The following is a 91144-nucleotide window of genomic DNA, read 5'->3' on the forward strand; positions in this document are numbered from 1 at the left end:
GCCGACCCCGCCAAGTATGCGGTCACTCATCCGAGCCTCCTATCGAAACGTGGAAGGGCCACCGCGCAGTGCTGCGCGGTGGCGGTATGGTTCAGCGGATGATGCCGATTTCGCGCGACAGATCCTCGATCTCCGTGATCGACGATTTCACGAAGGCGTCGAACTCATCGCCTTGCAGATCGAGGGGGGCCAGGCCATTGGTCTGCATCACGGTTTGCCACTCATCGCTGGCATACATCTCCGAGACTGCACTGGCCCAGTAGTCATATGCCTCGTCCGACGTGTCACCCGGCACGTAGAACCCGCGCCAATTTGCGCCCACGGCGTCGATCCCCTGCTCTTTTGCCGTCGGAAGGTCGGCATATTCGCCTTCCAGCCGTTCCGGCGCCAGAAGCGCGATCACCCGGATATCGCCCGAGGCCATGAAACCATGAGCTTCGGACAGATCACCGGTGAAGGCTTGCAGCGAGCCGCCCAGAAGCTGCGTCACGGCTTCGCCGCCCCCTTCAAAGGCGATGTATTTCACCCGCCGTACATCTTCGACGCCGGCCTTTTGTGCCGCCATCAGAACCTTCAGGTGGTCCCAACCACCTACGGCGGAGCCCCCGCCAATCGCGATCGATGTGGGGTCGTTCCGGATTATCTCCATCAGCTCAGGCAGATCATCGATCTCGCTGTCGGCGGCCACGGCGATCACACCGTAGTCTGCGCCCACAGAGGCCAGCCAGCGGACGTCATCGGCGGTGTTTCCCGGAAAGGCGCCCTGCGCGAGGCGCGTGGCAGTGGCGGAGCTGGCGGCGACAATCAGGTCTTGGTCATCGGATCGTTTGTTCACGACCTCGGCGAAGGCCACGCCACCAGAACCGCCGGCCATGTTCACAACTTGCATTGTGCCAGGGATCAGACCCAAATCTTGCAGGGTCTTGCCGACCTGACGGCAGGTGAAGTCCCAGCCGCCGCCGGGGTTGGCGGGGGCGATGCACTCGGGGCTTTCCGGCTGGAAGTCTTGTGCCAGCGCAGATGTTGCGCACAGCGCGGCAAAGCTGGTGGCGATGAAGGTACGAATTATCATGATGTGTCTCCTCCGATGATCATGATGGGTAAGCGGTCGGGTCACGCGTCCTGGTCGCGGCGCGCTGATCCGGTGTAGGTCCAGCGATAGGCTGGCGGGGTCGGGCCCTTGTTGCGGCCGCCCTGCTGGGTTTGTTCCCACGCATGGGCTAGGATCCCGACGGAGCGCGACAGGCAGAAAATCCCGCGTGCGAGAGGGGCGGAGAAGCCCAGTTCGGCGAAGATGACCGCCGTGGCGCCATCGATGTTCATTGGAACGCCAACCTCGCGTCCGCGGCTGAGCTCGTCTTGCACAGCTCGCGCGATCGCAGCGAATTTGCCTTCGATTTCGCCCTCAGCGGCGGCGGCATCGACCAGCGCCAACAGCCGCGGCGCCCGTGGGTCGACCGGCTTGTGAAACCGGTGGCCAAACCCCGGCATGTAATTCGTGCGCTCAGCCTTCCAGCGGGCAATCACGTCTCCAGCATGATCGGGGCCACCGGCGGCGTCGATCTCGAGGTAGAGCTCCACGGCCTGTTCCCCGGCACCGCCATGCACGTCGCCCAGGAAATTCACGGCCGAAGCCATCGCATTGTTCAAGGGCAGGCCACAGGTTACGGCCATCCGTGCTGCGGCAATCGAGGGGGCTTGCGGCCCGTGGTCCACTGCCGCCACCAGCGCAGCCTCAAGCAGATGCGCATGCCCTTCGGAGGGCAGATCCCCGCGTGTCATCAGCCAGATCATCTGCGGAAATGACACGTTGCCAATCAGGTCCTGAATGGCGTGTCCACGGAAGAAGATCTTGCCCGGCTCCATGTCGATGATCTCTGTCGACCACCAGTCAGCGACATCGTTATCGTTGCGTTCGGTATTCATATTGCGCCCTCTTTCTTGAGTTCATCGAGCCTGCCGGGGGACAGGCCGAGCTCGCCCCAGATTTCGGCATTGTGCTGTCCCAGTTCGGGCGGTGGCGCATCGACCGTGGGGGCGGCCCCGTTTGCCTTGATGCCGGTCGTCACGACCTCGATGTCGCGGCCCACACCGGGCACATTCGCGAAATGCGCAAGGAAGCCCCGGTCGCGCACCTGTGGCTTGTCCAGAACCTCCGGCACTGTCAGCACCGCGCCTGCTGGCACACCGATCTTGTTCAACTCCTTGGCCCAATCACGCGCAGGGCGGGTGACAAGAACTGCCTCCAGATCCTCTTTCAGGGCCTGCCGGTGCGCTTTTCGGTCTTCGCGCGTGGCGTACTCTGGCCGCTCTCGTAGCGCAGCGAGACCGAGGTGATCGGTAAGCAGTATCCACTGCTCATCCTTGTTCGCGGCAATGTTGATCGGACCGCCTCCCGCCTCGAAGGTGCCCGACGGGGCGGATGTCGGATTTTCGTTGCCGTTCGCCGTGGGTTCAACGCCCGCAATCAGGTAGTTCGAGATCGCCCAGCCCATCGTCGCCATCACTGATTCCAGCATGGAGACATCGAGGAACGCGCCGCGCGGGCGCGCATTCAAGGCCGCTGCGATCGCAAAGGCGGCGGTGATGCCGCCAACTGTGTCGGCAATCGGATAGCCTACGCGCAGCGGCGCGCTGTCCTGCCCGCCAGTGATCGACATGATCCCCGACGCGCCTTGGATGATCTGGTCATAGGCCGGGCGATGGACCCAGGGACCTTCCTGGCCAAAGCCGGAAATGGCGCAATAGACCAGATCAGGCTTCAGCGCCTTCAGCGTGTCATAGCCCACGCCAAGTCGGGTCATGACACCGGGGCGAAAGTTCTCGACCACCACATCGGCGGTCTCCACCAATTTCAGGAACATCTCGCGCCCCTCGGGGTGCTTGAGGTTGACGGTGACGGATTTCTTCCCCGCGTTCTGAGCCAGAAAACTGACCCCCATATTGCGCGTGCTCAAGTCCGGGTCGGCGCCCAGCTGACGCGCCAGATCGCCCCGACCGACGGCCTCGACCTTGATGACCTCCGCGCCCATATGGGCCAGCTGATGGCAGCAGAACGGCCCCGCAAGCACATTGGTAAGGTCGAGAACTCGGATGGTTGCAAGCGGTCTAAACATGGCGGGTTCTCCGGTAGGCAAAGATGGAAATGGCGAGGATGACAGCAGCGCACCCGGGGTTGATCACCAGCGTTGGGCCAAGGATGGCCGCTGCCCCAAGGGCGAAAAGCAGCCCTTCGATGATCGACAGCGGGCGGAGCGGTCAGCCGGAGTGGCTGGCGGCCAGTCCGGCGCTCCCGATCAACAGGAAGGGCAAATATTTTTCATAGTCATCTCGTCCTCCTCCCATGGTTCTGCTAGACAGAACTTCACTTCTCCTCTACAAAACTACGTGTGAAGGCATATCCTGTCAATCATCCAGTGGAGGAGAGCGCATGACCGAGGCGAAGGGTGTAGAAGCCGTTGAAAGGGCATTCAAAATTCTGGAATGTTTTACATCTGGTCGCTCAGAACTGACGTTGACCGAGATTTCGGAGGAGACTGGATTTTACAAAAGCACCGTGCTCAGGCTCGCGGTCTCACTTGAAAAGTTTGGCTATATGATCCGCGGAGAGGACAATCGCTTCCGGCTGGGCGCAGCTGCATGGCGCCTTGGATCGTCTTACCGGCAGAGCTTCGCACTGGGTGAGATCGTTCGGCCCGAGCTCAAGATTTTGTCGGACGCCACCAACGAAACGGCTTCCTTTTACGTGCGGGAAGGGAATGTGCGTATCTGCCTGTTCCGGAGCGAGCCGGCGCGGGCCATCCGCCATTCCATTGCAGAGGGCCAGACACTTCCGCTCAATCAGGGCGCAAGCGGAAAAGTTCTGCACGCGTTTTCGAACCAGAGTGGTGACGCGGAGATACGCGCGGCCGGCCACTCGATTTCGCTGGGCGAGCGCGATAGCGAGGTTGCTGCAGTATCAGTGCCCATCATGGCTGCGGACGGCCGCCTGATTGGGGCGCTATCAGTATCGGGGTTGATCACCCGCTTCAGCGAAGACCGTCGCGCTGAGTTGATTCATGCTCTCAATGAAAGCCGCGGGCGGCTCGAGCCTCAACTCGCTTCCTGATGAAGGAGCTTCATGTCTACTGACCCCAGCCTTTGAACATCGCGGCCGAAGTTTTGGCTACGATGCCCACCTTCCTCCGCAAGGGATACTTCGCCTGCTTGGACCGCAGCAAACGAGCCGGGCCGCAAGGCGACGGCTTCCTTGACGGGTCCAGCTTTGACCGGGCCGGAAAGCTGTGGGTAAAGGACATTCCTTGTGGGCGTTTTGCGCAAATTAGGTCCCGGACTGAGTTTACCCGGCAGGTGACTTGGATGACAAATCTGCCGAGCGCGGGCATCCAGTTCGCTGAACAGCCACGAAACATGAGTACAGCCCATTCACAGCCGATGTGCTTCGACATGATCCGCGAAGCGAACGGGATTGAGCACCGGCTGACCAAACCGAACCAGCCGTGGACCAACGGCCAGGTCTCGAGGATGAACCCGACCATCCAGGGCGCAATGGTCAAGCGCTGCGACTACGACAGCCACAATCAGCTGCACGCAGTTCATGGCAGCCTACAACTTCATCCGGCGTCTCAACACCCTTTGAGGCCTCACACCCTATGAGTGCATCTGCAAGATGCTGAACCTCAGAGCCAGATCGATCCATCCTCGTCCCGTTCCACCCGATGCCGGGACTGAACACCTAAGGTGCAGTTTCATTATCACCGCCGCGGCGGGCCGCGGAACCTGCTGGTGCGCGCTCGGGAGACCGCTCTGTAATGCCTTGCCGGGTGACATACAGCGCCGGGATAGACTTTCTCGGCGACGGAGAATGGCAAGCCGGGAATCGTGGCGTTCAATGGAAGCGGCCGCGCGTTGGACGGCGGCTCAGTCTAGCCGCTGTCCCGTCTGGGTGTCGAAGTAGTGCAGCTTGTCCTCGGGCAGACGAATGTGAAGCTCCTGCCCCTCTTGCAGCGCCATGTGGGCAGGAACAGAGGCCATCAGGGAATGCGTGCCGCACCGGAGGGACACGAGCCGCGTTTCGCCATGAAACTCGTCGCGTTCCACGAGAGCGGGCAAGCTTCCCTCTGCCGCATCGGGCAGCACCTCGACACTGCCGGGGCGTATACCGAGCGTGACCTGGCCCTGCGCGCCCGCCGGGGCGGGCAGATGGATAAGACCGTCGCGCAGCGCCCCCCCTTCGACCTCGAACTGCATGAAGTTCATGTTCGGTGTTCCGATGAACCCGGCGGCAAACAGGGTCGCGGGACGCGAGTAGATTTCCTCCGGCGTCCCCATCTGCTCGATACGGCCCTGGTTCATCAGCACGATCCGGTCGGCAAGGGTCATGGCCTCCAGCTGGTCGTGGGTCACATAGATCGAGGTTGATTTGAGCGTCTTGTGGAGGCGGGCGATCTCGACGCGCAGGTGACCGCGCAGCTTGGCGTCAAGGTTCGACAGGGGTTCGTCGAAGAGGAAGACTTCCGGGGTCTTGATCATGGCACGGGCAATGGCGACGCGCTGCTGCTGGCCGCCGGACAGCTCGACGGGTTTGCGGTCGAGGTAGATGGCAAGACCGAGCGCGTCGACCACCGGGGTCAGCCTACGTTCGATCTCGGCCTTGCCGACGCCCGTTCGTTCAAGCCCGAAGGTAATGTTGTGGCGCACCGTCATATGTGGATAGAGCGCATAATTCTGGAACACCATCGCGATGCCGCGGTCCCCGGGATCACGGTCGTTCATACGCGCGCCACCGATCAGCAGATCGCCACCGGTGATGTCTTCAAGCCCGGCAACCATCCGTAGCAGCGTGGATTTTCCGCAGCCGGAGGGGCCAAGGAAGACCACGAACTCATGATCCTGGATGGACAGATTGAAATCGCGAATGACTTCAAGTTCGCCATAGCATTTGCGGATGTTGCGGCATTCTACGGTCGCCATCACGGGGCCTCGCTTTCGGTATCGACGCGGATCTGCAGTTTCACATCCGAGGGGCGCCCCTCGGCCGCGCGGTCAAACGCCTCGATCGACGCATCAAAGGGATAGGTTTCCGACAGCAGCGGCTTCAGATCCACCTTGCCCGCGGCAATGAGGTCCAGCGCACGGTCGAACACGTTGGCATAGCGGAACACCGTTTCCATCCGGCATTCGCGCACGGTCGCCGCCGAGATGTCGATGGCAACCGGATCGGGCGGCAGCCCGACGAAGACGATTGCGCCGCCCGGACGCACGATGCGGAACAGATCCGTCATCGCAGCCTGTGCGCCGGAGCATTCGAAGACCACATCGGCGCCCCAGCCTGAGGTGAGCTCGGCCACGGCATCAACGATGGATGTCTGGCGGATGTCGATGCCTGTGATGCCGTCGTAGCGTTCGGCGATGGCCAGCTTTTCCGCCGAGAGGTCGGAGATCAGCACGCGGGCGCAGCCACCTGCCAGCGCGGCGAGCGCTGTCATTATGCCGATGGTGCCTGCGCCCAGAACCACCGCCGTATCGCCCGGCGCGATCTGTGCGCGTTTCGCGGCCTGCATCCCCACGGCGAAGGGTTCTACCATTGCGCCTTCCGCAAAGGACACCGTGTCCGGCAGTTTGAAAGTAAAGGCGGCAGGGTGGACGCATTCGCCGCAGAGCACGCCATGGATCGGCGGTGTGGCCCAGAAGGTGACCGCAGGGTCGACATTGTAAATGCCGAGCCTGGAGGCGCGTGAGGTCAGGTCCGGCACACCCGGCTCCATGCAGACGCGATCGCCGACGCTCAGGGTGGTGACGGCCGCGCCAACCTCGATCACGGTGCCCGACGCTTCATGCCCCAGCACCATAGGCGCGGTCACGACGAAATCGCCGATCTTGCCATGAGTGTAGTAATGCACGTCCGATCCGCAGACCCCGACCGTGTGCAGCTTGATGCGGACATCCGTCGGGCCCATGTCGCTGGGCAGGTCGATATCCCGCAGGGAGAGCTCTCCCTGGCGTTCGAGAACAAGAGCTTTCATTGGCTACTCCGAGGATTTCTTGGAAAAAGCGGTGTTGAGACCTGTCCCGACCAGCGCCAAAAGGATGAGCGGCGGCAGCGACAGCAGCACCACGGCCGCGTTCAGAATGCCCCAGGGCACACTCATCCCAAGTTGCGACATCTCGGATGCGATGATCGGCAGCGTCTTGGCCCGGGACGTGGTCAGCATCATCGCCAGCAGGAATTCGTTCCAAACCAGGATGAAGGAGAATGCGATGGCGGACAGGACCTGAAGCTTTGCCACCGGCAGGGCAATGCGGAAGAAGACGGCATAGGGCCCCAGACGGTCGACACGTGCGGCCTCCTCGATGGCGATCGGGACCCGCTCGAAGGCTGGCACGGACAGCCAGATGGTGATCGACACGGTAATGGTCATGTATGTGATGATCAGCGCCGGGCGAGAGTCGTACATGTCGAGACCGAGCCAGATCACCATCATCGGGATGGCCACGGCCACGGGCGGCAGGAACCGCAGTGAAAGCGCGAAGAACTGGGCTTCCTGCGTGGCGCGGTTCTTGATCCGCGCGATGACATAGGCGGCGGGCACACCCAGCACAGCACCCAGCAGTACCGCATAGCTGCACACGACCAGCGAATTCATCAGCGCGCGTGACACAGAACGGCGGCCGAGGACGTAATCCATATTGTCCCAGACCGGGGCAAAGATCAGCTTGGGTGTGCTGACCAGAAGATCTGCATTCGTCTTGAACGCGTTGAGCAATGTCCAAACCAGCGGCAGCAGCACCAGCAGCGCCGCGAGCACCAGCAGGCCGCGCAGGATCAGGGTCACGGGTTTCATCGGTTCAACCTTTTCCAGATCATGGTGAACATCACGACGGTCAGCACCAGCATCACGACAGCCATGCCCGAGGCGTAGGAGATCTTGCCCGCCTCGATGAAACCTTGCGAATAGGCGTACATGTCGAGGGTCTCGGTCGCGATGCCGGGGCCGCCGCGGGTCATCACGTAGACCAGGTCGAAGGAGCGCAGCGACTCGATCGCCTTCACGAGGATGAGCGAGATCAGCGGCAGTTTCAGCATCGGCAGCGTGATGAAGACATGGATTTCCCAGCGCTTGCAGCGGTCGATCCGCGCGGCCTCGAGGGGTTGCGGTGGTAGGGCTTCCATCAGTTTCAAGATGATGACGGCAAAGACGGGGCCCCACTGCCACACGTCAACGAAGGCGACGGCGAGCATCGCGCCGAGAGGCGAGGCCAAGATGTCGGGGGTTTCGCCGGTGATTGCACGCACAGGCCATGTCACCGCGCCATAGAGCGGATGGAACGAGAACTTCCACACGAAGGCGGCGCAGACCCGGGGCAGGAGCACCGGAATAATAAAAAGCAACGTCAGTACGTTGCGCCAACGCGGCGTTGCGGCTTCGAACATCGCGATGGCCAGACCGATGCCGACAATCATCGTGGCCGAGACGGTCAGAACTTCCCACTTGAGCGAGACCCACAGCGCATTGAGGAACCGCGCATCGCCAAAGAGCGCGATATAGTTCGCGAACCAGACATAGTCTGCGTCCGGGGCACTCAGGGTGCGGTTCTGCAGGGAGATGTTGAACGCGTAGAGTGTGGGTACCGCGGCAAGAATGATCAGCACGATCAATGCCGGACCGAGAAACACCACGGGAAGGGAACGCCCGAGTTTCATGGTCTGCTCCGAATATGTAGGGAAATCGGCGAGCGTGTCGCCTTGCAGGGCACATATGCGGGCGGTGCAGCTGACCGCCCGCATATCCGTTTACATGGCGTTGGCCAGCTCGCTCAGCTCGTCGAGGGCACCCTGGATGTCGGTGCGCGACCCGATGATCAGCTCTTCGAGCTTGATCCCCCAAGCGTTGCCCAGCTCTTGCCAGTCGGGATCCTGCCAGAACAACACTTCTGTGCTGTCACCGGTCGCGGCCATCGCCGCCGACAGGTTCTCACCGAAGGTTTCCACGTAGGCGGGGCTTTCATAGGTGCTGGTCCGGGTCAGCTCACCGGGCTGGCCTTCGGCAAGGCGGCGCGCTTCCTGCTCTTTCGACGTGGCCCAGGCCACGAACAGCCCGGCACAGGCCTTTTGCTCTTCCGTCTCATTGGCGCGGCTGGCGATGGCGAAGCCATGCGCATAGCCGGAACCGGGGAGCGGCGTCGGCGGAGGGGTGAAGGCCACGCTGTCGACCACCTGGCTTTGCGAAGGATCCTTGGACATGGCGCCAAGGGGGGCGGATTCGATGATCAGCGCCACCTTGCCCGAGCGGAACGCACCGGTGGATTCATCGAACGAGCCGGTCTGTGTGCCGGGCGCGGAATACTGGAAAAGCTCCAGATATTCTTCGGTCGCCTTCACGGCAGCGTCGGAATTGAAGGCAAATTCTCCGCTGTCATCGACCCATTCGCCACCATGCGCCGCAAAGAGGGGCAGCCAGCGCCATACGTTTGCGCCCGAGCCGCGCTGACCGCGCAGGGCAATGCCGTAGACGCCGTTGTCGGGGTCATGCAGCTCGGCCACGGCGGTCTTGAAGTCTTCCCATGTCTGGGGCGGTTCGATCCCGGCCTCTTCCAGCAGGTCGGTGCGATAGACCATCAGGTCTCCACCGCCCTGGATGGGGGCGAACCATTGCTTGCCATCGTAGCTGGCGACCGAGCGCATGCCCGCGTCGAAATCCTCGTAGTCATAGTCTTCGGGGTAATAGCCTTCCAGCGGAACGATCCATTCCGAGGATGCGAACAGGGGCAGGTTCGCCTCGTCCACATAGTACACGTTGAAGCTGCCCACCGTCGAGGCATCCGCCTGCGATTTGGCGCGCCGATCATTTTCATTGAGGTAGTCGATCTGGAAGCCGGCACCCGACAGTTCCTCGAACTCGTCGTAGTAGTCTTCCAGCAGCGTCAGCCCGTCACGGGGCTGAGCCAGAACCATGACGTCGTCCTCGCAGATCTGTTGTGCGAGTGCGGACGTACCCATAAGTCCCGCCAGAACGCTGGCGGTCAAAGCCGTATATTTCAATTTAATCTCCTCCCAGAGGTCGCGAGCCATACCCGGACGTCTCGAACTTGGCGGAGGAAACGGGTTAGGAATAGTTTGCGAAAAAGCAAAAACTGATACTATTTTGACCTGTATCTCTGATTCCGGCAGGTTTTCTTTATGAAAGCATCGAAGATGATTGCGCCAGAGCGGTTGGAGGAGCCACAGCCTCCCCGGCTGAACCGCGCCACCCGCGAGATGATCGCCTTCCCCGCAGGGCGATCCTACCTGACACGGCGCGACGACTATCCGCATCCGCTCTGCACGTGGAATTACCATCCCGAATGGGAGATTCACTTCATCCCCGAGGCGCGGGGCTTCGTCTATGTCGGGGATTACATCGGCAATTTCGAGGCTGGGCATATTGCCCTGTGCGGGACGAACCTGCCGCACAACTGGGTTTCGCCCGGCCTCAAGCAGCGCGGCAGGGACTATGTCCTGCAATTCGATGCCGAACAGTATCTGAGCATCTGCGATATCATGCCGGAGCTGCGTCTGATCCGGCCGCTGTCCCCTCTCGCCGAACGCGGGATCGAGCTTGGCGGACAGGATGCAAGGGAGGCCGGCGACATCGTCCTGGCCCTTCAAACCGCCTCACCCGGACATGGGCTGGGATTGCTGATAGAATTGCTGACGATCTTCGCCGAGGCGACTGACCGTCGCCTGCTTGCCAGCCCCGGTTTTGCGAAGGGCTACGCTCCGATCATCGCCGGGCGTCATTCCAAGGTGGATCAGGCCATGCAGCACATGCAGGTTAATCCGTCTATCTCGATGAACGAAGTCGCTGACTTGGTCGGCGCAAGCCCATCGGCCTTCTCGCGTAGTTTCAAGCTGCTGACGGGAAAGACATTTTCAAGCTATCAACGCACATTGCGCATTTCTCGGGCCTCGACGCTTCTGGCGGAAACTGGCCGTGCCGTGACAGAGGTTTGCTTCGAATCCGGTTACAAGAACCTGTCAAACTTCAATCGCGCCTTCCTGGAAGAAACCGGCATGACGCCAAGAGAGTACCGAAAGGTTTCGGGCATTCGAACCACATCACAGCTGGTCACAGACTCGCCGCCCGGCGCGCCGCAAGAGTGATGAAGTGGGAGTTTCAGCAGGTCGATCCGCAGTTTGCGCCGCACCCGTCTCGTTCCCATGGCCCGTGACGACAACCGCTTCTTCGCTACATTGACATAGATCTCGTGCCCACTGCGGGTAGACGGCAGGCCCGCTCAACTCAATTCAAGCTGAGGCTCAGCGTGACGAACGTGCGCCCCGGCCCCGTGCGTTGCTCATGTGACTTGTTTGAGGTCACGCGCCGCCGCGACGGTTCTCCCGAACCAGCTCGCTGATCAGTGGAAACGGACCATTGCTGCCGTTCAGCGGAAGGGTTGGCGCTGCGCTGCGGCTTCTCAGAAGCTGACTTGTTCGGCGCGGTGCGGCATTGGTGGACGGACGAAAATCACCCCTGCGGGACATGGCTGCCTTCCGTTAATGAGCTATGCCCGTTAGAAAACCATCATGCAGGTGGCACCCCATCCGACAGAACAGATGCAGTCGGCTGTGCTGATCTTGCACCGCCGTCTCGGCGACGCGCTGCTTGGTGTGTATCTGCATGGATCAGCCGTATCCGGCGGTCTTCGGCCGCAGAGCGATATTGATCTGCTGGCAGTGGTTCAGTCCGAGCTGACCGAGAGCCAGCGCAACGGCCTGTTGCTGGACTTGTTGCACCTTTCCGGACGCCATCCTGCCGTGCCGGGAGGTGCCCGCTGCCTTGAGGTTATGGTGTTCTGCCAAGCTGAGCTCAACCGCGGCGACTACCCGGCGCGAGCGGAGTTCGTTTATGGAGAGTGGCTGAGGGAGGCTTTCGAGGCTGGTGAGACGCCGATGCCTGAACGATATCCTGAATATTCTATGGTTATAGCACAGGCCTATCAGGAGGCCATTCCGTTGTTCGGACCGCCGAGGGGCGACCTGCTGTCGGAGGTTTCGACAGAGCAAGTCAACCAAGCCATGCGCGATGCACTTCCGGACTTGTTGGATGGATTGGGTGGGGACGAACGGAATGTCCTGCTGACGCTTGCGCGGATGTGGCACACTGCCAGCACGGAGAAGTTCATCACGAAGGATGCTGCCGCCGAATGGGCGATTTCGCGATTGTCTGGCTCAGATGCTATGACACTCAATCATGCGCGACGGGCTTATCTCGGCGAGGTCACGGACGACTGGAGCAGCCAGGGCGATGCCGTCCGAGAGTTGGCGGGGCGCATGAGCGAGAACGTCACCAACTCAATGCAACAAGGATGAGCTTCCTTCCCGGTTACCTGCGGCGGGGGCGCCGCAAATGTCGTGGAAGGGCTCTACGCAGAGATGCGTCTGCGCAGTGGCTACGGCCAGCCTCTACGGCAGGGCCAACATGGCCGTCCCGGCCATAACCCGACCTAGGAGGCTCCGATCAGGATGCTGCTGTCCGGTCCATCGAAGCAGCCATTCGCCGCGCCCGCCCCCCCCCGGTGGCGGTCGGACGCAAACACTGCGAGAAGAAAGCTGTCATCCCATAGGACGCTCGGCCAATTCTTCTCGGAGCCACGCGAGCAGGGCATCTGTCTCCGCATGGTTGCCGCGCCGTGCACCGCGGAAGACCGAGATCTCTGTCGGGCGGAAGACTGCCTCGTCGCAGAGCCTCACGAGTTTGCCCTCGGTGAGAAGCCCGCTCACCGTGTTGCGCCAGCCGAGCGCGATCCCCTGACCTGCGACCGCTGCCTGTAGCACCAAGGGAAAGCTGTCGAAGCCGGTGATCCGTGCGCTTTTCGGCATGGGGTGTCCGACGGCCTCGAACCAGTCCGGCCAATCCATCCAGTCCTGCGGCAGGACCCGGTGCGACAGCAGCGGGTATCGGGCCAGTCCCGCAGCAGGAAGCGGTAGCGCTCCGGACGGCACGAGGCCTGGGGCGGCCACGGGAAAGATCTCGTCCGAGGCGGTGANGACCCGGACCTCCAGACCGGGGTGGCGTTCATGGAAACCCGCAAGGCGCGGCATGAGCCAGTAGAACGCCTCGCAAAGTTGGCAATGCAGGACCAATCCCGCGCCGGAGGGGCCGCCGCGCAGGCGCGTCGTCTCGGCTGCGATATCGGCGAGGGATGCGCTGACAACCTGTCCATAGGCGCGCCCGGCCTCGGTCAGGAAGACGGCCCTGTTGCGACGCTCGAAGAGCCGCAGGCCGAGATCCGCCTCCAGGGCGGCGATCTGCTTGGTCACAGCGGTCTGCGTCAGACCAAGTTCCTCGGCGGCGGCGGTGAAGCTTTCATGTCGGGCGGCCGCTTCGAAGGCAGGAAGACGAGACAACGGTGGCAGCGAACGGCGATCCATTCCAAATCCTCATGCATTGGCGACCCATTCTCATTTTATGAGGGATGCAGCCCGTGGTTTCCATCGCGTATGGCATGGAAATCTGATCACACCCCACCTTCTGGCGGGACCACGCACGGCATCATCGCGATCCTCGCGGCGGTTTCGCTTCTGTCCTTCTCTGACGCTTTGGTGAAGATGAGTGGAGACAACTTCGGGCTGGCACAGCTGGTCCTGCTGCGATCGACCGTTGCCGCAGTGCTGCTCGCCGCCTGGCTCGTGCCCATGCATGGCCGGTCGAGCCTTCGTCTCACCCGCCGCGGCTGGGTCTGGGCGCGTAGTCTCTGCCTCGCGGCCATGTGGCTGAGCTATTACGCAGCGCTGCCGGCCATGTCCTTTGCCCTCGCCGCAGCGTGCTACTACACCGCGCCCGCCTGGATGGCGCTGCTGGGGCGCGTCCTGCTGGGGATGACGATCGGTGGGCGCGGATGGACCGCCGTGGCGCTGTCCCTTGCCGGGGTGCTGCTGGCAGTGTCTCCCTCGACCAACACATTCACCCCTCTGCTGCTGCTCCCGTTCACAGCTGCCATCTTCTATGCTCTGGCGGGCCTCATCACCTGGAGCCGGTGCCAGGCGGAAAGCCCGGGAGCAATGGCCCTGACGCTCAACGTCTGTCTCGTCTGCGTGGCCGCCGCGGCGCTACTGCTTCTCTCGCTCTTTCAGCCGGGCGGCAAAGAGAGCTTCGTTCTGGCACTCTGGCCAAGGCTCACGCTCGCGGACTGGAGCCTCGCCTTCGGGCTCGGATGTCTCTTGGCAGTGATCGCCACGGCGGTCGCGACGGCCTACCGGGTGGCCCCGACGCCGGTCGTTGGTGTCTTCGATACGGCCTACCTGGGCTTCGCGGCCGTCTGGAGCACCGTCTTTTTCGGAGACATCCCCACGGCTTGGGAAGCCCTCGGGATCGCCCTGATCGCGTGCAGCGCGATCCTCATGAACGGCAGACGACAACAACGGACCGAAAACGCTTGCTGATCCGAACGCACAGTTAGGGCTCGGTTCCGGACTTTCGCTGCGCGGCAGAGCCAACCGCTTGCTGGCCCCTCTTGCGGCGAACTGTCGACCTTCCGTCCTGAATCAGAATGCTGCAGAACTGCCCACTCAAGCAGCTGTTCGCCGCACTTGCGAACCTTGGCGGGGAACCAAGGTCCGCCGTGCGGACGAAGCTGGCATTGTAGACGGCGCAGCGCGCCGCTATTGCCCTCTCGCTTTAAAATGCTAGCGGAGGGACAGACATGCCAAGAATATACCTGATCGGAGCATCGTGCTCGGGCGTCTCGACACTTGGCGCGACCCTGTCGGCGCAGATGGGCGTTCCACTGCTGGACGTAGACGACTTCTATTGGATGCCAACAGACCCGCCCTTCACGACAAAGCGCCTGCCAGAGGATCGGGTCCGCTTGATCCAGCAGCGGCAATCCCAGACGGATGGCTGGGTTCTGTCAGGCTCCTTTGTGGGTTGGGGCGATATCCTGATTGAACATGTAGAGATCATCGCCTTCCTATATACACCTACCAAGATACGGCTGCAGCGTCTCGAGCGCCGGGAGGCGCAAAGACATGGTGATCGTATCCTGCCGGGAGGCGACATGCATGACGGCCATCTGGCATTCCGCGACTGGGCCTCTCGCTATGACGACCCCTCGTTCACAGGACGCAACCTGGCGCAGCATGAACGCTGGCTCAAGGCACAAGCCGCTCCGGTCCTGAGGCTTGACGGCACACAGCCTGTTGAAGTGTTGGCTGAGGAAGTCACGACCGCGCTGGAACGGCTCTGAAAGGCCACGAAGGGTTCGCCCCTGCCTGCGCGAAGGTGGTCTGGCACGACATAGCCCTGCCAGACCTGTGCTTAGGTTTTTATACTCAGTGCCGCATTCGGGAACGGCAACCCGAAGTCATCGACCGCGCGCCGGGAAACTTCCTGAAATCCGAGCGTCCTGTAAAAACGGACGGCTCGTTCATTCTCGGTATAGACCTCAAGGGACAGTTCGCCCTTCCGTGCCAAGGCATCGGCGATAAGCGTGCGCCCGATACCGTGACCTTGCCAGCCCGGCGCGATGAATATCCCGCCGATGAAACATCCCAGAAGGCTGATGAAGCCAACAGCTTCTCCGTCGTGGCAGGCCACAGAAGTCTCCGCCTTCGGCAGATACGTCTCCTCGATCAGCTTGCGCTGTTCAGTCAGCCTTTTTTCACCGATGAAGGGGTGGGCGTCGAGTGAGGCTTCGAACCAGATGGTCGACAGTGTTTTCAGGTCCGTTGCCGCATCAAAGGGCCGTATCACAACGTTCATGTTCTTCATGAGAACTCCAAAGAAATCATGCAAAAGGGTCGGCATCCATGTGCCGAGCGATGCCGCTACATCCGGGTCAATCGAAGCCTCTGTGCTTAAATCTCCGTCTGTGTCGGGCTTAGAAGTTTCCCCGTGAAGCCTTGGGCAGGATCAGTTTCTCGAGCGTCAGATCAGACACCACCCGCCGCAGCCTCACGTTCTCCTCAAGCTCCTTGAGCCGGCGAAAGTTGCGCCCGGGTCATCCCACCATAGTTTTCCGCCATCGGTAAGAGGTATGCTGCGAAATCCCGATCTGGCGCACCGCATCGGCCATCGACAGGCCCTGGCCGTGCAATACATCGACCTGCCGCAGCTTGATGACAATGTCTTCCGGCTGCTCTCGCTTTCCAGCCATTCCGTAGCCCTCCTGTTCACCCAAATCCCATCAGATTTCCCACTTCGTGGGCGGACCACTTCAAAGGGGCTGGCTCAGACACTGATGGAACACCCTTCTGCCGCCAGCAGGATGATCAAAGCTATCAGCTCATCAGGGAGTTGGCGTCAGCAACCAAGCGGGCAGGCGTCTTGGAAACCCCGGTAGCCACGATAGTGAGGAACCTGAAAGAGAGCCCCGATCCAACTACGCTATAGGTCATCAAGACTGCATGACACTGTCACTCTGACACGAGTGCAACATAGAACCTGTGCTTTGCGAAGAAGTCTGCCCAGTCCAGCCCTCGAAGCAATCACCAGCTCAAGACACTACCAATTCAGTCGATAGCGCGTTGAGCGACCACCTTCGGAAGAGCGTCTCAAAACGCCGCGGCGTTCCAGTTCGGCCAGATCGCGGGTTGCCGTTGCCGGGGAAACCCTTGCAATCTTGCCATAGGGGCCGGCAGAGATGCCGAGATCGACCCTGTCTTCACCATCCTTGAAAAGCCGCTCGAGCACGCCGCGCGCCCTTGCAGGCAAGTCCGGATACACACGGAAGAACGCGTTGCGCCGAACGAGGAAACGCGCTTCGCTTTCGGCCTCCGTCACACCACCCTCTAGCTTTTCGAGCAGCCAGAGCACGAAGGGTGTTGCGTCGATCACGTCTCCCACCACCTCGCGCCCGGCCTGAAGCGCAGCATAATAGCCGCGCTTGTCGCGTTCGATCTGCCTGGAGAGAGAGAAGGGCAGCGCGCCTTCCAGGGCAAAGACATGTTCCATGATGGCGCGGCCGATTCTTCCGTTGCCGTCCGAGAACGGGTGGATGGATTCGAACCAGAGGTGCGCAATGGCCGCGCGCAGGGGCAGGGGCTGCCGGTCGGTTTCGAGCCACTCCAGAAACGTTTCCATTTCGTTTGCCATGCGTTCGGGCGGTGGCGCGCTGTAGAGCACATCCTCCCGGCGTCCGCGCGGGCCGCGTACGATCTCCATGGGAAAGCTGCGCCACTGGCCCCTGTCTTCCACCTCGATGCCATGAAAGAGAAGCGCGTGCCAGCGATGCAGGGTCGCAGCCGTCAGGGGAGCCGTGCCGGCGCGGGCCTCCAGCATCAGCTCGGCAATCGCGTCGCTGCGACGCTGAGGCATGGCCTGCCGATGAGCGAGGGACGCGACAACCGAGGCCTCGATTTCATCGGGCGCAAGCGGTGCGCCTTCGATGCTGAAACTGGCGAGCGCTTCGCCGGTGATGGCCCGCAAGAAGATCTCGGCGCGCTCATCGGAAGCAAGGCCGGCATGCAGCCCGCCGATGGTGCCAAGGCGCGCCATGACCCGGGCGAGAGGAGCCTCGCTCTTGGCGGGGTCGTGTCGGAAGCGTGGCCAAGCGGAAGTGTTCCAGATCTGCATGAGGGGATTGATCGCTATATTCGCATCAAAAAGCAATGTTTTGTGATGAGAATATAGCCTTTATTCCCCTCAACAATTTTGAGGAAGCCCAATGAAGGGGGGTCGCGAACCCCCTCAGCCTGCGTCCACATCCGAGGGAGCGCGTCACGGTTGCTGATGGTGTCGACGAGCGCCGCCACGGCCAATGCAACCTCGTCATCGTGGGGCAGGGGGCCGTGACCGGTTTTGCCATCTGCTGGCGTTGCGCCACGAAGGCCAGTAAATCAGGGACAGCACCGTGCCGCGGACAGGCGCATCTTGCGTGCCGCCAAACAGGTTTCGGTGTCAGATCGACGCCCGAGCAATAAGCCGCGGCTGCAGTTCGAGATGCTCGACGGGGGCTTTACGGTTCTTGAGGCGGCGCAGCATCATTTCCGCAGCCTCACGCCCCACGAGATAGTTGTCGATCTCTGCGGTGTACAGAGGCGGCGCGGTCATCTCGGAGATCGCAGTGTTGTCAAAACCGCTGATCGCGAAGTCTTTTGGCACCTGAAGCCCCATGCGCTGTGCCATTGAAAGCGCACCGATGGCCAGCGTGTCGTTGCCGCAAATGATGGCAGAGGGACGGACGGCCTCGGGTAGGCTCATCAGTCGTCGCAAGCTGTCTGCACCAAACTGCAACGTTCCTTCACCGATTAGCACCTGATCTTCGGGCAGGGGGGCGGCAGCCTCTGCGAGGGTCTCGCGCACCCCTCGCAATCGGTCGGCCACACGCGAATTGCCCTCGACGTTCTGAAAGATCAGAGCAAAGCGGCGGTGACCGGCCTCCAGGTGCGCGCGGGTGAGCTGCGCAAAGATCTCGTCATGGCGAAAGCCCACGGTCGGATGGTCCAGCCCTGGATCGTAGATGTAGCTCAGCACATGCGGTGTGCGATGCGCCCTGAGCAGCCGGAACAGCGTATCGGGATAATCGCGCCCCACGAGCATGATGCCTTCGACGCCATGTTCGAGCATGGCTCGCACCTCGGTCAGCGCAGCCTCGCCGCAGTAGCGCGAACAGCCAAGGAACAGCGTGTAGCCATGCGGTGACAGCCCGTCCTGCAGCCCGAGCACCTGCCGGGCGAAGATCTCGTTGTCGAGCGTGGGAATCACCGCGCCGAGGATCCTCGTCCGCGCGCTGGCCAGGGCGCGTCCCGCCGCATTGGGCACCCAGTTCAGCTGTTCCGCGGCTTTGAAGATCCGGCTCCGCATCGCCTCGCTGACGCGGTCTGGATTGTTGAACGCACGCGACACCGTTGCGGTTGAAACCCCTGCGAGTTCGGCGACTTGACCAAGGCTTGCACTGGACTGCCCGGTGCGTCTGCGGCGGCGTTTCGGGGGATTTGGATCGTCGGTTGCAGCCATGGTTTATGGGGGCCTTCTTGAATTTGGGCGCGAGTATGCACGGGCCGTGCGGCATGAAAAGAAAAAGGTTGACCGCTCGCCATGCAATTTTGTAAGCGCTTACATCGGAGGAAGCAAGCCAAGGGAGGATGCCAAACATGCTTAACGTATTCGGCTCCATCAATCTGGACATCATCTGCGACACGCAGCGGGTTCCGGGTCCCGGCGAGACCCTCGCGGCGCGGTCCATGCGTCGCATGGCCGGTGGCAAGGGCGCCAATCAAGCGGTTGCCGCAGCCCGTGCCGGTGCCGGCCTGCGCATGTTCGGGATGGTCGGGCACGATGACGGTGCCAGCCTTGCCCTTGCCAACCTGCGCGCGGCCGGGGCGGACGTTTCGGGCGTGGGCACTGCCGACAGCGTTCCCACCGGCACTGCCATCGTCATGGTCGAGGATAGCGGTGAGAACCGCATCCTGATCGATGAGGGTGCCAACGGCTGCCTGACCGCCGACATGCTGACCGGCCTTGGGGCGCGGGACTGGCTTGTGCTGCAACTCGAGGTGCCTGCGGATGTCACCCGCGGCGTGGTGGCCCGCGCCGCCGCCGCCGGGGCACATGTGCTGCTGAACCTCGCGCCCGCCGCCTCCGTGGACCGGGCTACGCTGGAACAAGTGCGCCTGCTGGTGGTGAACGAGACCGAGGCGCAGTTCCTGGCCAGCAGCCTTGGCTGCGCGCCGGACGCAAGGGCGCTTTCGGGCGCTCTTGGCAACACCGTGCTGCGCACTCTCGGGGCTGAGGGCGCCGAGGCCTTTGGCCCGATGACGGCAGGGCAGACCGTGAGTGTTCCCAGCCCGCGCATCCGTCCACGCGACACGACCGCCGCCGGCGACACTTTCATCGGATACCTCGCGGCAGCGCTCGAGGGCGGGGTTTCCTTGCCCGATGCCATGGCGCGGGCGGCCCGGGCCGCCGCGCTGACCTGCCTGAGCGCTGGCAGTCAGGATTCGATCCCCGATGCTCATGCGGTGGACGCCGCAGATTTTGAACTCAATGCCTGACCGGAGACGAGACATGGCTGAAGCCAACCGCATCTTGGTGAACACCGAACAGTTCGCCCCCAATGATCCGATCTTCGCGCCGCTGCGCGAGGCGGGCTACGATGTCCGCGTCAACGAGACCGGCCTCCTGCCGACCGAAGACCAGCTGATCGAGCTGCTGAAGGACGGCGTCGTCGCCACCATCGCTGGGGGCGAGCCCTACACCGCGAAGGTGCTGGAAAGCGCCCCTGACCTGAAGATCATCGCGCGCTGGGGCGTCGGCTTCGACAAGGTCGACACCGCTGCCGCGACCGGCGCCGGCATTCCCGTGGCCATGGCCTTCGGCACGAACCACGAAAGCGTGGCGGAATACGCCTATGCCATGGCGCTGTCCCTGGCCTGCCGTCTCGGGCCGCGTGACGCCATGGTGCGCGGTGGCGCCTGGACCTTCGACGGCTTCCACGCCGGCATGTGGGGCCGCACCGCCGGTGTCATCGGCCTCGGCCGGATCGGTGGAGCCTTTGCCCGCCGCTGTCAGGCGGCGCAGATGACCATTCTCGTGCATGATCCTTATGCCACGCCCGAGCAGCTGGCCGAGCTGGGCGCGCGTTCGGTGGATCTCGACGAGCTCTTCACGCAGGCCGACGTGATCTCGGTGCACGCCCCGTCGACGCCGCAGACCCGCCACACGGTCAACGCCGCGCGGCTGGCGCAGATGAAGCCGGGCGCGATCCTAGTCAACACCTCGCGCGGGCCGCTCATCGACGAGGCCGCGCTGTGCGATGCGCTGGAAAGCGGCCACCTCGGTGGGGTCGGCCTCGACGTCTTCGAGACCGAGCCGCTGCCCGCCGGCAGCCGCCTGCGCAGCTTCGACAACGTGCTGCTGTCGCCGCACGTGTCGGGCATGGACGAGATGGCGCGTCAGCGCGTCACCGAGCGTTGCATGCAGTCGATCCTGTCCTGCCTCGAGGGGGACGTGGAAAGCCTGCGTCCGTACCTCGCCAACCCTGATTTCCTCTCCCAAAAGACCGGAGCTTCCGCATGAGCCGTTCCTTCTCGGGCATCATCCCGGTGATGATCACGCCCTTCACAGCAGACGGGCAGATCGACGAGCCTGGCCTGAAGTCGCTTGTCGACTGGTATGTGGACCACGGCGCGGATGTGCTGTTCGGCGTGTGCCAGTCCAGCGAGATGCAGTTCCTGAGCCTCGAAGAGCGGGTCGCGCTTGGCAAGGCCACGGTCAAGGCCTCAGCGGGGCGTCTTCCGGTCATCGTGTCCGGCCACGTCAGCGACACGCCCGATGCACAGGCCGACGAACTGCAGGCGATGGTCGAGACCGGCGCCGACGGCATCGTGCTGGTGACAAACCGCTTTGCCGTGGGCAACGACGACTCCGCCGCGTGGATCCGCGACCTCGACACGCTGCTCGCGCGGCTGCCCGAGGATCTGCCGCTGGGTCTCTATGAATGCCCCGCTCCCTACCGCCGCCTTCTGTCCGACGAAGAGCTGCAGTACTGTGCGCGGACCGGCCGCTTCGGCGTGCTGAAGGACGTGTCCTGCGATCTGCCCACGGTCGAACGCCGGGTGAAGCTGGTCGAGGGAACGCCCCTGCAGATCGTCAACGCCAACGCCGCCATTGCCGCTGGTGCAATGCGGGCCGGGGCGCGCGGCTTCTCGGGAGTGTTCACCAACTTCCACCCCGATCTCTACAAGTGGCTTCTTGAGCATGGTGCGGATCACCCCGAGCTTGCGGCTGACCTGACCGTCTTCCTCGCGCTGGCGGCCCAGACCGAACCCATGGGCTATCCAAAGCTTGCCAAGCTCTATCATCAGCGCCTCGGCACCTTTGCCGAGACCCTCAGCCGCACGGTGCCCTTCGACATCGAAGAGAAGTTCTGGGCCCTGACCGCCACGCTGGAACACATTGAACACGGGACCGAGACGTTCCGCGCCAGGATCGCGGCCACCCGCGCTTCCTAATCCAGAGATGATGGGGCCGGGCAGGGGGATGCGCCCGGCCCCGTCGTCGCCCCACGAAGGGAGGACACATGAAAGCTCTTTTGTTCCTTGAGCGCTATTTCGAGCGCATCATCCTCACTGCCTCGCTCAGCGTGATGGCGGTGGTCCTGCTGGCGCAGGTCTTCATGCGCTACTTCATGCGCTCGCCCTTCGTCTGGTCCGAAGAGCTGGCCCGTTACATCCTTGTCTGGGCCGCTATCCTCGGTGTCAGCCTCGCGGTGCGCGAACGCCGCCACATCAGCGTCGATTTCCTGCCGGTGGTGATGGGGCCACGGGTCACCGGGTTCTTCTCGGTGATCGCGCATCTTGGTGTGCTTGCGTTCAGCGTGATCCTCGTCTGGGAATCCCTGCCACTGATCGAACGCCTGAAGATGATCGGCCAGACCTCGCCTGCGCTCAATCTTCCCATGTGGATGGTCTACCTCGCGGTGCCCGTCGGGTTCGGCCTGACCGCCCTGCGCACCCTGCAGGCCTTGTGGATGGACTTCCGGGGCCATCCCGAGAAACCCCATCCCGAGGTGTCTTCCTGATGTACGCTGCACTTTCCATCGTCTCATTCTTCGTCCTGCTGCTGCTGACGGTTCCGGTCGCGATCTCGCTTGGCTTCGGGGCGATCATCCCTGCCTGGTTCGGGGCGCCCACCAATACCGGGCAGTCGATCCGGACCATTGTCACGGCGATTGACAGCTTCCCGTTCCTCGCGGTGCCGCTGTTCATGATGGCTGGCGACCTGATGACCCGCGGCGGCCTTGCCAAGCGGCTGTTCAGCTTTGCCGATGCGCTGCTGGGACGGCTGAACGGCGGGCTTGCGATTTCGACCGTGATGGCCTGCATGCTCTTCGGCGCGATCTCGGGCTCGTCGCCCGCCACCGTCGCGGCGATCGGCGCGATGGCCATCCCGCTGCTGCTCAATCAGGGCTACGACCTGCGCTTCGCGTCGGTGCTGGTCACCACCGCTGGCACGCTCGGGGTGATCGTGCCGCCGTCGATCCCGATGATCATCTACGGCATGTCCGCCAATGTGTCGGTGTCGGCGCTGTTCCTGGGCGGCATTCTTCCCGCCGCCACCATCGCCCTGCTGCTGATGGGCTACGCCTTCTGGTACGGCACCAAGAACAAGGACCGCATCACCACGACGGCGGGCCAGACCTCCATCCTCAAGGCCTTCCGCAGCAGCTTCTGGGCGCTTCTGGCCCCGGTGATCGTGCTGGGCGGTATCTATTCCGGCATCTTCACCCCTACCGAGGCGGCAGCCATCGCGGTTGGGTACAGCGTCTTCGTATCGATGGTGATCTTCCGCGAGCTGACCTTCAGGGGGCTGGTGGAATCCGTCGCGCAGACATCGCTGACCATTGCGCCGATCCTGATCATCGCTGGCACCGGCGCGGCCATCGGACGGACGCTGAACCTGCTGGGCGTGCCGGGAATGCTGGGCGACCTCGTGGGCGGCAACGTTTCGGATGCACTGATGCTGCTGCTGGTGGTCAACGTGATCCTTCTGGTCGTGGGCATGGTTATGGAGACCATCGCCGCGATCATCGTGCTGACCCCGATCCTGCTGCCGTTGGTCACCCAGTACCAGATCGACCCGATCCACTTCGGCCTGATCATGACGGTGAACCTTGCCATCGGCTTCGTGTCGCCGCCCGTCGGCGCCAACCTCTACATCGCAAGCGGCCTGACCGGATTGAGCGTTGTGCGCATCTGCCAAGGCCTCCTGGTGCCCTTCGCGCTGCTGCTGCTCGGGCTTGCGATCATCACCTACGTTCCGGGACTGACGCTGGGCCTTCCCGCCCTGCTGAACTGACCCTTCCGGTACGCCCTTTTTCAAAGTGAGGAGAACCAAGATGAAACCCATCAAGACCCTGCTCTGGTCCTGCGCGGCCAGCTGTGCCTTCGCCCTGCCGGCCATGGCTGCCGACTACACCATGATCATGGCCCACGGCCTGTCGGACCGGGCGCACCCGCTCTACAAGGCGTTCGAGAAGATCGAAACCGACATCGAGGAACGCTCCGAGGGCCGCATCGATGTGGTCGACCAAGGCGGTGGCGCCCTTGGTGGTGACCGCGAGGTCATGGAATCGCTGATGCTCGGCGACATCCAGTTCGCTCCGCTGGGTACCTCGGGCGCAGTGCAGTTCATCCCTGAATTCGCCGTGTTCGACATTCCCTACGTGCTGCCGACCGATCCGGCCGTGCTCAAGCCACTGCTCAACGACAGCGACCTGTCCGAGCAGCTGACCAGCGTGCTCGCGGACCGTGGCATTATGTTCGGCGGCATCCTCGACGGCGGCTTCCGCAACCTGACCACCTCGGGAACTGAAGTGCACACGCCCGCCGACATCGCCGACAATGGCCTGCGCATCCGGGTTCAGGAAAACCCCGTGCACATCGCCATTTGGCGCGATCTCGGTGCCGCACCGACGCCCATCGCCTTCCCCGAGCTTTACGGCGCTCTGCAGCAGGGCGTGGTCGACGGGCAGGAAAACCCCTACGGCCACATCCTGTCCCAGCGCTTCTACGAAGTGCAGGATTACCTGATCAACACGCAGCACATCTTCCTCGCGAACATCAACCTGATCAACCAGGAGTGGTTCGAGGGGCTGCCCGAGGATTTGCAGACCATCGTCTCGGACGTGCTGGCCGAGTCGGTGGACTACCAGTGGGATCTGCAGGCGGAGGCCGAGGGTGACATGCGTGAGCAGCTGGCAGAGCATCTGACCATCATCGACCTGACCGACGAGGAAATCGCGCAGTTCCGTGACCAGACCTCGGGCATCATTGACATGGCGCGGGAACGTGCGGGCGACGAGACCGTTGACGCGCTTCTTTCGGCAACCGACAGCGCCCAGTAAGACAAGACGCCCCGCCCTTCTACAGGGGCGGGGCCCTTCCCTGAAGGCCGCTCCGGTAGGGCAACTGCGAGACTGGATGACCTGCGCGATCGGGCGCGCCGCAAGCTGCCGAAGATCTTCTTCGACGACATCGACGGCACTGCCTTCAGCAAGACGACGGCACACTACAACCGTGCCAATTTCGATGACATCCTGCTGCGCCAGCGTGTTCTGCGCGACGTCGCGAACTTCAACCTCGCCATGACCATCCCTGGACGCGATCTGCCGATGCCGGTCATGCTGAGGCGAGTGGGCTGTTCCGGGCTCTTCGCCGCGCATGGCGAAGCACAGGCGGATCACGCCACAGACACCCCGTCGGCGGCCTGCGCGAGAAGAACATGCGCAAAGAGGCTCGCAGGACTGGAACCATGAGTGATGGCGTTCCGTCAGTCCTGCCTGCGGGTCAGCAAGGCGATGCGCTGGAAGTGTCCATGGCGTGTAAGCCGACACATAGCGGTTTCAGCGGCTGCGCTGTCTCCGCCGTCGATCGCCTGACAGATTTCTTGATGTTCCTTGAGCGAGAACGACCCTAAGTCGTACTTGCCGGGGGTGGTGCCTCGATGGCGCGCGCGCTCGGGATGCAGGTCACGGCCTTCGATTCCGCTTTGCGGGCAGAGGATCTTTCGCGCGATGAGTTCGAACTTTGCAGCAGCATCGACGCGCTGGTCGCGAGCTCTGACATCATCCCGCTGCACTGCCTGCGGGTTCCATCCACGCGGCAAAAGGTGGATGCGGCGTCCCTCTCCAGGATGCAGAGCCACGCAATGCTGGTAAACACCGCCCGTGGCGAGATCATCGACGAGACCGCTCCCGGGGCTGCTTTCAGGCAAGGGGATAGCGCCGGCGCTTCCGGCGACAGCTTTGAGGTGGAGCCACCTTACAACGGTCATCCCCTATTTTTGGCGTCCGAACTGATTGTCTCGCCTCATGCTGCGGGCCTGACCTCGGGGGCCGAGCGCGATGACAACGATGGCAGTGCATTTCTTCATGGACACGATTGCTGGCAAGGATGTGTCAGCGGAATTCCGAGCCGAGGCCAAGACCCTCGACGGACTGACCGAATAGGAGATCCACATGAGTGAAGGCTTTGGAATCCGCGAAACCTGAACGCCTGCCAGTGTGGCGGATGTAGAACGCGGAGAGGCGATCAGCCTTCGACGGACCGTCGTGGTGGCCGCTGCGTGTTGAGCTTGGTCTTGCGAAACCGCTCGATCGCTGCACATAGATGGGATGTCACTGCGGAGCGAGCCCACTCGGCGTTGCGGCTGCGCAACGCGTTGATGATATCCTGATGCTGTCGGATACTCTCCATCGCGTCCTCATCGGAATAGATGAAGAAGCCGCCGATGATGAGCGGGTATTCCAGTAGGTTCATGCCAAAGACCCGGAGCCGGGCGCTACCGCAGAGATCGTAGAACATGGTATGAAACGCTAAATTGTGCTGCTGCACTTGGTCGAGATAGCCTTTCGGACGGGTTTTTACGGCCTCCTCGATGCGGTTGTTCAGCCACTCCATGCGCGCGATGTCCTCGTCTCGGACATGCCGGGTCGCCCAGGCGGCAGCCTGCCCTTCCGCAAGAAGCCGGAGTTGGAAAATCTCTTCGGTGTCGCTTTCGCGCCATTTCGTTACGATGGCTCCGCGCTTCGGCGCCGCTTCAAGTAGGCCTTCGGTGATCAGGCGCTGAATCGCCGTGCGAACAGGAGTCCGGCTGACCCCCAGCTCGGTGGCGATGTGCTCCTCTTTCAACTTCATGCCAGGTTCGAAGAAGCCGGCGATGAGTTTGCGACGAAGCTCGGTATGTACGTCGTCACTGACACTCATGCTCGGAGGCCTCCTGTTTCCCTTGGTCTGCCTTTTAAGAATGCGAAGATGGGTTGCGCAAGCGATACCTAGGAAACGGAACGTTCCGGTCCCATGTGGGGCCGAAACGTTCGGATGTCTGTGGCTTTATAGGTCAGGCCTTGGCGTTGACTTTGTTCTTGCGCCAAGTCGTCCAGGCAGGCGAAACAAGCGCGATCACAACAAGAAACGCCAGGATGATCGAAATCGGACTGCGCACGAGGTAGGTGATGTTGTCGCCCGAGATCAGCAGGGCGCGACGCAGGTTCTCTTCCGCAATGGGGCCCAGTATCACCGCAAGTACCGCCGGGGCCGTTGGGATCGAAAGACGCTCCATTGCGAAACCGATCAGGCCAAACACCAGCATCAGGATGACTTCGAAAATGCTGTTGTGAATGGCATAGACCCCGACGGTAGTCAGTACGAGAATGATCGGCCCGAGGATCTGGCGCGGTACGCGAAGAACGTTGACATAGGCGCGCGCCCCAAGTTTGCCAATGACAAACATCATCCCTGAGGTGACAAGCATTGTCAGCATGAAGCCGTAGGTGACTTCCGCGTCCGCCCGGAACAGATCGGGTCCGGGACGCAGCCCGTGAACGAGAAGGGCGCCAAGAATGACTGCGGCGACCGCATTGCCGGGAATGCCTAGCGTCAGCGCCGGTATCAGTGTGGCCGCCGTGTCCGCATTGTTGGCGCATTCGGGCGCTGCGAGGCCCGCGGGTTCACCTTTGCCCCAATTGTCCTTGTTCTTGGAGTAACGCCGCTCTTCCTGCCAGGCCAGAAGCGCAGCGATATTGCCTCCGAGTGCCGGGATAAGCCCGACAATAAGGCCGATGGCAGAGGAGCGGAGCCACGTCGGTATCAGGCTCGACCAGGAGAAGTTGGCGGTCTTCTCGCCAAGGTCCACATTGCCTGCATCAATCGTGTTGCGGCCCATCATCAGGTCGATCGCTGGAGGGATGGCATAGAGCCCTGTCAGCAACACGATGATGTGGATGCCAGAGAGAAACTCGACCGATCCGAAAGTGAAGCGTTCGTTGCCGGTGATGGTGTCAATCCCCACGACCCCAAGGCAGAGGCCGAAGCATGCCGAGAGGATGCCCTTCGCAGGGTTACCCGAGAGCATGATTGCGATTGTCGTCATCCCGAACACCGCGAGCCAGAAATAGTCGGCGGGACCGAAGCGCAGGGCGATCATCGCAAGCGGAGGCGCGAGCAGCAGCAGTGCCACGGCGCTCACCGCGCTCCCGATGGAGGACGACACGAGCGAAATGTTGAGCGCGAGCCTTGCTTTGCCTTGCTTGGCCATCTCATGGCCGTCGAAGACAGTGGCAATGCCGGCGGGTGTGCCGGGGATGCGCAGAAGGATCGCGGGGATCGAGCCGCCATACATCGACCCGTTGTAGATGCCGGCGATCATGCCCAGAGCCACGAGCGGCTCCATTGTAAAGGTCAGCGGAATCAGCACGGCGATGCCCATCGTCGCGGACAGCCCCGGCAGCGCGCCGACAGCGATACCGACGGCAGTGCCGACGATCATTGCGAGAAGAACGCTCGGATCGAGCAACGCAGGCGCGGCCTGCGCGATATTCATGAAAACGTCCATGATCAGAATCCAGCCATGGTCAGAAGACGTTCGGGCGGTAGTGGCACGGCCAGAAGCGCCCGGAAGACAATGTAGAGTACGACAACGAAGCCCACCGTCGTTAAGCTGGTGACAAGGGCGTTGCGATAGCCGAACGTATAGGACAGCGCGGGCACGAAAATCAGGGTGGTGGTGAAGAGGCCGACCCACAAGAACCCGGCGACAAAGGCCGCCCCTGCGCAGACGATGGTGAGAAACCGACGCACATCGGCCTGCATTACCATTGGCGCAGCAGCTTCATCCTGCGCCGTAACGAAGATACCGATGGCCCAGGCAATGCACATCAGCAAGCCGAGGCCCGATGCCGCGCTTGGCATATAGGCTGACCGATTGCTGTAGTTCAGGCCGTTCCAAAGCAAGACAGCAAAAAGGATGCCGAATAAGCTGGCCGCAACCAACTCGGTGTGGCGCCTGCTCATGCGCTTCCTCCCAAATCCGAATAGTCATCCACCCTTGCTGGCCGGCACAGACCGGCCAGCAGAGTGGCGGCGTCACTTAACCCAAGGATCTTCTTTCCAGAGAGTCTGCAGATTGCTGTCGAGCTCGTCCAGTTTGGCTTGGAAATCAGCCGCATTCTGGAAGTCCAGCGGAAGGTCCTGCTTTTCAGCGGCCGCTAGGAACTCGGGATCCTCCACGGTTTTGGCAATGGCCTCCTGCAGAGCGTTCAGCGCCTCTTTGGGGATCCCCGCCGGAGCACCGATGCCGCGGCTGGACCCCATTACGAGATCATAGCCCTGTTCTTGGAAGGTCGGAACATCGGGCGCGCCGGTCCAGCGCTTTTCACCCATCTGGCCGAGCGCAATCAGCTCGCCCTCATTGACGAGAGATGCCGCCTCGCTGATGTTGAGCCCTGCCATGGCAATATGCCCGCCCATGACGGCAGCGCGCACATCTGCGGCACCGGAAAACGGAACGTGGGTCATCGAGATGCCCGTGAGGCGCTCGAATTGAAGGACGGCGAGATGATCATCGCCGCCGACACCAGAGGTGCCATAGGTCACGCTGCCAGGATTTTCCTTTGCGTAGGCAACTAGCTCGTCGAGCGTCGTGAACGGCGAATTCGGCAGAACATTGAAGGCTCCGGCATCATCGACCACATTCGAGACGGCCTGAATGCTGTCCATGGAGTAGCGCGTCTGGCGCGCAATCGGAATGCTGAGGATATTCGGCGTGTTGATGAAGCCGATGGTATAGCCGTCGGGCCTTGCGCGGCTCAGTTCAGTGAAGCCCACTTCGCCGCCCGCTCCGGGCCGGTTTACCACCGTGATCGTGGCGCCCTCGCCCAGATACTTCTCGATAAAGGGCGCAAGAGTGCGCGCCGCGGTATCTGTGCCGCCTCCGGCGGAGTAGGCGACGATCATCTCGATCGGGCGCTCAGGATACTCGGCCGCTGCCGCGCCGGCGATGGTCAAGCCGAAGGCTGACGCAATGGCGAAAAGTCTCTTCATATTCCCCTCCCTGAGGATTCTCGCTGCGGCCCGCTCTCCATGCGGTCGCTCATTTTTGGATACAAATATGATACAGGCCTGTCTAGGAAAATCTTATGAAGGTTGCCAAAAGTCGTTTAAATTTACAATTTATACCCGAATAACAATATGTTGAGTTGGATCGACCAAGAATTCCTCATCTTCGCGTTTGTCTTTTTCTTGCTTTTTGTTTTTAGTTTGTATTTTTAAGCTCCGTGGGAAGAGGAGAACCAGCATGAATGAACAAAGCCGTCCGGCGGCTCTACTGATCGGGTACGGTGAGGTTGGCCGCGCCTTCGGTGCAAAGATCTCTGCACATGGCTGGTCTGTGACGTACGTTGACCCGTTTGCACTTGAAGAGACGGGAGACGCGGTTGTCCTCTCGGCGCTTCCGTTGGAGCTTGCACAGGACACCCTGGTTTTGGGCCTGATGCCGTCCGCAGCGGCAGAAGGGGTTGCGCGGGATCTGGCGCGGGTCGGTGGAGCGTTCCTTTATCTGGATCTCTCATCCTCTCCGAAGGCTCTGATGGAGGTGTGCGCCGATGCCTTTACTGAGGATCGGGCGCGGTTTGTCGACGGGGCGATCATGGGATCGGTCGATCTGTCGGGGGCGAGTGCTCCGATCTTGCTTTCAGGGCCGCGCGCCCCGGAAGCCCTGGCAGCCCTGCAGGAATTGGGTTTCAGCGTATCGGCGTTGCCCGACTCCGCTGCGGGAGATGCCGGCGGGATCAAGCTCTTACGCACCTTGATGACCAAAGGTATCGAGGCCCTGGCCGTCGAATGCTATGCGGCCGCAACCGCCATGGGCCTTCAGGTGCCGATCCGCGACAACCTGACCGACATCAGCGCGCGCCCCTTTCCTGACCTGCTGGATGCTATGGTGCGCTCGCATGTTCTGCACGCGCCGCGCCGCAAGTATGAAGTCGCCGCCGCGATTGCGCAGGCCGAGTCCTACGGGCTGAAGCTACAACTGACCCAATCCGTTCTGCAAAGCTACGAGCGCACGGTCCGGCAGCTTGAAAACACCGCACCGAAAGGGCCGCTGTCGACAGATGAAGCCGTTGCGCTGCTGTCGGAGCAATTGAAATGAGCCGTCCGATCGTTCACGTCGTCGATCCGGTGCATCCCGATGTCGTGGCGTTGCTGCAGACCGAGGCGGAAGTCTGGCTAGGGGATGTGCCGTTTCCCTCCGCCTGCGATGCGGTAATCGTGCGCACGGCGAAAGTCGGCGCCGACGAGATCAGCGCCTGTCCGAACCTGAGGGTGATCGGAAAGCATGGTGCGGGCCTCGACGCAATTGATCTAGAGGCCGCCAGCGCGCGGGCGATCACCGTCCTGTCGACGCCGGGGGCCAATGCGGCATCGGTATCAGATCTGGCCATCGGGTTCGCCCTCGCGCTCATCCGCCAGATTCATACCGTCACACTTGCAGTCAAGGCAGGGACGCCACCGAGCGGCGCGCAGAAGCGCGGGTTTGACCTAGCTGAGCTTCAGGCCGGAATTTTCGGCCTCGGCGCCATCGGCAGGGGGACCGCGCAGCGGCTCATCGGGGGCTTCGACGCGCCTGTTCAAGCTTTCGATCCGGGCGTCTCGGATCAGGACTGGCCCGCTGCTATCGCCCGCTGCGACAGCCTCGAACGCCTGCTCGAAACCAGTGACATACTTTTTGTCCACGCGCCCCTGCTCCCCGCGACCCAAAACGCTCTGGATGCCCCTGCGCTGGCCCGCATGCGCCCCGGCAGTTTTCTCGTCAATTGCGCGCGAGGCGGCATCGTCGATGAGACCGCCCTCGCGGCTGCCATCCAGTCGGGACACATCGCCGGGGCCGCCGCCGATGTGTTCGCTGTGGAGCCTCCCTCGACGGAGAATCCGCTGATGGCCTGCGAAGCCTTTCTCGCCACACCGCACATCGGCGGCTCCACCAATGGCGCACTTGTCCGTGTCGGCCAAGCGGTCGCGGAACAGATCTTATCGGCGCTGCGCGCACCCAACACCATCTAAATACAAGGAGATATCTCATGACCACCGGTTTCACGATCCGTCCGCGCAAGGCAAAAGTGGATGCCACTCTGGCGGCGCGCTTTGCCGCTTTGCCGGTTGCCAATGTGTCGGATTCGATGAGTCGCATGACTGCGGCCGGCACGCGCCTGCGCCCCTATCATGCGCAGGGCAAGGTGCTGTCTGGCGCGGCGATCACCGTTAAGACCCGGCCGGGCGACAACCTTCTGGTCCACAAGGCCATCGACATGGCCGAGGCGGGCGATGTCATCGTTGTCGACGCGGGCGGTGACCTGACCAACTCGATCATGGGCGAAATCATGGTCTATCTCGCGCAAGAAAAAGGCGTCGCCGGGTTTGTGATCAACGGGGCGATCCGTGATGCCGATGAGATCCGCGAGTCGGGGATCGGCATGTATGCCGCCGGGGTGACGCATCGCGGTCCCTACAAGGACGGCCCCGGCGAGATCAACGTTTCGGTTTCCATCGACGGCATGGTCGTCAATCCCGGCGATCTGATCCTTGGCGATTGCGACGGAGTGCTGTGTGTTCCGTGCGAAGAGGCCGAAGGTCTCATCACACTCGCCGAAGCCAAGCAGGCGGCGGAGGTCAAAGAGATCGCAGCGATCCGCGATGGCAGCGTGGACCGCAGCTGGGTCGATACGCTTCTGAACGATCGTGGTGTTCAATACCTCGACTGATGCTCTAACAAGGTGGTGAAAAACTCCGAGTGCCGCCATCCGCCGCATGGACCCCGCTCTGCGCGACATCCGCGCCAAGATGCCCAACATCATGACGCAGATGCTGCTGCGCGCCTCCAACGGCGTGGGCTACACCAACTACCCCGACAACGTGGTGCAGAGCTTCTTGGCGCAGGCGGCGGAGAGCGGCGTCGACGTGTTCCGCGTCTTCGATTCGCTGAACTGGGTCGAGAACATGCGCGTCGCGATGGACGCGGTGATCGAGAGCGGCAAGGTCTGCGAAGGCACCATCTGCTACACCGGCGACATCCTCGATCCGGACCGGGCGAAGTACAACCTCCAGTACTATGTCGACATGGGCAAGGCGCTGAAAGACGCCGGCGCGCATGTGCTGGGTCTCAAGGACATGGCCGGCCTGCTCAAGGCCAACTCCGCCGGGGCTCTGGTCAAGGCGCTGAAGGAAGAGGTCGGCCTGCCGATCCACTTCCACACCCACGACACCTCGGGCGCGTCCATCGCCACCGTGCTGGAAGCGGCGCGCGCGGGCGTGGACGCGGTGGATGCGGCCATGGACGCGCTGTCGGGCAACACCTCGCAGCCCACTCTGGGGTCGATCGTCGAGGCGCTGCGCCACACCGACCGTGACACGCTGCTGGACGTTGGCACCATCCGCGAGCTGTCGAACTACTGGGAAGCGGTGCGCGGGCAGTACACCGCGTTCGAGTCCGGTCTTCAGGCGCCTGCATCGGAGGTGTACCTGCACGAGATGCCCGGTGGTCAGATCGACGCCAAGGACCTGCTGATCGAGTTCGAGTGAAGGGAGATGGGGCTCCGCCCCCGCCGCGCTGCTCGCGTCAGACCCTGCATGATCACCTACCGGTACAGGGCGAGCGCTTTCATGATTTGCATGCGATCCTTGGGAGTTCAAGGTCTGAGGCGCTTGGGGGGGCTGATGGCCCACATCGTTCGGCGCAAGCCCCGCGGGTTCCACCTGGGCAATGGGGTAGTTGCTTCTGGTATTGGGTAACAATTGAGACGTGTGTCCAACAATCTAGCAGACTGGCTGCATTTCGTTTTTCGTAATTTGGCTTATCCGACGCGCAGTTCGTCCCAAGATCGTCGCGTCAAATCTCCAAGGTCGCGAGATAGATTTCAGAAACAAAGTTGAGTGTGCCCGCTCTGAATGATCTTTCATCAAATGATTTAAGATTTGGATCGCTCTGATGGTCGGGGCCATTCAATTCTCTGTCCTGCCCCACAGGGCTCTTCAACTGTAAGCAGGAAACGGCCCCAGTGTAGGGCTGGATCCGACCGGGTCAGCTCGCAAGGTGTTGAAGTACCAGTGAAGGAGTATCGCGACTTCTGATTGAAAGTACTTTCCGTAGCACACGGATGATGTTCGCCTCGGGCGACGAGACAAACCCCCGGCGCGCGCCAGAACACGTGGTGGTCGACAAACTCCTGGCGCGGGCCGATCACGTGCGAGGTCAGCGCAATGTCCAACGTTTCGGCCACCGATGCCGCTGCCTCGGTCCAGGCGAGCCATGGCCGGATCACGAAGCAGGGCAATGCAACGGCGTGAACGATGCTGGTCGCGACGGCGCGCAAGATCGCCGTCCTGATCTGGCATCTGCTCAAGAAGGCGAGGACCTACCGCTGGGCACGGCAGAACATAGTGGGGATGAAGATGTGCAAGCTCGCGCTACGTGCCGGGGCGCCCAAACAGCATGGCAACAAGCCGGGTCCAGGGCGCGACTATTGGATTAAGGAGATCCGCCCCCCGGGAGGTGGAGCTCGTCACCAATGCGGAGGCATCCTACGCGAGGATGGTCGAGGCATGAGAAGACAGGCCACCAAAGCCCTAACCGTCGTGAAAATAGTCGGGAAAGGGGGTTATCAACATAATCGGTGTCGATGCACCCCTCCTCGAGGTAGAGCTCAAAGGAGTGCCAACGGGAGAGCCCACAGCGGAAGGCCTTGGCAAGTGCGCTCGGGGCGGTGAAGTGCGTGTATGCTCAAGTCACGCCCTTAATCTGCAGCCCGGCGACCTCGACAGCCATGGCCTTTTGGGTTTCGGGGCTTTCATCTGCGCGCGGGCGGTACCAGATTGCCATCCAGTTAACAGCCCCAAGAATGCCCTTCACCGCAAGCGACGTATCGGCGGTCTCTCGCACGCTTCCATCCGCCTGACCTTCATGGAAGACCTGCACGAAAAGCTGTTCGAACTGGTGCCGGACGTCCATCAACTCGTTCAGGATGACCCGTTGCTCTGGGGTGGTGGCGCTCAGCCTGTGCAGGTGCACGCCTTGCACGACGACGGCCTCGTAGGCGACATTCTGCATCATGGTGAGGGCGTGCGCCTCGACCATCCGCTGCAGCTTTTCGCGGCCCGTGCCGCCTGCGTCCATCGCAGCGGTCACGGCATCCATCAGGCGTGTCATGCCCTCGCGATGGACCTCGAAGAAAAGGTCCGTCTTTGACCGGAAGTAGTGGTAAATTCGGCCCTTCGTCGCGCCGAGACGGCGGGCCACATCGTCGATGCTGGTCCCCTGAAAACCCATCTCGGTGAAGCAAAGTGCCGCGCAATCAAGAATTTCGACGACGCTTTCGACAAGGTGACCCGACTCTTCGTGGCCGCGGATCCTTGATGCCCATTCGCGGTGAATGCCTTCGTTCGCCACCCGGTGCCCTCCGGTGAGTTTTTAGTTTTTATATCATCCAAGCCATAAAACGGATCGCGAAATCAAACAACAATCTTCGCGTCGGGGATCAGGTCTGGACAGTATGCGACGAACATACTACGCAGTATGTCGCAAGTGTAAAGCCAAGACTTCTCAAGGACACTCCCATGCATGACGCGGCCGCTTCGTTCGCTTCCGACTGGATCACGGTCGACCAAGCCATGGTCGACCGGTTCGCCGATACCATCGATGACCACCAGTTCATCCATGTCGACCCCGAACGCGCTAAGGCCGAAAGCGCCTATGGCGGCACCATCGTGCACGGGTTCTTCGTGCTCTCGCTTCTGACGGCCTTCACGCGCACCGCCCTGCCCCAGACGGGGCAGGGCGCGGTCGAGGTGAACTACGGCTTCGACAAAGTGCGGTTCCTCGCGCCGGTGCCGGTCGGCTCCCGCCTGCGGGGCCACTTCAGCGTGGCGGGCGAGACGGCGAAGGCCGGGGGCGTCCTGCGCAGCTATGCGGTCAGCGTCGAAATAGAGGGTGCGGATCGCCCGGCGCTTGCCGCGGACTGGCTCGTGCTAATCGTCGGCGGCTGAGGCCTCGGGCGGGCCGGGTGCGGTCACATCAGGAAATTCTCAAAAGACAAACGGCTTGGAGGAGATAGACATGCCGGTTTCATTCAAGGATCAAGTCGCGATTGTCACTGGCGCGGGCGGCGGTCTGGGCCGCTCTCACGCTCTCATGCTTGCCCGTCACGGTGCGGCGGTCGTGGTAAATGATTTCGGTGGCGGCAGAGACGGGAGCGACGGCACCACCGAGGCTAGCGAGGCCGTGGTGCGCGAGATCACCGCCGAAGGCGGCCGGGCCATAGCCAATGCCGGCAACGTCACCTCCGAGGCAGACATGGCCGCACTGGTGGAGCAGACGCTGTCGGCTTTCGGGCGCATCGATGTGCTGATCAACAACGCGGGCATCCTGCGCGACAAGAGCTTCGCGAAGATGGAGATCGACGACTTCCGCCGCGTCGTCGACGTGCACCTGCTGGGCACTGCGATTGCCACCAAGGCGGTCTGGGCCCAGATGCGCGAACAGGGCTATGGCCGGATCCTCGTGACCTCGTCGACCTCCGGCAGCTATGGCAACTTCGGCCAGGCGAATTACGGCGCCGCCAAGATGGGGGTGCTCGGGCTGATGAACGTGCTGCATTTCGAAGGCGCCAAATACGGCATCCACCTGAACGCGATCCTTCCGACGGCGGCGACCCGCATGACCGGCGACATGATGGATCCGGCGATGCTGGACCTTCTGGAGCCGGAACTGGTCTCGCCGGCGGCGGTCTGGCTCGTAAGCCGCGACGCGCCCTCGCGCACCGCATTGCTGGCCGGGGCGGGCACCGTCGCCCGTCTTGCTCTGGTCGAGAGCCAGGGGGTGTGCTTTGCCGGCACGGATTTCACCCCCAGCGCCGTCGGGGACCGCTTCGACGAGATCGCCAGTCTCGACGGCCAGATCGAGGTGATGGCCGGGCTCGACCATGTCGATCGCATCATTGCCAACGCCCGCGCGGCGGTGGCAGAGAAGGGCTGACGGCATGTCCGAGCGTCTCGAGCCGCTGCCGCAGGAGGCCTATGGCTGGCATTACGCCACCGTGCCGCAATGGGCTGATTCCGATGTCTATGGCCACGTCAACAACGTGGCATACCTGCGCTATTTCGATACAGCCATGAACGTGGCCTTGCTGGAACACGGCGCCCTCGACCTCTCGGCTTCAAGCGCCGGGCCGATTGGGCTGGTGGTGCGCAACGGCGCCCAATTCTTCCGCGAGATCACCTTTCCCGCGAGCCTCAGGGTCGGGGTGCGGATCGAGGCCATCGGGCGCACCAGCCTGACCTGGGGCTTCGGTCTCTTCGATCTCGCAAAGGGAGCATGTGCCGCACGGGGGCAATTTGTCCATGTCTACGTTGACCGCGCCACCCGCCGCCCTATGCCCCTGACCCCCGCGCTGCGGGCCTGTGCCGACGCGCTGTTCCGCGATCCTGCCACTGTCCCCGTCACCGACAAACAGGAGGCCCCGAAATGAGGGAAGCCGTCATCGTCTCGACCGCCCGCACTCCGATCGGAAAGGCCTATCGCGGCGCTTTCAATGCCACCACCGCGCCCCGGCTCATCGGCCATGCCATCGCGTACGCCGTGAGCCGCGCCGGGGTCGAGCCGGGTGAGATCGAGGATGTCGTCGTCGGGGCCGCCCTGCAGCAGGGCACCATGCATATGAATATCGCGCGCACCGGCCTGCTGCGCGCGGGTCTGCCGGTTTCGGTGCCCGGGCAAAGCGTCGATCGGCAATGTGCCTCGGGGCTAATGGCCATCGCCATCGCCGCGAAGCAGATCATTTCGGACGGCATGTCGGTGACCATCGGCGGCGGTGTCGAGCAGATCTCGCTGGTGCAGACCCCCGAGATGAACACCCGCCACTGGCAGGACCCGTGGCTGTCCGAGCATCTGCCCGCGACTTATATGTCAATGGTCGAAACCGCCGAGATCGTCGCGCGCCGCCATGGCATCCGCCGCGCGGATCAAGATGCCTACGCGCTGCGCTCGCAGCAGCGCACCGCCGCGGCACAGGAGGCGGGTCGGTTCGACGACGAGATCGTGCCGATCACCACGCTCATGCAGGTCACGGACCGGCAGAGCGGCGCCACCTCGATGCAGGAGGTGACGCTGTCCCGGGACGAGGGCAACCGTCCGGGAACCACGCTGGAGGGCCTCTCCGGCCTGTCCCCGGTGTTCAGCGACGGCCAGCAGATCGGGGTGGGCGAGTATGTTACCGCAGGCAATGCCTCACAGCTGTCCGACGGCGCCTCTGCGGCGGTGCTGATGGAGCGGGCCGAGGCCGAGCGTCGCGGGCTGGCACCGCTCGGCCTCTATCGCGGCATGGCCGTCGCGGGCGTGTCGCCGGACGAGATGGGCATGGGCCCGGTGCCCGCGGTCCGCAAGCTGCTGGCCATCCATGGGCTGCGGGTCGAGGATATCGGCCTGTGGGAGCTGAACGAGGCCTTTGCGGCGCAGGTCCTGCCCTCGCGCGATCAGCTGGGCATTCCCGACGAGCTGCTCAACGTCAATGGCGGCGCGATCTCGATCGGGCATCCCTACGGCATGTCGGGCGCGCGGATGGTCGGGCACGCGCTGATCGAGGGCAAGCGGCGCGGCGTGCGTTTTGTCGTCGTGACCATGTGCGTCGGCGGGGGCATGGGGGCGGCCGGGCTGTTCGAGGTGCTCTGAACGCCGCCCACACCCACGACTCCAGACGGCCGCCGGTTGCCCCGGCGGCCGTCTGCTCTTGTATGCCTTGGGCAAGGACAAACCCGCCCGTGTCGCCCCGAGAGGGTCTATCGATGCTCTTAAGGTGGAGGCCTCAGCCGAGGCCCGTCGGCCGCTCGAGCCAGCCCGGGCGTCCGATTGGCCGGAATTGGGCTGACAGTCCAGCCAGCCGCTCTGCGGTGGCGGGTGGGAACGGTGCGGCGCGGGGCGTGCCCGTGTCACGCGCCACATGCAGTAACACCTGTTCACACCACGCCAGCAGGGTGCCGTCCCCGGAGCGCATCTCCTGATAGAGATGCATCCGCTTGGGATCTGCGGCCTGCACCCGGGTCTCGACCATAAGGGCATCGCCCTCGTGGCATTCGCGCTGGTAGCCGATCCGCATCTCCAGCGTGTAGAGCGTCGCCCGTGCCGCGGTGCGGTAGGCTTCGTCGAGCCCGATGTCTTCCATCATCGCGGTCGCGCTGCGCGAGAAGGCGATGCCATAGGCGAAGTCCCCCATGTGGCCGTTGTAATCGACCCAGTCGGACAGCACACGGAACCGGCTGACGGGCAGGTCGGGGGCGCTCATTTGCGTCTCCATGCGGGAAGCCGGTGGCGCAGTTCCCCCACGATGCCGCGGCGGAACAGCAGCACGCAGACGATGAAGGTCGCGCCGAGAACCGTGGTCACCGGAAAGCCGGACGTGGCGAGATGGTTCTGCAGCGTGACGACGAGGCCCGCGCCGACAATGGGACCGGCAATGCTGCCGATACCGCCCAGCAGGGTCATCAGAATGACCTCACCGGACATGTGCCAGTTGACATCCGTGAGGGTGGCGAACTGGAACAGCAGCGCCTTGAGGCTGCCGGCGAGACCGGCAAAGCCCGCCGACATCACGAACGCCCCCAGCTTGTAGCGCTGCACCGAGTAGCCGAGCGAGATCGCGCGCTGCTCGTTCTCGCGGACCGCCTGCAGGATCATCCCGAAGGGCGAATGCACGATGCGCCAGATCGCGAAGAGGCTGGCCACGAACATCGCGGCGACGAAGTAATAGAGCGTCGTGCTGTCGGCGAGGTCGACGATGCCGAACAGTTTGCCGCGGGAAAAGCCCTGGATGCCGTCCTCACCATGGGTGAATGGCGCCTGCAGGCAGAAGAAGTAGAACATCTGCGACAGGGCCAGCGTCACCATGGCGAAGTAGATGCCCTGACGGCGCACGGCGAGCAGCCCGATCACCAGTCCCAGACCCAGCGCGGCCCCTACACCGGTGAGGATGGCGAACTCGGGGTTGATCTCCCAGACCTTGAGGGCGTGGGCCGTGACATAGGCCGCCCCGCCGAAGAAGGCGGCGTGGCCGAAGGACAACAGCCCTCCGTAGCCAAGCAGCAGGTTGAAGGCCGATGCGAATAGCGCGAAGCACATCAGCTTCATCAAGAGCACCGGATAGACCCAGAGCGGAAGCAGCAGGAGCACACCGATCAGCGCCAGAACCAGGACCCGCTGGGCGGGATGCGATCGACGGGAGTCCGCGACCGTCTCGTAGTCTTCGGCTACAATCATGTCAGTATTCCTTTCCGAAGAGACCCGCAGGCCGCAGCATCAGCACCACGGCCATGATGATGAAGATCGCGATATTCGCGGCCTCAGGGTAAAACACCTTGGTCAGCCCCTCGACGATGCCAAGCAGATAGCCGGTGGCGATCGCGCCAAGGATCGATCCCATGCCGCCCACCACGACCACCGCGAAGATGATGATGATGAGGTTTGATCCCATCGTCGGGCTAACCTGAAAGACCGGCGCGGCCAGAACCCCGGCGATGCCCGCAAGGGCGCAGCCGAAGGCGTAGGTCAGCGTCAGCAACAAGGGCACGTTCACGCCGAAGGCCTGAACCAGCGTGGCATCCTCGGTCGCCGCACGAAGGTAGGCGCCGATCTTGGTCTTCTCGATCAGCGCCCAGGTGCCGAGGCAGAGCACGAGCGACGCGATCACGACCCAGCCGCGATAGATTGGCACGGTCACGAAATCGGTCCGCACCACGCCCTTCATCGCCTCCGGTGCCGAGAACGGTTTGCCCGAGGCGCCGTAGACATGCTGGAACAGCCCCTCCAAGAGCAGGGCAAGCCCAAAGGTGAAGAGCAACCCGTAGAGATGGTCGAGATCGTAAAGGCGCCGCAGCATGGTGCGTTCGACGACCGCGCCCACGAGGCCGACGATCAGCGGGGCAAGCAGCAGCGCGCCCCAGAATCCGATGCCTAGATACTGCCCCAGCATCCAGGCGGTGAAGGCGCCCAGCATGTAAAACGCCCCATGGGCAAAGTTCACCACGCGCAGCAGGCCGAAAATCACCGCGAGGCCCAGCGACAGCAGCGCGTAGAAGGAGCCGTTGATCAGGCCGATGAGCAGCTGTCCAGTAAGGACAGGCAGCGGCATCCCGAGTATCATAGTCATATCAAACCCCCAGCGCCGTGTTCAGCGCCTCTCGCTTTGCGGGCAGCTCGGCCACCGCGAAGCTGTCGATCATCACGCCATGATCCATGACGTAGAAGTGGTCGGCGTTCCTTGCCGCGAAACGGAAATTCTGTTCGACCAGCAGGATGCTCAGCCCGTGGGCCTTCAGCGCTGTCAGCATCTCGCCGATGCGGTTCACGATCACCGGGGCCAGTCCTTCGGTTGGCTCGTCAAGAAGGATCATACTGACGCCGGTGCGCAGGATGCGGGCGATGGCCAGCATCTGCTGCTCTCCTCCGGACAGCTTGGTGCCCGGGCTGTGCCGGCGCTCCAGCAGGTTCGGGAACAGCGTGTAGATCTCGTCAAGCGACATCTCCATGCCGCTGTTGGCCACCTTTGGCGGCAGCAGCAGGTTCTCCTCGACGGTTAGCGAGGCGAAGATACCACGCTCCTCGGGGACGAACCCCATGCCGGCGTGAGCGACCCGGTGCGGCGCCAGCCGCAGGATCGATCGCTGGTCGAAGTCGATCTCTCCGCTGCGTTTGCGTAAGATGCCCATTAGGCTGCGCAGGGTTGTCGTCTTGCCGACCCCGTTGCGGCCCAGAAGCGTGACGGTCTCGCCCGGGTAGACATCGAGGTCGACACCGTAAAGCGCCTGACTCTCGCCGTACCACGCTTCGAGCCCCCTGACCCTCAACTGTGCGGGGCCGCGCGCCTCGCGGGGTGTCGCGGATCCATCAGTCATCGTCCTCGGCTCCCATGTAGGCTTCGCGCACGCGGGGATCGGCGCTGACCTCGGCATAGCTGCCCTGGGTCAGGATCTCGCCGCGCTGAAGCACGGTGATGTCGTGACCGATATCGGCAACGACCTTGATGTTGTGTTCCACCATCAGCAGCGCGCAGTCGCGGGCGACATCGGCGATCAGGCCCGCCATGGTTTCGACGTCCTCCTGGCCCATGCCGGCGAGCGGCTCGTCCAGCAGCAGCACCTTGGGATCGAGGGCCAGAGTCGTGGCGATCTCGAGCGCGCGCTTGCGCCCGTAGGACAGGTCCGCAGCGCGCCGGGCGGCCATGTCGGCAAGCCCGACGCGCCCCAGCAGCTCCATAGCGCGGGGACGCAGCCGTGACAGGCTGCCAAGCGGTCGCCAGAATTGCACGGCAAGCCCGTTGGGCCGTTGCAGCGCCACGCAGACGTTGTCGACCAGCGACATGTCCCCGAAGGTCGCGGAAATCTGGAACGACCGCGCCACTCCGAGCCGGGCGATATGGGCGGGATCCATACGGGTGATGTCGGTCTCGCCCAACATGATCTTGCCCGCGGTCGGCTGCAGGAACTTGGTCAACAGGTTGAAGACCGTGCTCTTGCCCGCGCCATTCGGTCCGATCAGGGCGTGGATCCGGCCGTGATGAACGTCGATATCGACGTCGTTCACCGCCTGGAAGTTTCCGAAGCTCTTGCTGAGACCCCGTGCCGACAAGGCGGCACGGGACCCCGCCGGCGCATGCTGCGCCGGAACGGTAGCCAACGTCATGAGGTCACCCTTCAGTCGTCGAGGAGCGGGCAGGCGCTCTGTTCGACCGAGCGGAAAGCCTCGTCGCCCGGGATGGTGCGCAGAACCTTGTAGTAGTCCCACGGGCCCTTCGATTCTTCGGGGGTCTTGACCTGCACGAGGTACATGTCGTGCACGACCCGGCCGTCCTTGCGCAGATAGGCGTTGCGGTTGAAGAAGTCGTCGATATCCATGCCGCGCATGGTCTCCATGACTTGCGAGCCGCTGGTTGCCTGACCCGAGGCCTCGGCCGCCTTGAGGTAGTTCAGCACCGCCGAGTAGACGCCGGCGTGCACCATAGTCGGCATCTTGCCGTCCATGCGCTCGGCAAAGCGTTGCGACCAGGCGCGGGTGTCATCGTCCATGTCCCAGTAGAAGGCAGTGGTCAGCGTCAGGTTCTGAGCGATCTCGAGGCCGACGCCATGCACGTCAGTGAGGAACAGAAGCATCCCTGCGATGTCCTGACCGGCGGCGGTGATGCCGAACTCTTCGGCCTGCTTCAGCGCCGTCATCGTGTCGCCCGACGAATTCGCAAGCGCGATCACATCCGCGCCCGAGGCCTGTGCCTGCAGCAGGTAGGAGGAGAAATCCGAGGTTTCGCGCGGGTGAGTGACCTTGCCGACGATCGAGCCGCCGGCGGCTTCCACTGCAGCCGTCGTGTCCGCCTCAAGAGCATGGCCAAAGGTGTAGTCGACGGTCAGGAAGAACCAGTTTTTGTCGCCTTCCAGCGTCATCGCGCGGCCAGTGCCGTTTGCAAGCGCGTAGGTGTCCCAGGTCCACTGCGCGGTGGAGGGCGAGCACGACGCTCCGGTCAACTCGGAGGAGCCGCCGGTCGAGATCAGCAGCGCGGTATCGCTCTGGCGGGTGATTTCCTGCACGGCAAGTGCAACCGAAGAGGTCGGCAGGTCGACGATGGCGACGACGTTCTCTTCGTCAATCCAGCGGCGGGCGAGTGTGGAGCCGACGTCCGGCTTGTTCTGGTGATCGCCGACGATCACCTCCACGTCCTCGCCAAGCAGTGTGCCACCGAAATCCTCGACAGCCATGCGCGCGGCGACTTCCGAGCCCTTGCCCGACAAGTCAAAGTTCATCCCGGACATGTCAGTGAGAACACCGAGCCGATAGGGCTCGGCCTGCGCCCCCGTGGCAAGTCCGACCGAGAATAGACACGCCAGAGCGGCCTTGTTCAGTTTTGTCATTGGAATACTCCTCCCTTTTCGCACCGACAGCGGTGCATGTGTGGCCGGCCGCCCCCTCGCCCCGGCCCTTGCTTCAGCCCGTGCTGCCGCTTTCGGCAAGCAGTTTGGCCAGAAGAAACTGATCCCCCTCGGCGCCCTCGGCCCAGTTTCGCCGGGCATGGGCATCGATGGCGGATTTGGTCATGCGCAGGGACATCGCCGGACTTTCGGCGATCGAGGCCGCCCAGCTCCGCGCGGCCTCGAAGGCGGTGCCGGCAGGGACCTTTCGGTCGGCCAGTCCCAGCGCAAGTGCCTCGTCGGCGCCGATGGTCTCGTCACAGCACAGGATCCGCTTGGCGCGCCCGGCGCCGACCCGCTCGGTCAGCAGCGGCAGCCCGCCCCAGCCGAGCGTCATGCCGAGACGGACCTCGGGAAAGCGCAGGTAGGCCTCTTCGGAGACGACGCGGAAGTCGGCACAGAGCGCGAGGATGGCACCGCCCCCAATCGCGGGCCCCTCCAGCGCGGCAATGACGATCTGGGGCAGGCGCCGCCATGCATTGCTCATCCGCACACCCGCATTCATCGAAAGGTGACGGGCGACATCTCCACCTTCGGGATTCCACAGGCGCGCGTCCTTCAGGTCGACACCGGCGGCGAAGATGCTTGGCGTTCCGGCGAGCACGACGACAGATACATCGGGGTTGCGCGACAGCTCGGTCGCGGCGGCCTCCAGACTGTCGATCATCGCGTAGTCTAGCGCATTGGCCTTGCCGCCCCGGTCGAATCGTACCGTTGCGATGGCGCCCTGTGTTTCGACTTCCACACCTGTCATTTCGGTCATTTTCCCTTGTCGCCGTCCCACTGACGTGAGACATACTACCAAGTATGTTGCATGTCGAGTCGCGCCGTTGCAATATGAAAATTGCGCGCCCTGCGACCGGCGCGCACGGAGTGAGACCTTTTCTTGAGGAGGAAGAGATGGCCCAGACGTCCACGGATACGGCCCCCGAAAGCGCCTTGGGCGCCGATCCCGCGCTCGATCGGAACAGGTCTGTCCTGCGCTATGTCCTAGACGGATACGCCGAGACCCAACCCGACGCGCCGTTCGTCCAGTTCTGGCCCGGGCCGCTCTGGAGCTATGGCGAGTTGCACCGTCGCGTGCGGCTGCGGGCCTGCGCGCTGGCCAAGGCCGGCGTCCGGCGCGGCGACCATGTGCTTTGCCTGATGGGCAACAGCCCCGATCTTCTGTGCACCTGGTTTGCGATCAACTACCTTGGCGCCGCCTATGTCCCGATCAACACCGGGGCACGCGGGCAGATGCTGGAACACATACTGGCGGACGCCGACGCCTCCGTCCTCATCGCCCAGGCCGGGCTGGCCGAGCGGCTGGCCGGGCTGAACCCCGGCGCGGTCACCACCGTTCTGGTGGTCGAGGGCGAGGCCGCCGCAATCGACGGCTACGACATCGCGCCGCTGGTCGACCCGCAGAAAGAGGACCCCGAGGCGCTGGCGCTGGCGCAGCCGATCGAGCCTTGGGACCTTCATGCGATTATGTACACATCCGGCACCACGGGCAACGCCAAGGGGGTGATGAGCACCTATGCTCAGCACTATACCATGGGCCCGGACGCCTTCGAGGTGGCCGCAGACGACCGATGCATGATCTGCGGTCCGATCTTCCACTGTGGCTCGACGCTTTACGTGAATGCCATGCTGGCGCGGGGCCTTTCGATCGGGATGATGTGCGAGTTCAAGACCGATACCTTCTGGCAGGCGGTGCGCGAGACCGGCTCGACCTATTGCCTCCTGCTCGGGGTCATGGCCGCCTTCCTGCTGAAGGCCCCGGCCCGCCCTGATGACCGCGACCACCCGTTGCGGCGCGCCTTCATCACGCCCTTCGGCGAAGACGGCCCGCTGTTCGCGCAGCGCTTCGGCGTGGAGGCTTGGACGATCTACAACATGACCGAGATCGCCAGCCCGATGCACGCGGGCCCCGGCATCACCACCAAGGGCATCGCCGGGAAACCGCGTCCGTGGTGCGAGCTTCGGATCGTTGACGAGAACGACATGCCCCTGGGGATCGGTGAAACCGGCGAGCTGGTTATCCGCTCGCATCGGCCCTGGGCTCTGATGTCGGGCTACTACAATAATGCCGGCGCTACGGTGGACGCGATGCGGAACGGCTGGTTCCACACCGGAGACAGTTTCCGCTGCGACGCGGATGGCACCTATTACTTCGTCGACCGGTTGAAAGACGTGATCCGTCGGCGCGGCGAAAACATCTCCTCCTTTGCTCTGGAAAGCGAGGTGCTGAACCTCCCTGAAATTCGCGAATGCGCCGCGGTGGCGGTGCCCTCCGAGTTCTCGGAGGACGACGTCCTGATCGTCGTCGCCCCCGCCGAAGGGCAGAAGATCGATCCTGTATCAGTAAGCAAACGCCTGTCCGAGACGCTTCCGCGCTTCATGGTGCCGCGCTACCTCCGGGTGCTGGACGACCTGCCGAAGACAGCCTCGGGCAAGGTGCAAAAGCACCTTCTGCGCAAGGCGGGTGTGACCCTCGACACCTGGGATCGCGAGGTGGACAAGCCCGCCCGTGCTCGCGCCTGAGAGTTGATCCCTTTCGCGGTCGCGTGACCAGAAGCTGTCGGTTCGCGCGTGTCGCGGCCCACGCGGCAGCGGACCTAATCAGGAGTTCGCATGTCTTCACATACCCACAAAGATGACCCCACGCTTCTGCGTAAATCCTGCCTGATCGACGGCGGCTGTTACCAGATGGCATCGGTTAAAACCACCGCCGGCCTAACCTCCGCAGATGGTGGAGCCGTCGGTCACGTGCCGTACATGTCGCCAGAAATTCATGCCGTTATCGAGGCTTCGTAAGGGGCCCAGCCGGATTCGGCCCACTGGTTGGCGCGCGAGTGTGGGGCCGTGCCGCGCCGCTAATTTGAGCTGATGCCTGCCAATGCCGATGACATGGTCATGTTCACGACGCTCGAGCAGGGCAAACTGCTAGCCGAGGCACGCGGCGAGAGTTCCGGTGCCGCTTCTTTCGTCGAATGGTTCGCCCTCGGGGCGAGATGAACCGCGCCCCCGCCGTGACCAGCGCTTGACAGTGATGCGCCAGCCCATCTTGGGCAGCGCGGCGATCAGGCCCTGGAACGTCCCGGCGGCGATCACCACCCGCAAGGCGGCGCTAGCATTGGTCGCGGGATATCCGACGATCCTGCGCCCCACGAGTTGACCCCGCTGGCCGGCTCTTTCTGCCCATGAGAAAAGGCAGTTTTCTGCGCAGTCTCATGACATGCGACGGTCACGCCAAGGCTGGGCCGGTCGCGCCGGTGAGCAGGATGGTTCGTTCGGCAACAGGAGTCATCTGTGTCTTTTGGATTCGCGGAGGTGCGGGGTGGGGATCAGCCACCCCAGGTGTCGGAAAGCGTGAAACCAAGTGGGAACGGATCGCCGGGGTCGAGGCCGAGTTGAGTGATCGCGTAGATCCAGCATTGGCCGGAAACGCGGTTCTGTGTGGCGGGAACATTTCCCACCTTCGATACGTCGAGAAACTGGGTGGTGAATTCGCCGCCGATGATCGACCGCGAAACCACCCGGTCGCCGACCATTGCCCGTCCCTCGGCGTGGCGTACCGCCATATTGGCGTTTGAGCCAGTCCCGCAGGGCGAGCGGTCGACTCGCCCTGGGCGCAGCGTCGTGCAGGTACGCAGCGCGCCATCGGACTCCTGCGCGCGGAACATAACGTATGCGAGCCCATCGAGGGCGCTGTTCTCCGGATGCCTTGCGGCGCAGGTCTGGGCGATCGCATTGCGCAGGGTGACACCGGCGGTGGCCAGCGCGCGGGCGTTCTCCGGGGCGATGGTCAGGCCGATCTGGTCGACGTCCACCAGCGCATAGAAAACCCCGCCGAAGCAGAGGTCGTAGCGCAGCTGCCCCCAGTCGAGAGTATCGATCACCGCATCCTTAGCGGCGACGAAAGAGGGGGGCATATCAAGCGAAACGCGAGTGACCTTGCCCGCCTCGCACAGCGCCGTGGTTCGGACCAGCCCTGCGGCCGTGTCGAGTGTCACAATGGTCTCGGGCTCGGTCAACGGTATCATGCCGGTTTCGAGAAGGGCGGTTACCGCGCACATGGCGTTCGAGCCAGACATGGCGTGGGCCTGATCCGGCTGCAGCACGATGAACCCGACGTCCGCGCGCGGATCGCAGGCGGGCAGAAGCAGGCAGAACGAGCCTGCAGGGCCCGAGCGCGGCTCGGAGCAAAGAAAGCGACGCAGGCTGTCGTCGACCTCGTTGAGGTGCCGCAGCTTGTCGGCCATCGTTGCGCCCGGGATGTCGAGCATGCCGCCGGTCACAACGCGGCCGATCTCGCCCGCGCAGTGTACATCGACCGTCTGGAGAGTCCGAGTCCAGCGCATCATTTCACTCCTTGAGATACCAGCCCCACGGCCGAGAACGGTCGAAGCTGGTGATCTGCTTGGTCTCGAGGTAGTTGTTCAGGCCCCATTCGCCGAGTTCTCGGCCAATGCCCGATTGTTTGTAGCCGCCCCAAGGCGCCTCGGTGAAGGTGGGCTGCGAGCAGTTGATCCAGACGATGCCAGCCCGGAAGGCACGGGCCACGCGCTCGGCGCGGTCAAGATCAGCGGACATCACCGCCGCGCCGAGTCCAAAGCGGCTGTTATTGGCCATCCGGATCGCTTCTGCCTCGGTGTCGAAGGGTTTGACGCAGACCACGGGACCGAAGATTTCCTCGGTCCAGATCCTCGCGTCCTTACCCATATCGGCGAAAATTGTCGGCTCGATGTAACAGCCGCCTTCGAGCCCCTTGGGTACGCCACCGCCGCAGACGAGCCGCGCTTCAGCCTTGCCGGTCTCGATCCAGGCCAGCACCTTCTCAAGCTGGCCTTGACTGACCAACGGCCCCAGCAGAACGCCCTCTTCGAGCCCATGGCCGATCTTGATCTTGCGCGCCTCTTCGGCGAGCCGTGCGATTAGCGCGTCGTAGATCGGAGCCTCGACCAGCACACGCGAAGTGGCCGAGCAGACCTCGCCCTGGTTCCAGAAGATCCCGAACATGATCCACTCGACCGCCTCATCGAGTGGGGTGTCGGCAAAGATCACCATCGGCGACTTGCCCCCGAGCTCCAGGCTGACGGCCTTGATGTCGCGCGCGGCAGTTGCCATGATCCGCGAGCCGGTGGGGATCGAGCCTGTGAAGGCCAGCTTGTCGACGCCGGGGTGTTCGGTCAGCGGTTGGCCAGCCTCGTCGCCATAGCCGGTGACGATGTTGAGTACGCCATACGGGAGGCCCGCCTTGTTGGCGATCTCGCCAAGCTCAAGCGCAGTGCACGGGGTGAGTTCAGAGGGTTTGAGGACTATCGTGCAGCCCGCGGCAAGCGCCGGCGCCACCTTCCACGACGCCATGAGCATCGGGAAGTTCCATGGGATGATCGCCCCGGCCACGCCGATCGGCTCCTTCACTGCCTTAGACGTGAACCCATCCATTCCGAGCGTGATCGCCTGCTCGGCCCCATCGAGCCCTTCTGCTAGGTCGGCGTAGAAGTGGAACACACCGGCAGTATCCTCGATATCCCAAACCGCCTCGGGAAGGGGCTTGCCATTGTCCCGAACCTCGAGCCGGGCAAGCTCGTCGGTGCGGGCGGCGATCTCATCACCCATGCGGCGCAATACGCCGGCCCTCTCGGCGCCGCTCATGCGTGGCCAGGGGCCTTCTTCAAAGGCGCGGCGGGCCGCCACAACGGCACGGTCGATATCCGCCGCAATGCCACGCGGCACATGGTGGAACACCTTGCGGTCAGCAGGGTCGACAACGTCGAAAAACTCGCCGGAGGCAGAGGCGCAGTAGGCGCCGTCAATGAAAATCTGATCCTTCATGGGAATCCTTACATCGAACGTGTGACACCGCCGTCGACCCGCAGGCTCTGGCCGGTGATGTAGCTGCTGTCCTCGGACAGAAGGAAGGCTGCGGCCTTGCCCTGTTCCTCAGCGCGGGCGAGCCGCCCGAGCGCGGACATGTCGGCATATTTTTGTGGCAGGTTGAGGCTGTCGGTAAAGCCCGGCAGAAGGCAGTTGAAGCGAATGTTGGCTGTGCCGTAGCGGTCCGAATAGAGCTTGGCAAAGGACGACACGCCCACGCGGTAGACGCTCGACGTCGGGAAGATCAGCGACGGCTCGAAGGCAGAGAAAGTGGTGATGCAGACGATCGAGCCGCCGCCCTGCGCCTCCATCGTCGGGGTAACCAGCCGGGCCATGCGGATCACCGGCTTCAGAACCATATCGTTGGCGCGGTCCCACTCCTCATCGGGGATCTCCAGCAGCTCGCCCTTGGGCGGTCCGGCGACATGGAGCAGCACGGCGTCGATACGGCCATGGCGTTCCATCGCCAGTGAAACGATGGCCTCAAGATCCGCTTGCACCTCTGCCTTGCCGCGGCGGGCGAGACCTCCCAGCTCAGCAGCGAGAGTCTCGCAGCTATCAGAGGGGGACATCAGCACCAGTTTGTAGCCGCGGGCGTGCATCTCGCGCGCGGCGGCGGCGCCCATGCCGCGGCCGCCGCCAACGATCAGACAAACCTTGTCGGTCATGATTGGCTCCTTTCAGAAACGGTTGATACGATAGGGGTGCAGGTCGATCTCCGGCCTGTCGCCGGTGATTAGCTGCCCCATGAGTTTGGCGGTGGTGGCGGCATTGGTCACGCCCAGATGTCCGTGCCCGGTGGCGTAGTAGACACGCCGCACCTTTTCCGAGGCCGAGAGGATCGGCACCGTGTCGGGCAGGGCGGGGCGGTGCCCCATCCATTCCGTCGCCTCTTCGACGCGCAGATCGGGAAGCGCCTCGCGGGCGCGGCGCACGGTAATCTTGGCGCGGTTGAAATCCGGAGCCGCTTCGAGCCCGGCCATCTCGACTGTGCCGCCAACCCGGATGCCGCCGGCTGTCGGCGTCACCATGAAAGCGCGCGACGGCCAGATGATCGAGTGCGCGAGCGATATGCCCGGTGCCATGATCTGCGTGTGATATCCGCGCTCGGTCTCGAGCGGGATCGGCTCGCCCAGCATCGCCGAAAGCCTGCCCGTATACGCCCCGGCGCAAAGCACCAGCTCATCGGCAAGTAGCGTCTCACCGGTGGTGATTTGGACCTCGGTGATCTGCTCCTGCGGACGGATGCCCACAACCTCCCCGCTGGCCAGTTGGCCGCCCATCTCGGCAAACCGCTGGACGATCCGCGTCACATAGCGGTGTGGGTCGCGCAGCGAGCGGTTGTCGGGAAAAACCACCGCCTTGCCGATCGCCGGGGTCAGCGCGGGCTCCAGCTCGCGTAGGCGCTCCGCCCCAATCACCTCATGATCAAAGCCAAAGCGCTCGAGGAGCTCGATATGGTCGCGGTCGGCGCGAAACTCGGCCTCGTCGCTGTAGAGCGACAGGCAGCCTGTAGGGGTCAGCTCGTCGCCAGCTCCGAGTTCCGACAAGAGCGCTTCAGTGTCTGCCAACGCGCGGGCGCAGAGCGCCGCGCCGCCCGCCTCGAGCGCGCGCAATTTGCTGGGGCGCGAAGCCATCAGGAAGCGGAGAAACCACGGAACAAGCCGCGGCATGTAACCGGGGCGCACACGGATTGGCCCCTCGGGGTCCATCATCCAGCCAGGGATCTGACGCCAGACCGAGGGCCGCGAGGCAGGCAAGAATTCGGTCACCGCAATCGAAGCCATATTCCCGAAGGAGGCGCCGCGCCCCGGTTCGTCGCGGTCGAGCAGCGTGACCCTGCGGCCGCGCTTGATCAGCTCATAGGCGATGGCGGAACCGATGATGCCGGAACCGATGACAAGCGTGTGTTGTGGGCGGGAGTACGTGGTCACCACGGGCCTCTGCAAATTCGAAGGGGACCGGGGGCATAGTTAACGCCCCCGGCGCGAAGCTGTCACCAGCTGAGGATGGGGTCCATGGCCGCCTTGAAGGCCGCCTTTTCGTCCGCGGTGAGCGGACCAAGCGGCATGCGGCATTCGCCGACTGGAGTGCCCTGCAGTTCGCAACCATACTTCAGCTTCTGCACGAACTTGCCCGACTCAAGGATGTTCATCGCCTTGTAGAGCGTGGCCATTTGCGCCTTGGCCTTGGCAAGATCACCGGCTCGGTAGCTGCGGTCAAGATCGCAGACCGCCTTGCCCATGCAGTTCGCCGGGCCGCAAATCCAGCTGTCGGCGCCCCAAAACATGAAGTCGAGCGCAATGTCGTCCGAGCCCGAGACCAGCTGGATGCGCCCCTCATAGCGGGTGGCAATGGTAACGGCGCGCTGCAGCGAGCCCGAGCTTTCCTTGATGCCGATGATGCGTGGATCATCGGCCAGCGCATCCATGAGGTCTGTCGAGATCTCGATGCCGTCCTTGTCCGGGTAGGAGTAAAGCACGATGTTCATATCGGTGGCATCGAGCACCGCGCGGAAATGGGTCTCAAGCTCGGCGTCAGTTGGCTTTGTGTAGAAGGGCGTCGCCAGCAGGACCGCGTGATAGCCCAGTTCCTTCGCCTTCAAGGTATTGGCGATGACTCCAGCGGTGTGCGGTGCATTGGTGCCCGCGATGAGGATCTCGTCTTCGTTGGCGAAGTCAGCGACGAATTTCAACACTTGCGCGCGCTCGTCATCCGACATGAAGTTGTACTCGCCCGATGAACCGCAGGGCACCCAGCCGGTCACGCCGACGGCACGCAGTTCGGTCAGGTGCTTTTCGAAGGCGGCGAAGTCGATCTTGCCGTCGGCGTCGAAAGGAGTGACCAGCGCGGGCATCACGCCCGAGAGCTTGAGGTTGTAGGTCATGGTTCGATCCTTTTTCGTAGGTGTTCATGCGCCAGGAACGCTGGCTGCGTTCGGCGAGGCGAAGGGCGGTGCGGCCTGGCGATGCCCGACCGCACCGGTGCAGGTGCCGCATGGGAGGGAGCGCCCCTGCGCGGCACCTTGCAGGTCAATGTCCGAGAACCTGTCCCAGGAATGCGCGGGTGCGTTCGTTTCTCGGGGCGCCGAAAAACTCTGCGGGAGGTGCTTGCTCGAGGATCTGGCCATCGGCCATGAAGATCACCCGGTCCGCGACCTGCCGCGCGAAACCCATCTCATGCGTAACGCAAACCATGGTCATACCCTCCTGCGCGAGGCCGACCATGACGTCGAGCACCTCTGCGATCATCTCGGGGTCGAGCGCAGAGGTCGGCTCGTCGAACAGCATGATCTCGGGGTTCATGCACAGTGCTCGGGCGATCGCCACCCGTTGCTGCTGGCCGCCAGAGAGCTGGCCGGGGTATTTGCGCGCCTGGTCGGGAATCTTTACCCGCTCGAGGTAGCGCATGGCGGTCTCCTCCGCCTCGGCGCGAGGGGTTTTGCGCACTAGCATGGGTGCCAGCGTGCAATTGTCGAGAACGCTCATATGCGGGAATAGGTTGAAGTTCTGGAAAACCATGCCGGCCTCGCGGCGGATCTCGTCGATGTGGTGTACATTGTCGTCGAGAGCGGTCCCCATCACCTCGATGGTGCCAGATTGATGCTCTTCCAGTCGGTTGATGCAGCGGATTAGCGTCGACTTACCAGACCCCGAGGGTCCGCATATGACGATCTTTTCACCGCGCGCGACATCGAGGTTGATGTCCTTCAGGACATGGAAGCTGCCGTAGAACTTTTGCATCTGAGCGATGTGGATGGCTGTGTCAGACATGAGAGTTCTCCTTAGCGGCGACCGACGTCGAGGCGACGTTCGAGATAGGCCCCGTAGCGGGATAGCGAGAAGACGAAGACGAAGAAGATGAGAGCGACGAAGACGTAGATTTCGATCACAGCGAAGTTCCATTCCGCGGTGCCCGAGGCCGCCCGGCCGCTTGCCATCACATCGAAGAAGCCGATGATCGTGACCAGCGAGGTTTCCTTGAAGGTGATGACGACCTGATTGATCGTCGGCGGCAAGGCGTTCTTGAACGCCTGCGGCAGCACGATGTAGCCAACGCGGTGCCAGTATCCGAGCCCGAGCGCCATGGCTGCCTCTTCCTGCCCGGCCGGGAGCGCCTGGATGCCGCCGCGGATGATCTCCGCCTGGTAGCAGGCGAAGAAAAGCGCATAACCAACTATCACCCGGTAAAGCTTGTCGCCGGTAAGCCAGCCCGGAAGAACGAAGGGCAGCACGATGGCAAAGGTGAACATAATCGACAGCAACGGCAGAGACCGAATTGTATCGATCACCAGCGCCATGGTTCGAGCGATCCAAGGCAGTTTTGAGCGCCGCAGCAACGCGAAGCAGATCGCCAGGGGCATACCGAGGATGCAGACCGCCGCGAAGATGAACAGGGTCAGTGAGAGCCCGCCCCAGTTCTGCTCGGTCACCACGGGGAGGCCGAAGAACCCGCCGCGCATCAGCAAGTAGAAGGTGGCAAATCCAGTGACCCAGAGCAGGGGCAGACGCCGCGCGTTCCAGAACCACGGCGCACAGGACAGCGCTATGACGGCACCCATGACCAAGCATGCCAAGCCCGAGCGCCATTGTTCCTCGAAGGGGTAGAGACCGAAGAGGACGATGCGCCAGCGGCTCGACACGACGCTCCAGCAGGCGCCTTCGGCGGCAAGGCAAGCCTCCCGCTGCCCGGTACCGAAGACCGCATGCAGCACCGCCCAATCAAACGCCGACCAGAGGAGCCAGAGCGCGACGGTCGCACAAACGAGAGTGACGGCGCCGTTCAGAGGAGTAGAGAAATAGCGGGCGCGCAGCGAACTAAAGGGGCTAGGGCGTATCGCCGTAGTATGTGGAACAAGCTCCTGCATCGCTCAGATCCTCAGCTGGGTGCCCTTGAGGGCGATGGCGTCATTGAGCCGGTTCAGGACCCAGGCGATCGAATAGTTGATGATCAGGAAGCCCCCCATCAGGATGCCGATGAGCTCGAGGGTCTGGCCCGACTGGTTGATCGATGTGGAAATGACCATGAAGAAGTCGGTGAAGCTGATCGCGATGCCGATAGTGGTCGCCTTGAAGAGCCAGACGTACTGGTTGATCATCGTCGGCATCACGATCCGGATCGCCAACGGCAGGCGGATGCGGCTGAAGATGTGCCAGCTGCTGAGCCCCAGCGCGCGCCCGGCCTCGGCCTGCCCCTTGGGAACGGCGTTGATGCCTGAGCGGACAATCTCGGCGATATAGGCCGCACCGTAGATTGAGATGGAGATGACGCAGGCCATCAGTTCCGGGGAGATGCGAATGCCCTCACGGTAGTTCAGACCCTGCTGGACGGGAATGCTGAGTAGTGCTGTCTCAGGAATTCGGCCGATCCACAGCGCGGCGACCGCAGCGGTAGTGCCAAGCGCCCATGTGGCTCGGATAGCGCGGCGCACCGCCCGAGGCGGTGCCGAGACCAGACGCGCGCTCTTGAGCCAGAGCGCCATAGCCGCTGCGGCTAGGACCAGCAGTATGGCGATGAAAACCGACCCACCGGTAACGTTGAGTCCCGGCACATAGATGCCGCGGCCGCTGAGGGCGATGCCACCAGGAAGTAGTCCGGTGTCCCGAGGCGAGGGCAGGGACAGCAGGATCGCATACCAGAAAAGCAATTGCAGCAGCAGAGGCACATTGCGGAAGACCTCGACGAAGACCGTGCCGAGCAGTTCTGCCATGCCGTTGCCCGAGGTGCGCATGACCCCGACAGTGACCCCGAGAAGCGTTGCAAGAGGCAGCGCGATCGCGCCAAGGAACAGCGAATTGAGGACGCCGACGAGGATGGCTTTCCAGTAGGGCGAGGATGTATCGTAGTCGATCAGCGAGAAACTGATACGCCAGCCAGTGGCGCGCTCGAGAAAGCCAAATCCAGCGCTGAGACCCTGCGCCTCAAGATTGGCCCGGGCGGTGACGATCGCGATACCGACGAGCAGGACCAACGCACCTACAAACGCGGTCTGCGCTGCGCCGTCGCGCATGGCTCGACTGTTGAGAAACGCTGGCATGTCCTGCGTCTCCTGAATAGAGGGGGGGGCCGGGGTGACTGGCAGGACGCGGCGCTGCGCCCAGTCCTGCCAGGGGCGGTCAGTCGATTATCATCGGGAAGAACACGCCACCATCTGAATAGAGCGCATTGACGCCACGCGGCAGGTTGTAGGGCGAACCAGCACCGATGTTGCGATCATAGATCTCGGCGAAATTGCCGACCTCCTTGATCATGTTGTAGGCCCAATCGTCCGAGAGCCCCAGCCGCTCGCCGTAGCCCGGAGTCACGCCGAGAAACTTCTCGATGGCACTCGAGGTCGGGTTCGCTTTGATCTCGTCGACATTTTCAGAAGTGATGCCGTTGGCCTCGGCAAACCACAGCGAAGAGATCATCCAGTTCTGCACGTCGAGCCAGTCCGGATCCGTCTCGGGCACAATGATGCCTTCGGCCTCAAGGTCGATGACATCGGGCAGGATGGTATGAGCCTCGGCGCCGTCGGGTGCATCGACCCGGGCTGCGGCCAGCGAGGGGGCCCATTCTACGTAGCCGTCGCACCGACCCTCGAAGTAAGCGTTCCGTAGTTCGTCACCGTTTTCGAAGGTGAGGACCTCGGCCTGGATGCCGTTACTTTCGAGATAAGTTGCAAGTGCGCGTTCGGTCGAAGTCCCTGCGGCCGCGCACATCGAGCCACCGTCGAGATCTGCAATGGATTCCGCCCCCAGCGATGCCGGGGACATGGCTTGGAAGGCACCGATGAAGTACGGACGGCTGAACGAGAGGTTCAGTTCGGTGTCCCTGCTCTGGGTCCAGCCAGAGACCTTGATGACCACGTCGATATCGCCGGACTGCAAGGCCGGCCAACGCTGGGCCCAGGAGACAGGAACGATCTCTAGATGTCCCTCGGAGGTGCCGAAGAGCCCTGCCGCAAGCGCGCGGCAGAGGTCGATGTCAACGCCCTTCCAGTTCCCTTTATCGTCGACCTCGGCAAAGCCGAGGAACGAGCCATTGTGGCCCGAGCACATCAGCGTGCCGCGGTCGAGGACGGTGTTCAGGCGACTGTCCGCGGCGACATCGGCAAATACCGGAGTGGCTAGCGCGGTTCCGGTCAAAAGTAGGCCAGTCAGAATTTTCATTTTTTTACTCTCCCTGTGTCGGCACCGTGTGTACAAGATAGGATTGTCGACACAGTGCCGCCATGTCAATAGATTTGATATTCTGCAAAGCAGGGCGATAAAGCATCGGGAAAGCGAAGATGACGAAGGCTAGAGAAATGACGAAGAGTCAGGGCACTGCACAAAAGCAGGCGAAAGGGCTGGGCGCGCGCTACGTCTATGACGAGCTGAAGCGGGAGATCCTGACGCTCGATCTAGAGCCCGGCGCGCCGCTTGATGAGACCACGCTGTCGGAAAGATTCGCGATGTCGCGCTCGCCGATCCGTGAGGCTCTCATTCGTCTCGGAGCCGAGGGCCTCGTGGTCACGTTGTCGAACCGCTCGACACTTGTCGCCCCGGTGAACCTCGCGGAGTTTCCGCGCTATGTTGAGGCACTCGATTTCCTGCAGAGGATAAATACCCGCCTTGCCGCCCGGCACCGCACCGACGCCGACATCGTGGCCATGGAGAAGCTCGCGCGCGCCTTTGACCAGGCCTGCGAGGGCAACGATTTCCTAGCGATGTCTGCGAGCAACCGCGATTTCCACATGGCAGTCGCCGAGGCCGGCAAGAACTTCTACCTCGCGCGAAGCTATGGCCATCTGCTGGATGAGGGGCGGCGGATCCTGCACATGCACTTCGAGTTCATCCAGAACTCGGAAAGCGACGAGTTGCTAAATTCGGACCACGTCGACATGATCGAGGCCATCCGCCGCCAGGATGTCGCTAAGGCCGACCAGTTGGCGCACGACCACACACGCCAGTTTCATCGCCGCTTCGTGAACTTTCTCGCGGCGAAATATGACGACGATTTTGATTTTGAGCGGCCTTTTCCTACGTAGCCTTGCTGGCATGGGGAGGTCCGCCATGTGTGCACAAGATAGTAGCCAAGTTAGCGGAGTTTTTCATCAGCGGCTGGCGCGCTCGCGTTTTGGAATAGTCGCAACGGTCAGCGGCCTGACCCGCCATGGGAATAGTCTGTGCAACGTCGCCACCATATCCGCAGTTGTTCCATCGCGCAGATCGGTTTGTAGGCGTCAGTAAGCTAAATCAGTTTTGCCCCACGGTAGACGCACCTCACCCCAATGGCTGCCCCGCTGACCTGCTCCCGCCGGTGAAGCCGACGGGGCGAGATCACATCTTTGGGGAGAAAAAGCTGCTATAGTAGCAGCTCTTCTTTGCGAGGTCTGCGATGTGTTTCCGAAACTTCGAGGTTCGATCGCTCTTGTAGAGGACAGAATATTTCACATGCGGCAGCCTGCCCTCGGTGGGAAGGCGCCTTAGGTGGCCAGCATCTATCAGCGGCTGTGTCACTGGAACCGGCAGATAGCTGATTCCGAGACCTGACACGGTGAAGCCGATCTGCGCGATGAGGCTTTCACATTGCATTGTTCTGTTTGATTGAAAATTCTGCTCTTCGAGCCATCGGTTGTAGATAATCCCTGTGCCGGACCGGTTTCCCTGAACGAGTAGGGTAAATTCTGCCATTTGCTCCTGCCTGAGACGGATGTCCCCCCGATAAAGGCTGGGGGCGACCATCCAGTCATTCTCGACCGGGGCGATCGGCAAGCGCACGCAGCGGCTGTCATCGAAGACGTCCGGTACGACGATCAGGTCGATGGAATCCTCGATCAACCGCTCGAACAAGGTGGCGCTCAGTTCCACTTCGGGCTCGATGCTGACTCTCGGGAATTCCGAGCGGATGACACTGACCAGCTTGGGCAGCCAGGTCATCGCGGTGAGCTCGGTGACACCTATACGTAGGCGGCGAAACATGACCTCGTTCGAACTGGCGCGTTCGATCATCTGGTCGCGATCGCTCAGCAGCTTCTTGGCGAAAGAGAGGATCTCATTGCCCTTGTCGGTCAGACGGGCGGTGCGCCTCGAGCGATCGAAAATCTCGATCTGGAACTGGGCTTCCAGCTCCTGCACCCGTTTCGACACCGCCGACTGGGTGGTACAGAGCTTGTCGGCGGCGGCGGCGAAGCTACCGAGATTGGCGATCCAGTAGATGGCTTCGAGTTGCTTGAAGGTGATCATGCCGCACCTGTCCGGGTTGGTCTGCCGTGGAATACATTCTCATAGCGCATGAGAAGCCGCGTGCCCACATGAGTTGAAGAGACCAGTCGCAGAGGTGCGGCATCTCTACGCTGCGTAGGGGGCGATACTGCAGCCGCTGTCGGCAATGCCCGCGCGGATCGCATGGGCCAGTTCCAGCGCGCTCGGCGTATCACTGTGCACGAGCACCGAGTCGACCTCCATCGGGACCATTTCCCCGGTGGTGAGGCGCAGCATGCCGGTTGCAAGTGTCTCCGCGACCCGTTCACGGACCGCCTCAGGATCATGGATCAACGCGCCTTCGGCGCCGCGCGGTGCCAGCCGGCCCGGGGCGCTGTAGCCTCGATCGGCGAGGAAGGAGCGGATGACCGGCAGGCCGAGCGCCTCGGCGGCGCGGGTCGCTTCGGTGTCCGGCAGGCCGATGAAGGTCAGCGCAGGGTCCACCGCCTTGACAGCCCGCAGGAGAGTTTTCGCGACATCCGCGTCGGCGAAGGAGAGGTTTCCCAGTGCGCCATGGAAGTTAAAATGGGTTAGCGTTCTGCCTCGCAGACGCGCCACGCCCTGCAGGGCACCGAGCTGTGTTACGGTCATCAGTTCGAGCTCGCGGTGCGTCATCGGCATCGGACGCCGCCCGAACCCGGCGCGGTCGGGGAACCCGATATGGGCGCCGATGCGCACGGAATTTTCCGCCGCGAGGTCGATGGTCTCGCACATGACCTCCGGGTCTCCGGCATGTCCACCGCAGGCGATGTTTGCCGAGGTGATGAGGGGCATCAGCTCGGCGTCAGGGGCAATGCGATAGGGGCCGAAACCTTCGCCAAGGTCCGAGTTCACGTCGATCTGTCGCATGTGTCTCAGGCTCCGGTCGTGATCTTGAACGCGGGGCTGCCCCAACCAAGGAGGCTGTCGGTCTCGGCAAGCTGCTCGGTGACCGTTCCGTCGCAGGGGGCGGTCAGGGTGTTTCGAACCGGGCCGGCATTCAGGAAGGCAAGAATGTCGCCTTTGGACACAGTCAGCGGCAGCTCGGTGATCTGGGGCTGGAACAGCCCCGGCGTGTCCGCTGTGACGAAAACCGCCGCTTCTGCGGGGATCTCTGCGGGCAGGGTCTCGGCAGTGGGGCAGGCAGCCTCAGCGAAGCGAAGCTCGATCCGGTCATCCGGCAGGCCAAATGTCAGCGCGGTGACGCCAAATTTCCGGGACACGGCCAAGATGTCCTCGAGGGTGCGGAGGTCGGATGTCATTTCCATGCGGCCTATCCCTTTCGTTGATGTGAGGTTGCGCGGCGGATCGCCGAGACGAGGTCATCTTCTTCGCGGCGTGCGGCGCGTGCTTCCGCGGCGCAGAACTCGCGGAAGCGCAGCGTGCTGCCCAGCGTCGCCTGCGCCAGCAGCGGCAGGTCCGCGTCTATGACGACCCCCAGTTTCGGATAGCCCCCGACGGTGTTGGCGTCCAGCATCTGGACGACCGGCCGCCCCGAGGGCGGAAGCTGGATCGTTCCCGGCAGGATGCCATGCGACAACAGCTCGCGGCGAATTGTCGGCACCATCTCCGGCCCATAGAGGCGATAGCCGATGCGGTTGCTCGCCGGCTCGATCGTCCAGCCGGTCGCGCAGAACAGGGCGCGAGCCTTCTCGTCGTAGTCGGCCCATTCCATGGCGGGCACGAAGCGGACCTCGGTCTCGCCCGAGCCGTCGGCCCAGAGATCGGGCCAGGCGCGGGGACTGAGCCCGTAGTCCAGGGCCCGCGTGCCGCTGCTCTCCGCCGCGGTGGTCAGGGTGTCCCCGGCCTTCAGCAGGCGACCGTCGTGGCCGCCGAAGCCGCCCTTTGCATCGGTGGCGCGCGACCCGAGCACCTCGGGCACGTCGAGGCCCCCCGAGACGGCGATGTAACCGCGCATTCCGGTGCGGCTGTGACCCATCCTCAGGACCTGTCCGGGCAAGAGGGTCCGCGCCCACCAGCGGGGGAGGGGGCGGCCGTCGAGCGTCGCTTCGGTATCTGCCCCGGCAAGCGCGATGGCGACGGGCTCCAGCGTCTCGAAGGAGAAACCACCGAGCGTGATCTCGAGGCCGGCCGCCTCCTCGGCATTGCCGAGCATTGCGTTGGCCACCCTCAGGGCGCGACGATCCATGGCACCGGAGCGCCCGACACCGATGTTCGCAAGGCCTCTCCGCCCAAGGTCCTGAACCGCCGCTCCGAGGCCGGGATTGAGTATGCGGATCATGCGGAGACCTCCTCGACGCTGAAACGCAACCGGTCGCCGGGCTGCAGCAGCGCTGGCTCGTCGCGGGCATGGTCGAAGAGGCTGACCTGCGTCGCGCCGATGATGTGCCAGCCCGAGGGCGAGGTGCGGGCGATCACGCCCGCCTGTTCACCGCCGATTACCACGCTGCCTTCGTCGACGCGTTGCCGCGGCGAGGATCTGCGCGGCGTCGCGAGCCGAGGATCGAGCCCGCCCAAGTAGGGAAATCCGGGCTGCGAGCCGAGGGCGAAGACGGTGTAGATGGGGGCGGTGTGCAGGGCAATGACTTCGTCGATGCGAAGATCGTGGCACGCGGCGAGCTCCGTGAGGTCCTCGCCGCCGTAATGCACGGGGATCTCGACGAGCCGGCCCTGTCCATCGGCGGGCCGGGTCTCGTTCCAGAGATCCTGAAGGCGCGCCGCGGTTTCCGCCACTTCGGCCTGCGGATCGAAACGCACAAGCAGCGAATGCACGCCAAGCACGGTTTCGGTCACGCCGGGAAGATCGCGGCAGCTGCGGTCAAGCGCCCAGTACAGGCGCTGGACGTCGAGCGACATCGGCCCGCCGCTCTGGATCAGCAGGGCGCTCTCGCCCATCTCGGAGACATGCGCTGCGGGACTCGTCATGTCAGGCCTCCGGCGCGATGAGATGTTCGATGAAGTGGATCGTCTGCGGCTCCTCCCGGAACGCGGGATGGCTCAGCAGTCGGCGGTGCAGCGGCGCATTGCTCTGGATGCCGTCGATGCGCAGCGCCGCGAGGGCGCCCATCATCCGGTCGATGGCCTCTGTCCTGTCCCGGCCCGAGGTGACGAGCTTGGCCACCATGCCGTCGTAGTAGGGTGGCACCTCGGCTCCGGGCTCGAGATGGGTTTCGACCCGGATGCCGTTTCCGGCCGGAGGAATGAAGTCGCGGACCCGGCCCGGCGTCGGTGCAAAGGTTTCGGGGTCCTCGGCGTTGATCCGGCACTCCATGGCGTGCCCGTGCAGGGCGATGTCTTCCTGGCGAAGGGTCAGCGGTTCCCCTGCCGCGATGCGCAGCTGCCACTGCACGATGTCGATCCCGGTGATCGCCTCGGTCACGCAATGCTCAACCTGCAGGCGGGTGTTCATCTCGATGAAGAACATCTCGCCATCCTGGTAAAGGAATTCGAAAGTCCCGGCCCCGGCATAGCCGAGATCGCGGCAGGCGCGCAGGCAGGCTGCGGCGGTGGCGTCGATCAGGGCGCGGGAGACGCCCATGGCCGGCGCTTCTTCGATGACCTTCTGGTGACGGCGCTGCATCGAGCAGTCGCGTTCCCCGAGATGCACAGCGTTGCCATGGGCGTCGGCGAGGATCTGGATCTCGACGTGGCGCGGCCGGTCGAGGAAGCGCTCCATGAACAGCGTGTCGTCGCCAAAAGCGTTGCGAGCCTCGGCGCGCGTCGTCTTCAGCGCCGCCGCAAGATCGTCTGACTGGCGCACCACCCGCATGCCGCGCCCGCCGCCGCCGTGGGCCGCCTTGATGATCACCGGATAGCCGATCCCCGCCGCCACCGTGCGGCAGGCGTCGAGATCGTCCGGCAGCGGATCGTTGGTGCCGGGCACGCAGGGCACACCCGCGGCGGTCATCACGTTGCGGGCGGCGATCTTGTCACCCATCTTCGCGATGCACTCGGCTCGGGGGCCGACGAAGGCCAGCCCGGATTCCTCGCAGAGCGCCGCGAATTCGGGGTTCTCCGACAGCAGGCCGTAGCCGGGATGGACCGCGTCGCAGTCACTTGCCAGGGCCGCGGCAATGATCCGCGGCATGTTCAGGTAGCTATCCGCGGTGGCGGCCGGTCCGACGCAGACCGCAAGGTCGGCGGCGCGCACGAAGGAGGTCCCGGCATCGGCGGTGCTGTGGATCTGCACGGTCTCGATCCCGAGCGCGCGCGCGGCGCGCTGGATGCGCAGGGCGATCTCGCCACGGTTGGCTATGACAAGGCGCTTGATCATGCTTCGGCCTCCCGGATCAGGACCAGCGGTTGCCCGGCGGCCACCATGTCTCCGGCGGCGACGAGCACCTCCACGATCATGCCGTCGCACTCGCTGTCAATGTTGGTCATCATCTTCATCGCCTCGATCACCGCGACCGTGGTCCCTGCGGTGATCTTCTCTCCAGCGGCGACCAGGGCGGGCTCGCCCGGCGCCGCGGTCAAATGCACGATCCCGGACACCGGGGCGACGATGGAGTGCGTCACGGTGTCTGCCGGTGTCGCCTGCCCAGGGGCAGGCGGCTCAGGACCTTCGGTTCGAAGAGAGTCACCCGCCGAGGCCGAGATGGCCGGGCCCGGCCCGAAGCTTACGTCGAGGTACCAGTCGCCGCGATGGATCCGGAGGGCATCGAGCCGATAGTCCCTCCCAAGGCGAAGCAGGTCCTCGTACTCGGACAGGGTGAGGGGAGCATTCCTGTACGCCATCCTACTTCGCGTAGGCCCCGGTATAGGTTCCCGCCTCGATCGAGGCCAGGATCTCGGCCTCCTTGCGGGCCTGGGCCTGCGTCGCGGCCAGTGTAGCGGGGGCCTCGTCGGGCCGGATCGCCACGATCCCGTCTGCGTCGCCGAGGACGATGTCGCCGGGGTGGACCACCATCCCGCCGATTGTCACCGGCACGTTGATCGCACCCGGACCGTTCTTGTAGGGGCCAAGGTGAATGACGCTGCGCGCGAAGACCGGGAAGTCGCCGCCGACGATCTCGTCGATGTCGCGGATCGCACCGTCGAGCACGAAACCGGCCGCGCCGCGCTTGCGCGCGATGGCCACCATGATGCCGCCGATCAGCGCGCGATCCTCGTAGCCCGCACCGTCGACGACGATGACGTCACCCGGCTGCACCAGGTCGAGAGCGCGGTGGATGAAGGCGTTGTCGCCCGGCGCTGTCTTGACCGTCAGCGCGCGGCCGACCATTGGCGCGGCCCCGTGGAACGGCCGCAGGCCGATCGCCCCACGCAGGCGGTCAAGGTTGTCGCTGACGTTGGCGACGGCGCATTTGCCGAATTCCGTGATCAGCTCTAGGTCGGCCGGCTGCGCGGCGGCGGTGGATGTCGGGGTCATGACTGATCTGCCTTTTCGAGTGTCTGGGGTGCCGGGGTCAGCTGCGCCACCGCCGCGGCGATAGCCGCGACGCCGGCGCGGATGTTTTCGTTGGACGCGGCGAAGGACAGCCGCAGGAAACCCGGCGTGCCATAGGAGGTGCCGTCCATGACCGCGACAGAGGCCTCGTCGAGCAGGTAGTCGACGAGGTCGATGTCCGTGGCGATGCGACGACCGGCCGGGGTCACCGTGCCGAGCAGGGCGCGCACGTCGGGGAAGACGTAGAAGGCGGCATCAGGCAGCGCGCAGGTGATCCCCGGTGCGGCGCTAAGCCCATCGACGATCAGCTTGCGCCGCTCGCTGTAGGCGGCGAGCATCTCGTCCACCGCGGGATGCTCGGCCTCCAGCGCGGTAATTGCCGCAGTCTGGGCAAAGGCGCACGGGCAGCTGGTCGACTGGCTCAGGAGCTTCGTCACCGCCTTGATCACCTCGACCGGACCAGCGGCATAGCCGACGCGCCAGCCGGTCATGGCATAGGCCTTCGACATGCCGTTAACGACGACACAGCGGTCTTTTAGCGCGGGGGCGATGGAGGTCGGCGTGATGGTGAGGTTGCCCTCGTAGAAGATCTTCTCGTAGATCTCGTCGGTCAGCACGGCGACCTGCGGATGCCGCTCCAGCACTTCTACCAGCGCCAGCCATTCGTCCTTCGTGTAGACGGCACCGGTCGGGTTCGACGGCGAGTTGACGATCAGCCAGCGGGTGCGCCCGGTGATCGCCGCTTCCAGGATCTCGGGGGTCAGCTTGAAGTTCACCTCCGGTCCGCAGGTGGCGATCACCGGCACGCCGCCATTCAGCGAAACGATGTCCGGGTAGCTCACCCAGTAGGGCGTGGGAACGATCACCTCGTCGCCCTCGGACAGCGTCGCGGCGAGCACCTCAAAGATGAGCTGCTTCGCGCCGTTGCCGATCACGATTTCCGAAGGATCGTAGGACACGCCGTTCTCGACCTCGAGCTTGCGCGACACGGCCTGGCGGAGCGCGAGCTTGCCCTGTGCCGAGGTGTAGTGCGTATCTCCGGAGCGCATGGCCTTTTCCGCCGCGGCGATGATGTATTCGGGCGTGTCGAAATCGGGCTCTCCGAGGCAGAAGTCGAGAATGTTCCTCCCAGCCGCCTCGAGTTCAAGCACGCGCTGCTTGGCCGCCATGCTGGGCGAGGGGCGCAACTTCTGCACCTTGGCGGAAATGGGGATCGGCATTGAAGAACCTCTTTGGTTTCAGTCAGTCGGGGGCTCTCCGAGGCAGTCGGAGGAGCGACGTTCAGGGGGCGCCGGGTGCAAGGTTTCGGCGGGGTTCGCCCCGTGCCTTGGGCAAGGCTGGCCACTCCCGTGCCCGAAGGCACGGGGGAGCCGGGACGGCGTGGAGGGTGAATCAGCCGCCGGTCACAAGATCGGGAACGACCGAGACGATGCCGGGGAAAATCGCGAGCACCAGCACGAAGACGAGCATGATGGTGAAGAAGGGCAGGGCGGCGCGGACGATTTCTCCGAGAGGCTTGCGGGTCAGCCCCTGCAGCACGAAGAGATTCATCCCCACGGGTGGCGAGATCTGCGCGAGTTCCACCATCAGGATCAGGAAGATCCCGAACCACAGGCTGTCGTAGCCGGCAGCGGTGACCAGGGGCAGGACGATCGGGATGGTCATCACGATGATCGACATGCCCTCGAGGAAGCTGCCAAGGACGATGTAGATGACGATCAGCAGGACGATCAGCATCAGCGGCGACAGGTTGAGCCCGTTGACGAAGCCGGACACCGCGCGCGGCATGCCGAGGAAGCCCATGGCCATCGACAGGAAGGAGGCCGAGGCGATGATGAGACCGAGCATCGAGACGGTGCGAGAGGTGCCGATCGCCGCGTCGCGCAGTGCCCGCAGCGACAGCGATCCCTCGAAGGCCATGATCACGACGGTGGCGAATACTGCGAAGGCGGCGGCTTCGGTCGGGCTTGCCAAGCCGCCGTACATCGACCCGAGCACGGCGAGGATCAGCACGAGGAAAGGCAGGAGCCGGGGCAGGCCGCCAAAACGCTGCTTCCACAGCGCTTTGCGGTCGATACTGTCGGAGCGGCCGACGATGCCGGGGGACAGTTTAGCCCGCAGAATGACGTAGCCGACGAAGCTGAGCGCGAGCAGGAGGCCGGGCAGTATGCCCGCGGCAAAGAGCTTCAGCACAGAGGTCTGGGACAGCACGCCGTAGACGATCATGATGATCGACGGGGGGATCAGGAAGCCCAGCGTCCCAGCCCCGGCGAGAGTGCCGATGACGAGGCGCTCATCGTAGCCACGCTTCTTCAGCTCGGGAATGGTGATGCGCCCGATGGAGGTGGTGGTCGCGGCCGAAGAGCCCGAGATCAGCGCGAAGAGCGCGCAGCCGAAGATATTGGTATGCAGCAGCCCTCCGGGCAGGTCACGCAGCCAGGGCTCCAGCGCGCTGAACACACCGTTGATGAACTTCGTGCGGAAGAGCAGCTCCGCCATCATTATGAAGAGTGGCAGGGCCAGCAGCTCGGGCGAGGAGAGACCGTTCCACACGGATTGAGCCAGCAACTTCTCGACCGGCATATTGCGGAAGATTTCGAGGCTGAGGATCCCGATGCCGGAAAGGCCCAGTCCGACCCAGACGCCCGAGCCCAGGATGGCGAGAAGAATGACGAAGGGGAAAAGAACAGATGCGGTCATTTCGGGTCAATCCATGATCGGGGCGGGGTCGTCCTCGCCGGTCGTGTCGAGCTCGAGCTCCTTGCCGAGAAGCAGGGCGAGTAGCCGCAGCGCGACCTGCAGCGTCAGCACCCCGCAGCCGAAGACCACGAAGGCGGCCGGGATGATGAGCGGCGTGTCGGTGGTGGTGCCGGTGGTCCGGCCCGACCAGAGGTAGCCGAGCGCAAGCTGCGTCATGGCACTGGTGAGGAAGAGGGCGATTGCGAGGCCGATGAGGCCGCTAATCCATTCAAAGCCCCGCGGGATGAAGCCGCGCAGCAGCGTCACCCGGATGTGGCCGCCGGTACGCAACGTCCAGCCGGCGCCGAGAAAGACCGCCGAGATATGGATGAAGACGGAGTATTCCCACACGAAATGCAGGCTAATCCCGGCGAGCTTGCGCAGGAAGATTTCTGCGACGATCAAGACGACGATGCAGCAAATCGCCAGACCCGACAGCAAAGAAAGAGCGTAGGACAGGCGGTCAACGGTCTTGATCATTATGGGGTTTCCCTCGGTTGTCGGAACGTCGCGGGCCGAGATGGCCCGCGACATGGGTCGTCTCAGCAGGGGTCAGCGGCCCTTGAAGCCGTCAACGATGGCCGTGGCCTCGTCACCCAGTTCCTCGAGCACCGCTGCGCGCAGCGGTGCTGCCAGGTCTGCCAGCTCGGCGCGCAGCTCATCCGAGATCGGCGCGAGCGTCATGCCATTCTCGGCAAGGACGTCCATGTTGCGGGCATCCTCGTCCTGGGCAGCCTGCCAGAATTCGGGCTGGAGCTTGTCGGCAATCTCGCTGATCGCGGTCTGGTCGGCTTCGTCCAGCGCGTTCCAGCTGTCGAGGTTGACGGTCACCGCGTTCAGGTTCCAAGTCTGCCGGGTCGGGTAGCCGTACTCGAGGAATTCCCAGAACGAGCCGTCGACCGCGGAGGGCGAGGAGGTCGCCACCGAGTCGATGGCGCCCGCTGCCAGCGAGGGGATCACCTCGCCCCAGGGCAGTTGTACCGGGGTCATGCCGGCAGAGGCGAAGACTTCGGTCGAGGAGCGGTCATAGGAGCGGATCTTGATCCCCGCGAGCGAGGCCAGATCGGTGACCTCGGTCTTGGTCCAGATCTGCTGCTGCGGCCAAGGCATCGTGTAGAGCAGCTTCTGGTTGTTGGCTTCCATGATCGCTTCGAGCTCTTCGCGGAAGAAGTCCTCGAATTCCGCAAGTTCCTCGGAGGAGGATATGAAGTAGGGAAGCGAGGTCAGACCAAGCAGCGGCTCGTCGCCGACCTGCTGGTTGAGCAGCATGTCACCGATCGGTACGAGACCGTCGCGCACCGCGCCGAGCATCTCCGGGCCCTTGAAGCCGAGGGCACCGCCGGGGTGCAGCGCGATCTCGACCCGCCCATCGGTAGCATCCTTCACGTCGTCGGCGAAGGTTGCGGCGGCTACCGAGATGTAGTTCTCGGCCGGCCATGCAAGTGGAAGGTCCCAGTTTTCGGCTGCCGCGGGGGCGGCTGCCAGAGTCGCGAGCATGAGGCTGCGGTAAAGCATGATTTTTCCCTGAAGTTTATGTTTGTCTTTGCGATCGAGTATGAAGGAAAACCTAAGGCGCATAGTTTTTTAAAAAAAGAGAATATAATTTTCATAAAAAAATTCCCAAAAGTGATGTGTTGGCCGTTCGTTGATCGAGAGAGGCGCTTGGATGTACGAAGGTTTTCAATGTTTGCCCGAACTTGAACGACCGCTCGCGCCTCCCTGAGCAGCCGCGCAGCCATTCCACGTCCGGCGCCGCAACAAGCGGATCTGTCTTCTCAATGACAGCTTGATTGAATCGGCTTGATTTGTGGCGATGGCTGAACCTGCGGACGCTACTGGCCCTAGCCGATTTTTCCTGAGTTGTATCCCAGGTGAGTGTTTTTGGAACACTGGCCTTCGAGGAGATTGCACTACGGTCCGTGTTGCTAGTCCCGGCATTGCACCTATCTCTCTGCGGGCTTGTCGGAAAGCCAGGTTGTGCGCTTTCAAGCAGCCCACAAGACGCGCTCCAGCCAGCCGTCCAAGCCCGTGCCATCGCAGCTGATGGCTCTTAATGGCCGAGCAATAACTAGCGGTGTTGCCTCCCCCGAGCGACGGGCTCGGGCGCGTCGCGCGGTTTTCTATGGGGTACGATCGTCGTTCCGTGCCCAACCCTTGCGCAAGCTTATAGCTTTCGGCATCCATATCGAAGACGTTGACGTGGCAATATTTTACATAACCCTCATTACGCGGCACTTTTAGCGGCAGGTCGCGCGCTGCCCTGAAGTTCGATTCCCATATAAACAGACGTTTATCTAATGGATAGCCTCTGCCAATGAAGCGATTTACGCGCAACTGAGCGTCATGGACCGTGTCCAGATCGAACGCTGGAAGCTGGCAAAGGTCCCTGTCCGGGAGATGGCGCGCGTGTTGCCTCGCTCGAAAGCCACTATCATCGCGAAACCAAACGAAGCTGGTTCAGCGATGAGTGCCTGCCGGTTTACGGCGCCGACGCGCATCACCGAGCCAACAGTCGGCGCGCCCGCCAGCGCAAGCTGATCCGGCATCCTCAGCTTCGAAATCAGGTGGCCGAGCGGATCAAGAACGGCCCCCTCTCGGCAGCATGCCGCGCACGCGCCTGCCGGTCGACGGGACGTCTGAGCAAATCGGCAACCAGCTGGTCCACGAAGGTGTGACGCTCCGGGTCTGCCAGGAAACGATCTACCACTACATCTACTTGAAGGAAGGCATGGCGCAGGAGCTTTTGTGGTACCTACCCGAACACTGAAAGGCCCGCCAACCACATCGCGCCCGCAAGCGCCGCGCTGAAAGTCGACCGTGATGTCAGTATCCTCTTCCGCCCGGATGATGTCGCACACCGCGGGGAATTTGGTCACTGGGAAGACGATTTGATGCTGTTCGCACAATCCTCGCGAGACCAACGTCACCTCTCTTGTCCAACGCGGCGGCCACTTCACCGTGTTGCTGAAGAGCACGAACAGGCGTACGAAACCGGTCATGCACTGCCCGGCAGGCGGTTGCGTCGTGCTAGAGCATGACGCAATCTGCCGAGAGGGAAAAGTTCGTGAAGGCGGTTCGGGATCTGAACTGGTGGGCCACAGATCCCTCACCTTCGACTGCGGCACGGGGTTCGTATCATGGCCGCACCGGCAGGCCCAGCTCGGAACCCAGACCTGGGTCTGCGACCCCTCCTCATCTGGTGCTGGACCGTGCGTGCGCCATATCGGCAACGACTGCCATCCTAGATTTGTCTGGCCTGGTCCAATGCCAGGCCAGGATCACGCGTCGGCGTCAGATGGTCGCCATTCCGGCAAGGGCCGCAGCCTGCTTTCCACAAATCTGCCGCACTCATCCGACCAAGGCGGGCGCCCCAAGTGCGGCGTGACGACCAAGCTGCAAGCGATCTGTGGAAGCAAGGCCCCCGGTATCAGGCGAGATAGTAATCCTTGTCATTGCCGGCGCCGCCCTTGAACAGGTCGTCGAGTTCATGTTCGGCCTTGGCTTTCTCCTGCCCCGCCATGGCGGTCTGGCCGATGATCGTGACTAGTGTCACGGCCAGGCCGAAGCCGGCCATGAGTGGGAACAGCGGGCCGCTCAACGCTGCGATCCCTGCCAGATCACCGATAGCGGCTGTCAGACCGAACCCGCCTGACATTGCAAGTCCCGTGCCCCCCAGAAGATCGAGTACACCTTTCTCATTCTTGCCGGCTGCAAAGTTGTCGACTGCGGAATGGTAGGTGCCAGCCGCGTAAAGCAGATCGCCAATCGGAGACAGTGTGCCCACAACCTTCAGGAACATGCCGAGCCCCTCTTTGGGAATGAAACCAAGGAACTTGGCGACCGTTTCCGGATCACCTTCCTCCATGACTTGCGCAATCTGCTCATTCAAAGCCGTGGGGTCATTGAGGACCTCAGCATCTGTCAGGCGTGGCAGGTCAAGCTCCTCGCGCACGCCGGACGCGTCGAGCGCCTCATTGACATCGGTAGCGTAGTCCGAGCCCCTGACCTCTTCGGGAATGGTGTCCAACCCAGGCATACGTCCGTCAGACTCCATGTGCAGAAGCTCATCCGCGTCGATGCCCGCCTCGTCCGCAGTGTAGATGAAAGCGTCCGCGAATTCGTCGCCAATCTCTTCCAGCGCCTCAAGATCTTCTGGGCTGGCTCCTGCGATCAACTCCCTTGTTTCGGCGATAAAGGCTTTTGTTTCCGCATCCGGCGCAAGTTCCTCGAGCGTCTCGAAGTACTCGTCAATTGCCTTTTCGATTTCCTTCCTGTCAGCCTCGCTCGGTGCGTTATGGCGCAATTCCGCCAATTCGACGGGTGACGGCGGACGACCATCGGACATGTTCGCCGGCACCTTGCCGCCATGCTCTTCGAACTCCCCATAGAAGGTCTGCGTCGCCGAAGCCAAGGACTTGCCCTCTTTCGACATGCCAAACATCTTCCAGAAGTTTTCGGTGCCAGCCATCTGCCCGGTCGCCGAGAACACGTCGGCAGCCATCGTCAGGCGATCCCATGGCGTCGTATCGCTGCCTCCGTTGGTGAAGCGCGTGATGAAATGTGCTCCCGCCATCAAGCTGCCCAGGACCGTCAGGCCCTTGCTGTCGTCAAGCTTTTGCAGGAACTTCTTCATGCCTCCGATCTCAGAGGCCTTTATGCCGTTCTTTTCCAAGAAAGAGACCATCTCTTCGGCGGTCATGTTGCCGGTGTCTTTGACATTCTTCAGCAGCAGAACGAGCGCTTTCTTCGCCTGCCCCTTGCCCGCTGCAGGGATCTCGTTGAACGTGTTGATAAAGCTGGATGCCGTGCCGTTGGTGATCCGCGAGATCGATAGTCCTTTGGCAACCATGCTGTCGACGTATTCTGATATCTCCGCGTCGGTCATGTTCTTGAGCTGTTCGGGGTCGATCGCGGTTTCGAGCTGGTTCTTCACCTCTTTGCCACGCAGCTCATTGGCCTTGCCCTGATCGAACAGCGCGACCGTATCTATCAGCCCCTTAACGTAACGCTGCCGCTCGGCAGGTTCCATCGTGTCCAGCTTTTCCTGAACCTCAGGATCGTTGAGAATGTCCTCGACCTCCGAGACGATCTCGTCGCCAGACTTTCCGGTGACTTTCTTGGCGATCTTGGTCTCGATCTTCTCTTGGATCGCGATGATTTCAGGGTCGTTGAGAAGCTCGGCGATATCTTCCTGGATCTTCTTCTTGTCGATCTTGCCCTTGAACTTGCCCTCATCGGCATTGACCAGCATGTGGATCAGGTTGTGCAATGTCTTGGCCTTGGAGCCATCCTTGGCCTTCGACAGTTCCCCATCAAGCTCTTTTCTACCCTCTTCGAGGATCTTCTCGCGCTCGTCGAGGGACAAGGGCGACTTGGGTAGGTCGCCGTAATCGGCAACGCCGGGGCGCGGCACGTCGCGCCTGTCCAAGCCCGCTGGAATGCCGTCGATTTCCGAATGGCCCTTGAGTGTGCCATAGCCGTGATCGATGAAATCCTGGAACCGCCCGGCCTCGGTGCCGTTCTTGGCCTGTGACTTGGGATCATTGCGATCGGCACGTGTCCAACCCTCGATCCGTCCATTGCCGACATCCTTGCCGGACAGGCGTTCGCCGTCGGCGCTGAAATTTTCGATGTGGTTGAGCACAGCCACGGCACGGAAGGCAGCGGCTGGATCGCGTTCAAAGTCGCCGACACGGCGTTTGAGCGCCTGCTTGTCCTTGGTCGACAGCTGCGCGAGTATCGGGTTGTCCTTTACGATTTCATCCGCCGAACGCGTGTCACCATAGGGCCGGGTGGTTTCAGGTCCAATCGTGCCGTGGAACGTTGTGTGACGCGGAGGCGGGACGTCCTTTTTCATCCCGTGTTCATTGGCATCCTTACCCTGAAGCGTCTTGAAGCCGTATTTGCCGAAGTCTTCCAGGCGGTTCTTAAGCTCGTTCGGCCAGCTTGTGACGTCAGCGAACCAACCCGACCTGCGGTTGCTCGAACTCGGAACGAACGATCCATTTTCGTCAAAGTTTCTGATATGATTGAGCACAGAAGCCGCCCGGTATGCGGCGTCGGGATCACGTTCGAAATCCCCAACATGCTTTTTAAGGTCGTCCTTGTATTTCTTAGGCAGGCTTTTGAGTTCGGGGTTATCATCAAGGATCTGATCAGCGCTGCGAGTATCGCCTTCGGGACGCTTGGTGGTCTTGCTTAGTCCGCCCTCGGCTTCATTGCCCTTGTAGGTGCCGTCAATCTCTGCGTCGCCCTTGAGCGAGCCGTAGCCCTCCTTAAAGAAGGTCTCCAGCCGCTTGGCTTCGCTCCCTCCCTTGGCGTCCTTGCCTTTGCGAAAACCACTGACGCGACCATCGCCGACGCTCTTGTCGAAGATCTCGTTCCCTTCAGCGTCGAAATGTTCGATATGGTTCAGGACGGCCACGGCGCGGAAGGCCGCGTCGGGATCGTTTTCAAAATCCCCGACCATCTGCTTGAGGGCATGCTTCTCGCGTTTGCTGAGCTGCGCCAGGATCGGGTTGTCGTCGATGATCTCGTCCGCCGAACGCTTGTCACCCTTGGGACGCTTGGTGTCGTGGTTGAGGCCACTCTCGGCTTCGCCGTCAATGGGCCGCCCGGTGATCGGGATGTCCTTGTCGAAGGCATCAAAGCCGTTTTTCAGGAACTCCTCCAGCCGTGCGGCTTCGGATCCGCCGTGCGTCTTGCGCTTTTTCTTGCCCCATTTCCATGGCAGGAAAACCTCGGACGCATTGGGGTTGTAGTGGTAGCCGTCAATGCGGTCGTTCTCGGTCTTGTCGCCATACAGCGCCTTGCCATCGCCATCGTAGTTCTCGATCATCTCAAGCACACTGACGGCCCGGTAGGCGGCGTCCGGATCCCGGTCGAAATCACCGACCTTCTGCTTCAGGCGCTCGCGTTCGGAATCCCCAAGGTTGGTCAGCAAAGGGCTGTCTGCCTTGATCTCCTCGGCAGAGCGGGTGTCACCCTCGGGGCGGGTGGTAAAGCGGTCGAGACCGTTGGCCGCCTGATCCCCGCGCGGGATCCCGTCGCCGCCGACCGGAGATTTGTGATTGAAGTGATCGAAGCCGTACTTGATGAAATCCTGAAAGCGGCCGGCTTCGGTACCGTGCTTGGCCTCGGACTTCTTGTCGTTGCGATTGGCGCGGGTCCAGCCGTCAATGCGTCCGTCGCCGACCTTCTTGCCCTCGATGACATCGCCATCGTCGTTGTAGTTTTCGATATGGTTGATGACGGCGGAGGCCTTGTAGGCGGCGTCCGGGTCCTTCATCAGGTCGTTCCAGTCCTTCTTGCCCAGCTTCTTGGCGAGGTCGTTTTTGTCCTTGATGTGCAGCTGGGCGAGCGTCGGGTTGTCCTTGACGATCTCCTCGGCGCTGCGGTCGTCACCGCGCGGACGCTCAAGATCGGGGCCGAACTTTTGCTCGCCGGCAGTCGGACGACGGTCTCTTTTTTCTGAGATGCCAATATTTGGACTAGAGGGGTCCGGGATGGGAAGGGGAGACCAGGTATCCCGCTTAGATGAGCGCCGTGCGGAAAGGTTAAAAGCACTCTGGGGCAGCGATGGTCCGTCGTATTCGGCCAGCCTGTTTTCGTTTCCTGTAGCACCATTCTGGCCTGTCACGCGCATCTTGCAATCCCTCCAATATCTCCCATCAGGATTGCGCGTTCGCGTACAGAGCGCATCTGGATCGGCTACGCAGATCCCTCAGTAGAACCTCGGTCAGATGACGGACATCAGGGTTTCGAGTTCCTTTACCGAATTGCAGGATGTCTTGCGGTAGATGTTGTGACGATGGGTTTCGACAGTGCGTACCGAGATGTCGAGACTGCTCGCCACTTCCTTGGTAGAGGCACCTCCAACGCAGGCTTCCAGCACTTCGAGCTCGCGGGCCGAAAGGCCGAAGATGTTGCCGCTGCGCATGAGGGTCCGGCGGCAGCTCACGAACTCCCGCATGAGGTTTGACGGCAAAAAGGCGTGTCCCGACAACGCGGCATTCACGGCGTTGACGTAATCCTCTGCCGAGGCCGAACGCGGCAGGATACTGACCGCGCCATGAGACAGCGCAACGAAAGCGTTAGCGACCGATGTGTTCTCGGTGACCACGACGATGTGAAGGTCGGGCAGCGCCGAGCGCAATCGCGCCATCGTATCGCTGGCCGCCGGTCTGGCGATCGACATGTCAAGAACCAGAAGGTCGGGCCGGTGGTGCCTGCACATCTTGAGCGTTTCGTAACCGTCCTTCGTCTGTGCAACAACATTGACGCCACACTGCCTAGTCAAATGGTCGGACACGGTCTGCCGGACAATCTCCAATGCGTCGGCAACCACGATGCGGTGTTCAGTGCTGTTCACCATCAGGCCTTCTCCTGGTTCCACTCCGAGGACCCTTTCCCCGCGGGCAAGATGCAGTGTTGTTCAGGCTCTGTAAACTACACGTCTTAGTAGCATTTCTTCTGGGTAGCGAGATTATCGGAGATTTTTTCGAACAACGATAAGCAGTTGTCAATTGCTCGCCGCCCGGGCATTTGCTCAAAAAGCTTAGGAACGAAGGACAGTTAGCGGTACAGAAGCGATGTCCGGAGCGATCTCGTGAGGTGCCAAAACGGTCAGGTGGATGTCGTTGGTGGCAAGAACTTGCCGAAGCCGTCGACGGAGGTCCGCAGACACCACAAGGGCCAGATGACGGCTCCGGGCGCCGCTGTCCCGGGTGATTCGCCGCACTTCCGCCAAGAAGGTTTCGAACGCTTCGGACGCCCCTAGCCCCGCCGCCTCCTGCTCTACGGCGGACCCGGACCCACGCCCGACAAGGCGCCGCCGCAGCCGCGTTTCGACGTCCGGATCAAGCATGATCAGCGCAAGCAGCCCGTCGTCTCCCAGCGCGGCGTGACAGATCTGGCGCCGAAGCGATAGCCGCAGACCGTCCGCGAGTTCGGTCGGGTCGGTGATCCCGCGCTCTTCGATCCAGTGCTGCAGCGCCTCAAGCACCAGCGGCAAAGGCTGGACCGGCACGCGATCCTCGACCAGATGGCGCAGCAGCGCCATCATCGCAGGACGCCCCACTTGGCCCAGCAGGCGCTGGGTGGCCTCCGGATCGGTTTCAGAACAGCGGCTCAGGAACGCATCGAGTTCGGCGCGGGTCAAAAGCTGCCCTGTGCGCGCCTCAAACATCTCTATCGCGGCATCGCAGAGCGCCAGGGCAAGCGGTACCTCGTTCTCGCCCCCCGACCCGGCCAGACGCGCAGCGGCTTCACCGCCGGGCGTCTCAATGGCAACCAGCACCATGCCGGGCCAGTCAAGATCACGGATCTGATCGGCAGGCACTCCCGCCTCACGGGCCGCCTCTGGGTCCGCTGCGAATAGCCGTGTTTCGGGACCAAGTGTGCGGCGCAGAATCGGCACGCCGTCAATCTCGATGCGCAGATCCCAAGGCCCTAGCAGGGGCGAGACCTCCACCCCCGGCCGGGGAAAGGTCAGCCCCAGATGATCGTTGAACGCAGCAACCCGGCGCTCAAGTCGGTCTGTCAGGGCGGCCATATCCGCCGCCCCGGCCAGAGCCGCCCCAAGGCGCAGCACAAACCGCGTGCCGACCGGAAGCCCCGCCGGTTGCGATGGGGCGGGCACGCCCTCGCCGACCTCGGCAGGCGCCTCGTCCGGCGGGGCGCTCTGTGCTTCGTCGTCTGCCTGCGTCTGACGTCGGATACGTGCCACGATCAGCGTTGCCGCCAGTGCCAGCACCCCGGCGGCCCCCGCAAAGACGAAAAACGGGAAGCCCGGGATCAGGCCGATGCCCAGAACGATGCCTGCGGCCACCGCGGGAACCCGCGGCTCGCTCAGCAACTCGCGGCCAATGTCGGTGCCAAGATCGACGTTGTCGCCGTTGGTCGCTCTGGTGACGATAATGCCTGCGCACAGCGACATAAGCAGCGCCGGGATCTGCGCCACCAGCCCGTCGCCAATGGTCAGCAGCGAAAACACCGACCCCGCCTCGGCAAAGCCAAGGCCATGGGTGGTCACACCGACAGCAATGCCACCCACCAGGTTGATCGCGATAATGATCAGGCCGGCGATGGCGTCGCCCTTCACGAATTTCATCGCGCCGTCCATTGAGCCGAAGAACTGGCTGTTGCGGTCGAGCTGGCGGCGCATTGCCTCGCCGGTCGCGGCGTCAAGCGTGCCCGCGCGAATGTCGGCGTCGATCGACATCTGCTTGCCCGGCAGCGCGTCCAGCGCAAAACGCGCGCCGACCTCGGCCACCCGTTCGGCGCCCTTGGTGACCACCAGAAACTGGATCACCGTGATAATCAGGAAAATCACCAGACCGATGGCCACCGATCCGCGCACGACGAATTCGCCAAAGGTTTCGATGATGCGCCCGCCGTCGGCTTCGGACAGGATCAGGCGCGTGGTGGCGATCGACAGGGCCAGCCGGAACGCCGTGCCGATCAGGATGACTGTGGGAAAGGTGGAAAAGTCCGAGGGCTGGCGCAGATAGATCGCCACCATCAGCAGCATGACCGAGAGGGTGATGTTGACGGCCAGCAGCACGTCGATCACCGCCTGCTGCAGCGGAACCACCATCAGCATCAGGATGGCAACCAACAGCCCGACGAGAACCAGATCCTTGCGCAGCGTCATGGCACGCCCTTTCTACGACAGGGGCCGCCCGTCCCTCTGGACGCGGGCCAGAAAAAAGAGGCGGCCCGAGGGCCGCCTCCGGATCGAGATGGGGTCGCGACGGCGGTCGCGACGCCGGGATCAGCCCTTGCCGGCGTTCTGGTTGTCGGTCTTGAAAGGTTCGACCGCTTCTTTGAATGACAACTGCTTCTGCATCATCTTGACATACAGCGCCTGGAAGCGGCCTTCCAAGGCGGCTTGGTTGGCGTCCGAACCGCTCGTGTCGGCGGGGTTGTAGCTATGATTGACGTTCATTTGTTTGCCCTTTTGATGGGGTGGATTTACGTTCAAGAGAAACCCGGCTGGGGATCCTCGCTCTTTTCATCCTTATGGGCTGGCCACTGTTGCGACACTCGTATGAAACGTGACGCTTGACCCGTTAGAGCCCCAGGATTGATGCTGGCTATATCCCGTGAATTGCGGGGACCATGGCGTCATGATTGCCAGCATTGGCGACGGCATTCCTTCGGGACGGTTACGCAAATCACTACGTGCACGCTCTCAATCAGCTGTCGGTACGTCGGTTTGCTCGACTTCAACGCCGCGGCGTACGGTGACGCTGCGCTGTTCGGTGCGCTGCTTTGGTTGCGCGCTGTTACGCTTCGGCACCGACTCGATCACCGCTTCTGCCAGCGCAAGCATCCGCGGCGGGCCCGAGATCGCCACCGTCGAACGTTCTGCGGTCGAGCGGATGGGATAGCGCTCCAACGCCAACCCCGCGTCGTCGAGCACCGCAACCGCATGGTCTGCATCAAGATCCCCCAGCCGGATCAGCCGGGTCACCGCCTCGCCCACCGTCGAAACATGAATCACCCCGTTGAAGGCGAACCAATCAAGCGCATGCGCTTCGGCAAGCTGGTCCAGCAGGTCCTCAACCGAGCCGCTCAGGCGCATGTCGACAATGGTGCCGCGCACCCGGTCGGTCATGTCAAGGCGCAGGCCCCGGTCGCGGGCGAGGATCTGCAGAAACTCCACCACCGGCTGGCGCAGCACCAGATAATCAGCGGGCTGGGTGAGCGCATCGGCAATCCCCTGCCCCTCTGCCGCCCCGGCAGGTGTTGCGGTCGGGGCAACGCCCGGGCCAGAAACAGGATCAGAAACGGGGCCAGCAACTGGAGCGGGGGTCGCAAGCGGCTCAGAGGCCGCGTCCTGCGCGGCAACCGGCCCTGTCACGACCAGCAAGGCAAGCGTGACAGCTGCCGCGCACTCCCTGCGCGACCGGGAAAAGGGGTGTGGCATTCGCATCGGGCACCTCCGGGTCCTTGTCCGTCAACCGCGGCACCCTGCCCGTCCTTGCGCCGCCACCACAGGGGTCGGAACCACGTATTTTGCTGCGTAGCTTCGCAAGGCCATACGTGCCGACTGCTGGTGTGCGGCCAGCCGCACTGGGCCATCGTAACGCACGTCCGCCAGTGGAGAACAGCATGGAAAACGTCAGCGAAACCAACGGAACGAATCCGTCCAGTGAATCTGAACAGGAAGAGATGATGCAGGAAAAGGCGTTCGAATTGGTCGCCTCGTTGCTGCTGAACGACATGATCATGGACAACATCCGGGACAACGAGTGATGGCGGCCTGCGCGATCCCCACCGGCCCGGATGCCGCCAAGGCCTGCATGACCCTGGGCGAGGCCATGGGTGGGGCGCAGGCGGAAACCGCAATGCGGATGAATTTCGCGCGCATGGCCGAACAGGCCATCGGGACCGCTGTCACGCGCCCGGAGGTTTCGGCTAGCGCGATCGACGGCGAAAAGGCCCGGCTTACCGGCCTGCACGAAACCGCGGTCGGAGAGGAAAAACATCTTGTCGTCTCAGATGTGGACCGTCCGGGTGCCCAACCCAAAACCGACCCCGCCGACCAGCAAGACAGCGGTGCCGCCCTAGAGGCGCGGGTGAAAGAGCTGTATCTTGGGCTGACGAACTACCAGGTGGCCTGGAAGATCGCCCAGCGGATGCAGCAGGATACGTCCCAACTGCTGCGCGGCCAGTAACATGATCGACGGCCTCGTCTCACAGATGCGCTGGTCTGCGGCTCGTCTCGAACGCCGCATCCGTGGCGCGCTCGCCCTTGATCGCGAGGCCGAGATCGAGATGGGGTCGACCGGCGGCCTGCTTCAGGGATCGCGGCGTCAGTTCTCGGGCAACCTTGTCGATATCGGCTCGGGTCCGCAGGATGACGTGCGACTGCCCGACGAGGATGTCGTCGAGGGACATGTCCGCATCCACCTGCGCCCGACCGCTTTTGGCATCTTCATGACCGTCGAGGCACGAGGCGCGGGCGTCGTTGTAGACGGGGACGAGGTTGCGCAGGGCAGCGAGTCGCACGAAATCCGTCTGCCCGCCACGCTTGAGCTGGGCAGCGCCTCGATGCGGCTTGCTCCTCCGGAGTCCGCATCCGCCCGGCGCAGCACACAGTCGATGACTTTTGGCGTGGGCTGTGTCGTGGCGTCCCTGCTGCTTGGCGTAGTCTTTGGCGCGCTCGTGCCGCCCAGCGGTGTCGAGATGCGGGCCACCGCCCCCTACCGCCCGACCGAACCGGCGTTGCCCCCCGAAGGCGCGCCCGAACGTCAGGCCATGCAGACCGTGCGCGAACGGCTGACCGAGGTCGGGCTCAGCCCCTTCATCGAGGCCGACCTCGCCCCCGGCGGCACCCTCGTGGTGAACGGTGTGATTCCGGCCCGGGCCGAACCCGACTGGCGCAGCTTCAACCGCTGGTACGACCGCCAGCCGGGCCTTCCGGTGATGGTGCGCAACGTGACAGTGGCCGGCGGGCTGTCGGATCTACCCGCCATCGCGCTCATCCATCTCGAGGAGCCGCGCCAGGTGCAGTTCGCCGACGGAACCCGCGTAGGCAAGGGCGATCTGGTCGTGGACGGCTGGCAGGTCGAGGCGATCGCCGACACAGAGATGACGCTGACGCGGCGCGGCGAACGCATCGCCGTCAGCTACTGACCTCGGGGAGCAAAGCCAGATGCCGCCAGTCGACCCAAACCGCCGCGCCTCTGCCGCCGGTCGGGGCCTGCGTTCCGCTCAGCCCGCCGCAGTCGCGCCGCATCCTGCGCCGCCCGCATCGCACCCGCCCCGGCCAAAGCCGACTGCCCTGCAGGTCCACGGCACGCCGCCCTCGCTCGACGACACACCCGCCGCGCGCCATCGCGCCGATCCTGCCGAACCCGCTCCCGAACTGATCGAATCCATTGCCGCGCGCGATAGCGATGCGCTGGCCATGGAGGTCGCAGTGACCTCGCTGCGCCTGCGCCAGAAGCTGGGGGAGTCGGGCAGCCAAGAGATGCTCGCAGGGCTTGAGGTTCTTGATCTGCAGGCACGCATGTTTGAGCACCTGCACATCCTGCGCACCGCAATCCCACAGGATCCGTGATGACCGCCGAGCCACTGCCGCGCCCCAGCCCGCAAAGCACCAAGGACTCAAACGGGGAGGACCCGGCCGAGCAGTCCCGCGACATCGCGCTTTTGAACAGCCTCGGCGCATTCTATATCGCCTATGGCCAACTCGATCAGGCACGGCATGTGCTGGCCCTCGCCCATTGGCGCAATCCTGCGGATATCACCACCTTCGGCCTGACCGCCCGGCTCAGCCTGAAGCGCGGCGACCGCGATCGCGCGGTGTCGATCCTGAGGATGATGAAACGGCGTGGCGAGCTGCCTCAGCGGGATGCCCAGCTTCTGGCTCGGTTGTCCCGTTCCGGCTGAGGCCGGCGGCGCATATCAAGAAGTCGACAAAGCCAGCGAATAAAAACTGCGGTCACGCAGCCCATCCCAGTGATGCTGAGCCAGCGGGCGGAATTCCCAGTCCGCCGGCGTCGGCAGGGCGTCCTCTTCGCGAGCCGTCTCAAGGATACGCCGCGACAATGTCAACCCGCCGCTTGCCATATCAGCCATCCCACCGCCGCCCAGCAGCCCGGCCATACCCAGGCTACGCACGGCGCTGATGCCAAAGCAGGCATGGGCTGCAAGGATGGTTTCGCGAAAGCCCCTTCCACGGGACAGCAGGACCACATGCCGGTCACCCTTACACATCTTGCCCTTCACCGCGCAGATCATATCCGCCTCACCCTGCCCCCCGTTGTCGAACCACCGAAAAAGCGGAGGCGCAAGATAGCCATCGATCTCGCAGCCCTCGTCGCGGGTGAGCAACTGTATAATGGTATGGACGAAAGAAAACCGCGACGCAGACAACCCCAGCACCGCCGACATCGATTCTACGCTCTGCGCATCCCGCGAGATCCGCTCAAAATGCCCCACGTAGGAGGCCGAGACCGAGGTGATGACACTTACGAGCAGATCGCTTTCCATCGAAGCGCTTCCAGAGATGGGGACATTATCCGTCAGGCCCGGTGCGGCAGACAGAGGGTGAAGTCGCATTTTGGCCGACGGGTGGCAAGGATCCAATACAGCGGATCGTCTTGAGTTATCCGACCATGTCCAGAGTGCCTGATTGCCCAAGGCCGCGTCTAGTGGGGCATGATGTGCGAATGTCCGCATATACGTATCTGCCTACGTAATCAGCACCTCTTGGAGACCTCAACACAGGTCGGGCATGGTTGCCACGGAACTGGACGTCCGGAGGGGGGCATCATGTGTTATCATCTCACGGCACTTCGCTTCGCAGCCCTTGCCGGGCTGTTGCTGCTCGCGGCGTGCAAGGAGCCGCTTTATACCGGGCTCGACGAGGTGCAGACCAACGAAATGGTCGCGATCCTGCAGGCCTCGGGCATCGAGGCGGGCCGACGCCGCGACAAGGACGGGCTTTACGAAGTGATGGTCACGCCCGCCGAGATCGGCGCCGCGGTGACCGTGCTGCGCGGCGAAGGCTATCCCAAGCGCCGCTTCGCCAGCTTGGGCGAAGTCTTCCCTGACGAGGGGATCGTCGGCACTCCCTTCGAAGAGCGGGCGCGCTTCATGTTCGCCTTGAACGAAGAACTGTCGCATACCGTGTCCGAGATCGCCGGCATACGTAGTGCCCGCGTGCAGGTGATGATTCCACCCCAGCCCCGCTACGGCGAAGCGGTCAATCGCTCATCCGCATCGGTGGCCCTGCATTACGAACCCGAGTTCGAACCGGGCCCCGCGATCCCGACCATCAAATCCCTGATCGCACATTCGGTGCCCCATCTTGAATACGACCGGGTCGACATCGCCGCCTTTCCGGCGTCGGGCATGAAACGGGTCGTGTCGGCAACGGACGCGCCCGACAGCGCGGTCCCGCGGCCCAATAACAGCCCTGCGGTAAACGGCGCATCATTGCTGCCTTGGGGCGATCGCGGCCAGCTTGCGCTGCTAGCGGCAGTCGCAGCGCTGATCGTACTGGGCGTCGGCGTGATGGCAATCGTGCACGGGCTGCTGCGGCGACCACGGGGCTGACGGAGCGGATCATGCAGCCTGCCTCTGACGCCTCCGCCAGCATCCTTGCCCACGCCCGGGCCGGCCGGGCCGACGCCCCCGACCGCCTTGCGCCGATCGCACTTGGCGCGATCGGAGACGCTGGCCTGCGGGCCGAGATGGTGCGCAACCCCCGTCTCCAGGCGGCGCTGGCCGCTCGGCTGGTCGATGGCGGCGCACTGGCCCTGCCGGACAGCCTGCCCACTTTCGAAAGCGATGCGGCGCTTTTGCATCTTCTGGATCTGCCGCGCCCCGCGCTTGTCCGGGCTTTGGGACTGGGCTGGTTCGCCGATGACCTGTCGGCGGCGATGATCGGCGGGCGGGCGATGCCTGCCGAGCTCACCCCGAAAGAGGTCCGCGCCGCCCTGCGGCTGCGCGACATCGCCCCCACGGTCGAGACGACCGGCGCCCTCGGCCCGGATGTTGCGGCGGCGGATACCGAAGGGCGGCTGTGCCTTGCCGCATGGTGCGGCAGCCTGCCTGACACGCCTGCGATGATCGCGATGGAGCTGGGGCTCTTCGACACGACCACGCTGCGCAATGTCGGGGCCGAAGCCCGCGCACATCGCATCGCCCGGCGCATCTGGGTGTCCGACTGGATCGCGCGAACCATGGACCGAGAGGGAGAGGCATGAAGGCAACCCGGATCAAGGCCACGGAACTGGACCGCCGCCTGTCGGGCGCCATCGCCCGGCGCGAGGCCAGCCAGTCGGCAGAGGCCATCCTTGCCGAGGCCAACGCGACCGCCGAGCGCATCCTCGAAGACGCACGCGCCGCCGCCAAAGACGAGATGGCCCGCGTTTCGGCCCTGTCCGACGCGCAGCTTGCTGAATTTGTCGACCACAACCGGATCGAAACCGCCGCCGATGCGGGGCTGCGGCTGATGCGCGACGCGGCGCGTCTGACCGAACGGTTCGACGCGCTTGGCCCTTGGATCGGCGATCTGGTTGCCGACGCGGTGATGCGCATTCTCGGCACCATCCCCGACGAAGACCGCGCCCGCAGCATCATCGCGCTTGCCCTGTCCGAGGGGCGTGCCGACTGGCAGATCACGCTGCGCAGCTCTCCTGACAGCACCGCATCGCTGCGCCGAGCCCTTAGGGATGAACAGGGCGAGATGCGCCCGGAATTCGCCGCCGTGCGTGACATCGTGGCCGATGACCGCCTGGCCCCGGGCACCTGCCTGATGCTGTCTGCCGATGGGGCCGTCGACATTTCAATCGAAACCCAGGTCGCCGTCCTGACCGACCGAATCCGTCGGACCGACGGACGCGCCGAAGATACGGCGGGGACGCGATGACCGGCTGCGACTCTTATTCCACCCGCCCCGATGGCGCTGACCGCGTGGCTCTTGAAGCGATGGCATCCGCCATGGCGATGGCGCGCCCGCGCCCCGCACTGGGCTGGGTGCGCGCCGTGACCAGTTCGGTGGTGCATGTGGCAATGTCCGGCATCCCCGTCGGCGCGATCTGCCGCATCGGTCAGGGCGCGCAGGCTGTCATGGCCGAGGTCATCAGCACGACTGACCGCACCGCGATCCTCAGCCCCCATGGCGGCACCGCGGGTCTGGCGGGAGGGCAGCTGGTGGCGATGGTCGACAGCTGCCAGCGGGTGGCGGTGGGCGATGCGCTGCTGGGACGGGTTCTTGACGGGTTCGGACGCGCCATCGACGGTGGCCCGCCGCCTGCGACAGATGCTTGGCGACCGGTCCGCGCCGCCGCGCCCGACCCACTGACCCGGCCCCTCATCACCCAGCGCCTGCACACCGGACTGCGCGCCATCGACGCCTTTACCCCGATCGGGCGCGGCCAGCGAATGGCGATCCTCGGACCGCCCGGCGCCGGCAAATCGGGGCTTTTGTCAGCGCTTGCGGCGGGGTGCGATGCCAATGCGGTGGTGATCGCGCTGGTGGGCGAACGCGGTCGTGAGGTGCGCGAATTCATCGAACTGACCCTGCCGCCCGAGGTGCGCGCCCATACGGTGGTGGTTGCCGCGACATCGGACCGTCCCGCGTCCGAGCGGGTATCCTGTGTGAACAGCGCGATGGCCATCGCCGAGGACATGCGCGCGCGAGGCCGGTCCGTGCTGCTGCTGGTCGACAGCCTGACGCGGGTGGCGCGGGCACTGCGCGAGATCGGCCTTGCCGCAGGTGAGCCGCCGACACGGCGTGGCTTTCCCGCCTCAGTCTACGCCGCGATCCCCGAAATCATCGAGCGGGCGGGCACCACGGGCGGCGGCGCGATCACCGGGCTGTTCACCGTGCTTGTCGAAGGCGACGGCGAAGGCGACCCCATCGCCGAAGAGGTGCGCTCGCTCACTGACGGGCACATCACGCTATCCGCCGAGATCTCGGCGCGCGGCCGTTATCCCGCGATCGCCGTGACCCAGAGTCTCAGCCGCATCGCCCCTGCGATCGCCGCACCCGAAGACCTTGAGGCCGCCGGGACCGCGCGCGACCTGATGGCCGCCTACGAAGAGGTGGAACTTTTGCTTCGGGTAGGGGAATACCGCGCTGGCACCGATGCGCGGACGGATCGGGCGGTGGCCTGCCGCGATGCGCTCGAGGCGTTTCTTGCCCAGCCATTGACCGAAGCCGCCACCGCGATTGAGCAAACCCGCGAAAGGCTGCAGGAGGCGCTGTCGTGACCATGCGCACCGCACCTGTCGTCCAGCTGCTGCGCCACCGCGAAGCACAGCTTGAACGGCTTGAGACCGCCCTGCTGCAGGCCCGCCGCGAAGTGGCCGACGCCGGCGTGGAGGCCGACGCGCAGCGTGCGCTGGTCAGCGCTGCCGAGGCGGCGCTGCCGTCGCGGATGGCGGCGATCCTGTCCGAGGCCGGACGGTTGCGCCACGCCTCGGACCAGTTCGCCGCCTTCCGTCTGGCGATGATCCGCGAGAAACGCGCCGAGGCCGATGCGCGGCGCGACCTTGAGAGCGCCGAGGCCCGGCTGTCAGCGGCGGAGGAGCGACAGGCGCTCCTGTCGGATCACGGGCTGGAGGCCCAACGCCGGGTCGAGGCTCTGCGCGAGCTGCTGCGCCTGGAAAACCGCCGCAAGTCCCAGCGCGCCGAGATCCGCGCCGAAGACGACGCACCGCCCCGACCTGCTGCCATGCCCGCATGGCTGGGAGACGCCCTCGCATGACATTGATGAAACATCTCACCACCACTGGAGGGCACCCCCTGGTCCACCCGTTCCACCTGCCCCGGCGCCGCATTCCCGCCAGTCAGGTCAAACTGATCAACCGCCTTGCCGCCGCGCCGGTGGATCTGGTTCTGGAAGACGCGTTTCTGGGTGAAATCACGATCCAGCGTGACGACACGCTGCTGCAGGACTTTATTGCCGCCGAGCGGATCAGCCTTGTATGCGAGGACGTCACGTTCCGGCTTGTCCTGTCACAGCCCGTGCTTCAGCCCCTGTTGAAGCACCGCAATGTCGTCGAGGAACTGCCTGGCCTGCGCCGTGATACGCAGCTTGCCGCGCTGGTGGTCGAGCATCTTCTTGGCGGCTTGCTCGACCGGTTCGAGGTGGCCAGCGGTCTGACGGTGGCCATGACATCGGTGGACATCGCCTCTGTGCCCAAGGCCGGGACCTTTTCTGAGACGGCGATACCGCTGCGCATTGGCTGCGCGCTTTGGGACGAACCGGTGGCCTGTATCCTTTCATCGACCGATTATGGCGCCGCTGACATCCTTGAAGAACTGGTCGACGTCATTCCCCGCCCAAAGTCCGATGCCCCGTCGAAGGCGGCGGTGCTCACCGGTATGGCCGATGCGGTCGTGCTGGGCCCCAAACTGAACATGACCCGCGCTGAACTGCGCGAACTGTGCCCCGGCGACGGGGTATTGTTGCCGCCGCAGGCCAGCCTCGTCGACGAGCTTTCCCTGCGCATCGCCAACCACCTGACAGCCCGCTGTGAGATCGATTCCGAAAGCCGGGGCCTGCGCCTTATCTCCGCACCCGAACCGGACCACTCAACACCCGGCGCGCGCCATGATCCGACGCCCGGCGCACTTCATGACCCGACGAAGGAGTTTTCCCCCATGAGCACCGACACCGCCCGCCGGGAAGGCGTTCTTGACGATCTCCCCCTGACGCTCAGCATCGAGCTGTCGCGTACCGAGATCCCGTTTCATGAGCTTGAAAGGCTCTGGGTCGGCAGCATCGTTTCGGTGCCCGGCGCATTTGACACCGATGTCACCCTCCTCGCAAATGGCCGCAGATTTGCGCGAGGCGAATTGGTCGCCGTGGAAGACGCCGATGGCAGCCTGCGCCACGGGGTGCGCCTGACGTCCTTCGATGACGGACGCGGCGCGGGGGCGGACACGGACGACGCCTGATGGGAGAGCTGACCTCTCCGCTGATCATTGGCTTCATTGGCGGGTTCTTTCTGCTGGCGGTGCTGACGCTGACCTCCTTCATCAAGCTTTCGGTGGTGTTCATGATCCTGCGCAATGCGCTTGGATTGCAGCAGGTTCCGTCGAACATGATCGTCATGGCGCTGGCGGTGATCCTGTCGGTCTTCATCTCGATGCCGGTTCTGTCGGCATCGCTGTCCGCGCTGGCCGAGGTCGATTTTGCAATGATGACCCCCGAGCGCATCGTCGACGTGGCGCAGGTTGGCATCGCGCCGTTCCAGACCTTTCTCGCGGCCAACATCGACCCCGAACAGCTTGATTTCTTTGTGGGCATCGCCAACGAGGTCTGGCGCGGCTCGGGGCTGGTGGGTGGGCCGGACGATTTCGTGATCCAGGTTCCGGCCTTCATGCTGTCGGAACTGACACGCGCCTTCGAAATCGGCTTTCTGCTATACCTGCCCTTCGTGGCCGTCGATCTTGCCGTGACCGGCATCCTGATGGCAATGGGCATGCAGCAGGTCCAGCCCAACATCATCTCGGTGCCGTTCAAGCTTTTGATCTTCGTGGTGCTCAACGGCTGGCTGTCACTGATCGAGGGCCTTCTGACCAGTTATGCCAGCTGACCGGAGACAAGACCCATGAGCGATACCAGCTTTGTCGGATATCTGTTCAGCTTTATGCTTGATGCGGCAATCCTTGCGGGGGTTCCGCTGGCAGTGGCGACGCTGGTGGGGCTGATCGTGTCGATCTTTCAGGCGGTCACCCAGATTCAGGATCAGTCCCTGTCGCAGACCGTCAAGATTGCCGCGATCGGAGCGGTGCTCTTGGCCTTTGGCGGTGTTCTGGTGGCCCCGCTGATGACCGACACGCAGGTTCTGTTCGACAGCTTCTCGGCGACAAGGCGATAAGCGATGGACGATCTTGCCGCCGAACGCTTCCTGGCTCTGCCATTCGAGTCGGCGTTCCTGTTCATCGCCCTGAACATGCTGCGCCCGATGGGGCTGACCTTCGGCTTTGTGGCCTTCTCCTGGGGGCTGGGCCAGTCGGTGACGGTGCGCGCAGGGATCGCACTGGCGCTGGCGCTGCCGCTGATGATCCTGTCCGCGCCTGGATTTGCCGATCTGCGCGATGGCGTGCAGGGGGCGGCCTTGCCGATCATGCTGGTCAAGGAATTTGCCTTGGGCTACGCGCTGGGGCTGCTGGCGGGACTGCCGTTTCTCGGGCTTCAGTTCGCGGGCGCCGTCATCGACACCTATCGCGGTGAAAACGCCGGCGGCGCGCCGGACCCGGCAGGGGGCCAGCTGCCCACCTTTGGCCTGCTGTTTTTGATCATCGGCCTGTTCGGATTTTTCGCCAGCGGCGGACTGTGGCGGCTGGTGGGCGCGCTTTACGACAGCTACGACATGTGGCCCGCGGCCCAGCACCTGCCCCGCTTTGCCGCCGACACGGGCACGCAGCTGGGTGCGATGGTAGACGGGCTGCTGCGCGATGCGCTGGTGATTGCGGCACCGCTGATGGCGATCCTGTTGGCGATAGACTTTGCGCTGGCCGTCGCCGACCGGCTGTCGCAGCGCCTGCGCCTGACCGAGCACGCCTTTACCTCAAAGAATCTCGCAGCGATGCTGTCGCTGCCGCTGATGGCGCTATACATCGAGCGCGCCAGCGCGGGCCAGATTTCGGACGCGCTTGACGCGCTGCCGATGCTACGCGGCATCCTGCCATGAGCGAGACCGAGGAGAAGACCGAGCCGCCCACCGATCGCAAGCTGCGCAAGCAACGCGAAGAAGGCAGCGTTCCCCAGAGCCAAGCGATGGTCGGCTTTGCCACCTGCGCTCTGGGCCTTGGGGTGCTGACGGCGGTGGCGCCCATGGTCTTCGCACACCTGTCGGCGGCCTTTGCGCAGGTCTTTGACGCCATCGCCGCCCCCTCGCCGCATCAGCACAGCCTTGCGGTTTCGATGACCGTGCGCGCGGCGATCCTTGCGGTGCTCCCGGTCATCGCTGCCACTCTCGCGGCGGCCGTGCTGATCACCGCGCTGTTCCACAAGGGGATACCCTTTTCGATGAAGCCGCTCGCTCCGGCATTCGAAAAGATCTCTCCGGGTGCCGGGTTCAAGAGGCTGATCGGGCGGCGCAACTGGGTCGAAAGCGGGCTCGGCTTGCTGCGTGTGATCCTGTGGCTGTCGGCGGCGTCGGGGGTGGTCTGGGTGATGGCGGCGGGTCTGTTCCGGGTTGATCGCTGCGGGGCCCCCTGCGCCATCGAGGCCGGGGCGCTGATGGTCTGGCGTCTGGTGCCGGTGGCCATCGCGATGCTGCTGGCCTGTGCCGGGCTTGATATGCTGGTGCAGGTCCAGCTGTACCGGCACGAACAGAAAATGTCGCATTCCGAGGTCAAGCGCGAGCAAAAAGAAAGCTACGGCGCCCCCGAAATCCGTCAGGCGCGCAACCGCCTGCGCAACGAGGCCACGCGCGGCACCGAACACGCCGGGGCCGCCCGTGCCAACATGTGCTTTTACAGCGAAGAAGGCGCGGTGGGGATCAGGTTCCACCCCGAAGACAGCCCCCTGCCCCGTGTCGTCGCCATCGCCCGTGACCCCGAGGCCGCGCTTGCGCTGCGCGAGGAGATCGCGGGCCGCGGCCATCCAGGAGAACACAATCCCGCCCTCACCGGGGCCTGTCTGCGCGTACCGCTTGGCGCTCCGGTACCCGAGGTGGTGTTCCAGGCCCTTGTGGAGGCCATCGCCCGGCTCTTTGCGATCTGAACGCAAAGCGCCAGATCGAATGACACGAGCCTGATCTTCATAGCCTGCCCGCGCGCCCGACCGCGGCCACGTGCGCCAACCGCGCCTTGTGTCTGCGCCACGCAGGCCACGGACTGACCTGCTCCCCTGAAAAGTCCGCGGTTTGAGGTTCGCCTGTTCTCCACACGAGGAGACAGACGATGCGGAAGGGCCGTTTCAGCGACGAGCAGATCATTGGCATTCTGAAGGAGCACCAGACCGGCATAGGCGCCAAGGAGCTGTGCCGGAAGCACGGCATCAGCGATGGCACGTTCTACCAGTGGCGGTCGAAGTATGGCGGCATGGAAGTGTCGGAGGCCAAGCGGCTGAAAGCGCTCGAGGTTGAGGATGCAAAGCTGAAGAGTTGGAGGGATCAGCAAAGTCCCCAGTGGGGCGTTTGCCCCGAACAACGCTTGCGGAGCAGATGCTCGATGTCGCCACGCTCAAGGAGATGCTGGGAATGGAAGCAGGCGAACGCCATGCGTTCGAGAGAGCCTGCGGACCCTTCTGAAGCCCGGTTCAAGGCGACGAGCGCTGGACTGGGCCATGACAGAGAGAAACTACAACCAGCGGCGGGCATGCGCTTTGGCCGGGATCGATCCGCGTGTCTATCGGCGTGGTTTCACCAGGCCGACGGATGCCGAGTTGCGAACAAGGCTAAAGGAAATGTCTGGCGAGCGACGGCGCTTCGGCTATCGGTGTCTTCACATCCTGCTGCGGCGGGAAGGCTGGACGCTGAACTGGAAGAAGCTCTACCGGATCTACCGGGAAGAAGGCTTTACAGTTCGTAAACGGGGCGGTCGCAAGCGGGCCCTGGGGACCCGCTCCGCGCCCATGACGATCCCGCAGGGGCCGAACCAGCGATGGTCTTTGGACTTCGTCTCGGACAGCCTGTCCCCCTCTTGATGGTGTGGACGCCCCCTCACGGCATCGCTGTGCCAAGGTAGCGGTGTCGAAATTCGCTACGAGGAGGAAGCGTCCATGGAGAAGGTTAGCATTG

Annotated in this window: 90 protein-coding genes and 7 pseudogenes (1 of these 97 cut by a window edge); 44 read left to right on the plus strand and 53 right to left on the minus strand. The window is 63.3% G+C overall.

The features are described 5' to 3' along the window. The 4 genes from IEX41_RS18215 to IEX41_RS18230 form a co-directional block, all read right to left on the minus strand. A protein-coding gene (locus IEX41_RS18215; protein WP_188791752.1) for a tripartite tricarboxylate transporter TctB family protein crosses the window boundary here: on the minus strand, window positions 1-30 show its beginning. 402 nt of this gene lie to the left of the window's left edge; the window shows 30 of its 432 coding nt (coding positions 1-30); its start codon is at window positions 28-30; the stop codon falls past the left edge of the window. Between the two features lie 61 nt (window positions 31-91). Beyond that, window positions 92-1072, minus strand: coding sequence for a Bug family tripartite tricarboxylate transporter substrate binding protein (locus tag IEX41_RS18220; RefSeq protein WP_188791753.1), 981 nt, complete (start codon window positions 1070-1072; stop codon window positions 92-94). A 41-nt stretch (window positions 1073-1113) separates the two neighbouring features. Beyond that, a complete protein-coding gene (locus IEX41_RS18225) occupies window positions 1114-1926 on the minus strand; it encodes a citryl-CoA lyase (protein WP_188791754.1) in 813 nt (270 codons plus the stop codon). Beyond that, on the minus strand, window positions 1923-3116 hold the full coding sequence (locus tag IEX41_RS18230) for a CaiB/BaiF CoA transferase family protein (protein ID WP_188791755.1): 1194 nt from the start codon (window positions 3114-3116) through the stop codon (window positions 1923-1925). Before IEX41_RS18230 ends, IEX41_RS18225 begins: the two co-directional genes overlap by 4 nt. Window positions 3117-3430: 314 nt before the next feature. On the opposite strand from IEX41_RS18230, the gene IEX41_RS18235 reads away from it, so the two are divergent. Further along, on the plus strand, window positions 3431-4108 hold the full coding sequence (locus IEX41_RS18235) for an IclR family transcriptional regulator (protein WP_188791756.1): 678 nt from the start codon (window positions 3431-3433) through the stop codon (window positions 4106-4108). A gap of 359 nt (window positions 4109-4467) precedes the next feature. Then, window positions 4468-4739, plus strand: a pseudogene (locus tag IEX41_RS18240) (IS481 family transposase); the annotation flags it as partial. A gap of 181 nt (window positions 4740-4920) precedes the next feature. Here IEX41_RS18240 and IEX41_RS18245 read toward each other — a convergent pair. The 5 genes from IEX41_RS18245 to IEX41_RS18265 all read right to left on the minus strand — a co-directional run bounded on the left by IEX41_RS18245 (window position 4921) and on the right by IEX41_RS18265 (window position 10042). Beyond that, window positions 4921-5973 carry an ABC transporter ATP-binding protein gene (locus IEX41_RS18245; protein ID WP_188791757.1) on the minus strand — a complete coding sequence of 351 codons (1053 nt, stop codon included), beginning with the start codon at window positions 5971-5973 and terminating at the stop codon, window positions 4921-4923. Continuing rightward, complete coding sequence (locus tag IEX41_RS18250) at window positions 5973-7025, minus strand: NAD(P)-dependent alcohol dehydrogenase (protein ID WP_188791758.1); 1053 nt, start codon at window positions 7023-7025, stop codon at window positions 5973-5975. Before IEX41_RS18250 ends, IEX41_RS18245 begins: the two co-directional genes overlap by 1 nt. A gap of 3 nt (window positions 7026-7028) precedes the next feature. Then, complete coding sequence (locus IEX41_RS18255) at window positions 7029-7844, minus strand: carbohydrate ABC transporter permease (protein WP_188791759.1); 816 nt, start codon at window positions 7842-7844, stop codon at window positions 7029-7031. Further along, a complete protein-coding gene (locus IEX41_RS18260) occupies window positions 7841-8704 on the minus strand; it encodes a carbohydrate ABC transporter permease (protein WP_188791760.1) in 864 nt (287 codons plus the stop codon). Before IEX41_RS18260 ends, IEX41_RS18255 begins: the two co-directional genes overlap by 4 nt. A gap of 90 nt (window positions 8705-8794) precedes the next feature. Further along, on the minus strand, window positions 8795-10042 hold the full coding sequence (locus tag IEX41_RS18265; protein ID WP_229673352.1) for an ABC transporter substrate-binding protein: 1248 nt from the start codon (window positions 10040-10042) through the stop codon (window positions 8795-8797). A 138-nt stretch (window positions 10043-10180) separates the two neighbouring features. Between IEX41_RS18265 and IEX41_RS18270 the strand changes: the two genes are divergently transcribed. Further along, window positions 10181-11143, plus strand: a complete 963-nt coding sequence (locus IEX41_RS18270; RefSeq protein ID WP_229673354.1) for an AraC family transcriptional regulator — start codon at window positions 10181-10183, stop codon at window positions 11141-11143. Window positions 11144-11566: 423 nt separating this feature from the next. Next, window positions 11567-12352, plus strand: coding sequence for an aminoglycoside adenylyltransferase family protein (locus tag IEX41_RS18275; protein WP_188791761.1), 786 nt, complete (start codon window positions 11567-11569; stop codon window positions 12350-12352). A gap of 243 nt (window positions 12353-12595) precedes the next feature. Here IEX41_RS18275 and IEX41_RS18280 read toward each other — a convergent pair whose 3' ends face one another. Next, window positions 12596-13414, minus strand: coding sequence for a LysR family transcriptional regulator (locus IEX41_RS18280; RefSeq protein ID WP_188791762.1), 819 nt, complete (start codon window positions 13412-13414; stop codon window positions 12596-12598). Between the two features lie 69 nt (window positions 13415-13483). Here IEX41_RS18280 and IEX41_RS18285 point away from each other — a divergent pair, with 69 nt between their 5' ends. After that, a complete protein-coding gene (locus IEX41_RS18285; protein WP_188791763.1) occupies window positions 13484-14425 on the plus strand; it encodes a DMT family transporter in 942 nt (313 codons plus the stop codon). A 260-nt stretch (window positions 14426-14685) separates the two neighbouring features. Next, a complete protein-coding gene (locus tag IEX41_RS18290) occupies window positions 14686-15228 on the plus strand; it encodes an ATP-binding protein (protein ID WP_188791764.1) in 543 nt (180 codons plus the stop codon). Window positions 15229-15299: 71 nt separating this feature from the next. Here IEX41_RS18290 and IEX41_RS18295 read toward each other — a convergent pair whose 3' ends face one another. The 4 genes and pseudogenes from IEX41_RS18295 to IEX41_RS18310 form a co-directional block, all read right to left on the minus strand. Further along, window positions 15300-15752, minus strand: coding sequence for a GNAT family N-acetyltransferase (locus tag IEX41_RS18295; RefSeq protein ID WP_188791765.1), 453 nt, complete (start codon window positions 15750-15752; stop codon window positions 15300-15302). A gap of 118 nt (window positions 15753-15870) precedes the next feature. Then, window positions 15871-16137 (minus strand): annotated as a pseudogene (locus IEX41_RS21600) (transposase); the annotation flags it as partial. 347 nt (window positions 16138-16484) lie between these two features. Then, window positions 16485-17555 (minus strand): Fic family protein, encoded by a 1071-nt coding sequence (locus tag IEX41_RS18305; protein WP_188791767.1) that lies wholly within the window; start codon window positions 17553-17555, stop codon window positions 16485-16487. Between the two features lie 324 nt (window positions 17556-17879). Continuing rightward, complete coding sequence (locus tag IEX41_RS18310; RefSeq protein ID WP_188791768.1) at window positions 17880-18938, minus strand: LacI family DNA-binding transcriptional regulator; 1059 nt, start codon at window positions 18936-18938, stop codon at window positions 17880-17882. 137 nt (window positions 18939-19075) lie between these two features. On the opposite strand from IEX41_RS18310, the gene IEX41_RS18315 reads away from it, so the two are divergent. From IEX41_RS18315 to IEX41_RS21970, 8 genes and pseudogenes are all read left to right on the plus strand, one after another. Further along, the gene (locus IEX41_RS18315; RefSeq protein ID WP_188791769.1) at window positions 19076-19975 is read left to right on the plus strand and encodes a PfkB family carbohydrate kinase; all 900 of its coding nucleotides are present in this window, start codon (window positions 19076-19078) and stop codon (window positions 19973-19975) included. A 13-nt stretch (window positions 19976-19988) separates the two neighbouring features. Next, complete coding sequence (locus tag IEX41_RS18320) at window positions 19989-20999, plus strand: phosphoglycerate dehydrogenase (RefSeq protein WP_188791770.1); 1011 nt, start codon at window positions 19989-19991, stop codon at window positions 20997-20999. Beyond that, window positions 20996-21934 (plus strand): dihydrodipicolinate synthase family protein, encoded by a 939-nt coding sequence (locus tag IEX41_RS18325; protein ID WP_188791771.1) that lies wholly within the window; start codon window positions 20996-20998, stop codon window positions 21932-21934. The genes IEX41_RS18320 and IEX41_RS18325 overlap by 4 nt, the downstream gene beginning before the upstream one ends. Window positions 21935-22002: 68 nt before the next feature. After that, window positions 22003-22503, plus strand: a complete 501-nt coding sequence (locus tag IEX41_RS18330) for a TRAP transporter small permease (RefSeq protein ID WP_188791772.1) — start codon at window positions 22003-22005, stop codon at window positions 22501-22503. Then, complete coding sequence (locus IEX41_RS18335; RefSeq protein ID WP_188791773.1) at window positions 22503-23780, plus strand: TRAP transporter large permease; 1278 nt, start codon at window positions 22503-22505, stop codon at window positions 23778-23780. The genes IEX41_RS18330 and IEX41_RS18335 overlap by 1 nt, the downstream gene beginning before the upstream one ends. A gap of 40 nt (window positions 23781-23820) precedes the next feature. Continuing rightward, window positions 23821-24828, plus strand: coding sequence for a TRAP transporter substrate-binding protein (locus IEX41_RS18340; protein WP_188791774.1), 1008 nt, complete (start codon window positions 23821-23823; stop codon window positions 24826-24828). Between the two features lie 105 nt (window positions 24829-24933). Then, entirely contained in the window at window positions 24934-25239 is a 306-nt protein-coding gene (locus tag IEX41_RS21965; protein WP_373285666.1) for an alpha-hydroxy-acid oxidizing protein, read from the plus strand. 206 nt (window positions 25240-25445) lie between these two features. Continuing rightward, window positions 25446-25742, plus strand: a pseudogene (locus IEX41_RS21970) (NAD(P)-dependent oxidoreductase); the annotation flags it as partial. 272 nt (window positions 25743-26014) lie between these two features. On the opposite strand, the gene IEX41_RS18355 reads toward IEX41_RS21970, so the two are convergent. The 4 genes from IEX41_RS18355 to IEX41_RS18370 form a co-directional block, all read right to left on the minus strand. After that, window positions 26015-26689, minus strand: coding sequence for a GntR family transcriptional regulator (locus tag IEX41_RS18355; protein WP_188791776.1), 675 nt, complete (start codon window positions 26687-26689; stop codon window positions 26015-26017). Window positions 26690-26822: 133 nt separating this feature from the next. Beyond that, window positions 26823-28304 (minus strand): tripartite tricarboxylate transporter permease, encoded by a 1482-nt coding sequence (locus IEX41_RS18360; protein ID WP_229673358.1) that lies wholly within the window; start codon window positions 28302-28304, stop codon window positions 26823-26825. A gap of 14 nt (window positions 28305-28318) precedes the next feature. Beyond that, complete coding sequence (locus IEX41_RS18365; protein ID WP_188791778.1) at window positions 28319-28774, minus strand: tripartite tricarboxylate transporter TctB family protein; 456 nt, start codon at window positions 28772-28774, stop codon at window positions 28319-28321. Window positions 28775-28846: 72 nt separating this feature from the next. Further along, window positions 28847-29803 carry a tripartite tricarboxylate transporter substrate binding protein gene (locus IEX41_RS18370; protein WP_188791779.1) on the minus strand — a complete coding sequence of 319 codons (957 nt, stop codon included), beginning with the start codon at window positions 29801-29803 and terminating at the stop codon, window positions 28847-28849. A 253-nt stretch (window positions 29804-30056) separates the two neighbouring features. Here IEX41_RS18370 and IEX41_RS18375 point away from each other — a divergent pair, with 253 nt between their 5' ends. The 5 genes and pseudogenes from IEX41_RS18375 to IEX41_RS18395 form a co-directional block, all read left to right on the plus strand. Beyond that, entirely contained in the window at window positions 30057-30911 is an 855-nt protein-coding gene (locus tag IEX41_RS18375; RefSeq protein ID WP_188791780.1) for a hypothetical protein, read from the plus strand. After that, complete coding sequence (locus IEX41_RS18380; RefSeq protein WP_188791781.1) at window positions 30908-31822, plus strand: NAD(P)-dependent oxidoreductase; 915 nt, start codon at window positions 30908-30910, stop codon at window positions 31820-31822. Before IEX41_RS18375 ends, IEX41_RS18380 begins: the two co-directional genes overlap by 4 nt. Before the next feature lie 17 nt (window positions 31823-31839). Continuing rightward, window positions 31840-32520 (plus strand): RraA family protein, encoded by a 681-nt coding sequence (locus tag IEX41_RS18385; RefSeq protein ID WP_188791782.1) that lies wholly within the window; start codon window positions 31840-31842, stop codon window positions 32518-32520. A gap of 58 nt (window positions 32521-32578) precedes the next feature. Beyond that, window positions 32579-33301: pseudogene (locus tag IEX41_RS18390) on the plus strand (hydroxymethylglutaryl-CoA lyase-like TIM-barrel protein); the annotation flags it as partial. Between the two features lie 756 nt (window positions 33302-34057). Next, a pseudogene (locus tag IEX41_RS18395) lies at window positions 34058-34361 on the plus strand (hypothetical protein); the annotation flags it as partial. Window positions 34362-34535: 174 nt separating this feature from the next. Here the strand turns inward: IEX41_RS18395 and IEX41_RS18400 are convergent. Continuing rightward, complete coding sequence (locus IEX41_RS18400; protein WP_229673359.1) at window positions 34536-35201, minus strand: TetR/AcrR family transcriptional regulator; 666 nt, start codon at window positions 35199-35201, stop codon at window positions 34536-34538. 167 nt (window positions 35202-35368) lie between these two features. On the opposite strand from IEX41_RS18400, the gene IEX41_RS18405 reads away from it, so the two are divergent. The 4 genes from IEX41_RS18405 to IEX41_RS18420 all read left to right on the plus strand — a co-directional run bounded on the left by IEX41_RS18405 (window position 35369) and on the right by IEX41_RS18420 (window position 38477). After that, on the plus strand, window positions 35369-35797 hold the full coding sequence (locus tag IEX41_RS18405) for a MaoC family dehydratase (RefSeq protein WP_188791783.1): 429 nt from the start codon (window positions 35369-35371) through the stop codon (window positions 35795-35797). Window positions 35798-35867: 70 nt separating this feature from the next. After that, window positions 35868-36785, plus strand: coding sequence for an SDR family NAD(P)-dependent oxidoreductase (locus IEX41_RS18410; RefSeq protein ID WP_188791784.1), 918 nt, complete (start codon window positions 35868-35870; stop codon window positions 36783-36785). A 4-nt stretch (window positions 36786-36789) separates the two neighbouring features. After that, on the plus strand, window positions 36790-37278 hold the full coding sequence (locus tag IEX41_RS18415) for an acyl-CoA thioesterase (protein ID WP_188791785.1): 489 nt from the start codon (window positions 36790-36792) through the stop codon (window positions 37276-37278). Continuing rightward, window positions 37275-38477, plus strand: a complete 1203-nt coding sequence (locus IEX41_RS18420) for an acetyl-CoA C-acyltransferase (protein ID WP_188791786.1) — start codon at window positions 37275-37277, stop codon at window positions 38475-38477. The genes IEX41_RS18415 and IEX41_RS18420 overlap by 4 nt, the downstream gene beginning before the upstream one ends. A gap of 133 nt (window positions 38478-38610) precedes the next feature. Here the strand turns inward: IEX41_RS18420 and IEX41_RS18425 are convergent, their stop codons facing one another. The 7 genes from IEX41_RS18425 to IEX41_RS18455 form a co-directional block, all read right to left on the minus strand. Then, window positions 38611-39087, minus strand: a complete 477-nt coding sequence (locus IEX41_RS18425; RefSeq protein ID WP_188791787.1) for a thioesterase family protein — start codon at window positions 39085-39087, stop codon at window positions 38611-38613. Continuing rightward, on the minus strand, window positions 39084-40058 hold the full coding sequence (locus tag IEX41_RS18430; RefSeq protein WP_188791788.1) for a branched-chain amino acid ABC transporter permease: 975 nt from the start codon (window positions 40056-40058) through the stop codon (window positions 39084-39086). Before IEX41_RS18430 ends, IEX41_RS18425 begins: the two co-directional genes overlap by 4 nt. 1 nt (window position 40059) lies before the next feature. Beyond that, the gene (locus tag IEX41_RS18435) at window positions 40060-40947 is read right to left on the minus strand and encodes a branched-chain amino acid ABC transporter permease (protein WP_188791789.1); all 888 of its coding nucleotides are present in this window, start codon (window positions 40945-40947) and stop codon (window positions 40060-40062) included. A 1-nt stretch (window position 40948) separates the two neighbouring features. Further along, window positions 40949-41692, minus strand: coding sequence for an ABC transporter ATP-binding protein (locus IEX41_RS18440; RefSeq protein WP_188791790.1), 744 nt, complete (start codon window positions 41690-41692; stop codon window positions 40949-40951). Then, entirely contained in the window at window positions 41685-42479 is a 795-nt protein-coding gene (locus IEX41_RS18445; RefSeq protein WP_188791791.1) for an ABC transporter ATP-binding protein, read from the minus strand. Before IEX41_RS18445 ends, IEX41_RS18440 begins: the two co-directional genes overlap by 8 nt. Before the next feature lie 11 nt (window positions 42480-42490). Next, complete coding sequence (locus IEX41_RS18450) at window positions 42491-43696, minus strand: ABC transporter substrate-binding protein (RefSeq protein ID WP_188791792.1); 1206 nt, start codon at window positions 43694-43696, stop codon at window positions 42491-42493. Between the two features lie 73 nt (window positions 43697-43769). Beyond that, window positions 43770-44516: an enoyl-CoA hydratase/isomerase family protein gene (locus tag IEX41_RS18455; RefSeq protein ID WP_188791793.1), complete on the minus strand. Its 747-nt coding sequence runs from the start codon at window positions 44514-44516 to the stop codon at window positions 43770-43772. A 137-nt stretch (window positions 44517-44653) separates the two neighbouring features. Between IEX41_RS18455 and IEX41_RS18460 the strand changes: the two genes are divergently transcribed. The 3 genes from IEX41_RS18460 to IEX41_RS21975 all read left to right on the plus strand — a co-directional run bounded on the left by IEX41_RS18460 (window position 44654) and on the right by IEX41_RS21975 (window position 46916). Continuing rightward, window positions 44654-46282, plus strand: coding sequence for an AMP-binding protein (locus tag IEX41_RS18460; RefSeq protein WP_188791794.1), 1629 nt, complete (start codon window positions 44654-44656; stop codon window positions 46280-46282). A 90-nt stretch (window positions 46283-46372) separates the two neighbouring features. Beyond that, on the plus strand, window positions 46373-46555 hold the full coding sequence (locus IEX41_RS18465; RefSeq protein ID WP_188791795.1) for a hypothetical protein: 183 nt from the start codon (window positions 46373-46375) through the stop codon (window positions 46553-46555). Window positions 46556-46712: 157 nt separating this feature from the next. Continuing rightward, complete coding sequence (locus tag IEX41_RS21975; protein ID WP_373285664.1) at window positions 46713-46916, plus strand: aldehyde dehydrogenase family protein; 204 nt, start codon at window positions 46713-46715, stop codon at window positions 46914-46916. A 169-nt stretch (window positions 46917-47085) separates the two neighbouring features. On the opposite strand, the gene IEX41_RS18475 is transcribed toward IEX41_RS21975, so the two are convergent. The 9 genes from IEX41_RS18475 to IEX41_RS18515 all read right to left on the minus strand — a co-directional run bounded on the left by IEX41_RS18475 (window position 47086) and on the right by IEX41_RS18515 (window position 56772). Then, window positions 47086-48102: a proline racemase family protein gene (locus tag IEX41_RS18475; protein WP_188791797.1), complete on the minus strand. Its 1017-nt coding sequence runs from the start codon at window positions 48100-48102 to the stop codon at window positions 47086-47088. A 4-nt stretch (window positions 48103-48106) separates the two neighbouring features. Then, window positions 48107-49579: an aldehyde dehydrogenase family protein gene (locus tag IEX41_RS18480; protein ID WP_188791798.1), complete on the minus strand. Its 1473-nt coding sequence runs from the start codon at window positions 49577-49579 to the stop codon at window positions 48107-48109. 8 nt (window positions 49580-49587) lie between these two features. Next, window positions 49588-50289: an SDR family oxidoreductase gene (locus tag IEX41_RS18485; protein WP_188791799.1), complete on the minus strand. Its 702-nt coding sequence runs from the start codon at window positions 50287-50289 to the stop codon at window positions 49588-49590. Window positions 50290-50301: 12 nt separating this feature from the next. Next, window positions 50302-51555: an NAD(P)/FAD-dependent oxidoreductase gene (locus IEX41_RS18490; RefSeq protein ID WP_188791800.1), complete on the minus strand. Its 1254-nt coding sequence runs from the start codon at window positions 51553-51555 to the stop codon at window positions 50302-50304. A 62-nt stretch (window positions 51556-51617) separates the two neighbouring features. Next, window positions 51618-52508 (minus strand): dihydrodipicolinate synthase family protein, encoded by an 891-nt coding sequence (locus tag IEX41_RS18495; RefSeq protein WP_188791801.1) that lies wholly within the window; start codon window positions 52506-52508, stop codon window positions 51618-51620. A 145-nt stretch (window positions 52509-52653) separates the two neighbouring features. Continuing rightward, window positions 52654-53394: an amino acid ABC transporter ATP-binding protein gene (locus tag IEX41_RS18500; RefSeq protein ID WP_188791802.1), complete on the minus strand. Its 741-nt coding sequence runs from the start codon at window positions 53392-53394 to the stop codon at window positions 52654-52656. Between the two features lie 11 nt (window positions 53395-53405). Further along, window positions 53406-54488: an amino acid ABC transporter permease gene (locus tag IEX41_RS18505; RefSeq protein ID WP_188791803.1), complete on the minus strand. Its 1083-nt coding sequence runs from the start codon at window positions 54486-54488 to the stop codon at window positions 53406-53408. A gap of 3 nt (window positions 54489-54491) precedes the next feature. Next, complete coding sequence (locus tag IEX41_RS18510) at window positions 54492-55658, minus strand: amino acid ABC transporter permease (RefSeq protein WP_188791804.1); 1167 nt, start codon at window positions 55656-55658, stop codon at window positions 54492-54494. A gap of 79 nt (window positions 55659-55737) precedes the next feature. Further along, the gene (locus IEX41_RS18515) at window positions 55738-56772 is read right to left on the minus strand and encodes a transporter substrate-binding domain-containing protein (protein ID WP_188791805.1); all 1035 of its coding nucleotides are present in this window, start codon (window positions 56770-56772) and stop codon (window positions 55738-55740) included. Between the two features lie 137 nt (window positions 56773-56909). Between IEX41_RS18515 and IEX41_RS18520 the strand changes: the two genes are divergently transcribed. Next, window positions 56910-57632 (plus strand): GntR family transcriptional regulator, encoded by a 723-nt coding sequence (locus IEX41_RS18520; protein ID WP_188791806.1) that lies wholly within the window; start codon window positions 56910-56912, stop codon window positions 57630-57632. A gap of 292 nt (window positions 57633-57924) precedes the next feature. Here IEX41_RS18520 and IEX41_RS18525 read toward each other — a convergent pair whose 3' ends face one another. The 12 genes from IEX41_RS18525 to IEX41_RS18580 form a co-directional block, all read right to left on the minus strand. After that, window positions 57925-58830: a LysR family transcriptional regulator gene (locus IEX41_RS18525; RefSeq protein WP_188791807.1), complete on the minus strand. Its 906-nt coding sequence runs from the start codon at window positions 58828-58830 to the stop codon at window positions 57925-57927. 105 nt (window positions 58831-58935) lie between these two features. After that, entirely contained in the window at window positions 58936-59697 is a 762-nt protein-coding gene (locus tag IEX41_RS18530) for a LamB/YcsF family protein (protein WP_188791808.1), read from the minus strand. A gap of 5 nt (window positions 59698-59702) precedes the next feature. Next, a complete protein-coding gene (locus IEX41_RS18535; protein WP_188791809.1) occupies window positions 59703-60095 on the minus strand; it encodes a hypothetical protein in 393 nt (130 codons plus the stop codon). A 5-nt stretch (window positions 60096-60100) separates the two neighbouring features. Then, entirely contained in the window at window positions 60101-61069 is a 969-nt protein-coding gene (locus tag IEX41_RS18540) for a 5-oxoprolinase subunit C family protein (RefSeq protein WP_188791810.1), read from the minus strand. After that, window positions 61066-61713, minus strand: coding sequence for a 5-oxoprolinase subunit PxpB (gene pxpB, locus IEX41_RS18545; protein ID WP_188791811.1), 648 nt, complete (start codon window positions 61711-61713; stop codon window positions 61066-61068). The genes IEX41_RS18540 and pxpB overlap by 4 nt, the downstream gene beginning before the upstream one ends. Window position 61714: 1 nt before the next feature. Next, on the minus strand, window positions 61715-63061 hold the full coding sequence (locus IEX41_RS18550) for an acetyl-CoA carboxylase biotin carboxylase subunit (RefSeq protein WP_188791812.1): 1347 nt from the start codon (window positions 63059-63061) through the stop codon (window positions 61715-61717). After that, entirely contained in the window at window positions 63058-63525 is a 468-nt protein-coding gene (locus tag IEX41_RS18555) for an acetyl-CoA carboxylase biotin carboxyl carrier protein (protein ID WP_188791813.1), read from the minus strand. Before IEX41_RS18555 ends, IEX41_RS18550 begins: the two co-directional genes overlap by 4 nt. A 1-nt stretch (window position 63526) precedes the next feature. Further along, window positions 63527-64159 carry an RraA family protein gene (locus tag IEX41_RS18560; protein ID WP_188791814.1) on the minus strand — a complete coding sequence of 211 codons (633 nt, stop codon included), beginning with the start codon at window positions 64157-64159 and terminating at the stop codon, window positions 63527-63529. Next, entirely contained in the window at window positions 64156-65397 is a 1242-nt protein-coding gene (locus IEX41_RS18565) for a pyridoxal phosphate-dependent aminotransferase (protein WP_188791815.1), read from the minus strand. The genes IEX41_RS18560 and IEX41_RS18565 overlap by 4 nt, the downstream gene beginning before the upstream one ends. 172 nt (window positions 65398-65569) lie before the next feature. After that, a complete protein-coding gene (locus IEX41_RS18570; RefSeq protein WP_188791816.1) occupies window positions 65570-66877 on the minus strand; it encodes a TRAP transporter large permease in 1308 nt (435 codons plus the stop codon). Window positions 66878-66883: 6 nt separating this feature from the next. After that, on the minus strand, window positions 66884-67396 hold the full coding sequence (locus IEX41_RS18575; RefSeq protein ID WP_188791817.1) for a TRAP transporter small permease subunit: 513 nt from the start codon (window positions 67394-67396) through the stop codon (window positions 66884-66886). 72 nt (window positions 67397-67468) lie between these two features. Continuing rightward, window positions 67469-68431, minus strand: coding sequence for a TRAP transporter substrate-binding protein (locus IEX41_RS18580; RefSeq protein ID WP_188791818.1), 963 nt, complete (start codon window positions 68429-68431; stop codon window positions 67469-67471). Window positions 68432-69259: 828 nt separating this feature from the next. On the opposite strand from IEX41_RS18580, the pseudogene IEX41_RS22045 reads away from it, so the two are divergent. Next, window positions 69260-70111: pseudogene (locus IEX41_RS22045) on the plus strand (IS30 family transposase); the annotation flags it as partial. A gap of 232 nt (window positions 70112-70343) precedes the next feature. On the opposite strand, the gene IEX41_RS18595 reads toward IEX41_RS22045, so the two are convergent. The 5 genes from IEX41_RS18595 to IEX41_RS18615 all read right to left on the minus strand — a co-directional run bounded on the left by IEX41_RS18595 (window position 70344) and on the right by IEX41_RS18615 (window position 78602). After that, entirely contained in the window at window positions 70344-74561 is a 4218-nt protein-coding gene (locus IEX41_RS18595; protein ID WP_188791821.1) for a hypothetical protein, read from the minus strand. A 93-nt stretch (window positions 74562-74654) separates the two neighbouring features. Beyond that, entirely contained in the window at window positions 74655-75290 is a 636-nt protein-coding gene (locus tag IEX41_RS18600) for a LuxR C-terminal-related transcriptional regulator (protein ID WP_188791822.1), read from the minus strand. A 183-nt stretch (window positions 75291-75473) separates the two neighbouring features. After that, window positions 75474-77570: a flagellar biosynthesis protein FlhA gene (locus IEX41_RS18605; protein WP_188791823.1), complete on the minus strand. Its 2097-nt coding sequence runs from the start codon at window positions 77568-77570 to the stop codon at window positions 75474-75476. Between the two features lie 120 nt (window positions 77571-77690). Continuing rightward, window positions 77691-77864 (minus strand): hypothetical protein, encoded by a 174-nt coding sequence (locus IEX41_RS18610; RefSeq protein WP_188791824.1) that lies wholly within the window; start codon window positions 77862-77864, stop codon window positions 77691-77693. Between the two features lie 246 nt (window positions 77865-78110). Next, complete coding sequence (locus tag IEX41_RS18615; protein WP_188791825.1) at window positions 78111-78602, minus strand: hypothetical protein; 492 nt, start codon at window positions 78600-78602, stop codon at window positions 78111-78113. 239 nt (window positions 78603-78841) lie between these two features. On the opposite strand from IEX41_RS18615, the gene IEX41_RS18620 reads away from it, so the two are divergent. From IEX41_RS18620 to IEX41_RS18640, 5 genes are read left to right on the plus strand one after another with little or no spacing between them, the layout of a single operon-like run. Further along, window positions 78842-79177 (plus strand): hypothetical protein, encoded by a 336-nt coding sequence (locus IEX41_RS18620; protein WP_188791826.1) that lies wholly within the window; start codon window positions 78842-78844, stop codon window positions 79175-79177. Then, window positions 79177-79599, plus strand: coding sequence for a hypothetical protein (locus IEX41_RS18625; RefSeq protein WP_188791827.1), 423 nt, complete (start codon window positions 79177-79179; stop codon window positions 79597-79599). Before IEX41_RS18620 ends, IEX41_RS18625 begins: the two co-directional genes overlap by 1 nt. 1 nt (window position 79600) lies before the next feature. Continuing rightward, window positions 79601-80560: a SctD/MshK family protein gene (locus IEX41_RS18630; protein WP_188791828.1), complete on the plus strand. Its 960-nt coding sequence runs from the start codon at window positions 79601-79603 to the stop codon at window positions 80558-80560. A gap of 19 nt (window positions 80561-80579) precedes the next feature. Beyond that, complete coding sequence (locus tag IEX41_RS18635; protein WP_188791829.1) at window positions 80580-80987, plus strand: hypothetical protein; 408 nt, start codon at window positions 80580-80582, stop codon at window positions 80985-80987. Then, entirely contained in the window at window positions 80987-81319 is a 333-nt protein-coding gene (locus IEX41_RS18640) for a hypothetical protein (RefSeq protein WP_188791830.1), read from the plus strand. Before IEX41_RS18635 ends, IEX41_RS18640 begins: the two co-directional genes overlap by 1 nt. Before the next feature lie 15 nt (window positions 81320-81334). Here IEX41_RS18640 and IEX41_RS18645 read toward each other — a convergent pair whose 3' ends face one another. Further along, window positions 81335-81922, minus strand: coding sequence for a hypothetical protein (locus tag IEX41_RS18645; protein ID WP_188791831.1), 588 nt, complete (start codon window positions 81920-81922; stop codon window positions 81335-81337). Window positions 81923-82204: 282 nt separating this feature from the next. On the opposite strand from IEX41_RS18645, the gene sctJ reads away from it, so the two are divergent. The 11 genes and pseudogenes from sctJ to IEX41_RS18700 all read left to right on the plus strand — a co-directional run. Continuing rightward, window positions 82205-82990: a type III secretion system inner membrane ring lipoprotein SctJ gene (gene sctJ, locus IEX41_RS18650; RefSeq protein ID WP_188791832.1), complete on the plus strand. Its 786-nt coding sequence runs from the start codon at window positions 82205-82207 to the stop codon at window positions 82988-82990. 11 nt (window positions 82991-83001) lie between these two features. Then, window positions 83002-83643: a hypothetical protein gene (locus IEX41_RS18655; RefSeq protein ID WP_188791833.1), complete on the plus strand. Its 642-nt coding sequence runs from the start codon at window positions 83002-83004 to the stop codon at window positions 83641-83643. After that, the gene (locus IEX41_RS18660) at window positions 83640-84308 is read left to right on the plus strand and encodes an HrpE/YscL family type III secretion apparatus protein (RefSeq protein ID WP_188791834.1); all 669 of its coding nucleotides are present in this window, start codon (window positions 83640-83642) and stop codon (window positions 84306-84308) included. The genes IEX41_RS18655 and IEX41_RS18660 overlap by 4 nt, the downstream gene beginning before the upstream one ends. Beyond that, window positions 84305-85654 carry a FliI/YscN family ATPase gene (locus IEX41_RS18665; protein WP_188791835.1) on the plus strand — a complete coding sequence of 450 codons (1350 nt, stop codon included), beginning with the start codon at window positions 84305-84307 and terminating at the stop codon, window positions 85652-85654. The genes IEX41_RS18660 and IEX41_RS18665 overlap by 4 nt, the downstream gene beginning before the upstream one ends. Next, window positions 85651-86151: a hypothetical protein gene (locus IEX41_RS18670; protein WP_188791836.1), complete on the plus strand. Its 501-nt coding sequence runs from the start codon at window positions 85651-85653 to the stop codon at window positions 86149-86151. The genes IEX41_RS18665 and IEX41_RS18670 overlap by 4 nt, the downstream gene beginning before the upstream one ends. Next, window positions 86148-87347, plus strand: coding sequence for a FliM/FliN family flagellar motor switch protein (locus IEX41_RS18675; RefSeq protein WP_188791837.1), 1200 nt, complete (start codon window positions 86148-86150; stop codon window positions 87345-87347). Before IEX41_RS18670 ends, IEX41_RS18675 begins: the two co-directional genes overlap by 4 nt. Further along, entirely contained in the window at window positions 87347-87988 is a 642-nt protein-coding gene (locus IEX41_RS18680; RefSeq protein WP_188791838.1) for an EscR/YscR/HrcR family type III secretion system export apparatus protein, read from the plus strand. Before IEX41_RS18675 ends, IEX41_RS18680 begins: the two co-directional genes overlap by 1 nt. A 15-nt stretch (window positions 87989-88003) precedes the next feature. After that, the gene (locus IEX41_RS18685; RefSeq protein ID WP_188791839.1) at window positions 88004-88273 is read left to right on the plus strand and encodes a flagellar biosynthetic protein FliQ; all 270 of its coding nucleotides are present in this window, start codon (window positions 88004-88006) and stop codon (window positions 88271-88273) included. A gap of 3 nt (window positions 88274-88276) precedes the next feature. After that, entirely contained in the window at window positions 88277-89089 is an 813-nt protein-coding gene (locus tag IEX41_RS18690) for an EscT/YscT/HrcT family type III secretion system export apparatus protein (RefSeq protein ID WP_188791840.1), read from the plus strand. After that, a complete protein-coding gene (locus tag IEX41_RS18695; RefSeq protein ID WP_188791841.1) occupies window positions 89086-90126 on the plus strand; it encodes an EscU/YscU/HrcU family type III secretion system export apparatus switch protein in 1041 nt (346 codons plus the stop codon). Before IEX41_RS18690 ends, IEX41_RS18695 begins: the two co-directional genes overlap by 4 nt. A gap of 179 nt (window positions 90127-90305) precedes the next feature. Continuing rightward, a pseudogene (locus IEX41_RS18700) lies at window positions 90306-91038 on the plus strand (transposase); the annotation flags it as partial. Window positions 91039-91144: the final 106 nt, after the last annotated feature.

This window comes from Salipiger pallidus, from assembly GCF_014643635.1.
GTDB classification, from domain to species: domain Bacteria; phylum Pseudomonadota; class Alphaproteobacteria; order Rhodobacterales; family Rhodobacteraceae; genus Salipiger; species Salipiger pallidus.

Bases quoted from the DNA above. Each gene is read 5' to 3' on its own strand.
- IEX41_RS18480 (WP_188791798.1), bottom strand. From the start codon at position 49,579: ATGAAGGATCAGATTTTCATTGACGGCGCCTACTGCGCCTCTGCCTCC.
- IEX41_RS18690 (WP_188791840.1), top strand. From the start codon at position 88,277: ATGGACGATCTTGCCGCCGAACGCTTCCTGGCTCTGCCATTCGAGTCG.
- IEX41_RS18505 (WP_188791803.1), bottom strand. From the start codon at position 54,488: ATGCAGGAGCTTGTTCCACATACTACGGCGATACGCCCTAGCCCCTTT.
- IEX41_RS18595 (WP_188791821.1), bottom strand. From the start codon at position 74,561: ATGCGCGTGACAGGCCAGAATGGTGCTACAGGAAACGAAAACAGGCTG.
- IEX41_RS18435 (WP_188791789.1), bottom strand. From the start codon at position 40,947: ATGACTATGATACTCGGGATGCCGCTGCCTGTCCTTACTGGACAGCTG.
- IEX41_RS18655 (WP_188791833.1), top strand. From the start codon at position 83,002: ATGCAGCCTGCCTCTGACGCCTCCGCCAGCATCCTTGCCCACGCCCGG.
- sctJ (WP_188791832.1), top strand. From the start codon at position 82,205: ATGTGTTATCATCTCACGGCACTTCGCTTCGCAGCCCTTGCCGGGCTG.
- IEX41_RS18525 (WP_188791807.1), bottom strand. From the start codon at position 58,830: ATGATCACCTTCAAGCAACTCGAAGCCATCTACTGGATCGCCAATCTC.
- IEX41_RS18445 (WP_188791791.1), bottom strand. From the start codon at position 42,479: ATGACGTTGGCTACCGTTCCGGCGCAGCATGCGCCGGCGGGGTCCCGT.
- IEX41_RS18255 (WP_188791759.1), bottom strand. From the start codon at position 7,844: ATGAAACCCGTGACCCTGATCCTGCGCGGCCTGCTGGTGCTCGCGGCG.
- IEX41_RS18635 (WP_188791829.1), top strand. From the start codon at position 80,580: ATGCCGCCAGTCGACCCAAACCGCCGCGCCTCTGCCGCCGGTCGGGGC.
- IEX41_RS18465 (WP_188791795.1), top strand. From the start codon at position 46,373: ATGTCTTCACATACCCACAAAGATGACCCCACGCTTCTGCGTAAATCC.
- IEX41_RS18510 (WP_188791804.1), bottom strand. From the start codon at position 55,658: ATGCCAGCGTTTCTCAACAGTCGAGCCATGCGCGACGGCGCAGCGCAG.
- IEX41_RS18245 (WP_188791757.1), bottom strand. From the start codon at position 5,973: ATGGCGACCGTAGAATGCCGCAACATCCGCAAATGCTATGGCGAACTT.
- IEX41_RS18285 (WP_188791763.1), top strand. From the start codon at position 13,484: ATGGCATGGAAATCTGATCACACCCCACCTTCTGGCGGGACCACGCAC.
- IEX41_RS18675 (WP_188791837.1), top strand. From the start codon at position 86,148: ATGACATTGATGAAACATCTCACCACCACTGGAGGGCACCCCCTGGTC.
- IEX41_RS18370 (WP_188791779.1), bottom strand. From the start codon at position 29,803: ATGAAGAGACTTTTCGCCATTGCGTCAGCCTTCGGCTTGACCATCGCC.
- IEX41_RS18450 (WP_188791792.1), bottom strand. From the start codon at position 43,696: ATGACAAAACTGAACAAGGCCGCTCTGGCGTGTCTATTCTCGGTCGGA.
- IEX41_RS18535 (WP_188791809.1), bottom strand. From the start codon at position 60,095: ATGGAAATGACATCCGACCTCCGCACCCTCGAGGACATCTTGGCCGTG.
- IEX41_RS18550 (WP_188791812.1), bottom strand. From the start codon at position 63,061: ATGATCAAGCGCCTTGTCATAGCCAACCGTGGCGAGATCGCCCTGCGC.
- IEX41_RS18430 (WP_188791788.1), bottom strand. From the start codon at position 40,058: ATGATTGTAGCCGAAGACTACGAGACGGTCGCGGACTCCCGTCGATCG.
- pxpB (WP_188791811.1), bottom strand. From the start codon at position 61,713: ATGACGAGTCCCGCAGCGCATGTCTCCGAGATGGGCGAGAGCGCCCTG.
- IEX41_RS18560 (WP_188791814.1), bottom strand. From the start codon at position 64,159: ATGACCCCGACATCCACCGCCGCCGCGCAGCCGGCCGACCTAGAGCTG.
- IEX41_RS18355 (WP_188791776.1), bottom strand. From the start codon at position 26,689: ATGAGTGTCAGTGACGACGTACATACCGAGCTTCGTCGCAAACTCATC.
- IEX41_RS18570 (WP_188791816.1), bottom strand. From the start codon at position 66,877: ATGACCGCATCTGTTCTTTTCCCCTTCGTCATTCTTCTCGCCATCCTG.
- IEX41_RS18365 (WP_188791778.1), bottom strand. From the start codon at position 28,774: ATGAGCAGGCGCCACACCGAGTTGGTTGCGGCCAGCTTATTCGGCATC.
- IEX41_RS18275 (WP_188791761.1), top strand. From the start codon at position 11,567: ATGCAGGTGGCACCCCATCCGACAGAACAGATGCAGTCGGCTGTGCTG.
- IEX41_RS18335 (WP_188791773.1), top strand. From the start codon at position 22,503: ATGTACGCTGCACTTTCCATCGTCTCATTCTTCGTCCTGCTGCTGCTG.
- IEX41_RS18600 (WP_188791822.1), bottom strand. From the start codon at position 75,290: ATGGTGAACAGCACTGAACACCGCATCGTGGTTGCCGACGCATTGGAG.
- IEX41_RS18540 (WP_188791810.1), bottom strand. From the start codon at position 61,069: ATGATCCGCATACTCAATCCCGGCCTCGGAGCGGCGGTTCAGGACCTT.
- IEX41_RS18405 (WP_188791783.1), top strand. From the start codon at position 35,369: ATGCATGACGCGGCCGCTTCGTTCGCTTCCGACTGGATCACGGTCGAC.
- IEX41_RS18340 (WP_188791774.1), top strand. From the start codon at position 23,821: ATGAAACCCATCAAGACCCTGCTCTGGTCCTGCGCGGCCAGCTGTGCC.
- IEX41_RS18495 (WP_188791801.1), bottom strand. From the start codon at position 52,508: ATGACCTACAACCTCAAGCTCTCGGGCGTGATGCCCGCGCTGGTCACT.
- IEX41_RS18660 (WP_188791834.1), top strand. From the start codon at position 83,640: ATGAAGGCAACCCGGATCAAGGCCACGGAACTGGACCGCCGCCTGTCG.
- IEX41_RS18520 (WP_188791806.1), top strand. From the start codon at position 56,910: ATGACGAAGAGTCAGGGCACTGCACAAAAGCAGGCGAAAGGGCTGGGC.
- IEX41_RS18685 (WP_188791839.1), top strand. From the start codon at position 88,004: ATGAGCGATACCAGCTTTGTCGGATATCTGTTCAGCTTTATGCTTGAT.
- IEX41_RS18360 (WP_229673358.1), bottom strand. From the start codon at position 28,304: ATGAATATCGCGCAGGCCGCGCCTGCGTTGCTCGATCCGAGCGTTCTT.
- IEX41_RS18250 (WP_188791758.1), bottom strand. From the start codon at position 7,025: ATGAAAGCTCTTGTTCTCGAACGCCAGGGAGAGCTCTCCCTGCGGGAT.
- IEX41_RS18270 (WP_229673354.1), top strand. From the start codon at position 10,181: ATGAAAGCATCGAAGATGATTGCGCCAGAGCGGTTGGAGGAGCCACAG.
- IEX41_RS18500 (WP_188791802.1), bottom strand. From the start codon at position 53,394: ATGTCTGACACAGCCATCCACATCGCTCAGATGCAAAAGTTCTACGGC.
- IEX41_RS18220 (WP_188791753.1), bottom strand. From the start codon at position 1,072: ATGATAATTCGTACCTTCATCGCCACCAGCTTTGCCGCGCTGTGCGCA.
- IEX41_RS18475 (WP_188791797.1), bottom strand. From the start codon at position 48,102: ATGCGCTGGACTCGGACTCTCCAGACGGTCGATGTACACTGCGCGGGC.
- IEX41_RS18295 (WP_188791765.1), bottom strand. From the start codon at position 15,752: ATGAAGAACATGAACGTTGTGATACGGCCCTTTGATGCGGCAACGGAC.
- IEX41_RS18320 (WP_188791770.1), top strand. From the start codon at position 19,989: ATGGCTGAAGCCAACCGCATCTTGGTGAACACCGAACAGTTCGCCCCC.
- IEX41_RS18565 (WP_188791815.1), bottom strand. From the start codon at position 65,397: ATGCCGATCCCCATTTCCGCCAAGGTGCAGAAGTTGCGCCCCTCGCCC.
- IEX41_RS18235 (WP_188791756.1), top strand. From the start codon at position 3,431: ATGACCGAGGCGAAGGGTGTAGAAGCCGTTGAAAGGGCATTCAAAATT.
- IEX41_RS18625 (WP_188791827.1), top strand. From the start codon at position 79,177: ATGGCGGCCTGCGCGATCCCCACCGGCCCGGATGCCGCCAAGGCCTGC.
- IEX41_RS18665 (WP_188791835.1), top strand. From the start codon at position 84,305: ATGACCGGCTGCGACTCTTATTCCACCCGCCCCGATGGCGCTGACCGC.
- IEX41_RS18695 (WP_188791841.1), top strand. From the start codon at position 89,086: ATGAGCGAGACCGAGGAGAAGACCGAGCCGCCCACCGATCGCAAGCTG.
- IEX41_RS18410 (WP_188791784.1), top strand. From the start codon at position 35,868: ATGCCGGTTTCATTCAAGGATCAAGTCGCGATTGTCACTGGCGCGGGC.
- IEX41_RS18485 (WP_188791799.1), bottom strand. From the start codon at position 50,289: ATGACCGACAAGGTTTGTCTGATCGTTGGCGGCGGCCGCGGCATGGGC.
- IEX41_RS18645 (WP_188791831.1), bottom strand. From the start codon at position 81,922: ATGGAAAGCGATCTGCTCGTAAGTGTCATCACCTCGGTCTCGGCCTCC.
- IEX41_RS18420 (WP_188791786.1), top strand. From the start codon at position 37,275: ATGAGGGAAGCCGTCATCGTCTCGACCGCCCGCACTCCGATCGGAAAG.
- IEX41_RS18630 (WP_188791828.1), top strand. From the start codon at position 79,601: ATGATCGACGGCCTCGTCTCACAGATGCGCTGGTCTGCGGCTCGTCTC.
- IEX41_RS18325 (WP_188791771.1), top strand. From the start codon at position 20,996: ATGAGCCGTTCCTTCTCGGGCATCATCCCGGTGATGATCACGCCCTTC.
- IEX41_RS18290 (WP_188791764.1), top strand. From the start codon at position 14,686: ATGCCAAGAATATACCTGATCGGAGCATCGTGCTCGGGCGTCTCGACA.
- IEX41_RS18580 (WP_188791818.1), bottom strand. From the start codon at position 68,431: ATGCTTTACCGCAGCCTCATGCTCGCGACTCTGGCAGCCGCCCCCGCG.
- IEX41_RS18530 (WP_188791808.1), bottom strand. From the start codon at position 59,697: ATGCGACAGATCGACGTGAACTCGGACCTTGGCGAAGGTTTCGGCCCC.
- IEX41_RS18315 (WP_188791769.1), top strand. From the start codon at position 19,076: ATGCTTAACGTATTCGGCTCCATCAATCTGGACATCATCTGCGACACG.
- IEX41_RS18305 (WP_188791767.1), bottom strand. From the start codon at position 17,555: ATGCAGATCTGGAACACTTCCGCTTGGCCACGCTTCCGACACGACCCC.
- IEX41_RS18460 (WP_188791794.1), top strand. From the start codon at position 44,654: ATGGCCCAGACGTCCACGGATACGGCCCCCGAAAGCGCCTTGGGCGCC.
- IEX41_RS18680 (WP_188791838.1), top strand. From the start codon at position 87,347: ATGGGAGAGCTGACCTCTCCGCTGATCATTGGCTTCATTGGCGGGTTC.
- IEX41_RS18415 (WP_188791785.1), top strand. From the start codon at position 36,790: ATGTCCGAGCGTCTCGAGCCGCTGCCGCAGGAGGCCTATGGCTGGCAT.
- IEX41_RS18260 (WP_188791760.1), bottom strand. From the start codon at position 8,704: ATGAAACTCGGGCGTTCCCTTCCCGTGGTGTTTCTCGGTCCGGCATTG.
- IEX41_RS18555 (WP_188791813.1), bottom strand. From the start codon at position 63,525: ATGGCGTACAGGAATGCTCCCCTCACCCTGTCCGAGTACGAGGACCTG.
- IEX41_RS18640 (WP_188791830.1), top strand. From the start codon at position 80,987: ATGACCGCCGAGCCACTGCCGCGCCCCAGCCCGCAAAGCACCAAGGAC.
- IEX41_RS18230 (WP_188791755.1), bottom strand. From the start codon at position 3,116: ATGTTTAGACCGCTTGCAACCATCCGAGTTCTCGACCTTACCAATGTG.
- IEX41_RS18455 (WP_188791793.1), bottom strand. From the start codon at position 44,516: ATGACCGAAATGACAGGTGTGGAAGTCGAAACACAGGGCGCCATCGCA.
- IEX41_RS18380 (WP_188791781.1), top strand. From the start codon at position 30,908: ATGAGCCGTCCGATCGTTCACGTCGTCGATCCGGTGCATCCCGATGTC.
- IEX41_RS18440 (WP_188791790.1), bottom strand. From the start codon at position 41,692: ATGACTGATGGATCCGCGACACCCCGCGAGGCGCGCGGCCCCGCACAG.
- IEX41_RS18610 (WP_188791824.1), bottom strand. From the start codon at position 77,864: ATGAACGTCAATCATAGCTACAACCCCGCCGACACGAGCGGTTCGGAC.
- IEX41_RS18310 (WP_188791768.1), bottom strand. From the start codon at position 18,938: ATGGCTGCAACCGACGATCCAAATCCCCCGAAACGCCGCCGCAGACGC.
- IEX41_RS18575 (WP_188791817.1), bottom strand. From the start codon at position 67,396: ATGATCAAGACCGTTGACCGCCTGTCCTACGCTCTTTCTTTGCTGTCG.
- IEX41_RS18330 (WP_188791772.1), top strand. From the start codon at position 22,003: ATGAAAGCTCTTTTGTTCCTTGAGCGCTATTTCGAGCGCATCATCCTC.
- IEX41_RS18375 (WP_188791780.1), top strand. From the start codon at position 30,057: ATGAATGAACAAAGCCGTCCGGCGGCTCTACTGATCGGGTACGGTGAG.
- IEX41_RS18515 (WP_188791805.1), bottom strand. From the start codon at position 56,772: ATGAAAATTCTGACTGGCCTACTTTTGACCGGAACCGCGCTAGCCACT.
- IEX41_RS18385 (WP_188791782.1), top strand. From the start codon at position 31,840: ATGACCACCGGTTTCACGATCCGTCCGCGCAAGGCAAAAGTGGATGCC.
- IEX41_RS18605 (WP_188791823.1), bottom strand. From the start codon at position 77,570: ATGACGCTGCGCAAGGATCTGGTTCTCGTCGGGCTGTTGGTTGCCATC.
- IEX41_RS18425 (WP_188791787.1), bottom strand. From the start codon at position 39,087: ATGAGCGCCCCCGACCTGCCCGTCAGCCGGTTCCGTGTGCTGTCCGAC.
- IEX41_RS18225 (WP_188791754.1), bottom strand. From the start codon at position 1,926: ATGAATACCGAACGCAACGATAACGATGTCGCTGACTGGTGGTCGACA.